Below are 113,661 nucleotides of genomic sequence, written 5' to 3' on the forward strand. Positions count from 1 at the left end.
ATTCAAATTGTTAAAGAGCGTCACGCTTATCGCGTTGAGGAGGCGCATCTTACGCTCCTCACTTCGAAAGTCAAGCGGTTGTTTTCGCTTTTCTTTCGGCGCCCACTTCCTAAGGAAGCTGGCTCATCAGGTTGGCGTGTCCCGCCGTGCTGGTAGGGGCGCATTATAGGGAGCCGCGCCGTGATGACAAGAGCTTTTTGTAAAAATGCGCTCGTTTGCTGAAAAAGCAGGCTAAACCCCATGAAATGAGAGTTTACCCCAGTTTCATGCCGCTTTTTTGTTCATACCGTCAGTCTGGGCCTGAATGTAGTTGACCCAGCTGGTCGCCCTGTCTTGCCAGTTGTTCTGCTGTTGCAGCTCGCGAGCCAACACCAGCGCCTGAGCATATTGTTCTTTATTGAGGTGTGCCTGCACCAGCAGGGCCTTGGCTCTGTTGCCCTGCTCTCCCTTCACTGACTTGATGGCCGAGAGCTGGGTCATGGCGGCATCCGTCTTGCCCTGTTGCAGCAGCAGTTCGGCGGCACGCATGGCGGCCTTGGGGTGAGCATGTTCCCGGGCAAGCAGTTGCCAGCTGTCCACAGCCTTCGGCCACTCACGTGCCCCTTCCCACAACTGGGCCAGCAATTGGCGATTCTCTGCGCTCTGCTTCATCTGTCCCTTGGCCATGGCAGACTCCAGCAGACGCGCACCGCGATAGGGCAGTCCCTGCCAGGCATACAGGCGGATTAGCTGGTTGCGGGCGGCGGCATCATCCATCAGTTGACGGTCGATGGCAGTTTGCAGCAGTGCAAGCGCTCGATCACCACGCTTGGCGGAGAGATTGAGCGACACAGCCTGCTGCCACCACTTGCTCTCTTTTGGCTCGCGGCGGATCAACTCTTCGGCCTGATCCGCAGCCACGCCGTAACGCTGCAATGCAGTGAGGGAGGAGAGGCGGATGATGGCTGCCTGCTTCTGCCAGCTTTTCTTCAACAGTTGTTCACTCTGGCTGGCTGCCTCGCCGTACTGCTTGTTGTGGTAATAGAGGCCAGCCAAGCGCAGACGCAAGGCATCGTCAGCCTTGATGGCCAATGCGGCCTTGTAGCTGGCGATGGCGCCGGGCCAGTTGGATTGCTGGGCCTGGATATCCCCTCGCAGACGCAACAACTGAAGTCGTTGCTGCTCTGGCCACTCTTTATAGGCAAGAGCCTGCTCCACGTAGCGACTCGCCTGTGCGGTCTGCTGCAGGTTGGCGGCTAGAGAGGCCTGTAACTGCGCCAGCCAGGCGTGCTCAGCCTCGGAACCGGGTTTGAGCACAGCCGCCTTGCTCTGGGCCTGTTGCCACTGGCCAGATTGATAGAGCTTCATCACGGGCTCCAGCTGGCGGGAGAAATGAGGGCTCACCTCCATCGCCAGACAGGCTTGGCTGACCAGGGCCAGCAGACAGATCCAGATCCGCAACATGGTTATGACTCCAATTTGAATTTGAGCGTGATGACTTGCACCAGCTTGTCGGTGGCGCCCGGCCTCGGCTGATAGCGCCACTTGTTGATCGCCTGAATGGCCGCTCGCTCGAACTGACGCTTCGGCTTGGCCTCGACCACCTCCACATCCTGTACCCGCCCATCGGCATCGACGCTGAAACGCAGGGTCACGGACCCCTCGATGCCGGCCTGCTGGGCCCGGTAGGGATAAACAGGCTCAACCCGTTGCAGTGGCATCAAGAGGTCACCGGCACCGATTCCAGCGCCCTGCTGCTGACCATGGAAATTGCCGCTCGCGACCGGAGTGGGACTGGTCGCCACGCCAGGGGCAGAGACCTGTACCGCACTCAGGGTCGAGACCAGATCCAGGCTCGGCTGTACCGAAGGCAACGGGGCCGCCGCCGGCATGGGCATCGGTGTCGAGGCCAGCGCGGCAGGCGGCTCCGGCAGGGGTTCCGGCTCCTGGGGTACCGGCCGCTCACGCACCTGTACCTCGGTCACCTCGTTCTGCATGTTGATGACGATGGATTTCTGCTCTGTGGTCGCCTTCTCCCCTCCGGGCGGCTCCACCAGGGTGGCCATGAACAACAGGATGCCCAGACTGAGGGCGATCCCCAGTCCCAGGCTCATCAACTTGTGTTTCATTTCGGTGCCACCGCCACGGCGATGTTGGCGATGCCTGCCGCCTTGGCTTCATCCATCACCCGCACCACCTTGCCGTGGGGTACCCGTTCATCGGCCTGGATCACCAGGCTTGCCTCGGGCTGCTCCGCCAACAGTCGGGCGAGGGTGGCCTGCACCCGCTCCACATCCACCTGTTTGCGGTCGAGGAAGATCTGCCCCTGAGCGCCGATCGCCAGCATGATGCTGGACGATTTCTGCGCCTTGGCCTGGCTGGCCTGGGGTCTGTGTACCTCAAGCCCGGCTTCGCGCACGAAGGAGGTGGTCACGATGAAGAAGATCAGCATGATGAAGACGATATCCAGCATGGGGGTCATGTCGATCTGCACTTCATCGCGCTGGCGTTTGGATTGCCGTCTCATTGCATTACCTTCTCTTCTCGCAGGCCGTCCCGGGTCTTGGCCAGCGCACGCTTGGCCTGACTCTCGAGCCGGCTGAGTAACAACACGCCGGAGAGGGCCACCACCATGCCTGCCATGGTGGGGATGGTGGCGCGGGAGATCCCGCCCGCCATGCTCTCCGGGTTAAAGCGGTTGGCCGCAGCCAGCGCATCGAATACGCCTATCATGCCGGTCACTGTACCCAGCAACCCCAGCATGGGGCAGAGCACCACCAGGGTGCGGATGAAGATCAGATGACGGTTGAGCGCCAGCTCCACTTCTGCCAGCCAGCGCCCGCGAATCGCGCGAGCGTGCCAACTGTGACGCTCGCGACGCGCCTGCCAGCGGCCCAGCAGCTCACGCTGCAACGGTGCAAACCCCAGGTTGAGGTAGAGCAGCCGCTCGATCATCAGAATCCACATCAGCACCAGCAAGGCCAGAATGACCCAGAGCACCGGGCCGCCACGGCCCATGAAGCTCTGCAACTGCTGCCAGATGTCGAGCATCATGCTACCCGCTCCACCCTGTCACCATTGCTTTCGGCCCGCTCGGCCAGGATCCCGGCCACCTGCTGTTCCAGCACGTTGGAAAGCTCGGTGAAACGGGACTGCAACAGGCTGTGGGCCAGGATCAGCGGAATGGCCGCCACCAGACCCTGCACCGTGGTGACCAGGGCCATGGAGATGCCGCCCGCCATGATCTTGGGATCGCCGGTACCGAACTGGGTGATGGCCTGGAAGGTGCCGATCATACCGGTCACTGTCCCGAGCAGACCCAGCATGGGGGCGATGGCCGCGATCACCTTAACCATGCCGATGCCGCGCTCCAGGCGAGGGGTCTCCTGCAGGATCGCCTCATCCAGACGCAGTTCGAGGGTCTCCATGCTCAGTTCTGGATGCTTGTCAGCCACCGTCAGCACCCGGCCGAGGGCGTTGTCGGCATGATATTCACCGCTCTTGAGCTGGCGACGAACCCGACCCAGTTCGCGAGAGAGGCTCCACAGCCGTACTCCAGCGATCCCCAGGCCGATGGCTGCCAGCAGCACGATGATGGCGCCGACCTGGCCGCCCTGCTGGACTTGCTGCCAGAAGGTGGGCGCCTGGGCCAGCATATCGAGCAGAACACCGTGGGAGGGATCCAGCGGCAACGCTTCTCCCTCCTGACCCTGATAAGCGGCCACAGCGGAAAGCACGCTGCCTGGCAGGCCCAGCACCGGACTCAGGCCTTCGGCCTCCGGTTGCAAGAAACCCGCATCGCCCAGCAGGGCGAAGCTGCCGATCCGGGTCAACGTCTGCTCGCTGGCAACGCCCTGGGCATCGAGCACCTTGCCGTTGAACTGGGCAACCCGGCCCGATTCGCGGATCTCCTGCAGCAAGGTGGCTGGCAGCAGGGCAAGGGCGGCGCGATCAGGCACCTGTTTATCCTGTGCCATGGTTTTCAGCGGGGCGAGACGATCAGGATACTGGCCCTCGACGGCGGATTCGCTCAGCAACTTGACCGCATCGCTGGCGCCCTGACGGGTGACCGCAAAGATCTCGTTCATGTCGCCGGAGGCCTGCTCCCACTGGGTATTGAGCTCCACCAGCTGCTTTTCATTGGCCGCGAACTGGCTGGCCAGCTCCTTGCTCAGGCGCTGGGCCTCGGCCAGCTTGGCACGGGCACTGCTCAGCTCCCTGGAGACAGACGCCAGATCCTGCTGAGCCTTCTGCTCACGGGCCTGTTCCTGCTGCTGCCAGGCTTCCTCGGCCACGACGGCTGTGGTGCCCAGAGAGAGGGCGAGGGCAAGGGGTAACCACTTCATGGTGACGCTCATGTCTGGGCCTCCTGACCACGGCTGACGGAAAGGGGGACATTCAACAACTGGGGAACTTTCTTGTCGGCAGCCATTTCCAACGCCTCGGCGATGGGGGAGAGCCACTGGCCGTCGAGGGCTTGCCATTGCTTGCTCTGCGCAGACCAGCGCCACGCCTGGGAGCGATCGGCGGTCATCGCCAGCAGGGAGACCCGGCCCAGAGCCAGCACGTCGACCCGGCGCGGTGCGCCATCCAGCACCAGCTCGGCGGAATAATGGTCCAGTCTGCTGCCGTATTCGGCTTCAATCTGATAGGCCTGCAATAGCTGGCGGAACTTCTCCGCCTCGCTCACATCGGCTCTAGCCAGCGTCGCTTTCAAGGCAGCAACCCGCGCCAGACGATCCTCTCTGCGTAGCGGGATGTCATCCTGTACCAGCTGTTCCAGATCGGCTTGCATCTGCAGCATCAGGGGGACAAGCCCCTGTCTGGTCTCCTGTACCGCCTCCAACTGCTGGTTCAGCTTGCCCAGCTCGTTTTGCTGATCGGCCACCAGAGACTGCATATAGCGGTTGTAGGCTTCCAGATCCCGCAGTTGCAGTTGGGCATTTTGCAGCTCAATCCTGGCGGCGACGGCGCCATCGGCGGCTTTCTCCACACGCAGCTGGGAGGCTTTCCCGTCGGCGATACTGTTCTTCAATGCTGGCGCAACCACCTCGTCGGCGGACACGACGCAATGAACGGCCATGGGTAACAAGGCCAGACCCCAAAACTTGTTCATGATATAAATCTTAACAATGATAACTATTCTCATTGTCTCAAAGAGTAGGGTCACTGGCAATCAGATGATTTTCTTGGCCTCTGGCCGAAAAAACAGGATACTTTTTAGACAAGTACGGGAATAACTGGCGTTGGTAGTCGCAACACCATTTTAAATAACTAAAAAATGTCTTTTCGATCAGCAAGATAAGTGATCGAAAAAGGAGACTTACATGTTTAACGATGCGATCTGGGAACACATAGATCGGTTCACCAAGGCGAAGAAGACCAGCGAGATCCAGCAACAACTGGAGCGCTTCAGTCATCAGATGGGGTTTGATTACTTCCGTTTGCTGATTATTTTCCCCATCAGCATGCAGAAATCCCATGTGGCGTTGTTCAACAACTGCCCCACCAGCTGGTTTGATGCCTATTCGGAACGGCACTACCTGACCCAGGATCCGGTCGTCTTCCTGGGACTGAAGCAGACCCAGCCCATCTTCTGGAACAAGCTCGATTGTGATGCCCCCTGGTTGCCCAGCGCCAGCAGGGAGGTGATGAACCTCGCCGCCGACTTCGGGGTGAGGAACGGCGTCTCCTTCCCGCTGCACACGCCGCAGGGGGAACACGGCATCCTCTCTTTCATCAGCAAGGAGAAGTCCAATTCCGATCTGATGTTTGAAAACGTTCCCCTGCTGTCATTCTGCGCCAGCTACATCTTCAACTCGGCCCTGACCCTCATCAAGGCCAGGCCAGACCTGATGAAATACCTGGCCGAGCTGTCGGATCGGGAGAAGGAGTGCCTGTTCTGGGCCAGCGAGGGCAAGACCTCCTGGGAGATCGCCACCATCCTCGGCATCAGCGAGCGAACCGTGAACTTCCACCTCAATCAGGTCACCAACAAGACGGACTCGCGCAACCGCAACCAGGCGATCGCCAAGAGCATCTCCAGCGGCATCATAGTGCCCTCGCTGGACGATGTGACCATCACCAACCTGCGGCTGTCGTAGCCTGTTTTGCCAAAACAAAAAGAGCCGCAATGCGGCTCTTTTTTCATTTCCGGCGACGGCTTATTCCACAGTCACGGATTTGGCCAGGTTGCGCGGCTGATCCACGTCGGTGCCCTTGATGAGGGCGACGTGGTAGGAGAGCAACTGCAACGGCACGGTATAGACGATCGGCGCGATCATCTCTTCCACGTGGTTCAGGCTCATCACCCGCATGGTCTCGTCGCTCTTGAAACCGGCGTCCGCATCGGCGAACACATAGAGGATACCGCCACGGGCACGCACCTCTTCCACGTTGGACTTGAGCTTCTCCAGCAGATCGTTGTTCGGCGCTACGACGATGATGGGCATCTCGGCATCGATCAGCGCCAGCGGGCCATGCTTCAACTCACCGGCGGCATAGGCCTCGGCGTGGATGTAGGAGATTTCCTTGAGTTTGAGCGCCCCTTCCATGGCGATGGGGTACTGACTGCCACGACCGAGGAACAGGCTATGGTGCTTGTCGGCAAACTCTTCGGCCAGAGTCTCGATCTGCTTGGCCAGGGCCAGGCTCTCCTTGATGCGCACAGGCAGGGCTTGCAGCGCCTTGACCAGTTCGGCCTCGGCGGCGGCACTCAGGTTGCCACGGCAGTGACCGACGGAGGCCACCAGCATCAGCAGACCAGCCAACTGGGTGGTGAACGCTTTGGTGGACGCCACCCCGATCTCGGCACCAGCCCGGGTCATGAAGGCCAGGTCGGATTCGCGCACCAGGGAGGAGCCTGGTACGTTGCAGATGGCCAGGGAGCTCATGTAACCAGACTCCTTGGCCAGACGCAGGGCTGCCAGGGTATCGGCAGTCTCGCCGCTCTGGGAGAGGGTCACCAGCAGGCTGTTGGGACGCACCACCGACTTGCGATAGCGGAACTCGGAGGCGATCTCCACGTCGCAGGAGACGCCGGCGATCTCTTCGAACCAGTAGCGCGCCACCATGCCGGAGTTGTAGGAGGTGCCGCAGGCGACGATCTGGACGTGCTCGACCTTGTCGAAAATGGCACGGGCGCCGTTGCCGAAGGACTCGACCACCACGTGATCGCTGCCCAGGCGGCCTTCCAGGGTATTGGTGATGGCCTTGGGCTGCTCGTAGATCTCCTTGAGCATGTAGTGGCGGTATTCACCCTTGTCACCGGCATCGTGGGAGAGCTCGGACTCCAGCTCCTCGCGTACCACGGCATGGCCGTCGGTATCGAAGATATGCACGTCGCGGCGGGTCACTTCGGCCACATCGCCCTCTTCCAGGAAGATGAAGCGGCGGGTCACCGGCAGCAGGGCCATCTGGTCGGAGGCGATGAAGTTCTCGCCGATGCCGCGGCCGATCACCAGGGGGGAGCCGGAGCGGGCCACCACCACGCGGCTGTCGTCACGGCTGTCCATCACCACGGTGCCGTAGGCGCCGCGCAGCTGCTTCACCGCTACCTGCATGGCCGCCAGCAGGCTGGGGGCGGATTTCAGCTCGTGGTGCACCAGGTGGGCAATCACTTCGGTGTCGGTGTCGGAGCTGAACACATAGCCCAGCGCCTTCAACTCTTCCCGCAGCTCTTCGTGGTTCTCGATGATGCCGTTGTGCACCACCACGATATGCTCGGAGACGTGGGGGTGAGCATTGCGCTCGGACGGCTCGCCATGGGTAGCCCAGCGGGTGTGGGCAATGCCGGTACCACCGTGGACGGACTGCTCTTCCAGTGCCTTGGCCAGTTCGGCCACCTTTCCGAGGCGACGCACCCGCTGCAGCGGCTGGTTGGCGCTGAACACGGCAACACCGGCCGAATCGTAGCCACGGTATTCCAGACGGCGCAGGCCCTCTACCAGGATTTCAGCCACATCACGTTGGGCGACGGCCCCGACGATGCCACACATACACTTCTCCTTGAAACGTAAGACGTTAATTCGGTTGGATAATGGTTTGTTCAAATCACACGGCCACGGGGGCGCAAATCAGCGTGATCCCCCTGGCCTGAATCTGTTCTCTGGCCGCATTGCTCAGCCCCTCGTCGGTCACCAGGGTATGGATGCCGGACCAGGGCAGCTCGAGATTGGGGATTTTTCGGCCGATCTTCTCCGACTCCACCATGACGATGACCTCCCGCGACACTTCGGCCATGACCCGGGAGAGGCCCACCAGCTCGTTGAAGGTGGTGGTGCCCCGCTCCGGGTCGATGCCATCGGCACCGATGAAGAGCTGGTCGAAGTCATAGGAGCGCAGCACCTGCTCCGCCACCTGCCCCTGGAAAGATTCGGAATGGGGATCCCAGGTCCCGCCTGTCATCAGCAGGGTGGGCTCGTTTTCCAGCTCGCGCAGGGCACCGGCCACATTGAGGGAGTTGGTCATGACGATGAGGCCGCGCTTGTTGCCCAGCATGGGGATCATGGCGCTGGTGGTGCTGCCGCTGTCGATGATGACGCGGTTGTGATCGCGGATCCGCTCGGCGGCAGCGCGGGCGATAGCCAGCTTTCGATTCGAAACTTGTTCCGGGTTGCTGTCCACCACCATCTCGCTGGGGAGGGGAACGGCACCGCCGTAGCGACGCAGCAACAGGCCACCGGTCTCCAGCACCGCCAGATCTTTGCGGATGGTCACCTCGGAAGTGGCGAAGTGTTTGGCCAGGGCATCGACGCTGACTTCCCCCTGCTCCTGCACCAGACTCACTATGGTGTGACGGCGCTGCTGTGTGTTGCGTTTGGTCATTTATAAGTTTCGATTCGAAAGAATGGCGAAATATTAATGCCTTTTCGGGAAAAATCAAACGGCAAATAGGATCCGATTTGGTTCGATGCCAGAATGAGGAACCGATTTGCGACGAGGACGCCATGCAAAAACGACTCATCTGGCTGGTGGAAGATGAAGCCAGCATTGCCGATACCCTGATCTATGCCCTGCAGACCGATGGTTTCGAGGTGGAGTGGTTCCCCCTCGGTCAGCCGTTGCTGGCGCGACTGGAACAGACGCGACCGGATTTTTTGATCCTGGATGTGGGGCTGCCGGACATCAGCGGCTTCGAACTGTGCAAGCGGGTGCGGGCACTGACCGATATTCCCCTGATGTTTCTCACCGCCCGCAGCGAGGAGATAGACAGGCTGATCGGGCTGGAGATAGGGGCAGACGACTACGTGGCCAAACCCTTCTCGCCCCGTGAGGTGTGCGCCCGGGTGCGGGTCATCCTGCGCCGCAGCCAGCCCGCCCCCTCCCAGCCGATACAGCCACTCGCCCTGGACGAGGAGCGGGCACGAATCTGCTTCCTGGGCCAGCCCCTGACGCTCACCCGCTATGAGTACCTGCTGCTCAAGACCCTGATGCTGGCGCCGGGTCGGGTCTACTCCCGCCAGCAGCTGATGGATCTGGTGTGGCAGGATGCGGAAGAGAGTCTGGATCGCACCGTCGACACCCACATCAAGACCCTGAGAGCCAAGCTGCGGGAGCGGGACCCTGACGCCAACCTGATCCTGACACACCGCGGGCTGGGCTACAGTCTGGAGCTGGCATGAACTCAGGGTGGCCGGGCATCGGCAGGGGGATGAGATGAGAATCGGATTGCAACTGCTGTGCGGCCTGGTGCTGATCTTCGCCCTGGCCGCCTGGTTCGTGCTGGAGATCTTCGTCGAGGAGATCAAGCCCGGGGTACGCAGCGCCACCGAAGATACCCTGGTAGACATGGCGCAGATGCTGGCCCCCCTGGCCCTGGACGACATGCAGGAAGGAAAGATGGCGAATGGCCGGCTGGCCAGCGCCTTCGCCCGCCTCAACCAGAGTCCCATCAATGCCCTCATCGATGGCCACCTCAAGCAGCAGGCGGAGTACCGCATCTATGTGACCGACGCAAAAGGCAGGGTGGTCTACGACTCGGACGGGGTGGATCTGGGCAAGGACTACTCGCGCTGGAACGACGTCTACCTGACCCTGCGTGGCGAATATGGCGCCCGCAGCACCCGCACCGATCCCGACGATGCTGCCAGCTCGACCATGTATGTGGCAGCTCCGCTGCGGGAAGGGGCCGAGATCATCGGCTCCCTCACCGTCGCCAAGCCCAACAGCACCCTGCAGCCCATGATAGAGCGCAGCGAACACCAGTTGCTGAAAGGGGCGGCCCTGCTGCTGTTCATCTCGCTGCTCATCGGCGCCTTGCTGGTGTGGTGGCTCAACCGTGCCATCGGCAAGCTGGTGCACTATGCGGATGCAATCAGCCAGGGTCAGCCCGCCAGCCTGCCGCGCCTCTACAGCCCCGAACTGGACAGGCTAGGCCACTCCCTGGAGACCATGCGCCGCCAACTGGACGGCAAGGCCTATATCGAGGCCTATGTCCACAGCCTGACCCACGAGCTCAAAAGCCCGCTGGCGGCAATTCGCGGGGCGGGGGAGATCCTGGCCGAGGCGCCGCCGCCGGACATCGCAAAGCGCTTTATCGGCAACATCAATCTGGAGACGGCTCGCATGCAGCAGCTGATCGAACGCATGCTGCAACTCGCCCGCCTCGAATCAGGGCAGGGGCTGGACAGACAATCCGTTGAGCCGGCCCGGCTGGGCAGACGGGTGCTCGACGCCCGCCAGATCCAGGCCCAGCGCCGCCAGATCGCCCTGCACGCCGAGCTGGGGGAAGGTCAGAAGCAGAAGTGGGATCCCCTGCTGGTGGAGCAGGCCCTTGGCAACCTGCTGGACAACGCCCTCGATTTCGCCCCCGCCGGCAGCACCCTGGTGCTGAGCGGCGCCATGGAGGAGGGGGGTTACTGCTACCGGGTGCGGGATCAGGGTCCAGGCATTCCCGACTTTGCGCTGCCCAGGATTTTCGAGCGTTTCTACTCCCTGCCAAGGCCAGACAAGGGAAAAAGCAGCGGCCTCGGGCTCAGTTTTGCCATGGAGGTGGCACGCCAGCATGGCGGCCATCTTGCTCTTGCCAATCAGCCGGGCGGGGGGGTGCTGGCCACACTGTGGCTGCCCGGCAACTGAGGACACTTCACACCAAGCACACAGAGCCGGGCTAAGCTGCACCTCCTCGATGACGACCGTCCCCGTCGATGCGCATTCATATTAATCAAGGAGATAGATATGCCCCGTATGCTGTTGTCCGGTCTGCTTGCCGCCGGCCTCTTCTGTGCACTGCCTGCCAGCGCCGCTTCTGGCTGCATGCTGTTTGCCGATGGCACCGGCAAACCCGTCAGCACCCAGGGGGACTGTGCCGCCCAGTTGACCCCGGCCTCCACCTTCAAGATCCCGCTGGCACTGATGGGCTATGACAGCGGCTTTCTGGTGGATGAACAACTGCCGGCCCTGCCGTTCAAGGCCGGTGACCCTGATTTCCTGCCGGAGTGGAAACAGACCACCACCCCGAGCAGCTGGATGCAATTCTCGGTCATCTGGTACTCGCAGCGCCTCACCGAGTGGCTGGGAGAAGCTCGCTTCCAGCACTACGTGGACAGCTTCGACTACGGCAACCGGGATCTTGAAGGCAACCCGGGCAAGCACGACGGTCTGACCCAGGCCTGGCTCAGCGCCAGCCTCGCCATCAGCCCCCAGGAGCAAGCCCGCTTCCTCGGCAAGATGGTGAGCGGCAAGCTGCCGGTCTCCGCCCAGACCCTGCGCCATACCGCCAACCTGATGCGTCAGCCCGACATCGACGGTTGGCAGATCCACGGCAAGACCGGCATGGGTTACCCCAAGCTGCTGGATGGCAGCCTGGACAGGGAGCAGCAGATCGGCTGGTTCGTCGGCTGGGCCAGCAAACAGGACAAGACGCTCATCTTCGTCCACACCGTTATCCAGAAGCCGGGCAAGCAGTTCGCTTCCCTCAGGGCCAGGGAGGAGGTGTTCGCCGCCCTGCCGGCCCGGTTGAAGACACTCTGATGCCAGCAACACCGGCGCCTGGCGCCGGTTTTTTTATCCCCCTTCACCACCGCTTCACACTGCCCCATCCTCCCTTCACGCGACCCCGGCACACTCCCGTTCAACAACAAGGAGACGTGTCATGGTCAAACAGATTTTCACCCACAAGATCGCCCTGCTGCTGTTGCTCTGCCTGCTGATGATGATCCCGGTTCACGCCATCATGGAGCTGAATCGGGAGCGCCAGGCCTATCGCAATCAGGCCATTCACAGCATCATGGCCAGCCACAGCGGGCCCCAACGCCTGATGGGGCCCGTACTGGTACAGCCCTATACCCGGACCGTCACCGTCGAGCAGGATGGCAAACATTTCGAGCGCAAGGAGCAGGTCTATCGCTACCTGCTGCCCAAGAGGCTGGATGTGCGGGCCAGCATGGAGGTGACCCCGCGCAAGCTCGGTATCTATCAGGCCCAGATTTATCACAGTCGCCTCTCCCTCTCCGGCCTGATGCCCACCAGCCTGGCTGACAAGGGGCTGGTGGCCGGTAACCCGAACCTGAGCTTCGACCCGGCTGATCCCGCCCTGGTGCCGGGCAAACACTATCTCAGCCTGATCCTCTCCGATGCCCGGGGCATCAGCCGCGTACCCGAACTGCAATGGGGGAAGCAACGCATCCCGTTTGCCCCTGGCGCCCAGCTGGGGGACGGGCGAGTGGGGATCCATGCCCCGCTCGACGCCTTGCCAGACGAAGATGGCCGCTTTCACATCGAGCTGGATCTGCAGGGCATGAATGCGCTGGAAGTGGTGCCGCTCGGACAGGACAGCCGGTTTCACCTGAACGGCAACTGGCCCCATCCCAATTTTCTCGGCGACTTTCTGCCCGGTGAACGCACCCTTGCGGATCAAGGGTTCGAGGCAAGCTGGCAGACCAGCTGGTTCGCCACCGACATGGAGAGCCGCTTCAACCGCATGATGAAGGGAGCGGGCACCAAACTGCCGTCATTCAGCGTCAGCCTGGTGCAACCGGTGGATCACTATCAGCTGAACGAGCGGGCCGCCAAATATGCCCTGCTGTTCATCGGCCTCACCTTCATCAGCTTCTTCATGTTCGAGCTGCTAAAAGGGCTGCGGGTACACCCCATCCAGTACGCACTGGTGGGCATGGGGCTGGCCATCTTCTATCTGGTGCTGCTGGCGCTGACCGAGCATCTCGGCTTTGCCTGGGCCTATCTCATTGCCGCCCTGGCCAGTGTGGCCCTCAACGGCTTCTACCTGAGCCATGTGCTGGGCGGCCCGAAACAGGGCATGGGATTCGCCGCCCTGCTGGGGCTGGTCTACGCCATCCTGTTCGGGCTGCTGCAGGCCGAGGAGACAGCCCTGTTGCTCGGCGCCCTGCTGCTGTTCGCCACCCTGGCGCTGGTCATGGGGCTGACTCGCAAGCTCGACTGGTATCAGGTGATGGAGAACAGTCCCTCCGCCACCGCATGGGCGGCCCCCCAGCCATCGACCAGTGACACCAGCCATCAGCCATAAGCAAAAAAACCGGCGCCCTCGGGCGCCGGTTTGCATTTCATTGATCGGGCATCACTTCTTCTTGACCGGACGGGGCCAGTTCGGAATGTGCCGCTGGGGCACTCGGGTGATCACCAGCTCGTTTTCCGCCACATCCTTGGTGATGGTAGAACCCGCCCCCAGGGTCGCCCCCTTGCCGATCCGCACCGGCGCCACCAGCTGGGTATCGGAGCCGACGAAGACATCGTCCTCGATGATGGTCTGGAACTTGTTCACCCCATCGTAATTGCAGGTGATGGTGCCGGCACCGATATTCACCCCGGCTCCGATCTCGGCATCACCCAGATAGGTCAGATGACCGCACTTCGAGCCCACCCCCAGCCGAGCCTTCTTCATCTCGACGAAGTTGCCGACATGGGCATCCTGCTCCAGCACGGCACCCGGGCGCAGGCGGGTAAAGGGCCCGACCGAGCACTGGTCGGCAATTTGCGCACCTTCGATGACGGAGTAGGGTTTCACCTCGGTGTGGTCGCCGATCACGCAATCCTTCAATACGCTGCCGGCACCGATGCGCACGTGATTGCCCAGCACCACCTTGCCTTCGATGATGACGTTGACGTCGATCACCACCTCCTCCCCGATTTCCAGGGTGCCGCGCAGATCGAAACGGGCCGGATCGATCAGGGTGGCGCCAGCGATCATCAGCTTCTCGGCCTGCATCTGCTGGTAGCTGCGCTCAAGCTGGGCCAACTGCACCCGGTTGTTGGCCCCTTCCACTTCCATGGTGCTGTCAGGGTGGACGGCGGCGATGGCACAACCATCCCCATGGGCCATGGCGATGACGTCGGTCAGATAGAACTCGCCCTGGGCGTTCTTGTTGTCGAGGCGCGACAGCCAGCCGCGCAGCTGGGCACCGTTCGCCACCAGCACGCCGGTGTTCACTTCGCGGATGGCAAGTTGCTCGGCGTTGGCATCCTTCTGCTCGACAATGCCGACCACCTGACCATGTTCCCGCACGATGCGGCCATAGCCGGTCGGGTTGTCCAGCACCACGGTCAGCAACGCCATGCCATCGTCGGCCTTGGCGGCCAGCAAGCGTTGCAGGGTCTCGGGCTGGATCAGCGGGGTATCGCCGTAGAGCACCAGCACGTCGTCTTCGTCATGCCAGAACGGAATGGCCTGGGCGACGGCATGGCCGGTCCCCAGTTGCTGGGCCTGCAGCACCCAGTTCAGGTCGGATGCCTGGATCCGCTCCTTCAGCAGTTCGGCGCCGTGGCCGTACACCAGGTGCAGCTGTTCGGCACCGATCTGGCGGGCGGTCTCGATCACATGGGAGACCATGGGCTTGCTGGCAACGGGGTGCAGCACCTTGGGCAGGGAGGAACGCATGCGGGTGCCTTTGCCCGCAGCCAGGATCACGACGTTGAGAGACATAGCTAGCCTTTGAAACAGGTGGAAATGCTGGGCGGAGTCTATCCAACGGGCAAAAAAAAAGCGACCCGAAGGTCGCTTTTTGCATCACCGTGATTAACGGTAATTCTTTTTGACGATATCGATAACCCGCAACTGGGCCATCGCTTTGGCCAGCTCGGCAGACGCCTGAGCATAGTCGATATCACCATGGGAGCTGTTGATCCGCTCTTCGGCACGACGTTTGGCTTCCTGGGCTTTCGCCTCATCCAGATCGTCTGCGCGAATGGCGGTATCGGCCAGCACGGTCACGGCTTCGGGTTGTACTTCCAGCATGCCGCCGGAGATGTACAGCACCTCTTCGCTACCATTTTGCTTGATCAAGCGGACCAGGCCCGGCTTGATGGCAGTCAGCAACGGAGCATGACCGTGGCGGAGACCCAGCTCACCTTCGGAGCCTGATACCTGGGCAGATTGCACGCGACCGGAAAACAGTTTTCCTTCGGCGCTCACCACATCCAGGTGAAAGGAGATCATCTCAGCCATGGGCCCTCCTATCGAGGCTTACAGTTTCTTGGACTTCTCGACGACTTCGTCGATGCCGCCAACCATGTAGAACGCCTGCTCCGGCAGATCGTCATACTCGCCCTTCAGGATGCCCTGGAAGCCACGGATGGTTTCCTTCAGCGGCACGTATTTGCCCGGAGAACCGGTAAATACTTCGGCCACGAAGAACGGCTGGGACAGGAAACGCTCGATCTTACGGGCACGGGCTACGGTCAGTTTGTCTTCTTCTGACAGTTCATCCATACCCAGGATGGCGATGATGTCCTTCAGCTCCTTGTAGCGCTGCAGTACGGTCTGAACGCCACGAGCGGTCTCGTAGTGCTCCTTGCCAACCACCAGCGGATCCAGCTGACGGGAGGTGGAGTCCAGCGGGTCAACGGCCGGGTAGATACCCAGTGCCGCGATCTGACGGGACAGTACGACGGTCGCATCCAGGTGGGCGAAGGTGGTCGCCGGAGACGGGTCGGTCAAGTCATCCGCAGGCACGTAAACGGCCTGTACGGAGGTGATGGAACCAGTCTTGGTGGAGGTGATGCGCTCTTGCAGAACACCCATCTCCTCGGCCAGGGTCGGCTGGTAACCTACTGCGGAGGGCATACGGCCCAGCAGTGCGGATACTTCGGTACCGGCCAGGGTGTAACGGTAGATGTTGTCCACGAAGAACAGCACGTCACGACCTTCGTCACGGAACTTCTCGGCCATGGTCAGGCCGGTCAGCGCCACGCGCAGACGGTTTCCGGGCGGCTCGTTCATCTGACCGTAAACCAGAGATACTTTGTCCAGTACGTTGGACTCCATCATCTCGTGGTAGAAGTCGTTACCCTCACGGGTACGCTCACCTACACCGGCGAACACGGAGTAACCGCTGTGCTCGATCGCGATGTTACGGATCAGCTCCATCATGTTGACGGTCTTGCCTACGCCGGCGCCGCCGAACAGACCAACCTTACCACCCTTGGCGAACGGACATACCAGGTCGATAACCTTGATGCCGGTCTCCAGCAGCTCGGTGCTGTTGGACTGATCTTCGTAGCTGGGGGCTTCGCGGTGGATGGACCAACGCTCTTCTTCGCCGATCGGACCCTTCTCGTCGATGGGGTCGCCCAGTACGTTCATGATACGGCCCAGGGTCGAGGTACCGACCGGTACCTGGATGGCCTTGCCGCTGTTAACTACTTCCAACCCACGACGCAGACCGTCGGAGGAACCCATGGTGATGCAACGCACGACGCCGCCGCCGATCTGTTGCTGAACTTCCAGTACCAGACCCTGGCCTTGGCCTTCGCTGACAACCTTCAGTGCATCGTACACCTGGGGCACGGCATTCTGCGGGAACTCGATGTCCACCACAGCGCCGATGATTTGGACGATGAAACCGTTACTCATGTCAAATCCTCTAAACCTTTGATAACCCTTGCCTTACACCGCAGCAGCACCGGAAACGATCTCTGTGAGCTCCTGGGTAATACTGGCCTGACGGGCCTTGTTGTATACCAGTTGCAGATCGTTAATCAGGTTGCCGGCGTTGTCAGTCGCGGCTTGCATGGCAACCATTCGGGCTGCCTGTTCACTTGCCAAGTTTTCTACCACACCCTGGTAGACCTGGGATTCGACGTAGCGAATCAGCAGGGTATCCAGCAGTTGCTTGGGATCCGGCTCATAGAGGTAGTCCCAGTGGTGCTTCTTGGCGAGCTTGCTGTCTTCTGTTACGGGCAAAGGCAGCAGTTGATCGACTTTTGGTTGCTGAACCATGGTGTTGACGAACTTGTTGTACACCAGATACAGCCTGTCAATCTCACCGTTGTCGTAAGCCTTCAGCATGACCTTCACTGAACCGATCAGGTCATTGACGCTCGGGTTGTCACCCAGTCCGGAGACGTGGGCTTTCACCTTGGCGCCGTGCCGTTCAAAGAAGTTGGAGGCCTTGTTACCGATCAATGCCAGGTCAACCTTGGCACCTTTCGCGCTCCATTGCTTCATATCATTGAGGGCAGCCTTGAACAGGTTGATGTTCAGACCACCACACAGGCCACGGTCGGTGGAGACGACGATGTAACCCACTCGCTTCACCTCACGTTCGATGAGGTAGGGGTGCTTGTATTCCAAGTTCCCCTGAGCGATATGGCCGATCACCTTGCGCATGGTTTCAGCGTACGGACGGCTGGCAGACATGCGTTCCTGCGCACGGCGCATCTTGCTCGCTGCCACCATTTCCATAGCGCTGGTGATCTTCTGAGTGTTCTTCACACTCCCGATCTTGTTACGTATCTCTTTTGCGCCGGCCATCTCTTCTCTCCATCAGGTGGCAGCTTGCGCTGCCACACACGCTTACCAGGTCTGGGTTGCCTTGAAGTCATCCAGCAACGCAGTCAGCTTGCCAACGATCGTGTCGTTGTAGTCGGCCTTGGCATTGATTTCAGCCATCAGCTCGGCATGCTGGGTATTGGCGTAAGAGAGCAGAGCGGCTTCGAAGTCGACGATCTTGCTCAGTTCGACATCGGCGAGATAACCCTTCTCGGCGGCGAACAGCACCAGGGATTGCTGGGCCACGCTCATCGGAGAGTACTGCTTCTGCTTCATCAGCTCGGTGACTTTCTGACCGTGATCCAGCTGCTTGCGAGTGGCATCGTCCAGGTCGGAAGAGAACTGGGCAAATGCCGCCAGTTCGCGGTACTGGGCCAGCGCGGTACGGATACCACCGGACAGCTTCTTGACGATCTTGGTCTGAGCAGCACCGCCCACACGGGATACGGAGATACCCGGGTCAACCGCCGGACGAATACCGGAGTTGAACAGCTGGGAGGTCAGGAAGATCTGGCCGTCGGTGATGGAGATCACGTTGGTCGGAACGAACGCGGAGACGTCACCGGCCTGGGTTTCGATGATCGGCAGGGCGGTCAGGGAACCGGTCTGGCCTTTCACGGCACCCTTGGTGAACTTCTCTACGTACTCGGCGTTGACGCGAGCAGCACGCTCCAGCAGACGGGAGTGCAGATAGAAGACGTCACCCGGGTAAGCTTCACGTCCAGGCGGACGGCGCAGCAGCAGGGAGATCTGGCGATAGGCAACGGCCTGCTTGGACAGGTCATCATAGATGATCAGTGCGTCTTCGCCGCGGTCACGGAAGTACTCGCCCATGGAGCAACCGGCGTAGGGAGCCAGGTACTGCAGAGCAGCCGCTTCGGAGGCAGAAGCCACGACCACGATGGTGTTGGCCAGGGCGCCGTGCTCTTCCAGCTTGCGCACCACGTTGGCGATGGTGGAGGCCTTCTGGCCGATCGCAACGTAGACGCACTTAATGCCGGAATCTTTCTGGTTGATGATGGTGTCGATGGCGATGGCGGTCTTACCAACCTGGCGGTCACCGATGATCAGCTCACGCTGGCCACGACCGATAGGGATCATGGCATCGATGGCTTTCAGACCGGTCTGGACTGGCTGGTCAACAGACTTACGCTCGATAACGCCCGGGGCGATCACTTCGATCGGCGAGAAGCCGTCGTTGTCTACCGGACCCTTACCGTCGATCGGCTGACCCAGGGTGTTGACCACCCGGCCCAACAGACCACGACCGACCGGCACTTCCAGAATGCGGCCGGTACCCTTTACCTTCATCCCTTCGGCCAGATCGGCATAGGGACCCATTACTACGGCACCAACGGAGTCACGCTCCAGGTTCAATGCCAGAGCGAAGCGGTTGCCCGGCAGCTCGATCATCTCACCCTGCATGGCATCGGCCAGACCGTGGATACGAATGATACCGTCGCTTACAGAAACGATGGTACCTTCGTTACGCGCTTCGCTTTTGACATCAAACTGCGCAATGCGCTGCTTGATCAGCTCGGCGATTTCAGTGGAATTCAGTTGCATGCTCTAATACCCCAATCAAGATTGCAGCGCATCGGCCATGCGATCCAGCTTACCGCGGACCGTGCCGTCGATAACGAGATCACCGGCCTTGATGAGCACCCCGGCCATCAAGGACGCATCTGTGCTGCAATTCAGCTTCACTTTGCGCGCGAGACGTTGTTCCAGAGAAGCCTGAATATTGGCTTTCTGCTGGTCGGTCAGTTCGATCGCCGAAATCACGTCAGCCTGAACTTCTTTGTCCAGTTCAGCCTTGAGCGCGACGAATTCGGCAACGACCGCCGGCAGCACACCCAAGCGACCATTCTCGGCCATCACCCGGATCAGGTTCTGACCGTGCTCGTTGAGCTGCTCACCGCAGACACCGACAAACAGCTTTGCCAGTTCTTCGGCAGCAACGGAGCCGTTTACCAGGCTGTGCATGGTCTCGTTTTCTGCCACCTGAGCGGCGAAATCGAGCATCTCCAGCCATTGGTCAACCGCCTTGTGCTCAACGGCAAACTCGAAAGCAGCCTTGGCGTAGGGGCGAGCGATTGTAGTCAGTTCAGACATAGCCCCGTTCCCGTTACAGTTCTGCTACCAGTTTGTCGACGATGTCGCTGTTGGCAGCCTGGTCGATTTGGCGTGCCAGGATCTTCTCTGCACCCGCGATGGCAAGAGCAGCAACCTGCTTGCGCAGTTCTTCTTTGGCACGATGACGTTCAGCTTCGATCTCTGCACGGCCCTGAGCCAGGATTTTCTCCCGCTCAGCTTGGGCTCCGACAGCGGCCTCATCAATGATCTGGGCCTTGCGTTTGTTGGCCTGATCGATGATTTCAGCAGCCTGAAGCTTGGCTTCTTTCAGCTGATCGGTGGCGTTGGCCTTGGCCAGCTCCAGATCTTTCTTGGCACGTTCTGCAGAAGAGAGGCCGTCAGCGATTTCTTTCTGACGGGCTTCGATGGCAGCCATCAGCGGCGGCCATACGTACTTCATGCAAAACACTACGAAGATGAAAAAAGCAACTGCTTGGCCGAGGAGGGTGGCGTTGATATTCACAGCCGATGTCCTCTTTAGTTAGTTAATGGGTTCTGCGTGAGTCGTAATGACTTAGGCAACCGCAAACATCACATACAGACCCAGACCAACGGCGATCATCGGGATCGCATCCACCAGACCCATCACGATGAAGAACTGGGTACGCAGAACAGGGATCAGGTCAGGTTGACGAGCTGCACCTTCCAGGAACTTGCCACCCAGGATACCGATACCGATGGAGGCGCCGATAGCCGCCAGACCCATCATCATTGCAGCAGCGATGTACAGCAGGTCCATGTTCAAGTTTTCCATGAGGATCTCCATTTATTTAGATGTAATTGATTGTATAAAAAGGATTATTTGAGTTGCATCAACCATGGTCTTCCTGCGCCATCGACAGATAGACGATGGTCAGAACCATGAAGATAAACGCCTGCAAAGTGATGATCAGGATGTGGAAGATTGCCCAAGGCACGGACAGGATCCACTGTGACCACCAGGGTAACAAACCCGCAATCAGGATGAAGATCAGTTCGCCAGCATACATGTTGCCGAACAGTCGCAGACCCAATGAAACAGGCTTGGAAATCAACGTGACGGTTTCAAGGATGAAGTTAACCGGGATGGCAGCAGGGTGGTTGAAAGGCTGAAGCGTCAGCTCCTTCACGAACCCGCTGATACCCTTGACCTTGATGCTGTAGTACAGGATCAAGAAGAACACGCCCAAAGCCATGGACATGGTGATGTTAACGTCAGCAGAGGGAACCACACGCAGATAGGGAACACCCATCAACTGTGCAGCGTGAGGGATAAAGTCAACGGGGATCAGGTCCATGAAGTTCATCAGGAAGATCCACACGAACACCGTCAGGGCCAAAGGTGCGATGACCTTGTTGCGACCATGAAAGATGTCCTTGACGTTACCATTCACAAACTCGACCAGCATCTCCACAAAGCACTGCAGTTTACCGGGCACACCGCTGGTGGCCTTGACGGCAACCTTGCGGAACAACCAGATAAACAGGGCGCCTAGCACGACGGAAAATATCATGGAATCGATATTCACCGTCCAGAACCCGGACCCTACTTGCAGGTGGGTCAGGTGGTGGGAGATATATCCCTGAGGAGTCAGGACTTCTCCGGTTGCAGACATGAGTTTTCCTAATAGTGGTTGTTAAGCGTGAATGAAACTATCCACTGTACAACGAGGGCGAGGATATAAGTGGCGAAGAACGAGGCGGTGTCGACCTCAATCCCGGCGCCAAACAGCAGGGCGAAAAGTCCTGTTGTAGTAATGAGCTTAATCCCTGCCCCACCATAAAAGTCCCGCAAAACCAGGCCTACGCTCTCTTTCGTCACCTTGCGGCGCAGAACCCAGAGCGTGAACAGGGCTTGAGGAACCCAGTACATCCCCCCTCCGTAGAGAGAGGATTGTCCGGCGAACTCTCCCGCCTGATAAAACCAGACGGTGGCGATCGCCAGGATCAGGACCAGCTGACAAACGAGCATAGCCAAGGCCAGCGTCAAACCTTCCAAGGCTATTTTCTGCTTCACCAACCTACCCCTGAACATTACAGAACTGTAAAAAATCGGGATCCGAAGACCCCAGGTTCACAGCTCGAAAAGCCGGTCAAATTATACCCGTGAAGACAGCTATTGCAACATGGCAAAAATCCTTAATTTTTGCGGCTTTCCGCGCGAAATTAAGGTTATGTTCATATCGAAAGTAATGGATGTTTTATTACTACAAAAAGCGTAAAAATCACGATTCTGACAGGCCAAAATAGCCCAATACCCGGTCCAAATCTGCCAAGTTATCGTAACTTATTACTAACTTGCCGCTATCTTTCTTGCCCGGCTGAAGTTGCACCTGATTGCCAATTTTTTCAGAAATCTGGCGCTCGAGATAACCAAACTGCGGATCGCGGACGGGTTCAACCCTGGTTTTTGCCGGTTCCAGTGCTTTTTGCACCAGCTTCTCGGTATCTCGCACTGTCAGCCCCTTCTGGGCCACCAGTTTGGCCAGCTCTGACTGGGCCTGGCCGCTCAGGGCCAGCAGGGCACGGGCATGCCCCATGTCGAGGTCGCCGTGCTCCACGAAGCGCTTCACGTCCTCGTTGAGCTGGTTGAGACGCAGCAGGTTGGTGACAGTGGTGCGGGACTTGCCTACCGCCTCGGCAACCTGCTGGTGAGTCAGTTCGAACTCCGTCAGCAGGCGCTGGAGGGCGACGGCCTCCTCGATGGCGTTGAGATCTTCACGCTGGATGTTCTCGATAAGTGCGATGGCGACGGCCGCCTCGTCGGCGACATCCTTGACCAGGCAGGGCACCACTTCGAGACGGGCCAGCTGGGAGGCACGCCAGCGGCGTTCACCAGCAATGATTTCGAAACGGTTTTCACCGATGGAGCGAACCACGATGGGCTGGATCACCCCTTGTGCACGGATGGAGTTGGCCAGCTCCTCCAGCGCATCCTGGGACATATCCTTACGCGGTTGGTATTTGCCGGACTGCAACCACTCCACCGGCAGCTTACGCAATTCCCCCTGATTGGTCGGGGCCATGGCCTGTTCGGTGCGCTGGTCGCTCATCACCTGTTTCTGGCGGGCGGCCGTGCTGGTGCTGAGCAGGGCGTCCAGCCCCTTGCCCAGCCCACGTTTCTTCGGCGTCATATGCTCTCTCGATCTGCGGTGAACGGCTGGGACTCCTGTTCCTGGCGGCGCAGGATCTCGCCAGCCAGGGCCAGATAGGCCTTGGCCCCCACCGATGATTTGTCATAGTGCATGGCTGGCGCGCCAAAGCTCGGCGCCTCCGCCAGTCTTACGTTGCGGGGAATGATGGTGCGATAGACCTTGTCCCCGAAATGCTGTTTCAGCTGATCGGACACATCATTGGCCAGCCGGTTGCGATGATCGAACATGGTGCGCAGCACCCCTTCAATCTTCAGCTCCGGATTGACCACGGCTGCCAGCTTGCTGATGGTGTCCACCAGGGCGGTCAGCCCTTCCAGCGCATAGTATTCGCACTGCATGGGCACCAGCACGGAGTCGGCGGCGGCCATGGCGTTCACCGTCAGCATGTTGAGAGAAGGCGGGCAGTCGATGAAGACGTAGTCGTACTTGTCCCTGACCGAGGCCAGGGCGTTGCGCAGGCGGATCTCGCGGGCAAAAAACTCCATCAGGCGGATTTCTGCCGCGGTCACGTCGGCATTGGCGGCAATCAGGTGATAGCCTCCCGAGGTTTCGGGGATGATCACCTCGCCGATGGGGGCATCTTCGATCAGCAGTTCATAGGCGGTGCGCTCGACATCGTACTTGTCGACGCCACTGCCCATGGTGGCATTGCCCTGCGGATCCAGATCGATCACCAGCACCTTGCGCCGGGTAGCGGCCATGGAGGCGGCCAGATTCACACAGGTGGTGGTTTTACCCACTCCACCCTTCTGGTTGGCTATGGCAATGACTTTTCCCACACTGTCCCCTAAATGAATGCGGCGGCCCTATTCGGGCTGGATGGCTTTAAACTCCAGCAGATGGCGTTCGCCTTCCAGTTCCGGCACCACCAGCTTGTGGGTGGCAACCAGACGAATGCTGTCAGGCAACTGTGCCAGCTCCTGCTCGGGGTATTGTCCCTTGAGCGCCAGGAAGATGCCCTCGGGTGACGGCAGATGATGACACCAGCTCAGCATGTCCTCCAGGGAGGCGAAAGCCCGGCTCAGTACACCATCAAATCCGGTCTCGGGTTGATACTCCTCCACCCGGGATTTGACGGGGGTCACATTGGTCAACCCCAGCTCCAGGATCACCTGGCGGATGAAGTTGATCCGCTTGCCCAGGCTGTCGAGCAGCACGAACTGTTTGTCCGGATTGATGATGGCCAGCGGCAGTCCGGGCAGACCCGGACCCGTTCCCACATCGATGAAGCGTTCACCGTGCAGGTGAGGACTCACCACCAGGCTGTCGAGGATATGCTTGACCAGCATGGCGTCCGGATCTCGCACCGAGGTGAGATTGTAAGCCTTGTTCCACTTGTGCAGCAACTCGACCAACTGCACCAACTGGGTCTTCTGGGTTTCGGTGATAACAATTCCGGCCTGCATGAGCAGGCCGTTCAATCTTTGCAGCATGTTGTCCAACGGGGAATTCCTCAGGCGGTTTTACGCAGCAGGCCGTGTTTCTTCAGGTGCACCAGCAAGATGGAGATGGCGGCAGGGGTGATGCCGGAGATGCGGGACGCCTGACCAATGGTCTCTGGCTTGGCATCGTTGAGCTTGGCGATCACCTCGTTGGAGAGACCGTTCACGTCGCGGTAGTTCATATCCAACGGCAGCAGGGTGTTTTCGTTGCGCAGCTGTTTCTCCACCTCGTCGTGCTGACGCTCGATATAACCGGCGTACTTGATCTGGATCTCCACCTGATCCGCGGCAGCCGCATTGGTCAATGCAGGCCCCACACCCTCGATGGCCATCAGGGCATCGTAGGTCACCTCGGGGCGACGCAACAGCTCTTCCAGGCTCTGCTCCCGGGTCAGGGGAGTGTTGACCAGGGCGTTGACGGCCTCCAGAGATGGATGCTGTGGATGGATCCAGGTCGAGCGCATGCGCTGACGTTCCTGCTCCACCTGTTCCACCTTGGCATTGAACAGGCTCCAGCGATGATCGTCCACCAGACCCAGCTCGCGGCCGATGGCGGTCAGGCGCAGATCCGCGTTGTCTTCCCGCAGCAGCAGGCGATATTCGGCACGGCTGGTGAACATGCGATAGGGTTCGCGGGTCCCCAGTGTGGAGAGATCGTCCATCATCACGCCCATGTAGGCCTGATCCCGGCGTGGGTGCCAGGCTTCCTTGCCCTGGGCGCGCAAGCCCGCGTTCAGACCGGCCATCAAGCCCTGGGCAGCGGCCTCTTCATAGCCGGTGGTGCCGTTGATCTGGCCGGCGAAGAAGAGGTTCTCGATGCACTTGCTCTCCATATTGGCCTTGAGATCCCGCGGATCGAAGAAATCGTACTCGATGGCGTAGCCAGGGCGAGTGATATGGGCATTCTCGAAGCCACGGATCGAGCGGACGATCTGCACCTGCACGTCGAACGGCAGGCTGGTGGAGATCCCGTTCGGGTAGAGCTCGTGGGTGGTCAGGCCTTCCGGTTCCACAAAGATCTGGTGCGCCGTCTTGTCGGCAAAGCGGGTGATCTTGTCCTCGATCGACGGGCAGTAGCGCGGGCCTATCCCCTCGATCACCCCGGCGTACATGGGGCTGCGATCCAGGTTGTTGCGGATCACCTCGTGGGTCTGCTCATTGGTATGGGTCACGTAGCAAGGCATCTGGCGCGGATGCTGGCTGGCGTTGCCGATGAAGGAGAAGACCGGGCGAGGATCGTCACCATGTTGCTGCTGCATCACGGAAAAATCGACGGTGCGTGCATCGATGCGTGGTGGCGTGCCCGTTTTGAGGCGATCGATGCGCAGCGGCATTTCACGCAGGCGCTGGGCGAGGGCAATCGAGGGAGGATCCCCGGCGCGGCCCCCTTTGTAGTTCTCCATGCCGATGTGGATCAGACCATTGAGGAAAGTGCCAACGGTCAGTACGACCGTCTTGCCGCTGATGCGGATCCCGCTCTGGGTAACGACCCCGGCGACGCGATCCCCGTCCATGACCAGATCGTCACAGGCCTGCTGGAAGATCTTCAGGTTCGGGTAGTTCTCCAGGGTCTGACGCACCACAGCCTTGTACAGCAGGCGATCCGCCTGGGCACGAGTAGCCCGCACCGCAGGGCCCTTGGAAGAGTTGAGCGTGCGGAACTGGATCCCGCCGAGATCGATGGCCTGCGCCATGATCCCGCCAAGGGCGTCGACTTCCTTGACCAGGTGTCCCTTGCCGATCCCGCCGATCGCCGGATTGCAGGACATATGCCCCAGCGTATCTATGTTGTGGGTGAGCAACAGGGTATTGAGACCCATACGGGCTGCCGCTGTTGCTGCTTCGGTTCCTGCATGACCGCCACCGACGACGATCACATCAAATTGTTCATGGTATTGCATTGGGGATCACCTTGATCTGCACGCCTGAAGATCTTTGTTTGCCTGGTCTGAAGGGCGGATCATTCTATCTGTTTAGCATCCGGAGGGGAACGTCTACTTCAGGATCAGTATGGATCAGGGATCGGTTAAATAGATCTTAAGGATCTTTAGATCGATCTTTTATTGGATCTTTTATTAGGATCCGCGACTTCTGTTGATAAGGCATTTTTGATCATAAAGATCATTCGGTTAAGGTCGATCGCTGCTTGTGGAAAAGCTTGGATCCAGAGGGGGCGAACGGGGGGATAACATGGGTTTTTATACACAGAGACATGGTCGGCAAGATCTAATACATGAATAACTATAGGTTTTGCAGAGCTTGGCACCGAAGTTATGCACAGTTATCTTGGCTTATGTGGGGAACAATCGGGAAAAACTTATCCGGATCCCCCTGTTAATAACCTGGTGGATAGGGATCTGGGGATAACCAGGGAGATCGGGGGTCGTGACCGGATCTCCCTGGCCCTGATCAACCGATCAAGGTCATCCAGTCGTGGATCCAGGTTTCTGCGGCATCTTCGGGGATCTCGTGCTGGGTCACGTCTATTTCCAGGAGATCCCCCAATCGGCTGGCACCGCACCCGGCCAGCAGCCGATCCAGCGTCTTGCCGCCCTGGCAGAAGGTGTCATAACTGCGATCCCCCAGGGCGATCACTCCGTACTTGAAGGCGGCGAGATCCGGCTGCTGTTCGGCAAGATCCCGGGCAAAGGGCTGCAGATTGTCGGGTACATCCCCCGCACCATGGGTGGAAGTGACCACCAGCACGATCGCTTCTGGTTCGGTCAGGATCCTGGACAGGCTGGCGGGGTTGTGGATCTCCGCCTGGTGGCCCGCCTGTTCAAGCAGGCCGACCACATGATCTGCGACATATTCGGAGGCCCCCAGCATGGAGCCGACGACGAGGTTGAGTTTGGCCATGGAATGGATCCTGATGTCATCGAAAAAGTGAAGAGCGGGGATCTTACCGCCAAAGCATGTGGATAAATATGGATAAAGCTTGGGGATAAGGATCCTGCCCACTTTTTTGCTGCCAAAACTGGTCTCGTGGCCGTCACGCTGCCTTCTTTCCGCCTGTTGCGACCTCATCGCACCTTTCGTTGTCAAACGACACTTTAAAACATCAATTAACAATGCAGATGCAAATGATTAGCAATTATTGAATCGATTCGATCACGGCACCTGTAGTAGCATGGCGCTGCTTTATTCGCCTGAGGCGCCGGGCTGACCGGTCCAATTGGGCACCCATAATAAGAAATCAAACATAACTTATTGATATTTGAGACACTTATATGATTGCGCAAAAAAATACCCCGAATGCCGTGATGCGAAAGAGAGGCGCACAGCTGCTGCCGCTCTCCTGTCTGCTGGCGTCCCTGCCCGTGTTGGCGGCGGAACAGGCGGATAAAGAGTTGCCCAAGGCGGGCGAAACCATGGTCGTGACCGGGACCGCCATGAAGGTCGAGGTCCCCATGGCAGAGACCCCCCGTGCCGTTTCCGTGGTCAATCGCGAAGAGCTGGACCAGCACGCCGTACTCAAGCTAGACGAGTCCCTGCGCTATCGCTCCGGCGTCCTGTCCCAGTCCTATGGTTCGGACACGGATGCTGACTGGTTCAAGGTGCGCGGCTTCGATGCGGCTTCTTACCTGGATGGTAACCGCCTGTTCAGCACCGGTTACTATGTCTGGACCCCGGAACCTTTCGGCCTTGAGAGCGTGGAAGTGCTCAAAGGCCCGGCCTCCATTCTGTATGGCGAAGCCCCTCCCGGAGGCGTCATCAACGCCATCAGCAAGCGTCCGACAGCGACCCCGCAGGGTCTGGTGAACCTGCAACTGGGCAACCGGGATCTGCGTCAGGTCGGGGTGGATGTCTCTGACTTTCTTACCGACAACAGCCGTTATCGTCTGGTGGCCCTCTACAACGAGCGGGACGGCGTGCTGGATGGCACCTACAACGAGCGCGCCTATCTGGCGCCGAGCGTAACTCTGGATATTTCGGATCGCACCACGCTGACGCTGCTTTCCAGCTTCAAGCACGATGAAGGGGTGCCGACCAACGGCTTCTTCCCGGTCTATGGCACCCTGAATACCTCCGGCGGCCAGATCGATCCCTCCACCAACCTGAGCCAGCCGGATTACGATCGCAATCGCAATACCCAGATCTCCGCCGGGTACGAGCTGGCCCACCAGCTCAACCAGACCTGGGAGTTCAAGCAGAACGTTCGCTTCAACTACAACGATCTGCTGCTGCGCCAGACCTATATCTTCCCGACCTATGAAGGCACCACCGCCTACCGCGGCCTGGTCTACCGGGATGGGGATACCAAGAGCGCCACCATGGACAACCAGATGGTGGGCTACTGGAACACCGACAGCACGGAGCAGACCCTGCTGCTGGGGGTGGATCTGCAGCGCCATGTGAATGAAGGCCAGGAAGCCGACAACTATGGCATGGGCGCCATCAACACCATGAACCCGGATTACAGCGGTTTCCCCGGTTTTGATGAATCCACCGCGACCCATCAGAAGAGCACCAAGGGTCAGAGCGGCCTCTATGCCCAGCACCAGATCCGCTGGGATGATCGCTGGCTGCTGACCGCGGGCGGTCGTTTCGATTACGTGGAAACCCACAACATCAGCGAAGCCAAGAGCAAGAACGAGAAACAGTACGACGACAACCTCTCTCTCTCCGGCAGCCTGATGTACCTGGCCGACAACGGTCTCTCCCCTTACTTCGCCTATGCGGAATCCTTCGAAGTGCTGCCGGGGATAGACCCCAACACCGGCAACTCCTACAAGCCGCTGGAAGGCAAGCTCTACGAGACCGGGGTCAAGTACGCACCCAGCTTCCTCGATGGCTACATCAACCTGGCGCTGTTCGATCTGGAGCAGACCAACTCCCTGGTCTCTACCGGCTCCGGCCAGCAGACCCAGGCCGGTGAAGTGACCTCCCAGGGGGTCGAGCTGGAAGGGAGCGTGCAGGCCACCGAGGCGTTGCGCCTGACCGCTGCCTATACCTATACCGATGCCAAGACCAACGACACCGGCAACGGCGATCGTCGTGCGAGCCTGATCCCGCGCCACCAGGCCTCCTTCTGGGGCAACTACAAGGTGCAGCAGGGCCCGATATCCGGTCTTGAGCTGGGTTCCGGCGTGCGCTATGTGGGTTCCAGCGTCGGCATCGGCGCGGTGAATGCGGACTACACCCCCATCTATGGTTCCGCCCAGGTACCGGCACACACCGTATGGGATGCGATGATCGGGTATGACTTTGCCAAGAACTGGCGTGCCCAGATCAACGTCAACAACCTGCTGAACGACACCTATGTGGCGAGCTGCGACTACTACTGCTACTACGGCGAGCCGCGCAGCATAGTCGGCACCGTCAACTACCGCTGGTAAGCGACAGGCCGGGCGGGGGCGAAGGCTCCCGCCCTCCTTCCATTCATCTACAGGCCTGTCATGGAACTCTTGTCACTGGTTTATCGCCAATACCGTTGGCCCTTCATCGCCATTACCCTGCTCAGCCTGCTGAGTGCTGTCAGCGGGATAGGCGTCATTGCCTTCATCAATCAATCACTTATCGAATCAGTCGGGGATCCGCTGCCGATCCTGGGTCAGCTTGTCGGCCTTGTCTTGCTGCTGCTGGTGATCACGCTCGGATCCCAACTGGCCCTGACCACCCTGGGTCACCATTTCGTCTACCGGTTGCGTGGCCGCCTGCTCAAGCAACTGCTGGATACCGACGTCGCCCGTCTGCGTCAAATAGGGCAGGGGCCGCTCCTGGCCTCCCTTTCCAGCGACATCGGTCAGATCACCATCGCCTTCGTGCGCCTGCCGGAGCTGGTACAGGGCCTGGTGCTCACCCTGGGCTCCATCATCTACCTTGGCCTGCTCTCTCCCGCCTTGCTCGGTGTTACCGCCCTCTGGGTCACCGTGACCATGGTGGTGGGCTGGCTGCTGGTGAACCGGGTCTATCGACACCTGGCGCACATGCGCCAGGCCGAAGACAGGCTCTACCAGAACTACCAGTCCATCATCGCCGGGAGCAAGGAGCTGGCGCTCAACCGCGAGCGTGCCCACTTCGTCTACCACCAGCTCTATGAGCAGAATGCCCGGGACTACCGGGAGCAGATCATCCGCGCCGATACCTACCACCTGAGCGCGGTGAACTGGTCGAACATCATGATGCTGGGTGCCATCGGCCTGGTCTTCTTCCTGGCCAACGGGCTGGGCTGGGCCAACACCAATGTGGCCGCCACCTTCGCCCTGACCCTGTTGTTCCTGCGCACTCCCTTGCTGCAAGGTATCGGAGCCCTGCCGACCCTGATCGCCGCCCAGGTGGCGTTCGACAAGATAGCGGCACTCAATCTGGCGGAGCCGGACGAGGCGTTTCCGCTGCCGCCTGCGCCTCGCCCCTGGCAGCGCATCGAGCTGGATCAGGTGAGCTTTCACTACCAGGGGGAGGGCGGTTTTTCCGTGGGCCCCATCAATCTGGTGATCGAGCGGGGGGAGCAGATATTCCTCATCGGTGGCAATGGCTCCGGCAAGTCGACCCTGGCCATGCTGCTGACCGGGCTCTATCAACCGGTCTCTGGCCGGATCCTGCTGGATGGGGAGCCGGTCACCGATCGCAACGGCTATCTGGGGCTCTTCTCCGCCATCTTCACCGACTACCACCTGTTCCAGCATCTGCTGGGGCCGGAGCCGAAAGAGGCGCTGGTCGCCGAGTGGCTTGAGCGGTTGCAGATGGGCAGCAAGCTTGCCATCGAGGATGGCTTCATCGCCGATATCGACCTCTCCCAGGGCCAGCGCAAGCGGGTCGCCCTGCTGCTGGCCCTGGCAGAGCAGCGGGAGGTGATGCTGTTCGACGAGTGGGCCGCGGATCAGGATCCCCAGTTCCGCCGCATCTTCTATCAGGTGCTGTTGCCGCGTCTCAAGGAGATGGGCAAGACGGTGATCGCCATCAGCCACGACGATCACTACTTCTCACAGGCCGATCGCCTGCTGGAGATGCGCCAGGGCCACCTCACCGAACTGACCGGCGAGCAGCGCGAGCAGGTGAGCCGGGATGCGGTCGCCCATCTGGATGGCAAGGTGCCAGCCTGATGCTGGCACCGATGAGACTGGCAGCAAGCCAGCACAGGAATTGCTTATGTTCGAGATGAAATCCGCCAGCTTCGCGGTCAATGACCGCACGCTGCTGCACCCCACCAGCCTTCGCTTCGAGCAAGGTCGGGTCTATGGCCTCATCGGCCACAACGGGTCGGGCAAATCGACCCTGATCAAGCTGCTGGCGCGCCAGCAACCCCACAGCGGCGGGGAGATCCTGTTCGATGACCAGCCGTTGTCTGCCTGGGGCAACCGGGAGTTTGCCCGTCAGGTGGCCTATCTGCCCCAGCACCTGCCGAGTGCCGAAAACCTGCTCGGCCGCGAACTGGTGGAGATGGGGCGCTACCCCTGGCGCGGCCTGCTGGGCCGGATGGGAGCGGAAGATCACCGTCAGGTGGAGCGGGCCATCGCCCTGACCCACACCGAACGCTTTGCCGATCGGCTGGTGGATACCCTCTCCGGCGGTGAGCGGGGGCGAGTCTGGCTCGCCATGCTGCTGGCTCAGGAGAGCCGTTTCATCCTGTTGGACGAGCCGCTGGCCGCCCTGGACGTGGCCCATCAGGTGGAGGTGCTCACGCTCGTCAAGCAGCTCAGCCGCCAGCTCAACCTCGGGGTCATCATCGTCATTCACGACATCAACATGGCCTCCCGCTTCTGCGATCGGCTGGTGGCGCTGCACTCCGGCCGTCTGCTGACCCACGGAGAGCCCGAACAGATCATGACAGGGGAGACCCTGAACGCCATCTATGGCATCCCCATGGAGGTCATTCGCCATCCGGCCCATGACCACGCCATCGCCATCGTCTGACCGGGGGCCGCTCTTGAACCGTTTATTGAAGATGGCGCCCTGTCTGCTCAGTCTGCTGCTGCCCCTGGCAGGGGAGGCCGGGCAGCTTGTCACCGCCACCAGCGCCACGCCCCGCATCGCCACCGTGGACTGGACCATAGCCGAGACCCTGCTGGCTCTGGGGGTCACCCCGATGGCGGTGGGGGATGTGGCCCCCTATCGCGCCTGGGTCGGTGAACCCCAGCTTCCTGCCGGGGTGATCGATATAGGGCTGCGTGCCCAGCCCAACCGGGAACTGTTGGCGGAGCTCAAACCGGATCTTGTTCTCATCTCGCCGCTGGCGGCCCCCCTGGCGCCGACCCTCTCCCGCATCGCGCCGGTGCACTCCATCGCCCTGTATGAACCGGGCACCGATCTGTGGCTGCGACTGCGGGAAGCGACCCTGACCATAGCCGCCCTGGTCAACAAAGAGACCGAGGCCGAACGCCAGCTCGCCGCGCTGGAGCTGGATCTGGCACAGATGCAGGCGGCGCAGCCCGCCGATCTGCCCCCCTTGCTGGTGGTGCAATTCATTGATGAGCGCCATGTGCGGGTGTTTGGCCGTGGCAGCCTGTTCGAGGCAGTGATGCAGCGCCTCGGCCTTCGCAACGCCTGGCAGGGAGAGACCAATGCCTGGGGATTCTCGGTCGCGAGCCTGGAGCAGTTTCTCGGGATGTCGGAGGCCAGGCTGGTGGTGGTGGACCCCGTGCCCGTAGGAGTTGGTGAAAAACTTCAGGAGCCTGGATTGTGGCAGCATCTCCCGCTGGTACAGAACAATCCGGTGATCCATCTGCCTGCGACATGGAGTTTTGGTGGCATATTGGCGGCCCGCCGCTTCGCCACCCTGCTGGACGGTGCCTTGCGGGAGCAGGCTGTCCACAGAGCAACCGGGGGATCAAATCAATGAGCTCTTCTCTTTCTTCGCCCCTGCTGCGCCCGGGTCTCTGCCTGTTGGTGCTGACACTGGGACTGGCCTGCGCCGAGCTGGCGCGTCAACTGCCGGGGGCGCTCTGGTGGCAGGCCCTGTTCTCCCCCGAGCTGAACGATGCCCGCCAGGCGGTGGTTCATTTCAGCTGGCTGCCGCGCCTTGCCATCTGCCTGCTGGCCGGTGCCGCCCTCGGGCTCGCCGGTACCCTGATGCAGCAGGTGCTGCGCAATCCCCTGGCCTCGCCCACCACCCTGGGGGTGGCTTCCGGCGCCCAGCTGGCGCTGATGATGGTGACCCTGCTCGCCCCCTCCTGGCTGCTGATCGGGCGGGAGTGGATCGCCATGGCCGGGGGAAGCCTGGCCATGGGGCTGGTCTTCGCCCTGGCCTGGCGCCGCCAGCTCAATCCCGTGGTCATCGTCTTTGCTGGGCTGGTGATCAACCTCTATCTGGCCGCCATCAGCATGGGATTGCTGCTGTTCTTCCAGGAGGAGCTCAAAGGGTTGCTGGTGTGGGGGAGCGGATCTCTGGCCCAGAACAGCTGGAGCGGCGTCGGCTATCTGCTGCCACGGTTGCTGCTGGCCGCGATGCTGGCGGTGGTGCTGGTGCGCCCGCTGGCAGTGCTGGAGCTGGACGATGCCAGCGCACGCAGCCTGGGGGTCTCCCTCAAGCATCTGCGCCTGGCTGGTCTGGGTCTCGCCGTGTTCGTCACCGCCTGCGTGGTGAGCGTGGTGGGGCTGATCGGTTTTATCGGGCTGGCGGCGCCCGCCATGGTGCGGCTGCTGGGGGTCAGAAAACTGGCCCAGCGGCTGCTGTGGGCACCCATCCTCGGCGCCCTGTTGCTGGCGGCCACCGATCTGCTGCTGCAGACCCTGAGCCGGTTCTGGCCTGTGCTGATCCCGACCGGCGCCATGACGGCCCTGTTGGGGGCGCCGCTGCTGCTCTGGCTTATCCCGCGTCTTGGTATCAAGCAGAGTGCGCCTAAGGCAAACTCCTCCCTGCAGTTGGCCCGCCATCCGGCGCCGACTCGCCTTGTCGGCCTGATGGTGTTGGGGCTGGCTGCGGCGGTGATCGCCTCCCTGTTGTTTGGGCAGGGGATGGGCGGCTGGGGCTGGCCGAGCTGGCTGCGGTGGCAGGCCCAGCTGGAGTGGCGCTTGCCGCGCACGCTGGCAGCGGGTGCCGCAGGCGTGTTGCTGGCGCTGGCAGGCACCCTGTTGCAGCGAGTCAGCAACAACCCCATGGCGAGCCCCGAACTGCTGGGGGTAAGCGGTGGCACCTTCATGGGGGTGATTGCGGCGGCCCTGTTGCTGCCCGCCTTGCCGCTGCCCATGATGCTGCTAGGGGGGCTGGTGGGCGCCTTCGCCTGCCTGTTGCTGCTGGTGCTTATCAACAGGCGCAACGGCTTCCAGCCGGAGCGGATACTGCTGTCTGGCATCGCCATCACGGCGCTGTTCGAGCCGTTGCAGGCCATCGCCCTGGCCAACGGCGACCTGCGGGTGCAGCAACTGCTCTCCTGGATGTCCGGCTCCACCTATTACGTCACCCAGCCGGTGGCCCTTGCCCTGGTGGTGCTGGCGGTGCTGATGCTGGCAGCCTGCTTGCTGGTGAGCCGTTGGCTCGATTTCATGCCCATGGGGCCGGCGGTAGCGACGGCTCTGGGGATCCATCTCGGCCGTGCCCAGCTCACCATCCTGCTGCTGGTGGCCGTGCTCACCGCCAGTGCCACCATGGTGATAGGCCCGCTCTCCTTTGCCGGTCTGCTGGCGCCGCACCTGGCCAGATTGATGGGGCTGGTGAGGGCGCGCTGGCACCTGCTCGGCGCCGCAGGCTGTGGTGCTTTGCTGATGGTGTCGGCGGACTGGATCGGCCAGCAAATCCTCTTTCCCCAGGAGGTGCCCGTCGGTCTGGTCTCCACCCTGTTAGGGGGGGCTTACTTCATGTGGTGCCTGCGCCGCCTCTAGGTTGGTGGATGAAAAGCGCACAAAAAAAGCCCGGGATGAACCCGGGCTTTTCATTGCCTGCTCAGCGGGCTTACTTGCCGATGCAGAAGCTGGAGAAGATGCGGCCCAGCAGATCGTCGGAGCTGAACTCGCCGGTGATCTCGGACAGGGACTCCTGGGCCAGGCGCAGCTCCTCGGCTACCAGTTCGCCAGCCACATAGACCTCAAGCTGCTCCCTGGCTACCAGCAGCCGTTCGGCGGCACGCTCCAGTGCGTCCAGGTGGCGGCGGCGGGCCATGAAGCCCCCTTCGGTGTTGCCTTGGAATCCCATGCAGGCCTTGAGGTGCTCGCGCAGTGCGGGCAGCCCCAGCTCGGTCTTGGCGGAGATGCGATAGACGGCGTGGCCCTGCTCCTGGCTCGGTGCCAGATCCTCGCCGGTCAGGTCCGCCTTGTTGCGCACCACGGTGAGGCCGATGTTTTTTGGCAACCGATCAACGAATTCCGGCCAGATATCGTGGGGATCGACGGCATCCGTGGTGGTGCCGTCCACCATGAACAGCACCCGGTCGGCCTGTTCGATCTCGGCCCAGGCACGCTCGATGCCGATCTGTTCCACCTTGTCCTGGGTATCGCGCAGGCCCGCGGTGTCGATGATGTGCAGCGGCATGCCATCCAGATGGATGTGCTCGCGCAGCACGTCGCGGGTGGTACCGGCGATCTCGGTGACGATGGCGGACTCGCGGCCTGCGAGGGCGTTGAGCAGGCTCGATTTGCCGGCGTTGGGACGACCGGCGATCACCACCTTCATCCCCTCTCGCAGCAGGGCACCCTGCTTGGCCTCGCCGCGCACGTCGTCCAGCTCGGACATGATGGCGTAGAGGTCACCCGCCACCTTGCCGTCGGAGAGAAAGTCGATCTCTTCATCCGGGAAGTCGATGGCCGCTTCCACATAGATGCGCAGCCGGGTGAGGCTCTCCACCAACTGCTGAACCTTGCCGGAGAACTGCCCCTGGAGGGAGTGCATGGCGCTGCGGGCGGCCTGCTCGCTGGAGGCTTCGATGAGATCGGCGATGGCCTCGGCCTGGGCCAGATCCAGCTTGTCGTTGAGGAAGGCGCGCTCGCTGAACTCGCCCGGGCGGGCGGGGCGGATGCCGTCGATCTGCAGGATGCGGCGGATCAGCATGTCGAGAATGACGGGGCCGCCATGGCCCTGCAGCTCCAGCACGTCTTCGCCGGTGAAGCTGTTGGGGGCCTTGAACAGCAGGGCGATGCCCTGATCCAGCGCCTGGCCCTGCTCGTCCCTGAACGGCAGATATTCGGCATAACGCACCCTGGGGAGCTTGCCGAGCACTATCTCGGCGACCCGCTCGGCGGCAGGGCCGGAGACGCGGACTATGCCGACGCCGCCACGGCCGGGGGCGGTGGCCTGGGCCACGATGGTATCTGTTGTCATCTTGCTTGACTCGCTGGTTGGCTGAATGAGTAAGAGGGTGGGGGACATTGTAATAAAAAAGGCGGCCCGAAGGCCGCCTCTTTTGTCATCAGGAAAGATGGGCTGCGCATCAGTTGCGTGAGTGCAGGCCTTTCTTCTCCAGCTGACGATAGATGATGGTCTGCTGGATGATGGAGATGACGTTGCTCACCAGCCAGTACAGAGTCAGACCTGCCGGGAACCAGAGGAACATGAAGGTGAAGATGATCGGCATGAACTGCATCACCTTCTGCTGCATCGGGTCCGTGATGGTGGTCGGGCTCATCTTCTGCAGATACCACATGGAGGCACCCATGAGGATTGGCAGCACGAAGAAGGGGTCCTTCACCGACAGGTCGGTGATCCACAGGGCGAACGGCGCGTGGCGCAGCTCGACAGACTCCATCAGTGCCCAGTAGAGGGCGATGAAGATGGGCATCTGTACCAGGATGGGCAGGCAGCCGCCCAGCGGGTTGACCTTCTCCTTCTTGTACAGCTCCATCATGCCCTGGGACATCTTCTGGCGATCGTCACCGAAGCGTTCCTTGAGCGCAGCCAGCTTGGGCTGGAGCATGCGCATCTTGGCCATGGAGGTGTACTGGGCCTTGGTCAGCGGGAACATGATGCCGCGCACCAGCAGGGTCAGCATGATGATGGCCAGACCCCAGTTCTGGACGAAACCGTGGAACACGGTCAGCAGCCAGTGCAGCGGTTGGGCGATGAACCAGAGCCAGCCGTAGTCGACGGTCAGATCCAGGTGGTTTGCCACCTTGGCCATCTGATCCTGCAGCTTGGGACCGATCCACAGCTTGCCGCTCACTTCGGCCTGCTGGCCGGCAGCGACGTCAACCAGCGGCGCCTTGTAGCCGATGATGGCCTGGTCCTTGCCCGGGATCACGCGGCTGTAGAAGCTGTTGGTGTCGTTGGCATTCGGGGCCCAGGCAGAGACGAAGTAGTGCTGCAGCATGGCGACCCAACCACCCTGGGTGGTCTTGTTCAGGTCGGCATCCTTCATCTCGTCGAAGGTGTACTTCTTGTAGCGGGAGTCTTCGCTGGAGAAGGCACCACCACGGTAGGCACTGGCCACCATGGCATGACCTTCCTGATCCTTCGGCGTGGTCATGGTCTGCTTCAGCTGACCGTAGAACTGTACCTGGACCGGCTCGGCAGACTTGTTGTCGATCTTGTAGTCGACGCCCACGGCGTAATCACCGCGCTTGAGCACGAACTCCTTGGTGAAGACCACACCCTTGCTGTCGGTCCAGGTCATCGGAACGACGACTTGATCCTGACCATCGGCCAGCTGATAGCTGGTCTGGGCGGCTTCATAGGTGGGACGACCCTGGGCCTGGCTGTCCGGACCATTGCGACCGACCAGACCGCTCTGGGCCACATAGAGGTGGGCAGGCTGGCTGGTCAGCAGGGTGAACGGCTGTTCCTTGCCTTCTTCCATCTTGTGGGCCAGCAGCTCGGCAGAGACGATGTCACCGCCCTGGGTGTCCAGGGTCAATTTGAGCACGTCGGAGGAGACGGTGATCAGCTTGCGCGCGGCGTTACCATTTGCTTGCTCGGAAACCTGAGGAATATCACCGGTCTGACCGGCTTCAGGTACGAAATGTTCGGTTTGGGCCACGGTAGTCGGGGCCGGCTTCGGAGCCTTGTCGGACTCCCACTGTTGCCAGAGCAAGAAGCTCACGAACAGCAAACCGATCAGGAGTAAATTGCGTTGTGATTCCATAGTCTTCAGTTTCTTCGCTTTGGTTGCGGAACCGGGTCATAACCACCCTCGGATAAGGGATGGCATTTTAATAGACGTTTGCTGGCTAACCAAACGCCTTTTATGAAACCGTGAAGTCGGATTGCTTCTATCGCAAATTGGGAACAAGTCGGGGTGAAACGGCAGCGCGGCCCGAGCAGGGGACTAATGATTAGCTGATACAGGCGTATCAGTTTGATTGCTACCCATTGCAACGGCGTGACAGAGTGCGCCATAGCTTTTCCAGTAACTTGAACAGCGCTTCGTTGTCCATCTCCTTCACGCCACCCTTGGCGATCACGACGATGTCGATAGCGGGCAGATTGGCTTGATTGAGGCGAAAACTTTCCCGAACCACTCGTTTTACACGGTTGCGCCAGACGGCACGCTTGAGCGCCTTTTTGGGCACGGCGAGGCCAAGACGGGGGTGTTCGAGGGAGTTGGGGCAAGCAAGAAGCGTAATTTGCGGAGAAGCGGCCCGGACAGGCTCGGCGAAAACGCGTTTGAAGTGTTCGGGAGTTAACAGACGTAACTCCCGAGAGAAGGTGTGCTGGGTAGGCATTAGACTACCAGGCGGGCACGACCCTTGGCACGACGAGCGGCCAGAACTTTGCGGCCGTTGGCAGTAGCCATGCGAGCGCGGAAACCGTGAGAGCGCTTGCGCTTCAGGTTGGACGGTTGAAAAGTACGTTTCATGATTCGATTCCGTATTTCTGTACAGTTTTGATTGTCACACTTAGCCGACGCGCCAGCTATAGCGTGTGACGACTAGCAAAAGAGGCCGAATTCTAAACAGAGTTCAGCTTCTCGTCAATCCGCCGTTCCTTTCCATCTCGCCCCGTTCGTCGACCGAGCGGGATAATCTGGCAGGATCCGGAGGATCAAGGGCCCCGAATTATACTGGCAACCCGGGGTTAAACAAGGATCCCTCAAGAAAAAAGGCGGCCAGGCCGCCAAAGAGAGAGCTATTTAAGTACTTTGCGCAGGAACTCCCGGGTACGGGGATCCTGCGGATCGACCAATATCTGATCCGGCGGGCCCTGCTCCACGATCCGGCCTCCTTCCATGAAGATCACCCGATCGGCGACATCACGGGCAAACTCGATCTCGTGGGTCACCACCACCATGGTCTGGTGCTGGCGGGCGAGCTGCTTCATCAGGCCCAGCACCTCGTCGACCCACTCGGGATCGAGGGCGGAGGTGGGCTCGTCAAACAGGATCACCTTGGAGTGGGCCGCCATGGCCCGGCCGATGCCGACGCGCTGTTGCTGGCCGCCGGAGAGGGAGGCCGGGTAGGCATCCTGTTTCTCGGCGAGGCCGATGTCCTTGAGTATGCCCAGGGCAGTGGCACGAGCCTCCGCCTTCGGCTGCTTCCAGACGGTGATCAGCCCCTCGGCGATGTTGTCCAGCGCCGTCTTGTTGGCGAACAGGGCGTAGTTCTGGAACACGAAAGAGGCGCGTTTGCGCAGTTCGATGGCCTGCTGGTCGCTGGCCTTGGCCAGATCCACGGCGAGGTCATCGATGACGAGCCGCCCTGCATCCGGGGTTTCCAGCAGGTTGAGGCAGCGCAGCAGAGTCGACTTGCCGGTACCGGAGGGGCCGATGATGACGACAATCTCCCCCTTCTTTACCTCAAGATCGATGCCGTTGAGCACCTGATTTCCGTCATAGGCCTTGGAGAGACCCGTTAGGTTGATCATGACAGGCCTCCTTTAATAAGCACGGTTCAGCCGCACTTCCAGCAGATGCTGCAAGCGGGTGAAGAAGATGACCACCACCCAGTAGATCAGCGCCACCGCCATGAAGCTCTCGAAGAACTTGAAGGAGGAGGCCGCTTCCATCTGGGCCTTGCCCATGATCTCCGCCACACCCAGGGTAAACGCCAGGGAGGTGCTCTTGATCATGTCGATGAAGTAGTTCATCAGCGATGGTGTCGCGATGCGGGCCGCCTGGGGCAGGATGATCCGCTGCATCGCCTGCAGCCGACTCATGCCGATACTGAGGGCGGCTTCCATCTGGCTCTTGTGGATGCCGAGAATGGCTGCCCGGATCGACTCGGCCATGTAGGCGGCAAAGTGCAGGGTCAGGCCGATGATGGCGGCGGTAAAGGCATCCATCCCCACGAAGATGGGGAAGAGCTGCGGCAGCCCGTAATAGAGCAGGAACAGCTGGACGAGCAGCGGTGTACCCCGGAAGAACGAGATATACAGCATCGCCAGCCAGTGAAGTGCGGGAACGCGAAACACCCGTACTATCGCCAGGATCAGCGACAGTACGAGTGACAATACGAATCCCCACAGGGCCATTTCCATCGTGGTGCCCAGGTATTTGAGCAGGATGGGAAACAGCCCTAGCGTGTACTCGAGGTCAAATTCCATCATTTATTTGCTGGTGATGTCCGCTGCGAACCATTTTTCGGAGATTTTGGTCAGGGTGCCGTCTTTGCGCATGGCGGTGAGGGCATCGTCAACCTTCTTCAGCACGGCCTGCTTCTCCGGGGTCTTCAGGAAGGGCAGGGCATTCTCGATGGTTTCGAACGGTGCACCTGCCTGTTGCAGCGGCAGCTTGGATTCCTTGATCAGCTGGGCGGTGGAGACGCGGTCCATCACGAAGGCGTCGATGCGGCCCAGGGCGACATCCTGCTCGAAGGCGGAGTCATAGGTACGGATATCGATCTTCTTGTTGGGGTCGTTCTTGCGCAGCAGCTCTTCGAAGTTGGAGCCCAGGTTGACGGCGACCTTCTTGCCTTCCAGATCCTTGATGCCGTGGATGGTGTTGTTGCCCTTGCGGACCACGATCTGGGCACCGTCATAGACATAGGGCTGGGAGAAGGCGTACTTGGCCTTGCGCTCGTCGGTGATGGTGATCTGGTTGGAGATGGTGTCGACGCGGCCGGTTTCCAGCATGCCGAACAGGCCGGAGAAGCTGGCGGTCACGAACTCGACCTTGTAGCCGGTGCGCTCACCGATCTGGTTCCACATGTCCACCTCGAAGCCCTGCAGTTTGTCCTGCTTGACGAAAGTGAACGGGAAATATTTGCCGGACATGCCGACCTTGATGGTTTCCTGGGCGATGGCCTGGCCGGACAGGCTGGCCAGCAGAATGGCGGCGCCGGAAATCAGCTTGATGGTAGTTTTCATGGGGATTCCTCTCTCTGTAGTGCTGTATTTTTAGTTGTAATCACGGGTTGGCGCTGATGTTATTGGAATAAAATATAAAAAATAAATGATATTTGGTTATATAAAATAACTATGGTCGCAGCGCGCCATTCTGTCCACATTGACGATATCCGGCTGTGGGTAACTTTGGGGATGAAATGGGATCCTGGGGCGTTGGATCCTTGAAAGTCAAGGATCTTATTTGCTGGATCCGTGCGGCAGCAACTGGAGATCCGGCCACTAAAAACGTAGAATAGCCGGTCTTTACTTAATCAATTGACGGGAGTCTAGAGTGACTGCTTCGCTATGGCAGCAGTGCCTTAACCGGCTGCAAGATGAGTTGCCCTCGGCAGAATTCAGCATGTGGATCCGGCCGCTTCAAGCGGAGTTGAGTGACAATACTCTGACCCTGTATGCACCGAACCGCTTTGTTCTGGACTGGGTACGCGACAAGTACCTGCTCCGGGTCAACGGCATCATCAACGAGCTGTGCGGAGCCGACGCTCCCACCCTGCGTTTTGATATCGGCAATCGCCCTCATCCCGTCGCGGTCGCCAGGGCGCCGGCCCGTGGTGTCGATGCTGTGAATAACTCTCCCAAGAGCTGGGAAAACAAGGCCGAAAACAAGCCCGAGCCAAACCACAAGAGCAACACCAACGTGAACTATACCTTCGAGAATTTCGTCGAGGGTAAGTCCAACCAGCTGGCCCGTGCGGCCGCCCGTCAGGTGGCCGACAATCCGGGTGGTGCCTACAACCCGCTGTTCCTCTATGGCGGCACCGGCCTGGGCAAGACCCACCTGCTGCACGCCGTTGGCAATGCCATCAAGGATCGCAAGAAAGACGCCAAAGTCATCTACATGCACTCCGAACGGTTCGTGCAGGACATGGTGAAGGCGCTGCAGAATAACGCCATTGAAGAGTTCAAGCGTTATTACCGTAGCGTCGATGCCCTGCTCATCGATGACATCCAGTTCTTCGCCAACAAGGAGCGCTCCCAGGAGGAGTTCTTCCACACCTTCAATGCCCTGCTTGAAGGCAACCAACAGATCATTCTGACCTCGGACCGCTATCCGAAAGAGATCAACGGGGTGGAAGATCGTCTCAAGTCCCGCTTCGGCTGGGGACTCACGGTGGCGATCGAGCCGCCCGAGCTGGAGACCCGGGTTGCCATCCTGATGCGCAAGGCGGACGAGAACCAGATCCATCTGCCGGACGAAGTGGCCTTCTTCATCGCCAAACGACTTCGCTCCAACGTCCGTGAACTGGAAGGCGCCCTCAACCGGGTGATCGCCAATGCCAACTTCACCGGCCGCGCCATCAACATCGACTTCGTGCGCGAGGCGCTGCGCGATCTCCTGGCCTTGCAGGAGAAGCTGGTTACCATCGACAACATCCAGAAGACGGTGGCGGAGTACTACAAGATCAAGCTGGCGGATCTGCTCTCCAAGCGTCGCTCCCGTTCCGTTGCCCGCCCGCGCCAGCTGGCGATGGCGCTGGCCAAGGAGCTGACCAACCACAGCTTGCCTGAGATAGGGGATGCCTTTGGTGGCCGTGACCACACCACGGTTCTTCATGCCTGTCGCAAGATCGAGCAGCTGAAGGAAGAGAGTCACGACATCAAGGAAGACTATTCCAACCTGATCCGTACCCTTTCTTCCTGATAACGGAACGGAGTGCACAGATGCAGATTGCATGTTCCAGCCTGATCCGAATCCTTTCCTCCCAATAACAACGGAGAGCACAGATGCAGCTCGAAATTAGCCGTGAGGCCCTGTTACGTCCCCTGCAACTGGTGTCCGGTGCCCTGGGTGGCCGGCCGACCCTGCCCATCCTCGGCAACGTCCTGCTCGATGTCAGCAATGGCCTGCTGTCGCTGACCGGGACCGATCTCGAGGTGGAGATGATCGGACAGGTCTATCTCAACAGCGACAGCCAGGATGGCCGCACCACAGTGCCGGCGCGCAAGCTGCTGGACATCTGTCGCGGTCTGCCGGAGGGGGCGGAGATCCGCCTCAGCACCGAGGGAGAGCGCCTCATCATCCGTTCCGGCCGCTCCCGCTTCAACCTGTCGACCCTGCCGGCGACCGAATACCCGAACATCGAGGATTGGGAATCCGTGCTCGAGTTCGACATCAGCCAGCTGGAGCTGAAAAAACTCATCGACGCGACCCAGTTCTCCATGGCGAGCCAGGACGTGCGCTACTACCTGAACGGCATGCTGTTCGAGAGCGAAGGACACGGCCTGCGTACCGTGGCGACGGACGGTCACCGGCTGGCCACCTGCCGCCGCGAAGTGGTAACGGAATCGCTGCCCGATCATCAGGTTATCCTGCCACGCAAAGGGGTGCTGGAACTGGTGCGCCTGCTGGAAGCGGAAGACAAGCCGGTAAGGCTGCAAGTGGGCCGCAGCAATCTGCGCGCCGCCCTGGATGGCTTCATTTTCACCTCCAAGCTGGTGGATGGCCGTTTCCCGGACTGGCGCCGCGTCATCCCCCGGGGGAGTGACAAGGCCCTGATCGCCGGTCGCGAGGATCTGCGCCAGGCCTTTGCCCGTGCCGCCATCCTCTCCAACGAGAAATTCCGTGGGGTGCGTCTCAATCTGCAGGAAAACCTGCTGCGCATCACCGCCAACAACCCGGAACAGGAAGAAGCCGAAGAGCTGCTTGACGTACAATACGCCGCTGGCGAGATGGAGATCGGCTTCAACGTCTCCTATGTGCTGGACGTGTTGAATACGTTAAAATGTGACCAAATCCGGATCAGCCTGAGCGATTCCATCAGCAGCGCCATTATTGAGGATTTTGAGAACCAAGATGCCCAGTACGTGGTGATGCCGATGCGGATCTAGTCGTGTCCCTGGTCAAACTCCAGCTCAGCGACTTTCGCAACATTCAGCACGCCAGTCTCGCGCTGTCTCCCGGCCTCAATATCCTGGTCGGGAGCAACGGCAGCGGCAAGACCAGCGTGCTGGAAGCCATTCATTACCTTGGTCTCGGCCGCTCGTTTCGTACCCATTTGACCGGGCGGGTCATCCGCCAGGGCGAGCGGGCCTTTACCCTGTTTGCCCAGTGCGAGCTGGAGGGGCGTCAGGTGCCCATCGGGCTTGCCAAGGACAAGGGGGGCGAAACCCAGCTCAAGATCGCCGGTGCCCAGGCCCAGCGCCTGGCCGATCTGGCGGAGCTGTTGCCGGTACAGTTGATCCACCCCGATGGTTTCAGCCTGCTGACCGGTGGGCCCCAGGCTCGCCGGGCCTGGCTCGACTGGGGTGTTTTCCATCAGGAGCCGACCTTCTTCTCCCTCTGGGGGCGGGTGCGTCGGCTGCTGAAGCAGCGCAATGCCTTGCTGCGCCAGAGCACCCAGTATCGTCAACTGGCATTCTGGGATCAGGAGCTGGTGCGACTGGGTGGCGAGCTGGCGGGGTTTCGCGCCAGTTATTGTCAGGCCATTACGCCCCTGATCAAGGAGATGACGGCAGATTTTCTGCCGGAGTTCGATATCGGTCTTGGATTCTATCGAGGCTGGGAAAAAGACACTCCCCTCGACGCATTGCTGGAGGCGGGGTTCGAACGGGATCGTTCGCTGGGGTACACTGGGGTCGGTCCGCAGAAGGCGGACGTGCGGCTCAAGGCGAACGGCGTGCCCGCGCAGGATATTTTGTCCAGGGGTCAGCTGAAGTTGCTGGTCTGTGCCATGCGGCTGGCCCAAGGGCTCTATTTGAATCAACATAGCAGCCGCGGCTGTATTTTTTTAATTGATGATTTTGCCTCTGAACTGGATGTCGACAAACGTCGTCTGCTGGCCGCAAGGCTGAAGCAGTGCGCGTCCCAGGTGTTCATCACCGCCATCGATACCGGTCAGCTCGCAGACATGATGGATGCGAGTGACTGCAAGCTGTTCCACGTGGAACAAGGCAAGATCTCCGAAACGTTAGAGAAGGCAGAGAGTAAGCTATGAGTGAAAATACTTACGACTCCTCGAATATCAAGGTGCTCAAGGGCCTGGATGCGGTCCGCAAGCGCCCGGGGATGTATATCGGCGATACGGACGATGGATCGGGCCTGCACCACATGGTGTTCGAGGTCGTCGACAACTCCATCGACGAGGCTCTGGCTGGCTACTGCTCCGATATCCAGGTCAAGATCCATTCCGACGGCTCCGTCTCCGTGCGCGACAACGGTCGCGGCATTCCGGTGGACATCCACCCGGAAGAGGGTCGTTCGGCCGCCGAAGTCATCATGACCGTGCTGCACGCCGGCGGCAAATTCGATGACAACTCCTACAAGGTGTCCGGCGGTCTGCACGGTGTGGGCGTTTCCGTGGTGAACGCGCTTTCCGACAAGCTGCTGCTGACCATCCGCCGCAACGGTCATGTCTACGAGCAGACCTATCACCTGGGCGAGCCGCAGGCACCCCTCAAGCAGATTGGTGACAGCACTGGCACCGGGACCGAAGTCCGCTTCTGGCCGAGCCCGACCATCTTCAGCGATACTCTGTTCCACTACGAGATCCTGGCCAAGCGTCTGCGCGAGCTCTCCTTCCTCAACTCCGGCGTCTCCATCCGTCTGATGGACGAGCGTGATGGCCGCGAGGCGCACTTCTGCTACGAAGGGGGCATCAAGGCCTTCGTCGAGTACCTGAACCAGAACAAGACCCCGATCCATCCCAAGGTGTTCCACTTCACCACAGAGCAGGACGGCATCGGTGTTGAAGTCGCCATGCAGTGGAACGACGCCTATCAGGAAGGGGTCTACTGCTTCACCAACAACATTCCGCAGCGGGATGGCGGTACCCACCTGGTGGGCTTCCGTACCGCGCTGACCCGGACGCTGAACAACTACATGGACAAGGAGGACTACAGCAAGAAGGCCAAGTCCGCCGCCAGTGGTGACGACGTCCGTGAAGGTCTGATTGCCGTTATCTCCGTCAAGGTGCCTGACCCTAAGTTCTCCTCCCAGACCAAGGACAAGCTGGTCTCTTCCGAAGTGAAGACCGCCGTGGAACAGGCGATGGGTGAGAAGCTGGCCGACTTCCTGCTGGAGAACCCGGGCGACGCCAAGATCGTGGTCAACAAGATCATCGATGCGGCCCGTGCCCGCGAAGCGGCCCGCAAGGCCCGCGAACTGACCCGCCGCAAGGGCGCGCTGGATATCGCCGGTCTGCCCGGCAAGCTGGCGGACTGTCAGGAGAAAGACCCGGCGCTCTCCGAACTCTACATCGTGGAAGGGGACTCTGCTGGCGGCTCCGCCAAGCAGGGTCGCAACCGGAAGAACCAGGCCATCCTGCCGCTCAAGGGTAAAATCCTGAACGTGGAGAAGGCCCGTTTCGACAAGATGATCTCCTCCCAGGAGGTGGGCACCCTGATCACCGCTCTGGGCTGTGGCATCGGTCGCGACGAGTACAACCCGGACAAGCTGCGCTATCACAACATCATCATCATGACCGATGCGGACGTCGATGGTGCGCACATCCGTACCCTGCTGCTGACCTTCTTCTATCGTCAGATGCCGGAAATCATCGAGCGTGGCTATGTCTTCATCGCCCAGCCGCCGCTCTACAAGGTGAAGAAGGGCAAGCAGGAGCAGTACCTGAAAGACGAAGACGCATTGTTGCAGTACCAGACCGCCATGGCGCTGGACGGTGCGACCCTGCACGTCAACGAGTCTGCCCCGGCCATCGGTGGCGAGGCGCTGGAGCGTCTGGTCAACCAGCATCGCTCCGTGACTCACCTCATCACCCGCATGTCCCGCCGCGCGCCGGAAGCCGTGCTGACCCAGCTGATCTATCAGCCTGAGTTGAACGAAACCCTGCTGGCCAGCGAGAGCGATCTGCAGGCCTGGTGCCAGAGCATGGAGGCCGTGCTCAACGAGAGCAACCACGGCATCCAGTACCAGATGCAGGTACGCCGCGACGAGGAGCGCAGTCTGTTCGTGCCCCACGCCGTGGTACGCCAGCACGGGGTCGATCGCGAATATCCGCTGAGCTATGACTTCCTGCAATCCTCCGAGTACCGTCAGCTGGTCTCCCTGGGCAAGGAGATCGCCAACCTGATCGAGGAAGGCGGTTACATCAAGCGTGGCGAGAAGGTGAAGCCGGTCGCCAGCTTCGTTGAAGCGGTCGAGTGGCTGATGGGCGAAGGCAAGCGTGGCATCTACATCCAGCGCTATAAAGGGCTGGGGGAGATGAACCCGGAGCAGCTGTGGGAAACCACCATGGATCCGGAAGCCCGTCGCATGCTGCGCGTCACCATCGACGACGCAGTCGGCGCCGACCAGCTCTTCTCCACCCTGATGGGTGACGCCGTAGAGCCCCGTCGCGACTTCATCGAGACCAACGCCCTGCGGGTTGCCAACCTCGACGTCTAATCAGACGGTCCGACAACCATCAAAAGCCGCTCCTCGTGAGCGGCTTTTTGTTTTTTGGGCGGAAGGGAGAGGGCGCGTTCCACGTGAAACATGAGGGACCTAGACTCTGTCACCACGAAAGGTGCGGCGCCACTCCCGCGGCGACACCCCGAATCGGGTGCGAAAGTGCTTGCGCAATATGGTGGCAGACCCGAGCCCCACCAGTTCGGCGATGCGTTCCACGGTGTGGGAGCTGGACTCCAGCAGCGTCTGGCTGCGGCGAAGACGCTCCGCCATCAGCCACTCCCCGAGGGAGAGACCGGTGGCGAGCTGGAAGCGGCGGCTAAAGGTGCGTCGGCTCATCATGCAATGTTCCGCCAGGCTGTCCAGGGTGTGGGGCGCGGCCAGGTGCAGGCGCAGGTGATCGAACAGCTGGTTGATCCTGGCATCCCGGGTGGAGGCGGGTACCGGCTGCTCGATGAATTGGGCCTGGCCACCCTCCCGGTGGGGAGGCACCACCAGCCGCCTGGCCAGCTTGTTGGCAATCTGGCTGCCGTGATGCTGGCGAACCAGATAGAGGCAGCAGTCCAGGCTGGCGGCGGTGCCAGCCGAGGTGATGAGCCCGTCGTCGTCGACGTAGAGGGCATTGGTATCGAGCCGCACCCGGGGGAAGCGCTGGACGAACTCCTGTTCAAATTCCCAGTGGGTGGCGGCACCGCGCCCGTCCAGCAGGCCGGCATAGGCCAGCACATAGGTACCGAGACAGAGCCCCACGATCTGGGCTCCCCTGATCCGGGCGGCAACCAGGGCATCGAGCAGGGGTTGGGCGGGGCGCTCGGCCGGATCGCGCCAGAAGGGGATGATGATGATATCCGCCTCCAGCAGACCCTCCAGGCCATAGTCGGCCTCCATGCGAAAGCCCTGGGAGGAGGCGGGTTGCCGCGTGTCATCCCCGGCGCAGAGTCTCAGCTCGAACAACGACTGGCCCGGCATCATCTTGTCGCCAAAGATGAGGCAGGGCACCGAGCAGTGAAAGGGGCTGAAGCGATCGAAGGTGATGACGGCGACGATAAGGGGACGGGGCATGGTGGCAAACTCCTTTGCACTCGGATCCCCATCATACGGGGCAGCAACAGAAAGCCGAAGAGCCATGTGGTGCCCGGCCCCTCGCTCAGAGCACCATGGTGTCGCCATCCTCGGGCACCCTTACCCGGGCGGCCATCCCCTGGCTGTCCAGGTAGTCGCGCAGCTCCCGCCGGGACAGCAGGGCATGATTGACCGCCTCCATGTGGCTGGCGATCAGGGTGGCCTGCGGGGCGGCCTGATAGACGGCGGCCACATCCTCCTTGCCCATGATGATGGCGCCCAGACCCGTCACCTGGGCATCACCGCAGTTGAGGACGACAACCTCGGGTTGGTGCCGGTGCAGCGCTTGTTCAACCTGGGCATTCCAGACGGTGTCGCCGGCCAGATAGAGGGTCTTTTCGGCGGGATGGGAGAAGACCACTCCGCTGACCTCGCCAAGGCGATCCCCCAGCAGGGCCATGATGGTATCGCTGCCGTGTCGGCCTTCCGTCTGTTGCAGGCGGATGCCGGCGAACTCGCCGACCTCGCCCAGCAGGCGCACATCCTCGAAGCCGCATCCCCTCATGGTGTCGGCATCTTTTTGATGCTGCACGAACAGGGGAAGGTGCTTGGGGATCTTCGCTTTCGCGACATCGTCCCAGTGATCCAGATGGTCATGGGTGACGATCACCGCATCCACCTCCAGCAGGGTCGCCATGGGCAGCGGTAGCTCGACCAGGGGGTTGCGAAGATGGCTGTTGGCCATGCCTTCGAAGCCGGGGTAGCTCCCCTTGGGGGCCAGCATGGGGTCGATGAGGAAGCGGGTTCCTGCGTAGTGGATGAGCAGGGTGGCGTTGCGAACCTGGGTAATCTTCATGGCGTGCTCCGGTTTCTCGTTGGGGACACGGCCAGTATGGAGGGATGAGGGACGGATCATGAGTGGCCCGCAGGCCTATTATCGATCTAATCGGGCCATTTTTGATGGCCTGCATTTCTTTTGTTTTTACCCCTTGAAAGCCAAATGCTGGCCCCTATATAGATAACAAGGCCGGAACGCTCGACAGAGGTTTCGACCAGGCGCCCGTCCATCAGGAGGGCAAACAATCCGTTATCGCTCACAAGAGGGTAATACTATGCGTTCTATCGACTTTTCTCCGCTCTATCGTTCTGCCATCGGTTTCGATCGTCTGGCCACTCTCATCGAATCTGCCGCCAGCAATGGCAATGCCGGCTATCCCCCCTACAACATCGAGCAGCTGGGTGACAGCGACTACCGCATCAGCATGGCGGTGGCGGGCTTTACCCAGGAAGAGCTGGAGCTGAGCTTCCAGGAAAATCTGCTGACGGTGAAGGGCAGCAAGCAGGCCGACACCGAGCGCAACTACCTCTACCAAGGCATTGCCGAACGCGGCTTCGAGCGTCGCTTCCAGCTGGCCGACTATGTGCGGGTGAAGGGGGCCGACCTGAAGAACGGTCTGCTGCACATCGACCTGGTGCGCGAAGTGCCCGAGGCGATGAAGCCCCGCAAGATCGAGATCAACGGCTGACAGCCTGACCTCGTTGCATTGCTGATGTTTCCCGGGTGCCGATGGCGGGCCCGTGGAGAGTAAACCCTGTTGCTTTATAGAAGGATAGGATCATGCGTAACCTCGATTTTTCTCATCTCTATTCCAATGCCGTCGGCTTCGAGCGGATGGCCCGCGAGCTGGAAGGCCTGTTCGATCAGAAGACCTCGGCCTACCCCCCGTACAACATCGAAAAGCGGGATGACGACAGCTACCTCATCACGGTTGCCGTGGCCGGTTTCGATCGCAATGAGCTGGAGCTGGAGACCGAAAACGGTACCCTCAAGGTGAAGGGGCGCAAGGTCGCCACCATGGGCGAGCGCCAGTTCCTCCATCAGGGGATCGCCGAGCGGGACTTCGAGCTCGCCTTCAAGCTGAGCCAGCACGTGGAAGCGCAGGGGGCCAGGCTGGAGCACGGTCTGCTGACCATAGAGCTGGCCCGGGAGCTGCCGGAAGCGCTCAAGCCCCGTGCCATCCCCATCGGCAAACCCGATCAGCTGGCACTGCCCGGTTAAACAACATCGCTGACCACCTGATAGAAAAGAGGCCTGCATCTGCAGGCCTCTTTTTTTCATGCCGAAGGGGGAATCAACCGGCGTAGAGGGCGTTGATCTCGTCGGCCAGGATGGCGATGCCGCGACGCACCAGATCTTCGCTCTGGGCATAGTTGAGGCGGATGCACTCCTGGCTGTGGCGCCACTCGGGGTCGTCGATGCCGGGGAAGAAGTAGTGGCCGGGCACGATCAGCAGGTTCTTCGCCTTCAGTCGCTCATACAGCTCCTGGCAGTGGATCGGCAGGTTTTCGAACCAGAGCCAGAGGAAGAGGGCTCCCTCCGGCTTGTGGATGTGGAAGCGCGGATCCGGAATGGCCTCGCGCAGCAGCTGGACCGCGAAGGTGGCTTTCTGCTGGTAGAAGGGTTTCACCACCTGTTCGCTCAGGGTGATGATGTCACCGCTCTCGATCATCGGAATGGTGATGGCCGGACCCAGGCTGCCCGGCGCCAGATTGATGATGCCGCTCAGGTTGGTGATGGCCCGGATGATCTTCTCGTCGGCGATGACGATGCCGCAACGGGTACCCGGCAGGCCGAGCTTGGAGAGGCTCATGCAGAGGATGGTGTTGGCGTTCCAGAACGGCTTGGCGTCGCTGAAGATGATGCCGGGGAAAGGCACGCCGTAGGCATTGTCGATGAGGAGCGGGATCCCTTTGTCACGGGCGATCTGATCGAGGTGCTCGATCTCCTCGTCGGTGAGCACGTTGCCGGTGGGGTTGGTCGGCCGGGAGACACAGATCACCCCGATATCGTCGCCCACCTGCAGGCTCTCGAAATCAACGTGGTATTTGAACTGGCCGTCGGGCAGCTTCTCGATGGTGGGCTTGTAGGCGACGAAATGATCGTCCGAGAGGGCCGAGTCGGCATAGCCGATGTATTCGGGGGCCAGGGGGAACAGCACCTTCTTCTTGCGACCGTCGGCGAATTCGCCGGCCAGCAGGTTGAACAGATAGAAGAAGGCGTTCTGGCTGCCGTTGGTCAGGGCGATGTTGCGGGCGGAGATCTCCCAGCCCAGCTCCTTGCTGAGCAGGGCGGCCAGCGCCCTGGTGAACCTGTCCTTGCCCTGGGGGCCATCGTAGTTGGCCATGGCCTTGATCAGTTCGCCGTTGTCGAGCAGGGTATTGGCCTCGGCCTGAAAGCGTTCCAGCATGGCGGGGATGGGGGCCGGATTGCCACCTCCCAGCATGATGGCGTCGGGATTCAGCAGCCCTTGATTGAGGTCGTCCATGAGTTGGGTAATACCGGCGTGGCGAGTGAACTTCTCGCCGAACAAGGAGAATTCCATTCGGTGGCAAATCCAGAGTCAGTTAAGGGGGGAGCTAGCACCATAGCTCACTTCAAAAGCGGGTGTCGATCAAAAAAACGGGGCGTTTCACGTGGAACAGGGTTGCCATGATGGAGGTGGTAAAAAAAACCATTTATAGGTTTTAAAATAACCAATATTCGATTCAGGAAGGGGGGGGGCAGCATCAAAAAATTATTTATATCAATAAAATCATGCTGTTATAAATCTGGCACAACTATTGGAATAGTTATGTGGTCATCTCAACCACACCGGAGCACGCCAGATGAAGATCCTGATCGCTACCCTGATTGCCAGCAGCCTGAGCCTGAATGCCATGGCCGCCGAGAACCCCAGACCCGAGCTGGACAGCGCCGCCCTGCAACAGGAGATGCTGGCCTTGCAGCAGCAGGCCTCCCATGACGTGGTGGCAGAGGCCATCCACAACCTCAAGCCGCTGGCCCTGGAGACCCTGGTGGTGGAGGCGAGTTCGGCCGATGCGACTCACCCCGAGAGTTGAGGTAGCGCAAGGGGGTCTGCCCCGTGTGTTGCCTGAAGAAGGCGATGAAGGCGCTGTCGCTGGCGAACTCCAGCGCAGCGGCCACCCGGCTGATGGGCTCGGTTTCGGCCAGCAGCTCCATGGCCCGCAGCAGTCGCCACTGCTGGCGCCAGGCCTGGTAGCTCATGCCGGTCTCCCGCATGAAGATGCGGCCTATGGTCTTGTCACTGGCACCCACCCGCTCGGCCAGCTGGTTGAGCCGATCGGGCAGGGTGTCACCCTGCTTTATCTCCTGCAGCCAGCCGGTCAGACGCCCGTCTGACGGCAGCGGCAACTGCCAGGATTCCCGCGGCGCTTGCGCCAGCTCTTCTTTCAATAATGCCAGTGTGCAGGTTTGCTCTGCTTCCGGCTTGTCCCAGGGCCAGAGCGCCATCCGCTCGATGATCTCCCGCAGCAGCGGGTTGACCGCCAGCACCGCCATCTCGTTTGGCAACTCGGGCTCCGGCTGGAAGTAGAGGGAGCGATAGGCCACTACCCCGCGCATCAACACCCGGTGGGGCAGGCCTGCTGGCAACCAGGCCGCTCGCGTCGGCGGCAGCAGGCAGACCTGATCGTCCAGCTCTATGGTCATGCAGCCGGCCTGGGCGAACAGCAGCTGGTGGCGCTGGTGCTGATGGCGGCCGGAGTCGTGCCAGCCGAGGGCGGCGGCAATACCGATGGCGCTGCCGTCGTGCTGGTCCGGATCAAAGGGGTGATCGGGAAGAATAAAGGCCATGTGTCCGATTCTTGCTGTTTATAGTCCGCCTTATTGTAATTGGACATGTTATCCCTCTCTAGAATGGCGACCTCTTGTGAAGGAGGTGTGTCATGAACAACAGGTTGCCACCGCGCTGGCTGGTGGTCGGATTGATGATGTTTCCCCAGATAGTGGAGACCATCTACAGCCCGGTGCTGACCCATATCGCCACTGAGTTTCGGGTGAGCGAGGGGCAGGCGTCCCAGACCCTGTCGGTCTATTTTCTGGCGTTTGCGGCGGGCGTGGTCTGCTGGGGCAGGTTGTGCGATCTCATCGGGCGGCGTCCCGCCATGCTGGCGGGGTTGCTGACCTATGGCGCCGGCACCCTGCTGGCGTTGCTGGCCACTCAATTTGAAACCCTGCTGCTGGCCCGGGTCATCGCGGCCTTCGGCGCCGCCGTGGGTTCCGTGGTGACCCAGACCATGCTGCGCGACAGCTATCAGGGCAGCGATCTGGCGCGGGTCTTTTCGGTGATGGGCATCGCGCTCTCCCTGAGTCCTGTGCTAGGGCTGGTGAGCGGTGGCCTGCTTGCTGATGGCTTGGGTTATCTCGGGGTATTCGGCGCCCTGCTGGCGCTGGCAATCGGCTTGTTGCTGATGGCTTGCTGGCAACTGCCGGAAACCCGCCCGGCCACCACCCAAAGGGTCGCACTCTGGCCGCTGGCCTGCCGGATGGTGCGTGATACCGGCTTGTGGCGCAGCGCTGCCCTGGTCGCCCTGTTCAACACCATGCTGTTCGGCTACTACAGCCTGGCGCCGTTTCTGTTTGCCAGTCTGGGGTTGAGCGCGGGGGAATTTGGTTACTCCGGCATCGTGCTGGCGCTGGCGACCCTGGTGGGCAGCCTGCTCAACAAGCGCCTGCTGGGCCGTGGCTGGTCGCCTGCCTCGTTGATCCGGCTCGCTGCCGCGTTGGCGCTGGGGTCCGGCTGGCTGGTGTGGGCCAGTCAGACTTCGCTCTGGTTCCTGCTGCCCATGATGGGGGTGGTGGTGGCGTTCGGGCTAGCGATCCCCAATGTGCTGAGCCAGGCGCTGCTGGCCTATCGGGAGGTGGCGGGCAGTGCCGGGGCCCTGTTCGGGCTCGGTTACTACCTGCTGCTCAGCCTGGGGTTGGCGGTTGCAGCCAGCTTGCAGGATCTCGGGCTGCTGCTCGGGGGATGCGGTCTGCTGGCCCTGTGCTGCGGTTGGCGTCGTTCCACGTGAAACATCAGCTGCCGATAAAGCGGTAGCCGATGCCGGCTTCAGTTTCGATCAGGGTGGGTTGCTGGGGGTTATCTCCCAGCTTCTTGCGCAGGCTGGCGATGACGATGCGCAGGTAGTGGGTATCTTCCTTGTGGCTCGGTCCCCAGATGTCGATGAGCAGCTGGGTCTGTTGCACCAGCTTGCCGGGGTGGCACACCAGCGCCTGCAACAGGGCGAACTCCTTGCGGGAGAGGGGGATCTCCTCGCCCTGCAAGGTCACCTTGTGGCTGCTGCTGTCCAGGGTCAGGCCACAGTGGGGGAAGTGTCGACACTCGCCGCTGGTGGCACCGACGCGCTGGCGCAGCAGCACCCGGATACGGGCCATCATCTCCCCGACGCCGAACGGCTTGCTCATGTAGTCGTTGGCCCCCGCATCCAGCAGCCGCACCTTCTCCTGCTCCGAGTCCCGCGCCGAGAGCACCAGCACGGGATTGGCGTGGTGCTCGCGGATGGCGTGCAGGATTTGGATGCCATCACCGTCCGGCAGGCCCAGATCCAGGATCACCAGGTCGGGGTTGAGGTGGCGATACTGCGTCATCCCCTCGGTGACGCCGACCGCCTCACTCACCTGATGTCCTTCGGCGATCAGGCTGATCCGCAAAAAACGGCGGATGGCCGCCTCGTCGTCGATGACCAGTATGTGAGCCATTCAGCCTCCCGTTTGCTGATTGAAAAGGGCGGCGACCATCAGGCCGCCGGTGCGTTGAGGGCCAGCGGCAGGGAGATGCGCATGCAGGTGCCGTTGCCGTTGGGGCCGGCGAATGCCCAGATGCGGCCGCCGTGGACCTCTATCATAGCGCGGGAAATGGCGAGGCCAAGCCCGGTGCCGCGGCTGCCGCAGTCGCCGACCGGCTGGGTGTAGAACAGATTGAAGATCTTGTCCCGATCCGACTCGGCGATGCCGACCCCGATATCGATGATGTCGATGATGAGGTCGGGATCCGCCAGCATCACCTTGAACTCGATGGGGGTGCCGGCCGGCGAGTAGCGGGAGGCGTTGTCGAGGATGTTGACCAGCACCTGCTCGATCAGGGCGCCGTGCACATAGAGCCGGGGGATCTGCTGATCGAAGTGCACCAGCAGCTTGTGCTGGCGCCAGGAGGAGTCGAGCCGGCGGCGGGCGCTCTCCACCAGGTCCGCCAGGTCGACCCAGTCCCGTTTCAACTGGAAGTCCGGTGAGCCGATGCGGGTCATGTCCAGCAGGTTCTGCACATAGCCGTGCAGGCGGCGCGCCTCGTCCTGCACCGAGTGCAGCAGTTCGATGCGGTCCTCCGCACTTATCCGGTCCCCGTATTCCAGCAGGGTGCTGCCGGCCCCCATGATGGTGGCCAGCGGCGTCTTCAGGTCGTGGGAGACCGAGGAGAGCAGGGCGGCGCGCATCCGGTCGGTCTCCGCCTGCAACTGGCTGTCCGCCAGCCGCTCGTTGAGATCGATCCGCGCCAGGGCGGCGCGGATATCGGTGAGCAGAGCCTGCAGCTGGTGCTCGGCGGCGGAGGTGAGCGGGCTGGCCAGCCGGATGCCCAGCACCAGGTCATCGCCGAGGTGATGATACTGGGCCTCGGCGGCGTTGAGGGTGGCGGTATGGGCACCGGCGCTCTGCTTCTGGGCCAGGCACCAGTCAATGGCGGCCTTGTCGGTCTGGCCCGGCCCGGTCTGGGTGTCACCGGCCCGGTACTGGTAATCCCCATCGAGCGCGAACACGGGCTGCCCAAGGGCGAGGGCGATGGCCTGGGTTCCCTGTCTCAGCACGTCCACCGGGCTGCTGGCGGTGGCCAGCCCCTGGCTCAGGGAGAGCAGGGCGTTACCGAGCTGCTGGGTCTCGCGCAGACTGACCAGTTGCTGACGCTGGCGGGAGGCGAGGCGCCCGGCCGCGATGCCGACGATGAGCAGCACGAACAGGGTGAGCAGGTCGCTGTGGCTGGCCACGCTCAGGGAGAAGTAGGGGAAGGTGAACAGCAGGTTGTGGCCGACGAAGCCCAGCACGGCGGCCAGGATGGCGGGGACCAGGCTGGTGGTGAGCGCGGTGGCCAGCACCCCCAGCACGAACAGCATGGGCAGGGAGGCGGGGGGCAGCCAGTGGGAGAGGGCCCAGACCACGGCCGAGGTCCCCCCCATGATGGCCACCGCGAGCAGGCTCTGGCGAAGCTCACCCGGGCCTGCCGTTGGCAGGGTCAGGCCGGGCTTGCGCTTCTCGGTATCCACCAGCGTGATCTCGAATCCCTGCGCCTGTTTGAGCAGGTGCTGTACCAGGGATCGGCGCCAGGGCGGGTTGCGGGATTTGCCGAGCAGCAATTGGGAGACCTGCTGCTGTTCGGCGGTCTCCAGCAGGGCATCGGCCACGGCCGGGCTGGAGAGGGTCAGCACCCTGGCCCCCAACTGGGAGGCGAGGGCCAGCGCCTGCTCCAGCTCGGGGGAGCGTTGCCCCTTGCTGTCGATGTGCACCACCAGCCAGGGCAGTTGCCTGCGCTGGGCGAAGCGGTGGCCGTAACGCACCAGGGCGGCGCCGTGCTCATCCCCGATGCAGACCATCAGCTTGCCCCGCAGCGGCAGTGTGGTCTTGCCGGCCGCCTGCCACTGCAACTGCAGGTCTCCCTCCACGTGGCTGGCGGCGGTCTGCATCGCCAGCTCCCGCAGAGCGGTCAGGTTGTTGAGAGAGAAAAAGGATTGCAGGGCGGCCTTGGCCTGGTGGGGCACATAGACCTTGCCCTCCTTGAGGCGGCCGAGCAGCTCCTTGGGGGGCAGGTCGATCAGCACCAGGCTGTCGGCCTCCAGCAGCACCTGATCCGGCAGGGTCTCCTTGACCCTGACCCCGGTCAGCTGCCACACCAGATCGTTGAGGCTCTCCAGGTGCTGCACGTTGAGGGTGGTATAGACATCGATGCCGGCGCCCAGCAACTCCTCCACATCCTGCCAGCGCTTCTCATGGCGGCTGCCGGGGGCGTTGCTGTGGGCCAGCTCGTCCACCACGGCGATGGCGGGCTTGCGCGCCAGCAGACCGTCCAGATCCATCTCCTCCAGCCGCTGCTGGCGGTGCAGGTGCAGTGTGCGCGGCAGGATGGCGAGCTTGTCGAGCAGGGCCAGGGTCTCCTGGCGGCCGTGGGTCTCCACCACCCCGATCAGGATGTCGACTCCCTCCCTGGCCTGCTCCCGCACCGCCTGCAGCATGGCGTAGGTCTTGCCGACGCCGGGGGCCGCGCCGAGAAACACCTTCAGCTTGCCCCTGTGCTCCTGCTCCAGGCTCGCCAGCAGGGCGTCTGCCCTCACCTCATCACGCATCCCCGTGCTCCCGTTGCATCGGCCGAACTGCGGCCGTGACCTCATTGCTCATGCTTGTCCCCGTTGTCGAAAGGGAGCCTTCCCGAACGGCAAGGAGCGCCCTCAGGCGCCCTTTTGATGATCGAGTTGCAGGTTCAACTGGAGAATGTTGACCACCTGCGGGCCAAGGATACCAGCTTGTGCCGCCGACTTGACCTGCTCCGTCAACTGAACGGGATCCAGCCCCCGTTGCCCGGCGACCCTATCCACCTGGGCCAGCGCTGCATCGAGGGGCAGATGGGGATCGAGGCCGGAGGCGGAGCGGGTCAGCAGGGCGGGGACCCTGGCTTCCGGCTGCGCCCTGGCCGCAGCTGCGGCAAACTCGGCCCGTAGCGGCGAGCTCATCCCCAGGTTGCTTCCGCCGCCACCTATGGTGGCGAAATCGCTGGCGGAGGGGCGGGAGTGGAAGTAGTCGGCCCGCTCGAATTTCTGGGCCAGCAGGGCGCTGCCGACCACCTGCTGCTTGGCGTTGGTGAGCAGGCTGCCGTTGGCCTGCCAGGGGAAGAGCAGCTGGGCCAGCCCGGTGACGGCCAGCGGATATGCCACCCCCAGCAGCAGGGTCAGGGTCAGCAGGGTTCTGATTGCGATCATGATGTGTTTGCTCCAAATGTGTTGGGTGGATGCGGGCCTGCCCCGCATCCGGTGATGCCGTTACACCAGCCCCAGGCCGGTGATGACCAGGTCGATCAGCTTGATACCTATGAAAGGCACTATCAGGCCGCCGACGCCGTAGATCAGCAGGTTGCGGCGCAGCAGGCTGGCCGCCGTTCCCTTCAGGCTGACCCCGCGCAGGGCCAGCGGCACCAGCGCGACGATGATCAGGGCGTTGAAGATGATGGCCGACAGGATGGCGCTCTCCGGGCTGCCCAGCTGCATCAGGTTCAGCGCCCCCAGCTGTGGATAGGCGGCGATGAACAAGGCCGGCAGGATGGCGAAGTACTTGGCCACGTCGTTGGCGATGGAGAAGGTGGTCAGGGCGCCACGGGTCACCAGCAGCTGCTTGCCCACCAGCACCACGTCCAGCAGCTTGGTGGGGTTGGAGTCGAGATCCACCAGGTTGCCCGCCTCCTTGGCGGCCTGGGTCCCCTCGTTCATGGCCAGCCCTACGTCGGCCTGGGCCAGCGCCGGTGCGTCGTTGGCGCCGTCCCCGCACATGGCGACCAGCCGGCCGTCGGCCTGCTCCTGACGGATGTAGGCCAGCTTCTTCTCCGGCGTCGCCTCGGCGATGAAGTCATCTACCCCGGCTTCGGCGGCGATGGCGGCGGCGGTCAGCGGGTTGTCACCGGTGATCATCACGGTGCGGATCCCCATGTGGCGTAGGGTCTGGAAGCGGGCCTTGATGCCCGGCTTGATGATGTCCTTGAGGTACACCACCCCCAGCAACTTCTCGTGGGTGCAGACCAGCAGCGGGGTACCCCCCTGGCGGGCGATGTTGTCCACCGATTTTAGGATGAGCTCCGGCACCGCCTTGCGATCGAGGGAGAGGTAGCGTAGCACCGCGTCCACCGCCCCCTTGCGATAGTGATGGCCGTTGCGATCCAGCCCGCTCAGCCGGGTCTCGGCGCTGAAGGGGATGAGGATGTCGCTCTCCAGCTGGCTCGGTCTGGTGTGGCTCTTGCCCGCCAGGGTCAGGATGGATTTGCCCTCCGGCGTGTTGTCGCCGAGCGAGGCCAGCATGGCGGCCTGGGCCAGCAGGGAGGGGTCCACGCCGGGGGCCGGGATCAGCTCGTCCGCCATCCGGTTGCCGAAGGTGATGGTGCCGGTCTTGTCCAGCAGCAGGGTGCGCACGTCGCCGGCGGCTTCCACCGCCCGGCCCGACTTGGCGATCACGTTGAGCTTCACCAGCCGGTCCATGCCGGCGATGCCGATGGCGGAGAGCAGGCCGCCGATGGTGGTCGGGATCAGGGTGATGAACAGCGCCAGCAGATAGAGCCGGGGCACCTGGGTGCCGTTGTAGTCGAGGAACCAGGGCAGGGTGGCCACCACCAGCAGGAAGATCAGGGTCAGCCCTACCAGCAGGGCGTCCAGCGCCATCTCGTTGGGGGTCTTCTGCCGCTTGGCCCCTTCCACCAGGGCAATCATGCGATCCAGGGTACTTTCGCCCGGGTTGTTGGTGATACGCACCCAGATCTCGTCGGAAACGACGGTGGTGTTGCCGGTCACGCCGCTGCGGTCGGTGCCGGACTCGCGGATGACGGGGGCGGATTCGCCGGTGATGGCCGCCTCGTTAACCGAGGCGATGCCGGCGACCACTTCGCCGTCGGCGGGGATCATTTCGCCGCTGCGCACCAGCACCAGATCGCCCTTGAGCAGGCTGGTGGCCGGTACCCACTCGCCCTTGTCATCCTGCGGGCTGGTGACCCGACGAGCCTTGAGCTGGCTCATGCCGGCCTTCAGACTGTCGGCCCGCGCCTTGCCGCGCCCCTCGGCCAGGGTCTCGGCGAAGTTGGCAAACCAGAGGGTGAGCCAGAGCCAGGCGGTCAGCTGCCAGGCCAGAGAAGGAGCGACGCCGGAGAGCGGTTGCCCCAGCAGCGACTCCAGGGTCGCCATCACGGCCGCCAGCCAGAGAGTGAACAGGATGGGGCTGCCAAACAGCGCCCTGGGATTGAAGCGATAGAGGGCTTCCACCATGGCCTGCAGGATCTGTGATTTCTGTTTCTTGCCCTTCACCTGAATGGTGTCGGTGCTCATTGAAGCGGATTTGCTCATTGGAAAGCTCCCTGCATCGAATAGTTGGTCACGCAGATCAGTCGGAGGTGCAGCATCAGAAGGCTCCTCCCAGCAGGCTCAGGTGTTCCGCCACCGGGCCCAACGCCAGCACCGGCAGGAAGGAGAGACCCCCCATCAGGAGCACGGTGACAATCAGCAGGGTGATGAAGAGCGGGCCGCTGATCGGGAAGTCCCCTTCGCTCGTCTCCTGGCGCGGGGCGCGGGCTAGCTGGCCGGCGATGGCCAGTACCGGAATGATGTAGCCGAAACGGCCGAGCAGCATGGCCAGCCCGATGGCGATGCACTGCCAGCTGTCGGCGGCGGCAAAGCCGGCGAAGGCGGAGCCGTTGTTGCCGGCGGCCGAGGCGTAGGCATAGATCAGTCGTGACAGGCCGTGGGGGCCGTCGTGACCGATGACGGTGGCGGAGTTCGGCATCAGCAGGGTAATGCCGCCGATCACCAATACCCCGACCGGCATCACCAGCATGCTGGCGACCACCCACTTCATCTCGGTGATGCCGAGCCGTTTGCCCAGATAGGTCGGAGTGCGCCCCACCATCAGGCCGCACAGGAACACGGTCAGCAGCACGAACAGCATCATGCCGTAGATGCCGGCACCGACGCCGCCGAACACCACTTCACCCAGCAGCATGTTGATCATGCCGACCATGCCGCCGAGGGGGGTGAAGCTGTCGTGCATGGCGTTGACCGAGCCGTTGGAGGCGGCGGTGGTGGCCACTTCCCAGATGCTGGACAGCACGGGGCCGAAGCGACTCTCCTTGCCTTCCCAGTTGCCGGCTTCGCTGGTGAGGTGGGCGAGGGCGGGATCCGGTTTCAGCTCCTGGCCGATGGCGAGGCAGAGCCCCAGCACCAGCATGATGGTCATGGCGATGAGGATGGCGCGGCTGTGGGCCAGATCCTTCACGTAACGGCCCAGGGTGCAGACCATGGCGGCGGCCAGGGTCAGCAGGGCGACCATTTCCAGCCAGTTGGAGAGGGCGGTCGGGTTCTCGAACGGATGGGCCGAGTTGATGCCGAAGAAGCCGCCGCCGTTGGAGCCGAGCTGCTTGATGGCGATCTGGGAGGCGGCCGGGCCGATCGGCAGCAGCTGCTCCTGACCTTCCAGGGCGTGGAACGGCAGGTAGGCCGACAGGCTCTGGGGCACCCCCTGCCATACCAGCAGCAGCGCCAGGATCAGCGCCATCGGCAGCAGCACGTAGAGGCAGAAGCGCACCAGATCCTGCCAGAAGTTGCCAAGGTGGGTGGTCTGCTGGCGGGCGATGCCGCGAAACAGGGCGATGGCGACGGCGGCGCCTGTGGCGGCGGAGACGAAGTTCTGGGTGGTGAGCCCCACCATCTGGCTGAAGTAGGAGAGGCTGGCTTCGCCGGAGTAGGCCTGCCAGTTGGTGTTGGTCATGAAGCTGACCGCGGTGTTGAAGGCGAGTTGCCAGTTCAACCCTGGCAGTTGCTGCGGGTTGAGGGGCAGGAGCCCCTGCGCCATCAGGATCAGGAACAGCAGGCCGAAACCGGCGCCGTTGAAAGCCAGCAGGCTGAGGGCGTAGGACTTCCAGTCCTGCTCGCGCCCGTCCGTGCCGCAGCAGGCCAGGGTGGCGCGCTCAAGCGGGGCCAGCCAGCGACTCTTGCCTTCAAATACCCGATACAGGTAGTTGCCAAGCAGAGGCGCCGGCAGCAGCACCAGCAGCACGAACGCGACGGGATAGATGATCTCTTGCCACATATCCGGTTCCTCACTCATGAGTGCGCGCGAGGGCGCGCAGCAGATAGCCCGCGAGGGCGAGGACCAGCAGCAGATATAGCCAATTCATAACGACTCCGTTGAGGTAATTAGCGTCAGGGATCGATGCATATCCGTGTCGATCCCATGGGTCTCATTGACGCTGAAAGGGTATGTAAAACGGGCGTAAAGGCGCCATAAAGCCCAATTTGGCTGGCGTAAAATCGGCGTAAAGAAGGCGGGTTTTGTTGGCTGGTGGACGGGCAAGGCACAAAAAACCCGGCCTGGGCAGGGTTTTGGTAGCAAGTGGCGGAAGCTGACCCGATGGTGATGAGGTCAGCTTCAACCCCGCTTATCGCATGGTCACAAACTCTTCCGCGCTGGTCGGATGGTGAGTGGAAACACAGTTGTAGAAGCTGGTCTGATAATGACAGGCCAGCTTCAACCCCGCTTATCGCATGGTCACAAACTCTTCCGCACTGGTTGGATGAATGGCGACGCAGTTGTCGAAGTCCGCCTTGGTGGCACCCATCTTCATGGCGACGCCGAAGCCTTGCAGGATTTCATCCATGGCGAAGCCGATGCCGTGCAGGCCGACAACCTTCTCTTCCGGCCCGACGCAGACCAGTTTCATCCGGGTGGGCTGGCGATGCTGGGTCAGGGCCGAGTACATGGCGGTGAACTGGCTGCGGTAGACCTTCACCTGATCTTTCCCGTATTCGGCAACGGCTTCCGGCTCGGTCAGGCCGATGGTGCCGATGGGCGGGTGGCTGAACACCACGGTCGGCACCAGATCGTAGTTGAGGTGCTCGCCCGGCTTGTTGTTGAACAGCCGCTCCGAGAGGCGGCGGCCTGCCGCGACAGCCACCGGGGTGAGCTGGATGCGGCCGGTGTTGTCACCGACGGCATAGAGGTTGGCGACGGCGGTGTTCTGGAACTTGTCGGTGGGGATGAAGCCCTTTTCGTCCAGGGTGATGCCGGTGGCAGCCAGATTGAGGTTGTCGGTGGCGGGCACGCGACCGATGGCCCAGATGAGGCAGTCGACGGTGAGGTGGCGACCATCTTCCAGTTGCAGGGTCAGGCTGTCGTCGGCGTTCTTGATGACGGCCTTGGGAATGGCGTGGGTGTGCAGCTTGGGCCCTTCCTGCGCCATGATCTCCACCAGGGTCTCGTGGATCATGGGGTCGAAGTTGCGCAGCGGCGCATGCTTGCGCACCACCAGATGGGTCTCGGAGCCAAGAGCCTGCATCACGCCTGCGATCTCCACGGCGATATAGCCGGCACCCACCACGGCAACCCGTTTGGGCTGGCTTTTCAGGTCGAAGAAACCGTCGGAGTCGATACCCAGTTCGGCGCCCGGAATGGTCGGGACCTCGGGGCGGCCGCCGGTGGCAATCAGGATGTGATCGGCGCTGTAGTGCTCGCCGTTCACCTCGACGGTATGGCTGTCGATGAAGCGGGCGAAGCCCTTGATGACGGTGATCTGGTTCTTGCCCAGCACGTTCTGGTAGGACTGGTGAATGCGCCCGATATAGGCCTGACGGGATTCGACCAGCTTGGCCCAGCTGAAGTGGTTGAGCGTGGTGTCGAAGCCGTAGTCGGCGCCATATTTCAGGGCATCGGCGATCTGGCCTGCATACCACATGGCCTTCTTCGGTACGCAGCCGACGTTGACGCAGGTGCCACCCAGCTCTTTGGCTTCGATCAGGGCGACTTTCTTGCCGTACATGGCTGCCCGGTTGGCCGAGGCGATGCCGCCGCTGCCGCCACCGATGGCGATGTAGTCAAAATGCTGTGCCATTGCGAGGTTCTCCGCTCGTTAAGAATGCAGTCACAGCATGATGGGGACAAAGCGGCCGGCCCACAAGAGCCGGTGCTCAGTTCTGCTGGATGGGCAGGCGAATGTGGAACTGGGCACCCTGGCCTGGTTGGCTGGCGCAGTGGATGCGGCCACGCAGCAGCTGGACCACCAGGTTGTAGATGATATGGGTGCCGAGCCCGCTGCCACCCTGGCCCCGCTTGGAGGTGACGAAGGGATCGAAGATGCGCGGTAGTATCTCCGGGGGGATGCCGCGGCCGTTGTCACTGTAGTCGATGACCAGCTCGTCTCCCTGCTGCGCCACCTGGATGGTGATCTTTCTGGGCCTGTCCCAGCCATCGAAACCGTGATGGATGGAGTTGAGGATCAGGTTGGAATAGATCTGGGTGAAGCTGCCCGGGAAGGAGTAGATGCTCAGCTTGGGATCGCACTGGATGTCCACCTCGCACTGGGCCTTCTTGAGCTTGTAGCCGAGGGAGACCACCACCTGATGCAGGTTGTCGGCGAGGCTGAAGTTGTAGCGGGCCTCGGAGGACTGATCCACTGCCACCTGCTTGAAGCTGGCGATGAGCTCGGAGGCGCGGCGCAGGTTACCTTGCAGCAGTTGCATCGACTCGTCGAGATTCTGGGTGAATTCGTTGAGGTAGGTGCGGGAGAGCTGCTTGGCCTCGATATGCTGCTTGAAGTCGGCCACCCGCTCCTGCAGGTAGGAGGAGGCGGTGACGCTGATGCCGATGGGGGTGTTGATCTCGTGGGCCACGCCGGCAACAAGGGATCCGAGGGAGGCCATCTTCTCCGACTCCACCAGGGTCTGCTGGGCCTGCTTGAGATCGTCATAGGCCTTGCCCAGCTGGTCGTTGGCATCGCTCAGGCTGCGGGTGCGTTCCGCCACCTTGCCTTCCAGCTGCTCGTTGAACAGGGTGATCTCCCGCTCGACCTTTTTGAGGGGGGTGATGTCATAACCAAAGCCGATCAGGTACTTGAGGTTGGGCCCCTCGTAGAAGGGAGCGAAGGTCCACTGCAGTACCAGCTCGTTGCCCTGCTGGTCGTGCATGGTGATCTCCCTGTCCTCCAGGGCGCCCTGATCGGCCAGGGTGGCGGCCAGCTCGTCACGCTGCTCCTTGCTGACGAAGAGATCCAGCCAGTTGTGCTGCAACAGCTCCTGGTGGTGATAGCCGGTGAGCAGGATAGCCGCCGGGTTGATGCTGGCGATGTTGAGATCCGGCTCCATGCAGCAGATGACCATGTTGGCGGAGTTGATCAGGGTGGCGGAGAAGTCCCGCTCCTGCTGGAGCTGATCGGCGGCCTGATGGCGGGCCGTGAACTCGTCGTTCAGCCGGGTGCGCATCTGGTTGAGGGTGGCGGCCAGGGTATCGAATTCGTCAGGGGACTTGCGGGGCAGGGGGCGACCTTCCAGGGTCAGCTCCACCGCGAGGCGATCCAGGCTCAGTTTCTGGGCATAGCTGACGATGCGGTTGATATGACGGATCACCAGATAGTAGATGATGACCAGGATGCAGAACGAGACGACCAGGGTCTTGATGGTCTGGCTGACCAGGATCAGCACGGATTTCTCGATGAGGCGCTGGTAGACCTGCTCCAGGGAGGCGGCGACGAAAAGCTTGCCGACCACTTCCCCCTGATAGCTCAGGGTGAACTCGCGGGAGATGTCGTATTGGGGCTGCTCCACCCCCTGGGTGAGCAGGGGCACTTCCGAATTGCCCAGCATCTCCTTGACCATGACGAACTGCATGTTGGGCAGGTTCATGATGCCCTCGATCTGCACCTTCACCTGCTCTTCATCCAGATTCCAGAGACTGGCCGAGATGGGTTGCAGGAAGGAGGCCTCGATCTGGCCGATGCTGGCCTCGATGACGGTCACATCCTTGTTGTAGTCCCAGGCGAGCTGAAGCACGGTGATGAGCAGTGCCAGCACCGTACTGCAGATCAGAATGTAGGAAAGCAGACGATAAGAGAGTCCGTTAAGGCCGACGGCCTTGGAGAAGATTCCTGACATGGCGTCCTTGCGGTCTGGATTGAGTGCGGTTTAGTTTAACTGCTTCATGGACTTATGTCGTGTGTCATCCAATGGATAAAAATAAGGCCCCTTTCGGGGCCTTGTTTGTGTGGGCTGGGATCAGTGACCGCCCTTGGCTTTTGCCGGGATGGATTCGTCGAATTCCGGCAGCGGCTTGTGCTCGGATGCCAGGAAGGTGTAGATGACCGGCAGCACGAACAGGGTGAACAGGGTGCCGATGGCCAGACCCGCCACGATGACGATGCCGATGCTGAAGCGCTGTGCCGCCCCCGCACCCGAGGCATAGAGCAGCGGGATAAGGCCTGCGATCATCGCCGCCGTGGTCATCAGGATGGGGCGCAGACGGACCTTGGCAGCCTGCATCACGGCTTGCATCCGGTTCAGACCATGCAGCAGCTGCTCCTCCTTCGCCACCTCGCAGATCAGAATACCGTGCTTGGTAATCAGACCGACGAGGGTGATGAGACCGACCTGGGAGTAGATGTTCATGGTGGCCATGCCCCACGCCAGAGCGATCAGTGCGCCACTGATGGCCAGCGGCACCGACACCATGATGACCAGCGGGTCACGCACGGATTCGAACTGGATCGCCAGCACCAGGAAGATGATGGCCAGGGCCAGGGCGAAGGTGGCGTAGAGCGCATTCCCTTCGGTCACGAACTGGCGGGCTTCCCCCATGAAGTCGTAACGATAGCCTTGGGGCAGCTTCTCTTCCGCGGTCGCCTTGAACCAGTTGATCGCATCCCCCATGGCCACGCCAGGTGCCGGCACGGCGCCGATGGTGGCGGAGTTCAGCTGGTTGAAGTGGGGCAGGGCACGGGGCTCTCCCTTCACTTCAATCTTGATCAGGCTGCCCAGCGGGATCGACTTGCCGTCGGCGGCACGCACGTAGTAGCCCTTGATGGACTCGGGGTTGAGACGGAACTTGCGCTCCACCTGCGGGATCACCTCGTAGGAGCGGCCATCCAGGTCGATACGGTTGACGTAACCGTCCGCCATCATGGTGCCCATGGTGATGCCGATGTCCTGCATGGTGATGCCGTAGGCACCCGCCTTGTCCTTGTCGATGCTGATCTTCATGGTGGCCGAGTCGTAGTTCAGATCGAGATCCGAATAGACGAACTGGCCGTTGGCCTGGGTTGCCGCCAGCATCTCACCCGCGATCAGGAACAGGCTCTCGAAGCTGTTCGGGGTGGTGATGACGAACTGGATGGGCAGACCGCTCGAGGCCCCCGGCAGTTCCGGGAACTGGAAGGTGGTGATGGCCATCCCGGGGATGTCCTTCACCAGACCGGCGACCCGGTCCAGCACCTCTTTCTGGCTCGCTTCACGCTGGCTCCATGGCACCATGGAGGCGATACCGAACGCCTGGTTGGAGTTGAACACCCCCGAGAAGACCTGGGAGTAAGCGATCTCCGGCTGGTCGTCCAGGACTTTGTTCACGTCCGCCATGGTGTTTTCGATGTAGTCCAGGTTGGCGTTGGAAGGGGCCGTCCCCAGCACCGCCATGACGCCTTTGTCCTCGGACGGGGCCAGCTCGCTCGGAATGAACTTGAACAGCAGCGGCAGGCTGGCGAACACGATGACGGCAAACAGGATGACCACGATGCGCTTTTGCATCACGGCATGGAGCATGGCGTCGTAGCGGGCCGTCATCCGGTCCAGCAGATCGTGTACGGTACGCTCGAACTTGCCGGGCTCCTCGTTGGCCCTGAGCATCTTGGCGCACATCATGGGCGACAGGGTCAGGGCGATGATGCCCGAGACGAACACGGCGCCCGCCAGGGTCAGCGCGAACTCCTTGAACAGGGAGCCGGTGATGCCCCCCATCAGGGCGATGGGCGCATACACCGCCGCCAGGGTGACCGTCATGGCGATGACGGGCACGGCGATCTCCCGGGTACCTATGATGGCGGCCCGGAACGGCTCTTCCCCTTCCTTGATGTGACGGTCGACGTTCTCCAGCACCACGATGGCGTCATCCACCACCAGACCGATGGCCAGCACCATCGCCAGCAGGGTCATGAGGTTTATGGAGAAGCCGAACATGTCCATCATCATCACCACGCCGATGAGGCTCAGGGGAATGGTTATGATGGGGATGATGACCGCCCGGAACGAACCGAGGAACAGGGTGATCACCACCAGTACGATGGCGGCCGCCTCCAGTATGGTCTTGATGACCTCGTGGATGGATTCGTTGATGGCGATGGTGGAGTCATACAGGACGTTCACCTGCATGGTGCTCGGCATGTTGCGCTTCAGGCTCGGCAGCAGCTCCAGCACATCGTGGGCGATGTTGATGGGGTTGGCTGTCGGGGCTGCGTTGATGGCCAGCACTACGGCCTCGCGGCCGTTGGCGCTGGCGCGATAGATGTCGTGGCTCTTCTCCAGGGAGACCTTGGCGATGTCGGAGAGGCGGATCACCTTGCTGTCGCGGGTGGCGACCACCAGACGCTTGAGCTCTTCGATGTTGCCGACCTGGGTCTCGGCGTTGCCGTTGAACAGGGTGAAATAGCCGGTGGCCTGGCCGGTCGCGGACTGATAGTTGTTGCTGTTGAGCACCGTCATCACGTCGCTTGAGGTCAGGTCAAAGGCGGCCATCTTGGCCGGATCCAGCCACACCCGCAGGGCGAATTCGACCCCGCCATACAGATCCACCTTGGAGACCCCGCCCACGGTAAACAGCTGGGGCTTGATGACCCGCTCCAGGTAGTCGGTGATCTGGCTGGAGTTGAGCTCCGGGCTGGTGAAGCCCATGTAGAGCACCGCCGTGGTGGAGCCGGTGGAGGAGGTGACCGAAGGGTCTTCCGCCTCTTTGGGCAACTGGGAACGCACCGAGTTGACCTTGGCCAGGATGTCGGACAGCGCGGCGTTCGGATCGGTGTTGAGCTTCATGTACGCCGTCACCGTGGAACTGCCCAGCTGGCTCGAGGAGGTCATGAAGTCGATGTTGTCGGCCTGGGCGACCGCCTGCTCCAGAGGCTGGGTGATGAAGCCCTGGATCAGATCCGCACTGGCGCCATAGTAGCTGGTGTTGACCGTGATGACGGTATTGATCACCTCGGGGTATTCACGCACCTGCATCTTGAAGATGGCCTGGAAGCCCAGCAGGGCTATCAGGAAGCTGAGCGAGATCGCCAGCACAGGCCGTTTTATGAATATGTCAGTAAATCGCATCGCAGCTCTCCGCGCTTACAGCATCGGGGTTTGTGCCGGAACGGCAAGGGCATCGTTCTCGACCACGTGCACCTTGGTATCGTTGCTCAGGCGAACCTGACCCGACAGCACGATTTGATCGCCAGCCTTGATGCCGGACAGCACATGGACATCGTTGCCGCGACGCTCACCTGCCTTGACCACCACCTGCTTGGCGCGTTTCACGCCGTCAGCCTCGTGAATGACGTAGACGTTCTCGCCATAGAGGGTGAAGGAGATGGCGGACTGCGGGATCACGATCTGGTCTTTCACCGTGGGCAGTATGATGCTGGCGCGGGCGAACATGCCGGAACGGAGCTGGCCGTCGTTGTTCGGAATGTCTGCCTGCACCTGGATCAGGCCGCTCTGATAGTTGACCGCGGGCTCGATGGCCGTGATCTGGCCGTCAAACTGGGTCTGGGGATAGGCATCCACGTTGATCTTGATGGTCTGTCCCAGGGTGATTTTGGAGATGTCGGTCTGGGGCACGGTGAAGCGCAGGCGCATCACGCTGGTGTCTTCGAGGCGCACAATCTGGGTACCCGGTTCCAGATACTGGCCGAGGAAGACGTTGCGCAGGCCCACGGCGCCGCTGAAGGGGGCACGCACCTCACGACGGGCGATGGTGGCCTTCAGACTGTCGATGTCCGCCTCCAGGGAGCGGTAGCTTGCCTCGGCATCATCCAGCTGGTCCCGGGAGATGGAGTTCTTCTGATAGAGGTTCTTGTAGCGCTCGAACTTGGCCCTGGCTGCCGGCAGTCTGGCCTGGGAGGAGTTCAGATTGGCTTTTTCCACACTGGAGTCCAGGCTCAGCAGCAGTTGATCCGCTTTGACATGTGCCCCGGATTCGAACCGGATGCTGTCGATGGTGCCTGACAGCTCGCTGGAGAGGGTGACCCCCTGGTTCGGCTCGATGAAGCCGATGGCTTCAATGGTGGGGACCCAGTCCTGCGCCTTGGTGACCATGGCGGTGACCGGGAACTCAGGCTCGGGCCGATTGGCCATGAACTCTGCAATCTTCTTCTGCTTGAACATATTGAAGCCGATGACACTGCCAAACAGGGCGAGTGCTATCAGCAACATGATGGCCATCCACTTTTTCATGAACAGGCTCCTGTGATGGAAACATTAGGGTTTAAAATGGCATTCCAGCTGGCCCGGATGACCGTCTCCAGCTGTTCCTGCGTCAATTCGAAATCGTGAACCCGGCGCTGCTGTGCCAGGTTGGCCACGCAATCCAGACTCAATGCTTGCAACACCAGAATGGGGAGATCGATGAAGAGTCCCTGTTGGCGTCCTTGCTCAAAGAAGCGCTCAAGTGGCGCCCACGTCGCCATTATGACCGGATCCCGCTCCAATTCAGCCCCCAATGGAGAACTTTCGTACTGCAATTTGCACTTGAGTGCATTGGGGTAGCTGGTGAAGATGGCATCGATGTTGAGCCAGAGGCGCCGATACTGCTCATAGGACACCTCTTCTATCTGCACACCTTCCATGACCAGGGGATGAAACTTGAGGATAGTGTGCTGATAGAGCTGGCGGATCAGGTCATCCTTGTCGCTGAAATAGCGATAGATGGTGCCTGCCGCCACCTTGGCTTTCTTGGCGACCACGGCAATGGAAAGGCCGTAGAAGCCCTGCTCGCCGAGGATCTCGTGAGCTGCTTCGAAAATGCGTTCTTTCTTATCCATGGTTATCAGAGGTCAACGACTGAATGAACGTTCATTCATTCTAGGTGGGCGCAAAGGCAAGTCAAGCATTGCCCATCATCTTTGACCCTATGGGGTGAGGGATTCAAAAAGTAGTGGGGAATTGCTGGATCCAGCCTGAACAAAACAAAAATAGTTGAAAAGGGTCGGAAGTGATTGAAAAACAGGCACTTGATTCTTTGTGTCAAAAAAAGAGTAGACAAGGTCGGCATCATCATCAATAATGCGCCCCGTTCGACAGCGTAGCGCCCGTAGCTCAGCTGGATAGAGCGCTGCCCTCCGGAGGCAGAGGTCACAGGTTCGAATCCTGTCGGGCGCACCATCAAAAGTGCGCCGGTTAAACGGGCGTGTTGAAGAACGAAAACAGCTGTGGTGGCTGTAGCTCAGTTGGTAGAGTCCCGGATTGTGATTCCGGTTGTCGTGGGTTCGAGCCCCATCAGCCACCCCATTTTACAGCTTGTCAGGTACGCGAAGGTGGCGGAATTGGTAGACGCGCTAGCTTCAGGTGTTAGTGCCCCCCGGGTGTGAGGGTTCGAGTCCCTCTCTTCGCACCATACTTGCTGTATGACGAGGATGACCAGATGGTCATCTTTGTGTTTTTGGAATACCCCCTCGGTGATTAGCGCAGCCCGGTAGCGCATCTGGTTTGGGACCAGAGGGTCAAAGGTTCGAATCCTTTATCACCGACCACATTTGAAAACCCCGCTCAGGCGGGGTTTTTGCTTTTTGGCATTTCTCTTTCGCTTTTTCCTGTCACGTCTTTTTACACTTCTTCAGGCGCCTGTTCGCCACGAGTTCGCTATGCTGGGGCCCGGAGCCGCGAGACAGGGGACGCTCGGGCACGGACCAGATACAAGGCCTATGCATCACCATATCACTTCTCTTCAACTCTCCGTGCTGGCCATGGCCGCACTGCTGCTAGGCGGCTGCGCCCTGCAGCCAAAACCGGAAGATCTTCTGATGGGCGCCGCCCCCAAGCCAAAGGCCGAACTCGAGGCCACCTTGGTGACCAGTGGTGGCTTCTGCGTGACCCTGAGCGAGCAGGGCCGTCTGCTGACTCAGCCCTGCGATCAGCAATCGAACCAGTCATTCAGCTGGGATGTCGGTGCCCTGCAACTGGCCGGGGATTGCCTGGTCGCCAAAGGGGAGGATGGTCTGGGGATGGAGGCGTGCCGGGAGGAGAGCCATCAATGGCTGTGGCAGGGGGATCGTCTGTTCAATCGGCAGGTGTCGCTGTGCCTGGATGTGGCGGGTCGCCGTCACAAGCCCGCCGTCCCCCTGCGCCTCGCCGAATGCTATGGCGGCGCCAACCAGAGTTTTGAGTGGACGCCATCCGGCACGCTGTTGAACCGTCTGGTGCGCCCGGCTCTGGCGTGGTGACAAGAGGGCGAGAAGCAAAAAGGGTGGCCCATGTGGCCACCCTTTTTCTATCCGCGACGGGGATGCCTTATCAGCGGGTCTGGGAGGCGAACAGTTTCTCCAGATAGACGGCAACGCCATCTTCATCGGAAGTGAGGGTCTGTTCATGCTCTGGCAGGGCCTGCTTGAGGCGATCGTGGGCGTTGCCCATGACCACGCCACGGCCCACCATGCTCAGCATCTCGAAGTCGTTCATGCCATCGCCGAAGGCCACTGCCTGGGACATCTCCAGCCCGTGCTGCTCCAGCACGGCGCGCACGGCATTGCCCTTGTGCACGCCGGCGTGCATCACCTCGAGGCAGTCAGGCAGGGAGAAGGTGACGTTGATCCGATCACCATATTGCTGGTTGAGGTGCGCCTCTATCTTCAGCAGCTTGTCGTGGTCGCCGATGTAGAACACCTTGTTGACCCTGTCCTTCGGGTGGTTGGCCAGATCCGCCAGGCGGTAGCTGAAGCCGGAGTCGTGATGGAACTGCAGCAACCAGGGCAGCTCCTCTTCCACCAGCCACTCGTCGCCGTAGTAGACGTTGATGTGGATGGACGGGTCGCGTTCCATGGCGATCAGCTCGGCCGCCACCGTGCTCGGCAGCGCCTGGTTGTAGACCAGCTGGTCCTGCTTGTCGTGCACCACGGCGCCGTTGGAGGTAATGAGGTAGATATCCAGCCCCAGCGCATCGCGGATGCTGCGCACATCCACATGGTGACGGCCGGTGGCGACCACGAACTTGACGCCCTGATCGACCAGACGGTGCAGGGTATCCCGGGTGCGGGAGGAGATCTGGTGCTGCCCGTTGAGCAGGGTACCATCGAGATCGGACACAACTACCTTGAACATCATTACCTCGACTTCAATTGAACGCCGGGGGAGTGTACCCCAGCGTCTGCCGTCACCCCATTTATTTAGGGATCCAAAAAATAACCAGCCCCTTCTGGTCGCGTCAGTAGCGTGCGAAGAAGGCCAGGGTTGCATTGAGCGCGGCCTGGCGCTGGGGATCCGCCTCTATGAAGAGCTCGTGCCAGGCCCCTTCGATGCGCAGCGGCTTGCTCCCATCACATTGGGCCTTGGCGCAGAAGGCCTCCTGGGCGGCGTTGTCCACCACGCTGTCCTCACCGGCCTGCAGCAGCAGCAGCGGCGTCTTGATGGTGCCGGCGTCGGCCACGGCCGCGTCCGATCCTGTGATGGCCTGATGGATCCAGTGGGCGGTGGCGCCCCCCAGCCTGACCTGGGGATGCTGTTCGTAGATCTGGCGGAAGGCCTGATAACGCGCCGTGCTGTGGGTCAGCTCGTTGTCGGCAAAGCCGTGATCTTCATAGGGTCCCTGACCCGGGCCGTAGGGGGGCTCGCCCACCCAGCCGCCGACCGTGCCGATGGTGGCCGCCAACCCCTTGGCCAGCCACTTGGGCAGGCCGCCGAGGTTGATGCCCATCATGGGGGAGGAGAGCACCGCCGCCTGGATGTCGTTCGGCCAGCGTTCCAGATAGCGGGCCGAGATGGCCCCCCCCATGGAGTGGGCCAGCAGGAACAGCTTGGCGGGTTGGTCCTGGGCGATCACTTCGTCATGAAACTGTTTGAGATCGGCGACATAGTCGTCGAACTGGTCGACATACCCCTTCTCTTTGTCGGCCAGCATGCGGTCTGACATTCCCTGGCCGCGATGATCGATGAGGTAGAGGCTGTAACCCTGGCGCCAGAGATCCCAGGCCAGCTCCTGATACTTGAGGTAGCTCTCGACCCGGCCGTTGACGATGAGGATGGCGCGATCGATCTTGGGCTGGCGCAGGGCGGCATAGCGGAGGGTGACCCCGTCCTTGCCCTGGAACTCCCCCTCGACGGCATGCTGGCGCCAGAAGTCGGGCAGGGTCTGCTGATAGAGGGCGGGAACGTCGGCTTCAGTGGTCAGCTGGTAAGGATTGCTCACGGCAAGGGCTCCGGCGGAAAACAGGGTCAGGGCCAGCAGGGCGGGCGACATCAGCTTCATGATGCCGACTCTTGCTGCCAGTGCTGGTAAAGCCCCTCGATGTCGCCCGAGCAGAGCAGCGGCATGGCCGCCTGCAGGCGCGGCAGCGGCCAGTTCCACCACCGCATCTCCTGCAGCAGGGCAATCTGCTCATCGCTGAAGCGGCGACGGATCGGCTTGGCCGGGTTGCCGCCGACTATGGTGTAGGGCTCCACATCCCGGGTGACCACGGCGCGGGTGGCGATGACGGCGCCATCGCCTATGGTGATGCCGGGCATGATCATGGCTTCCGAGCCGATCCAGACATCATTGCCGACCCGGGTATCCCCCTTGCGCTGGAAGCCGCTCTGTACCCCCTCGCCAAAGGTGCCCGGATCGAACGGGAAGGTGGAGACCCACTCCATGCGATGGCCCTGATTGCCGGCCAGCAGGAAGGTGGCACCCGAGCCGATGGAGCAGAACTTGCCGATGAGCAGGCGATCCACCTCACCCCAGATGCCGCTCTCCCAGGTCTCCCGGGTCGAGCCGTCACCCAGCAGGTAGCGCACGCAGTGATCCTCGAACGGCTTGCCATGGTAGTAGCCGGAGTAGTAGCTGTAGTCGCCAGCCTCGATATTGGGGTTGCTGAGATGATCCCGTATTACCTGGGACTCCAGCCAGCTGCCAAAGGGACTATTCATTATTATTGCTCCTGTAATTGCTCATCTTGCTGTGCAGCCCAGCCTTTGCGGGTCAGCTGCATCTGCTGCCACCACTGCTCGTCAGCCAGGATCTCACCGGCCGGGCCGAGCTGGGGATAGGGCATCTCTTTCTCCTTGCAGAGCTGGGCATAGACGGGATAGCCCCCCTCGAACAAGATGGTGTTCTGTTCTTCGGGCGTGAGCGGGCAGCCGCGCTGATAACAGCCGGCCAGCTCGCGCTGGCGCTGGGCCTCGTAGAGGATGGCGGCGGCGGCCACCGAGACGTTGAGGGACTGCACCATGCCCACCATGGGGATGACGATATGGTGATCGGCCAGGGCCAGCGCCTCTTCGCCGATGCCGTGCTTCTCCTGGCCCACCAGGATGGCGGTGGGTCTGGTGTAGTCGATGGCGCGAAAGTCCACGGAGCTGTCGGAGAGGTGGGTCGCCAGGATCTGCATGCCGGAAGCTTTGAGTTCGGTCACTGCACTGCCGATGTCCGGGTGCAGCTTCACGTCCACCCAGTTCTGGCTGCCGCGGGCGGTGCCCTTGCGCTTGTGGATCCAGCTCTTGGGCCAGACTGCGTGCACCCGGTGGATGCCGATGGCATCGGCGGTGCGCACGATGGCGGCCAGGTTGTGAGGTTTATGAACCTCTTCCATGCAGACGGTCAGGTCGAGCTGGCGCTGGGCCAGCATGTCGGAAATGCGTTTGAAGCGTTCAGGAGTCATGTCGGTTTCTATGTCGTGAGGCCGGTGCATGCAACAAGACTGGTGGCTTGCGGCATGGGGCCCTGGGTATCTCTTGAAAAGCAGCAGGCGGCTTGCGCCGCCTGTGTTCAGTTTTTCTGTCGGCTCACCCTGAGCACGTTGGGCATGACCCGGATCTTGCGCATGATGTTGGCGAGGTGGATCCGGCTCTTGGTGGTGATGAGCAGGGTGACCACATAGACCCGGCCATCTTTCTCCTCGGTGCTGATGGCGTGGATGTTGGCGCCGGTGGCGGCAATCACGTTGGCCAGCTCCGCCAGGGCGCCCTGGTGGTTGACGATCTCGATGCTGATGCCGGTGCGGAATTCCTGCTCCTGCTCCTTGTCCACCTCCCACTGCACCGGCAGGTATTTGTCCGGTTCGCGGCTGTAGCCCTTGATGTTGCGGCAGGACTCCTGGTGGATCACCAGTCCCTTGCCCGGGCTGATGTGGGCGATGATGGCATCCCCCGGAATGGGGCGGCAGCAGTTGGCGAAGGTGACCAGCATGCCGTCGGCGCCCTTGATCGGCATCTTTTTACTGGTGGATTTGGGCTGCTCTTCCGGCGGCAGCTCATCCCCGAGCATGCGGCGGGCCACCATGACGCTCATGGCGTTGCCAAGGCCCACGTCGGCCAGCAGCCCCTGCAGGTTCTCGTGTTTGGTATCGGCCAGCACCTGCTTGACGCGGGCTTCCGGGATGTCTTCGATGTTCTTGGCGCCGAGGGCATGGTTGAGCAGGCGGCGGCCCAGCACCACGGACTCTTCGGTGCGCAGGTTCTTGAGGAACTGACGTATCTTGGAGCGTGCCTTGGTGGTCACCACGAAGTTGAGCCAGGCCGCGTTCGGGCGGGCGCCGGGGGCCGTGATGATCTCCACAGTCTGACCGGAGTGCAGCGGGCTGCTCAGCGGATAGGGGTGGCGGTCGACCCGGGAACCGACGCAGGCGTGACCGATGTCGGTGTGCACCGTGTAGGCGAAGTCCACCGGGGTGGCGCCGGCGGGCAGCTCCATGATGCGGCCCTCCGGTGTGAAGACGTAGATCTCGTCGGGGAAGAGGTCGGTCTTGACCCCCTCGATGAACTCGAAGGAGCTGCCGGCGCTCTGTTGCAGCTCCAGCAGGCTCTGCATCCAGCGCTGGGCGCGGATCTGGGCCGTGGTGCCCGAGCTGTCCCCATCCTGCTTGTAGGCCCAGTGGGCGGCGACGCCCTTGTCGGCCATCTGGTCCATGAACTCGGTGCGGATCTGCACCTCCACCGGTACCCCGTGGGGGCCCACCAGGGAGGTGTGCAGGGACTGGTAGCCGTTGGTCTTGGGGATGGCGATGTAATCCTTGAAGCGACCGGGGCGCGGCTTGTAGAGGCTGTGCATCTGCCCAAGCACCCGGTAGCAGGTGTCTATGTCTTTCACTCTCACTCTGAAAGCATAGATATCCATCACTTCGTGGAATTGCAGTTCTTTCTTCTCCATCTTGTTGTAGATGGAGAACAGGTTTTTCTCGCGTCCGCTTACCTGGGCATCGATACCGGCTTCCCGCAGACGCCCCTCAATCTCGCTCTGGATGGAGTCGATAATCTCGCGCCGGTTGCCACGGGCGCGGCGTACCGATTCCCGCAGTACCCGGGAGCGCATGGGGTAGAGCGCCTCGAAGCCGAGCTCTTCCAGCTCGTTCTTCATGGTGTGAATACCGAGGCGGTTGGCGATGGGGGCGAAAATCTCGAGGGTTTCCCGGGCAATGCGGCGGCGCTTGTCCGGTCGCAAGGAGCCGAGGGTACGCATGTTGTGAGTGCGGTCGGCCAGCTTGATCAGGATGACCCGGATGTCCTGGGTCATGGCCATCATCATCTTGCGGAAGTTCTCGACCTGGGCTTCCTTGCGATCGCGGAACTTCAGCTTGTCGAGCTTGGAGACACCGGAGACCAGCTCGGCGACGGCGTTGCCAAACTGCTCGGCAAGATCGTCCTTGGTGACAGGGGTATCTTCGATGACGTCGTGCAGCACGGCAGCCATCAGGGTCTCGTGATCGAGGCGCATGTCGCCCAGGATGCGGGCCACGGCAACGGGATGAGTGATGTAGGGTTCACCACTGGAACGCATCTGTCCCTGGTGAGCATCACGGGCTACCACATAGGCTTGCCTGAGCTTCTCAACCTGCTCGGGTGGCAGGTAGGAACTGGCTATTTCTTTAAGATTTTCAAATAAATACAAGACAGTCCCCGCAGCGGTTAAACGGCAATCCGTGAAATTGAGGGTATGCCCTCGAGTTTGCGAGGTTTTCGAGCGGTTGTAAATGGGGAGAACAGCCGGCACCCGGGCGGGCGCCGACTATGGGAAGCGACTGACTTAGCCGCGACCTTCTGCGATGGCAGCAACGGCAGCCAGCTCGGCGGCTTCCTGCTCTTGCTGCTCGTAGCGGTCCTGAGTATCCATCACCTGGTTGTTGACCAGACCCAGTTCGATCTCGCGCAGGGCGATCACGGTCGGCTTGTCGTTCTCTTCGTCGACCAGGGGATCCTTGCCTTGTACCGCGATTTGACGAGCGCGGCGCGCGGCGACCAGCACCAGGTCAAAACGGTTACCTACCTGTTTTACAGCATCTTCTACAGTAACGCGGGCCATGCGGGACTCCAGTGTTTGGGCTTTCTGTGATTGAAAAAGCAGTGTTTAAAAATGACGCAAAAGTTTACTTGTTTTTGGCTTACTCTGCCAGTAGCTGTTTCAGCAAGTTTTGCTGGGCCTGCTGTTGCTGACGCATTTCCAGGCGCTGGCACTCGATGACGGCCCTGAGCTGGAACAGTGCCAGCTCAAAGTCTTCATTGATGATGACATAGTCATACTCGTCATAGTGCACCATTTCGGCAATGGCTTTCTCCATCCGGCCCTTGATCACCTCGGCGCTGTCCTGGCCGCGGCCGATCAGGCGGCGCTCCAGCTCCTCGCGGCTGGGAGGCAGGATGAAGATGGACTTGGTCGGCATCTGTTCGCGGATCTGGCGGGCACCCTGCCAGTCGATGTCAAGGAAGACGTCGATGCCCTGCGCCAGGCAGGCCTCGATGGCGGCGCGGGAAGTGCCGTAGTAGTTGCCGAAGACTTCTGCCCACTCCAGAAAGTCACCGCGCTCGATCAGCGCCTTGAACTCTTCCACCTTGACAAAGTGGTAGTGCACCCCGTGCTCTTCACCGGGACGGGTGGCGCGCGTGGTATGGGAGACCGACAGCTGCATCTTGCCGGCGGCGTTGTGCTGGGTCAGCAAGGCATTGAGCAGACTGGACTTACCGGCCCCGCTCGGGGAAGAGATGATGTAGAGAGTGCCTTGTTGCGCCATGTCTGTACCTTTAAGCGATGATCCGCGCTTTGGTTGTAGCAGAGGCCGCCGTCTTGTGCCCGATAAGGGAGACGGTTGCTCGCAATGCGCGGAGGAATCAGAGTCAGGAGGATGTAAAGGCGGCGAATGTTAGCAGATGGGGGCGGATAAAAAAACGGCCGGAATCATATTCCAGCCGATCAAAATATCCGTAGCTTGCTGTGCGGGCGTTACCCGCATAGAGGGCCATTCTGCCCACGGAGCCGGGGCCGGGCCATCAGATTATCCCTGCGCCAGGGCTCGGAATTTCCGAGTTGCCCTGGGTCGGTAGAAGATGCTTGTCGGTACAGAGGCGCTCGAAGGCGGCGATGACCCGCTCGCGGCTTATCTTGGCCATGGCGTCCGGATCCTTGAGGCGGGTGCGCCAGCCGAGCTCGGCCAGCGGCTTGCCGGTCTCCTGCTCAATCAGTTCCTGATAGACGCTGACCAGATAATCCCGGCACAGATAGGGGCCGGTACGCTCCGGGTTGTGGTGGGCGTAGAGGCCGATCACGGGTGTCCCCACCAGGGTGGCCATGTGGGCAGGGCCGGTATCCGGGGCCAGCACCAGGCTCGCCTCGCCAATCAGCGCCAGCAATTGCTTGAGGCTGGTTTGCCCCACCAAATCTGCCGGCTTGCTCTGGCTGAGGCGCTGGATCTCGGCGGCGAGATCCCGCTCCAGCCTGGCCGGTCCGCCGCACAGATAGACCTGAAAGCCCTTGTCTGCGGCGTGATCCGCCAGCGCGGCGTAGCCGGCGGCAGTCCAATTCTTGAATGCCTTGCTGGCAGCGGCGCAGATGAGCAGGGTCGGCTTGCCGCCAATTATCTCCTTCGCCCAGGCCTGGTGCTCGGCGCTGATGGGCAGTTGCCAGTCCGGGGTCAGATCCTTTATCCCGAGCTCTTTGGCGAAGGCGAGAAAGCCGTCCAGCACGTGGGGGGAGGCGGGTGAGGGGACCCGATGGTTGGTGAACAACCACTGACCGTCGCTGGCGCGCTCCCGATCAAACCCGAGTTTGACCTTGGCCTTGATGCCGAGGGTGGCGATGCTGGCGCGCATGGCGGCCTGCAGGTGGAGCAGGGCATCGAACCTGCGCCCCTTGAGGGTCTGCCAGAGATCGCGATAGCCGCGCCACCCCTTGCTCTTGTCGAAGGGAATGACCTCGACCCCCGGCAGATCGGCGAACAGGGTCGCCTCAATCTTGCCGGTGATCCAGGTGATGCGGGTCTGGGGCCACTCCCGCTGGATGACGCGTACCAGCGCCAGCGCGTGGCAGCAATCTCCGATGGCGGAGAGCCGCAGGATGCAGATGGAGGAGGGCGGCGTTTGGAACAGCGGCATGATGTGGCGCAACGATGGCAAAATGGATGGATGGCATTATGCAAACTCCCCTGTGGATTGTAAAATTGCGCCGGTTGCCCGACCGGCACGGCTTTCTGAATGGATGCCCTGCACCCACTTTCGACCGGAATTCTCATCATGCTGACACACACCACCCACAACCAGGTCTGCTGGTATGCCGACGGAGTCTTCCGCGATCCTTCCCCTGCCTTGTTCGATCCTGTCTGGTGGCAGACCCATCGCCAGGTGGTGGGTTCTTCCATCGGCCGCGGGGTGACCTGGTTCGTGAAGGATGAATCCCGCCACTTGGTGCTGCGTCACTACTACCGTGGCGGCATGGTGGGCAAGCTGGTGCGTGACCGGTTCTGGTTTGAGGGGGTGGAGAGCAGCCGGGCCATGGCTGAATATCGTCTGCTGGCGACCTTGAGTGAACAGGGGCTGCCGGTGCCGCGCCCCTTTGCGGCCCGCATGGTCAAGCAGGGGCCCTTCTATCGGGCCGACATCCTGATCGAGCGCATTCGCGGCGCCAAGGATCTGGTGGCCCTGCTCAAGCAGGGGCCGATCGCCGGTGAGGTGTGGCACAAGATAGGCAAAACGGTGCGCCAGTTGCACGATGCAGGGGTCTATCATGCGGATCTCAACAGCCACAACCTGCTGCTCGACAAGGAGGGCAAGGTGTGGGTGATCGACTTCGACAAAGGAGCCATCCGCTCCCCCGGCAACTGGCAGCAGGCCAACCTGGAGCGGTTGCTGCGCTCCTTCAACAAGGAGTCGCAACTGCACACCAGCTTCCACTTCGTGCCGGAAAACTGGCAGGCCCTGATGGCAGGCTATCAGGGCAAGGTGGCGTGACGTCGGGTCCCACTTCGTAGCTGGAGGCTGGCAAGCCCTGATGGCGGACCACCAGAGGCGAGAGGTGCGAGGCCAGCGATGCTGGCGCGGTTGCTCGGCGCCAGCACCAATGTTACTTATTGAGTGTGATTGCTTGGACAGATATTCAGATCCGGTTTCGAGGCGCGTGATGGAAAGGTATGAGACTCCCGGGGTTGAGGTCACCACTCCCCTTGAGGTGACGCTGATGGCACAGGCCATGGCGATGTTGGAGGCCGGGATCTGGACCTGGTCGGCCGGGCAGGGTCTGAGGCGGGACCCTTCCTGTCTGCAACTGCTGGGTCTGGAGGGGGGCGAGCTGGGGGATCTCGGCTGGCTGGATCGGGTACATCCGGATGATGCTCCCCGTCTGGCAGAGGCCCTGGAGGCCTGCCAGCAAGGGCGCAGCAACGGATTTCGACTCGAGTACCGCATCCTGCACCATCAGGGCCATTACATCCGGCTGGAGGAGCGGGTCCGTCGCGACGAAGGGGGTCAACTGCTGGGGGTGGTTCGCCATCTGGATGCCGCCATGGCGCCCCTGGAGGATCGCCACGACACGGATCCCCTCACCGGCCTCGAGAGCCGCAGCCACTTCGAGTTGCTGCTGGATGAACGGCTGGCCAGCGAGAGCGGCAGTTTCTGTCTGCTGCAGTTCAGCGTGGATCACCGCAGCAAGATCCTGCAGTTGTTCGGGGAGGCGGCCTGCGACGCCATGCTGGCCAAGCTGGCCCGCATCGTGCGCCGCGAGCTGCGTCGGGAAGATCCCTTCGCCCGTTGGGACGAAGACGGCTTCATCCTGATGCTCTCCCAGACCGATCGGTTGAGCGGCCTGGAGATTGCAGAGCGGCTGCGTCTTGAGATCGCCGACGCCAGCCTGCTGCCCCAGCGTCCGGTGACCGTGAGCATCGGCCTGGTGCAGAGCCAGAGTGCCGAGCAGCTCGATCACCTGCTGGCCCGGTTGGCCTCCTGCCACGGTCAGGCGAAGCGGGAACACAACGCCGTGGTCGGCTGACGGCCAGTCACTGTCCGCGAACCCATTGACGCCGATGGACCCATCAGCGTCAATGATTTTCAGTCAGCGCTCACTGACCTGCTGACGCTGGCAGACCCAGAGGGAAGCCAGCATCAGCAGGGCGCCCAGACCGAGCCTGAGCAGGTCGGTATCCTTTCCCCAGAGCACCAGATTGACCAGCAGACCCGCGGGGATCAAGGCGTTGTTCATGATGGCCAGCACGCCGCTGCTGACCAGGGTCGCCCCCTTGTTCCACAGGAAGTAGCCGAGCCCGGATGCCCCGACCCCCAGCCAGAAGAGGATGCCCCATTGCAGGGGGCTGGTGGGATATTGAGGTTTGCCCAGCAGCCACCAGGCGGGCAGGGCGATCACCAGGGCGCCTAGATAGAAGCAGCCGAACACCGCCAGCTGGGGCGGCTGCTCAGCCTCCCGGGCCAGCAGCACCTTGTAGCCTACCTGGCCCAGGGCGAAGCAGACGTTGGCGCCCTGCACCACCAGGAATCCCAGTACATAGCTTTCGGTCAGGCCGTCGAAACGGATGACGGCCGCCCCCAGCACCGCCAGCAGGGCCCCCCACAGATAGACAGGCTTGAAGCGCCCTTCCAGCAGGTCGTGGATCAAGGTGACATAGATGGGGGTGAAGATGGTGAACACCAGCACTTCCGGTACCGTCAAGAGCAGGAAGGAGTGGTAGTAGAAGAGATACATGATGCCGAGCTGGATGGCACCGAGGGCCATCAGCTTGGCCACCAGATCGGGGCGCAGCCAGCGACGGCGCAGGAAGGGCAGAAACACCAGGCTGGCGAGCACGATGCGGGTCAGTACCGAGAAGTAGGCATCCACCTGACCGGCAAGGTAGACCCCGATCAGGCTGAAGGAGAAGGACCAGAGCAGGGTAACCCCTATCAAGTAGTTCATGTGATTGAATTGTCGTCAGTTGTCAATTTGGAGGGCGCTATGATGGCCGAGTTGGAAGGCGCGATCCAGCGTTTATGGGAAGGGTTGTCACAGATCGGAGCATTTGCCTTCGAGGCGAGCAACGGGGTCGGATCCGCCACCGACTGGTGCGGTCGCGGGGAGGGTGCCGTGGTGGTGACCGATCACCATGGGGGGTGGCTGTATGCCGAGACGGGTCGCTACACCACGCCCCATGGCCGGGAGCTGACCATGCACAACCGCTTCTGGTGGCAGCGCACCGCACGGGGGATCATGCTCTCCCACCTGCGCTACGAGCAGCCGGTGATGCTGTTCGAGCTGTTGCCCAGGGGGGACGGGCACTGGGTCACGGCCGAGCCTCACCTGTGCGGGCAGGATCACTACAGCGCCGAGCTGACCGAAACCGGCGGGGGCTTCCTGCTCGCCTGGCAGATAACGGGGCCGCGCAAGAACGAGCGATTGAGTTATCGCTACGGACCAGAGGCGCAGAGATAAAAAAACCGGCGCAGGGCGCCGGTAGAGGGGACAAATCGGAGGTTTTGTTAAAACGGTCCCAAAAACAGGAGAGATACACTCTCGTCACACACGCAGAGAGGGTCTTCAGGCATTCAGTGCATAGTTCAGCATGGCTTGCAGCTTGCTGTCGAAGAACCAGGGCAGCAGCACCATCAGCAGACCCAGCACCCCGGCCAGCCGGTGGCGATACTGCCAGCCGGCTATCAGTACCAGACCGCCGCAGAGGGTGGTCAGGATGCCTGACATAGGGCAGCCTCCCGCTGTTGGCGGCGCTGCTGTGCCCACTGGTTGAGGGCGACCGAACCCAGGATAAGGGCCAGCGCCACGCCCGTGGTGGACTGGATCTGCTCGCCGAGGAACAGGGCTCCCAGCATGACGCCGAACAGCGGCACCAGGTAGTTGCTGAAGGAGGCGAAGGTCGGGCCCGCCTTCTGGATCAGCGCCATGTAGAGGAAGTAGACCAGGCCGGTACAGAAGATCCCCAGCATGGCGACGGCGCCCATGGCCTGCTGGCTCGGCAGGGTGAGGCTGCTCAGGTCGGCCACGAAGGGCGCGGCCAGCAGCAGCTGGATGGCCGAGGAGATCAGGATGTTGCGGGCCACGACCACAGGATGGTCCTTGGCGAAGCGCTTGATCATCAGCAGGCCGATGGCGAAGCAGCTGGCACCGAACAGGATGGCCATGGCACCGAGCAGGCCGGCATTCATGCCGCTGGTCAGCTTGGGCCAGAACAGTACCAGTACGCCGACGAAGCCGATGATCACGGAGACGAGGCCGCCCTTGGTGATTCTTTCACCAGAAATAAACAAGGGTGCCGCCAGAATGGTCACAAAGGGGATACAACCCATGACCACGGCCGCGATGGCGCTGTCCACATACTGTTGTCCCCAGGCCACCATGATGAAGGGGATGGTGGCGTCGAGCAGGGCGATCAGCATATAGGTTCGCCAGGGCGTGTGTTCACTCTTGAGGCGCATGAACAGGCAGAGCAGACCCAGGGTCAGGCTGCCACACAGGGCGCGTCCGGCGGCCACCATGATGGGGGGCAGTTCAGCCACGGCCTGGTGCATGAAAATGAACTGGGAGCCCCACAACAGGCCGATCGCCAGCAACAACAGATAGCTACGCATTTGAATCTCCGATGTAATTCGCCTGCGCATTCTATGCAATCTGCTACTATGCCAAAAATGAATTGTCGTCATTCAACTATGGCCAATATCGATGGAACTGCCCCTCTCCCGCCTCGACCTCAACCTGCTCACCGTGTTCGACATGCTGATGCAGGAGCGCAACGTCACCCGTGCCGCCGAACGGCTGCACCTCTCCCAGTCCACCGTCAGCCATGCGCTGGGGCGCTTGCGCCAGGCGCTGGATGACCCGCTGTTCGTGATGAGTCGGCGCGAGATGATGCCGACCGAACGGGCCAAGGCGCTGGCGAGCCCGGTGCGCCAGGCGCTTGCCATGCTGGAGCAGGGGCTGCGTCAGGCCAAGGGATTCGACCCGGCAAGTGCCCGGCGGATCTTTCGCATCGCCACCCCGGGCTCGGTGGAGCACGGCCTGGTGCCGGTGCTGGTGGAGTGGATGGTGCAGCAGGCTCCCCATTGCCGACTGGAAGTGTGCGAGCTGGCGGACAGCGACTACGAGCGGGAGCTGGAGAAGGGGGAACTGGATCTGGTGATCGGGTTTGCCGGTGCCAACCATCTCTCGCCCCGGTTGTGGCGCGAGGAGTGGTTCAGCAATCCGCTGGTCTGTTTGTCGCCCCTCGGCAGCGCTCTGCCCGACATGCTGGGGCCGGGAGAACTGGTCAGCCGCCCCCATATCCACACCTCCAGCTGGGGCCACAGCCAGGCCATGGTGGATCTCTGGCTGGCCCGTTTCGGGGTGGAGCGGGAGCTGGGGGTCAGGCTGCCGAGCTTTATGGCGGTACCGCCGCTGATGGCGACCGGCCGCTACCTGGTGGTGGTGCCCGAGATGATCGGGCGCCACTTCTGTCGCCACTATCCGTTGCGCCTGCACCAGCTGGAACCCGCCATCCCCATCGTCTACCTGATGGCGGGCCACCCGCTCAGTGCCCATGACGAGGCGATCGGCTGGTTCAAGGGGTTGTTGCACCGGCTGGCGAGGGAGCGCTACGGCGCGGATGCGCTCGGCCATCCCGCGCCGCAGGGGGCAGATCACGCCAATCCGGAGAAGTAGTCCAGCCCCATCGCCCCCTTCACCTCGGCCAGCACCTCGTCGGTGAGGGCCCGGGCCTGCTCGGTACCCTGCTGCAACAGACGCAGCAGCTGGCGCTTGTCGGCGATGGCTGCCTCGCGCCGCTCCCGCATCGGAGCGAGCAGGGTCTGCAGGCAGTCGTTGAGTACCTGCTTGCAGCGAATGTCCCCCAGACCACCGCGCTGGTAGTGGGCCTTCATCTCGGCCACCAGGGCCTTGTCAGGGTGGAAAGCATCCAGATAGGCGAACACCGTATTGCCTTCCACCTGACCCGGATCGCTCACCTTGAGGTGATTGGGGTCGGTATACATGGCGAACACCGCCTGCTTGATCTCGTCGCTCGACATGCCGAGTTCGATGGTGTTGCCAAGGGACTTGGACATCTTGGCCTTGCCGTCGATGCCGGGCAGGCGGCCGGTGTCGCTCAGGATGGGCTGGCACTCGGTCAGCACCTCTTTGCCCACCAGGGTGTTGAAGCGGCGCACTATCTCGTTGGTCTGCTCCAGCATGGGCAGCTGATCCTCGCCCACCGGCACGTGAGTGGCACGAAAGGCGGTGATGTCGGCGGCCTGGCTGACCGGATAGACGAGGAAGCCGGCGGGCAGGCTGCGCTCGAACCCTTTCTGCTGGATTTCGGCCTTGACGGTGGGGTTGCGCTCCAGCCGGGCGACGCTGACCAGGTTGAGGTAGTAGGTCGTGAGTTCGGCGAGGGCGGGCAGGGCGCTCTGCAGGCAGAAAGTGGTCTTGGCCGGGTCGAGGCCGGCGGCCAGGTAGTCGGCCATTACCTCCAGCACGTGATCGGTCACCTTGGCCGGGTTGTGGCCGTTGTCGGTCAGCGCCTGCAGATCGGCGATCATGACGAACTGGTGGTAATGGTGCTGGGCGGCCACGCGCTGGCGCAGGGAGCCGACGTAGTGGCCAATGTGCAGTTTGCCGGTGGGGCGGTCGCCGGTCAGGATCACGGGGTTGTGCATGTCACTCTCTCCAGTTGGGTGAGCCGGGAGGCGACAAAGGGATAAAAACAATGACCGCCTCTCGGCGGTCACGGTGTTTTCTTTGGGAAATTTTACATAGAAAAGCAGTGCCGCCTGTTTAGAAGCAGCACCACCAGTAGTTGTGATTGAATGAGGTCATATTCATGGCAAATCACACTACGCCTGTTCGATCACTTCTGCAAGGGCACGACCAGCATGTCGCAGGGCACGGTATTCATCAGCTGGCGTGCGCTCGAGGTGAGCAGGCTCCAGAAGCTCTGGCGATGGCCGCACACCAGCAGGTCGATCTGGTAGTCCTTGACCGCCTGGTTGACCCGCTCGCTCAGATCGCCGCAGATGACCAGCTTCTTCTCGATGGGGTAGTCCACCGAGGCGAGGAAGGCTTCCAGCTTCTCCTTCGCTTCGGCGATCACCTGGTCCTGCACGTTGTCGATGTCGATGTCGATCATCTCGGTGTAGAGATCCTTGAGGTCCACATCCACATGGATCACCGACAGCTTGGCGCCGTTGGAGCGGGCCCGGTCGACCGCCTTCTCGATCACCTTGCGGTTGTCTTCCGACAGGTCGATCGCGGCCAGTACGTGTTTGTAATAGGTTCCATTCATGGGAGTTCTCCTCACTGATCCTGGGTCCACTATACCAATGTCTGCTGAAACTAAAACGGCATCGTCGCCACAGTTTCAGGATTTGCCTGACCCCGAACCGGAAGGCGTAGAGTTGCAGGTGGCCGGGGAGTGCATATTTTGAACAGGAGTTTGACGCCGGTCACAGGCGTGCTATTGCCCCCGGGAAGGTGGGGGAATAGGATGTGCCCGTGCTTCGCAATGAACACAAAACAACTAAAAGCATCTGAATACCGCTTTGGGGAGCCTCGCGCTCCCTTTTGTTTTTCTGCCCTCTTCCAGCCCATATCCCGTCCGACATCAAGGTAATCCCGCCCCCCTTGGTTATGCTGTAGCCAGTTCCCTTGGCAAAACGGCCAGGGCCCCTCACCTGCAACCGGGTGGTGCTGTCATGGCCGTTTCTCATGTCCTACCGATGCACCGGAGAGTCCTTCATGATCATTCATCCCCAGATCCAGGGTTGTGTTGCCCGCAATTGCCACCCCATGGGTTGTCGCGCCGCCGTGCTGCAACAGATCGAACAGGTGCGGGCGGCGGGGCCGTTCAACGGGCCGAAACGGGTGCTGGTGCTGGGGGCATCGTCCGGTTTCGGGCTGGCGTCCCGGATCGCGCTCACCTTCGGCGCCGGGGCCGATACCCTGGGCGTCTCGTTCGAGCGGGGTCCCTCCGACAAGGGGCTCGGCAGTGCTGGCTGGTACAACAACATCTGGTTTCGTCAGGCGGCGGAGCAAGCCGGTCGCATCGCCGTCAACCTGATCGGAGATGCCTTCTCCGACACCATGCGCCAGCAGGCCATCGACGTCATCCGCCAGCAGCTCGGGCAGGTGGATCTGGTGGTCTATTCACTGGCGAGCGGAGTCAGGGTGATGCCGGATGGCACACAGATACGCTCGGTGCTCAAGACCACAGGCCAGCCGCTGCAAGGCTGGGGGCTGGATCTGGAGCACGATGCGCTGGTGCAGCACTCGCTGGTGCCAGCCACCCCGGAGGAGATCCGCGACACCGTCACCGTGATGGGGGGAGAGGACTGGCAGCGCTGGATGCAGGCATTGCAGCAGGCGGATTGCCTGGCCCCCGGCGCCCGGACCGTTGCCTACTCCTATATCGGCCCCGAGTCCACCTATCCCCTCTATCGGGACGGCACCATCGGCTATGCCAAGGAGCACCTGCACGCCACCGCCGAGACCATCAACCTACAACTTGCCGGGATCGGCGGTCATGCCTGGGTGTCGGTCTGCAAGGCGCTGGTGACCAAGGCGAGCGTGTTTATTCCGGTGCTGCCTGTCTATCTGGGCCTGTTGATGGGGGTGATGAAGGAGCGTGGTGTTCACGAGGGCTGCATCGAGCAGATGCAGCGGCTGTTTGCCGACAAGATGTACGGGCCCAGAGGGGTCGTCGCCGATGGCAACCGGCTGATCCGGATGGATGACCACGAGCTTGAGCCAGCGGTGCAGGCCGCCGTCTCGGCACTCTGGCCCAAGGTGACGCCGGAGAACTTCCGCACCCTGGGGGATTTTGCAGGGTTGCGCCAGGAGTTCATGCAGCTCAACGGCTTCGAGCTGCCGGGGGTGGATTACGGTGCGCCGGTGAACGTGGCGTCACTCACTGAGCTGACGCCCTGACACCCGCACGAGGGGGCATCAGGCGACGTTGCAGGCCAGTTCAGGGGAAAGGTGGGGAGACTGGGCCAGCACGGTCTGGTTGCGCCCCTGGCGCTTCGCCTGATACATGGCCATGTCGGCCCGATGGATGAGCTGGCTCAGGCTGTCATCCTGCGTCGAGCGTTCCGCCACCCCGATGCTGATGGTCATGTGGGGGGCGGCCAGGTAGGCGATCCGGCTTCTCAGCTGCTCCGCCAGCCGCCAGCAGGTGGCCCCGTCCTGGGTCATGGCCACCAGAAATTCTTCCCCGCCCCAGCGCCCGATCAACTGCTGGTCCGGCGCCCAGTTCTTGAGCTCCCTGGCCAACTGCCGGATAGCCTGATCCCCCGCCTGGTGACCATGCTTGTCGTTGATCTGCTTGAAGTGATCGATGTCGATGATGAGCAGGGTCAGGGGCGTTTCGTGCAGCCACTGCTGGCCCAGTCTCTCCAGCAGGGCGCGCCGGTTGGGCAGCCCGGTCAGCTGATCGAAGGTGGCGAGCTTGTAGAGGTGGCGCGAGCTGCGGTGGAGCCTGCGGGTGGTGAGCCCGAGCAGGATCAGGGCGACGGCCAGCAGCACCAGCAGCAGCAATTGGTAGTAGCGGGCACTCTGCTGGTAGAGCAGTTGCTGGCGCTTGCTCTCGTTCTCCTGCTGCAACGCGCGATTGCTGGCCTCGCTGCGAGCCAGATCCATCTCGACCTGGAAGGCGGCCGCGTGCTGGCTCAGGGTCTGGTTGAAGTGCTGCTTGTAGTACTGCATGTAGCGGGTCATGGCCCCGTAGGCCTCGGGGTAGCGGCCCAGATCGGCCAGCAACCTGGCCTGCATCGCCCGACCATCCATGGAGAGAGGGGCGGTGTGCTCCATCAGCAGTTGCAGGGCCAGCTGCTTCTCGCCACGACCCAGCAGGGTTCTTGCCCTGATCTCGGTCAGACGGGAGGCCGCCTGCGGGCTATCCAGCCTGTCATAGATGGCTTGTGCCTCCTCCAGGCTGCGCCAGGCGGCGTGCCAGTCCGCCCGTGCGTTGAACACCATGGCCTGGTAGCCGAGGACGATGGCGCGATAGTGGGGTGACAGGCTCGGCGTGGCCAGCAGGGTATCGAGCAACTGGCTGGCTCTGGCAGGCTGGCCCATGTCGATGTAGAGCCTGGCCATGTTGGCCCGGATGATGGCCTGGCTGTTGGGTTCGTTGAGCTGCACCATCTGGCCGAGGGCATCCTGATAATAGGTCTCGGCCTCACGGTAGAGATTGAGGTCCGCATAGAGGTTGCCGAGGGTCATCAGCAGACGGCCGCACTGCAAGGTGGAGAGGATGGAACCCGGCTCTTTCTGCTTGAGGTGATAGGCGGTCTTGAGCTCGAGGATCGCCTCTTTCATCTGCTGGGTACGGTAGAGGGCGAGCCCGTTGAGGGCATGCCACTCCGAGACCTGCCTGGGGTGATGCCTGACCGCCGGCCAGAGCTGGGTGAGCAGCTCGAGCGCCTGATCCGGCGTATCGGCATCCAGGGTCAGGGCAATCTGCTGCAACCGGAAGTCGAGCAGGCGCAGGGTCTCCTGCTGGGCATTGGCCAGACCCCGGGCGCGGGCATTGTCGCGCTGTGCCTGGGGATAGCGGCCTAGGGCTGCCTGGGCCAGGGACCTGGCGTAGAACAGTTCCATATCCTGCTGGGGACTGGCGTCGAGGCGCTGCAGATAGCCGACGGGATCGCGCGCCGCCTGCAATTCAGCCTCTTTCAGCAAGGAGGGAGCTGCCTGCAACTGGGTCATCCAGAGCAGCGCCAGTGCCATTATGAATCTCATTGAATCCTTTCCCCGACCAATGGCGCCATCATAATGGCTGATGTCACCTACACCATGTTTCTTTGCTTCTCTATAACCGTATGGGGGAGAGGATGAGGTGAAAAGTCGTCGCAACTGCGGGGTGCGTCGGTTGTCTCTGGTTGCGTCAGGATGCAACAGTGGCGACAATCGTGGGCAAATCACAGTGGAGAATCATCATGTTGGCCAAAGCCATGATCGAGAAGTTGAACGAGCAGATTAATCTTGAATTCTATTCCTCCAACCTCTACCTGCAGATGAGCGCCTGGTGCGAGGACAAGGGCTTCGAGGGGGCCGCCACCTTCCTGCGCCAGCATGCGGTCGAGGAGCGCCAGCACATGGAGCGCCTGTTCACCTACGTGAGCGAGACCGGCGCCATGCCGGTGCTGGGGGCCATCGAAGCGCCTCCCCATGAATTCAAGTCCCTGGGTGACATCTTCCGCACCACCCTGGAGCACGAGTATCACATCACCAAGTGCATCAACGGTCTGGCCCACGTCGCCTTCACCACCCAGGATTACTCCACCTTCAACTTCCTGCAGTGGTACGTGGCCGAGCAGCACGAAGAGGAGAAGCTGTTCAAGAGCATCGTCGACCGTCTGAGCCTGGTGGGCGAGGATGGCAAGGGCCTCTATTTCATCGACAAGGAGCTGGCCGAGCTGGCCAAGGGCGCCCCGGCCAGCATCATGGACGGCAACGCCTGATAGTCGTGGACACTTAGTGTTCAGTCAGTACAATGACGGCCCCTTGTAAAGGGGCCGTTTTCTATTTGCAGGTGTCCTTGTACCGCTGTGCTGGTGTCTGCCGGGTACAATCACGGTCCTTTAAGGTAAAGGGGCCGTTTTTCTTTTGATGGGTGAGTGACGATGAAACAGGTGGATGTGGTGGTGATCGGTGCCGGGGCGGCCGGATTGATGTGTGCGGCCCAGGCTGGCTACCGGGGTCGCTCCGTGCTGGTGCTCGACAACGCCAAGAAGCCGGGCCGCAAGATCCTCATCAGCGGCGGCGGTCGCTGCAACTTCACCAATCATCAGGCGGGTCCCCATGCCTTCCTTTCGGCCAACCCCCACTTCTGCAAATCGGCGCTGGCGCGCTATACCCAGCAGGATTTCATCGATCTGGTGGACAGGCACGGCCTGAACTACCACGAGAAGACGCTGGGCCAGCTCTTCTGCGACGAGAGCGCCAAGGATATCGTCGACATCCTGCTGACCGAGTGCGACTGGGCTGGCGTGACCCTGCAGTTCCAGACCGAGATCCTCACCGTCAGCAAGACAGATGAAGGCTTCGTGCTCGACACCAGCAAGGGGGAGATCGCCTGCTCGTCGCTGGTGGTCGCCACCGGCGGCCTCTCCATGCCGAAACTCGGTGCTACCCCTTACGGCTTCAAGCTGGCGGAGCAGTTCGGCCTCACCGTGTTGCCGACTCGCGCCGGGCTGGTGCCCTTTACCCTGCATCAGGCCGACAAGGAGGCCTTCGCCGATCTGGCGGGGGTCAGCCTGCCGGTGGCGGTGACCGCCGAGGATGGCACCCGCTTCAAGGAGGCCATGCTGTTCACCCATCGCGGCCTCTCCGGCCCCGCCATCCTGCAGATCTCCTCTTTCTGGCTGGCGGGGGAGAAGATCCACATCAACCTGCTGCCGGATCTCGACATTCCAGAGACCCTCAAGACCTGGGCCCAGGCCCATCCTGCCCAGGAGCTGAAAACCGTGCTGGGGCGCGAGCTGCCCAAGCGTTTCGTCGACAAGCTGGTGGAGCTGGGATGGCTGGTGAGCAAGCCGATGCGCCAGTACAACGAACGGGAGCTGGAGGCGGTGGCCACCCTGCTGGGGGATTGGCAGATCCTGCCCAACGGCACCGAAGGGTATCGCACCGCCGAAGTGACCCTGGGGGGAGTGGATACCAACGCGCTCTCCTCCAAGACCATGGAGGCGCGCACCGTGCCCGGCCTCTACTTCATCGGCGAAGTGGTGGACGTGACCGGCTGGCTCGGTGGTTACAACTTCCAGTGGGCCTGGTCGTCGGGCTGGGTGGCAGGCCAGTACTGCTGAGGAATGCCGCGGCCCTGCGGTGAATGGTCCCGTCAGCGGCCTCTCGGGTGACAACTTCCAGTGGGCCCGGTCGTCGGGCTGGAGTGCTGACAAAGAGGCTCGGCGGATGAGTCCGAGCGGATCGGGCCGTGTCAGGCGGCCCGAGTGATGGAACCAGACGCGGCCTGCTCAGGCCGCGTTTTTTATGGTCGGTCGCTGGTTGCCGCTTGGCCTCTAGCCTCTCCTGATATTGGGCAGGAAGGCGGTCAGCAGGCCAATAAGGGGCAGATAGGCGCAGACCTGATAGACGGTTTCGATGCTGGTGGCATCGGCCAATCTGCCCAGCAGGGCGGCCCCTATCCCTCCCATGCCGAAGGCGAAGCCGAAGAAGAGGCCGGAAATGGTGCCGACCTTGCCGGGTACCAGATCCTGGGCGTAGACCAGGATGGCGGAGAAGGCCGACGCCAGGATGAGGCCGATGACGATCGACAGCACCGAGGTCCAGAACAGGTCGACGTGGGGCAGCAGCAGGGTGAAGGGAGCGACGCCGAGGATGGAGATCCAGATCACCCGCTTGCGACCGATGCGATCGCCGAGTGGCCCGCCGAGCACTGTCCCCGCCGCGACGGCAAACAGGAAGGCGAACAGATAGAGCTGGGCGCTCTCCAGCGACAGGTGGAACTTGTCCATCAGGTAGAAGGTGTAATAGCTGCTCAGGCTGGCCATGTAGAAGAACTTGGAGAACATCAGCAGACCGAGGATGGCCAGTGACCAGCCAATCTGGCGGCGGCTCAGGCCGGTGCCGGCATGTGCCTTCATCCGCCGATGGAAGCTGGCGGCATGGTGGCTGGACCAGCGGCCGACGAAGCTGAGCACGATGACCCCGATGAGTGCGAACAACGAGAACCAGGCCGCACTGCCCTGTCCCTTCGGCACGATGATGAGCGCCGCGAGCAGGGGGCCGATGGCCGAACCCAGATTGCCGCCGATCTGGAACAGAGACTGGGCCAGACCGGGCTGGTTGCCGGCCGCCATGCGGGCGACCCGGGAGGATTCCGGGTGGAAGACGGAGGAGCCCATGCCGATCAGCATGGCCGACAACAGCACGGCGCCAAAGCTGCCTGCCTGCGACAGGTAGAGCAGCCCCACCAGCGTGAAGCCCATGCCCAGAGGCAGGGAGTAGGGCATGGGTCTGCGGTCGGTATAGAGGCCGATCAGCGGTTGCAGCAGCGAGGCCGTGAACTGGTAGGTGAGGGTGATGAGACCTATCTGGGTGAACGACAGATCGAGCCCCAGCTTCAGGAGGGGATAGATGGCCAGCAGTACCGACTGCATCATGTCGTTCAACAGGTGCGAGAAGCTGATGGCGGCGATCACCGGATAAGCGGTGGTAGTCGGGTTGTCCACCGCGGGCGGGGCGGTGATCGGGGTGTCGGTACTCAAGGTCTTGTCCATGGCTGGGGGATCACTCCCTCTACCATGCCCTATCCCGGCGTATCTGGACATAACCAAAGTGGGCGAACGCCCGGATTGCGTTCGCGTGGCGCGCAGGCCGTTCATGCTGACGGCGTGTGGATGGCTGGTCAGATCTTGTGCTTGGCGCGGGGCGGATTAGTATAGAAGGCCTGCCGCCGTTATCCGGCCCATCACTCGCCATGGAGGGAACATGTTCGAAAGCCTGGGTGTCATCAACGTCTGGACCTATCTGGTCGGTCTCTTCTTCATCATCATCGCCCCGGGCCCGAACTCCCTCTACGTGCTGCGAACCGGTGCCGTGCGCGGCATAGGCCCGGGTTATCGCGCCGCCCTCGGCGTCTTCGTCGGCGATGCCATCCTCATTTTCTGCGCCTATCTGGGGATCGCGTCCCTCATTCGCACTACCCCATTGCTGTTTACTCTGGTGCGCTATCTGGGCGCCATCTACCTGCTTTATCTGGGGGTGAAGATCCTGCACGCGAACTTCATCGCCAAAAAGGCGGGACCGGCGTCCGAGATGGATCCCGGTGAGCGCTATTTTACCAAGGCCCTCACCCTGAGCCTCACCAATCCCAAGGCGATCCTGTTCTACGTCTCTTTCTTCGTGCAGTTCATCGACTTCAGCTATGCCCACACCTGGATCTCCTACCTGGTGCTGGCTGGCATGCTGGAAGCGATGAGCTTCGTCTACCTGACCCTGCTGATCTTCGGCGGTACCCTGATGGCCCGCTTTTTCCGTCAGCGCCAGACGGCGGCCCGTCTCGGCAACGGCCTTATCGGCCTCTTCTTCATGGGGTTTGCGGCCAGGCTGGCGACGCTCTCCTCCTGACCCCGGGGATTGCTGACCGTCCGGTGTCGGGCACCTAGTCTGGCCAGCAATCCTTGCCCACCGGGATGAAGCGGGACTGGTAGACGATGAGCTTCTGGTTGCCCGGCTGATTGATCCCGGGATTGTGGTAGGTCTCCCCGGGCAGCAGGTACTTGCTGTCCGCCTCGCTGTCCGCCTGCTGGCAGCCCCGTTTTACCATGAACTCGAAATAGGTGTTGCCGGTATTGGTGATGGTGCTCTGTGCCGGGTCCAACTGGTATGCAAAACGTGACTGACGCGGACGCACCACCAGGATGGACTGCAGGGCCAGTTTCACCTCGACGGTTCCCTGGTGCTGCGTCTGGCTGCCTTCATCCACCTGGGCTGCTGGTGACTCGGTGAAGGTGATGCGGTAGTAACGCTCATGGTCATCGGCGAGCCCCTTGTAGTAGAACTTGACGTTCTGGGCATGTCTGGCGTGCAGGGTGAAGCGCCTGGGGGCAAACAGCAGCTCACCGGGGACGGTGGGCAGTGTCCTGCCTCTGGCCGTGGGGTCGCTGATTTTTTCCATCTGTATGTCGTACAGCTTGGGTGAAGCACTGTTGTTGGTCAGGGTTCTGGTAATGAACTCCTGCTCTGGCGCCATGGCAAGAGTCATGGCGCCGATGTCGAGGGCGGCGGCCTGTGAGGCCAGCAAGCCGCCCAGCAAGGGCCAAAGTAGACGATGCATGTTGTACTCCATGGTCAGCGCCAGGTCCCCTTGATGGTGATGGTGCCGCTTTGTTCCACCTCGCCTTCCCACATCTCGTCGCCCATGGTGCGCTGCACCATGGGATCGGTCAGGTCGAATTCCAGCGCCAGCTTGTAAAACCGGGTGATGCCCTGGCCGTTGACGGGATCATTCCACTCCTGTGGTGGTTGATTGTCCTGTATTCCGAGGGTGCGAATATCCACCGGTGTGCGATCGCAGCGAATGGCGTGCCGTGAACCCGCTCCATGAGCCACCGAATCGAATACCAGCCTGGTAGGGATGGGGACGGCCTGTTCAGGTGCGAAGGAGCCTGCCGGATAGAAAGTGCAATATCCCCGATAAGGCGACCCCCTGTCCTGTGAAATAGAAATTTCCAGCATATCGGCACTGATGGGGCCACTGTCCGAGATATTGTATGAGAAGCTCAGAATGTCTTTTCCGACCTGCCCCTCCCTGTAAGGATTGCTGACGCCCTCCGAAGACAAGATGGATACGCTGAAGTCCCGCGGTTTTATATGAATTTCGGTTGTGCCGCTGAATTCATAGTATCCACTCTCGGGAGCATATCCATTCTTCATATTGAAGTTGATCAGACTGCGAGTCAGTTGATCTTGCAGTCCCAGCCTTACAACTTGTTTGAAGAAATTGCTGGACAAGAAAAGATAAACAGATGGCTGTCCTCTTAAATAGCTGATGTTGTAGCGAGAGCCTTTGCTTGCCCAATTTTTCAAATCTGCGCTCATTTGCAGATCCGCAGAACCAATGGCGCTATTCAGCGAGCTGTTTTTGACATTGGTATACATGTAGGGCTCGGTGTAGTTCTGACTGCCATCTTCATTGAAGTTGTAATCAAGAAAACGACACAAAATCCCATCTCGGGTGCCCAGCCTGTAATTCTCACAACCTTGTGAACCGGGCAAGACATAAGGAACACCATTGCTGTCCACAATGACTTCACTTATTGCATTGGTTTGTACGAAGCGAAGATGGCCGGCCTTCTTGTGCTGCATGTTTCTGACATACCAGTTTCCGCTGTTCTGATTGATGCAGCGTTCACCGGCTGCCGCGTCATATTTGAGCGTGGTCCTGCACAGGTTCATCTCCCTGTTCAAAACAGCTCCGACAGGCATGGTTCGAAGATAATCAAAGAAACTTGCACTCAATTTGCCATGACCCCACCCGGCAGATGCCCCGATGAGACCGAAAAAGCCCAAGTCATCAACGACGGCCGGCTTGTTGACCGCCTCAGCGGTGTCGGGGTCACAACGGGTATAAGACATGATGCAGCGTTGGTTGACATAAGGACGGCGGATGGGGCCGTTTTCCCACATATCGACGTTCCAGTTGTTGATATCGGTGTTGTATCCATTATCAACGTACGCCAGGCTCACCTGACCATTTCCTTTGAGCGAGGTCCAGGCATTTGCGCCGGTCAGACGCGGATCCAGACCATCTGTTGGTGCGACAAACAGGTTGTTGTCTTCCTGATTTTCAATAAACAGGAAATGGCGCAGCGCGGCATTCGGCCAGACGGTTTTGGATACGGCCGCACTGCCTTGCTGTGCCCAGCCGGCGCCAAGTGCAATGACCAGCAGCAATCTGTGTGTGATGTTCATGTTCAATACTCTCTCACCATGGCGTAGGTGGGCAGTCCCTGGCAGGTCACGATGCCGACCCAGGCCGCGCCCGTGTGTTGTGCAAGATCCAGGTCGGCTTCACAGAAGTCGCTTCCCCGGCGGAAAGTCAGCATGGGGTTGGCCTTGTCCACGTCCAGGGTGAACTCGCCGACCTCGTTGGTCACCGTGGTGCCGATGTGGTTGTCAATGCGGGCGTTAGCAAGCAGCGAGCCATCTTCTGCCCTGAGTACGCCAAACACGGTGACCATCTCCTTGATGCTGCTGCCGGCATCCAGAGTGGCGACGTTGCCGGGGAACAGGGTGTAGCGCTGCTTGCCGGTGTTGATGTCATAGCTGTCCTTGCCCGTCTTGCTGTTGAGCAGTTCCACCTCGTATTCCTGATAAGGCGGGAGCGCCAGGAAGGTCTGTTCCCCTTGCAGGGGGTAGTCCTGTCCATTCACCTTGGCGAGCATCTGTCCTTCCCGGTGGATGCCGGTATTGATGATGAGGCCTGAACCAGAGGTGCTCCGGCTGGATGCGATCACGTCGTTCTCCGTGGTGATCAGGGCACCCCGTGCAATCAGGTTGCCATTCACGTCGCCGCCATGACCGCGACCCAGCGTCATGGTGCCGCCGATGACCCTGTTCTCGAACCCCAGGGTGCCGGAAAGCGCCATATTGTGTGTGTCGCTGCCGTGCATCATGCGGGAGGCATTCAGTGCGGCCAGGTTGATGGCTCCCTCCATGCGCTTCTGATAGTTGAGGTTGGCCGTGGTCTGGCCCTGCTCGTTGCTGCTCATGCCGAAGCTGAACAGATTGTCGAACGGGATGGCGTAGTCCAGGGTGATGCTCTTGTTGCTGAATCCATTGAGTGTGCCACTGTCGCTCTGCAGGCTGGCGCGCATGGAGAGGTTGCCGTATCGGCCCGCATAGAGGTGCTGGTAGTAATCCGCATAACTGCGATCGCTGTTCATCTGACGGTCGTGCGTGGTGTTGAAGGTCAGCTGGCCCATGCCGCTGACCCAGCCACCCAGATTGATCGTGATGCCGGCAGAGTAGAGCTCGGTTGCACTCACTCCCAGGGCATCGCCTGCATACAGTTTTTCCTGGCTGACCCACAGGGAGGCATTGTCATGGGCTTGCCAGGAAAGACTGGACGCCAGCCGCCAGGAGTGATCGGTGGACAGCATGCTTTGCAACTGGGTGCCGAGGCGATCCGTGACCTGCCAGCTTGCGCGTGCCTCGCCGACGGCCGCATCCCTGAACGCATAGGTGGTCGTCGCCAGATCAAGGGCATCCAGCGAGCGTGCCAGCGACAGACCGAGCAGGGGGGAATCGCCGCTGTGCTGGCTGTTCTCCATCATGCCTCCCCACCATTGCCATCCCCACTCCCGGGTAAAGCCCTGATTGCCGCCCAGCTTGGTGACTCGCTGGGTGGTCGTGCTGGTCAGGCGGCCGTCGACATAGACTTCGACCGTGACGTTGTAGACCCCGTTGGGGAACGCGGAGGTGTCGATGTGCTGGTTGCCGATCGCCAGGTTTTGCAGGCCTATCAGGCGCTCATCCCGATAGACCCTGACCTCGCCGTTGGCGGGCATGAAGACTTGCACCGGAGTGGTCGATTCGTTGGTGGTCTGTTTTCGAGATTGCGCCTGGTTGCCATAGGATGCGCCGTAGAGGCGACCCGTGGTCAGGCCCGTCACCACCCCCAGGGTCTGCAGGTCCCATGTCGAGACCATGCCTGCTGCGATGCGGCGATCATCGAGATCCCGTTCGTACATGGCGCGGTAGATATCGCCGCTCTGCTCCGGCTCACCCAGGTTGTAAAGGGAGGCATCCACGGCGACATGGTGCGCGCCCAGCCCGACGGTACTCTCCAGCTGCAGGAAATTGGAGTCCTGGTGCCCGCTCTGGGGGGTATTGATGAAGGAGTAACCCAGGTTGTAGCGCTGTACGCCCGTCAGGGTGTCCACCGTCGGGGTCAGTGCGACACGGTTGTCAGATTGCTTCGCCTGGCCAAAGGCATCCCGTGACACCCGGATGGTGAGCAGCATGGCGACGAGGTCCAGCTGCATGCTGGCATCGGCATCGATCTGCAAGTCGCCATCGGCAGAAAAAGTGCGTCTTTGCTTGCTGGAGAGCAGAGTGGTAAGGGCATCGTTCAGTACGCCTTGCTGCTGGCCGGCACTGAAATCAAGGTGCAACAAGTGCAGCTTGCCGTCTTGCAGCAGCAGGGTGGCATTGCCGATGGTGTCGTCGGTCAGGGTGTCGATCCTGTTGTCCTCATCCGTGTATCGCAGGCGTACCGGTACCGCCAGCCCCTCTTCCAGCGCCTTGGCAAAACTGGCAGGAATGATGACGTTGGCAATTTTGAGAGGGGCAGCAGTGCTGGCCGAGGCTGACATCGCAATCAGCCAGGAGAGCGGCAACAGCCAGGCTTTTTTCAACATATCGAGCACCATGGTTCCGGGTGTGGAGAACGAGAGCCGTCACCCTGCAAGAGGGTGGGGCGGTACCGTGATTGGGGATTACTTGATGACGACGAATTCCTGACCCAGCCAGAGTCCCAGGTGGCTCTTTGGATCACGCATATTGACCTGCTTGAACCGGCGTTGCTTGCCCGGCAGGTCGTAGTAGGTTTCCTTGCACAGCTCCTCGCCTTTCAGGCAGGGGCCATACGCTACCGTGCGATAGGAGGCATTGCCCTGGTTGGTGAGTGTGTCGTCCTTCAGGTCATAGGCGAACCGGTGCTGGCGTGGTGTTACCACCAGAATGGTGCCTATCTGTGCTGACGTGGTGGCAACAGCCTGACGGCGTTCGTTGCGCTGATCGTCGACGGAGAGCGCCGTGTCCAGCCAGCGGATGCGGTAGTAACGCTCCTTGTCATCCTGCGGGCCCTTGTAAAAGAACCTGACGTTGTTTCTGGCATTGGCGGGCAGCATCAGCCGACTGGGTGACAACATCAGCTCGCCGCTGACTTCCATGGGGATCTCCTGCCCTCCCTCTTCCGGTGAGGTGATGCGTGTCACGCTGATCGTGACCAATCTGGCCTGGTCGCTGCCATTTTCAATCTGTTTGGCGACCTCCTGGCTGCCTGCATCGATGAAGGTGGTGACGGCGCCGACATTGATCGCCTGGCTGATACCGGGAATGAGCAGCAGCCAGATCGCTGCAATTTTCAGGTTCATGATGTGCCCCTAAGAGAACAAAGGGCCCCGCAGGGCCCTCAATGGTATGCGGTGGATGAGTTAGCTCCAGTTCGCTACGAACTCGACGTTGACTTCACCGCTCCACAGGCCGTCCGGCAGGGCGTCAAAGGTGGTGGGGGTGCCGCTGGCAGTGGCGCTTTCAATGTTGAAAGTGAAGGATCCCTGCGCTGTGACGCGTTCGGCATCGTTCTTGAAGCCGTTGGCAAGAGGAGACAGATTCCCCCCCGTGATGCCGGCAGCGGTGTCGATCAGGGTGGTGTAGGCGGTTGTGCTGACCGGTGCGCCGCCCCACAGCACGCCCACATCGACGGTGGAGTCGCCACCCAGGTGATTCAGGGTGCCGTTCAGCTTCTTCGCCTTCAGGGTGAAGTCGGTCGCGCTGGCATCACCCTTGATGGCGACATCGAACAGGCCGTTGACGGTGTTGAACCCCTTGATCCCTTCGGCATATTGGAAGGAGAGGCTGGAGAGCGGGGTGACCACCAGCTCGGAAGTGGTGTCTTTCTTGGCAGTGGCCTGCCAGGTCGCGACGGCAGACGCTTCTACGGCGGCTTGAGCGGTGGCGGCAAAGCCCAGGGTAGCCACGGACAGAGCAATCAGAGTCTTCTTCATTACGATATTTCCTACATATCTTCTGGATGGTTGTGACCACCCGGTTGGTTCATTGCCCGTCAGGGGCATGCCTTGCCACGTTGGCGACGATTCGACCAGTCGTGGCAGCCGGACCTGGAATATGTTTCTCCTCGGACCAGCTTGTTTTTTCGTCGACCAAGATAGCGATCGGATCTGTTTTGATCGACAGAATGGTGTGTAGGAAAAATCCCAAAGGGGAATGGGGGGAACCCCTTGTAAAATAAATTTTTTTCTTTTTCTTTCAGTGGCTTGTAGCTTCCCATGTATTTGATTTATATGTTTTTTCGGTCTTTTTCTCGTGGGTGGATGCCAGCTGGAAAAGCCGGGAAGGAGGGGAATTCAACGAGGGAGGGGGCTCGGCCACCACCAGGCTCCATACGAGGCAAATAAAATGCAATATATTGATAAATATATAAAAAATAAATGAAGCTATAATGATGATTAACTTGAAAATGCCATTTTTATATTTATTTAACATCTTGAAAACAAGGTCAGGCTGTATGGTGTCGTTGCTTGATTTGTAGTTAATATGCTCGTCGGACAGGGCTGAATAACGGATCTATATATGGCGAAGGTATTGATAGTAGATGATCATCCAGCAATAAGAATGGCCGTGAACATGTTGTTGAAGCAGGATGAACATCATGTTTTAGGCGAAGTGGATAATGGTGTCGATGCTATCGCCATGGCCAGGAACACTCATCCAGATATTGTTATCCTTGATATTGGAATACCTCAGCTTGATGGCATCGAAGTGATAAAAAGAATCAAGATGCTGGATATTGGCGCCAAGATTCTGGTGCTGTCTGCACAGTCCACCCACCATATTATGGTGCGGTGCCTGCAAGCCGGTGCCGAGGGGTTCTTGTCCAAGCTGGATGATTTGTATTTGCTGAAGGATGCGATCGCAAAAATAGAGAAGCGGCAACTCTATTACCCCCGTGACGTCATCGCCGGCGCCAGGCATGCCCATACGGTCGATCGGGAAGATCTGCTGTCGACCCTCTCTTCCCGCGAGATGAGCGTGCTGCTGCAGATTTGTCAGGGCCATGCCAACAAGCAGATTGCCCAAAGCATGCTGCTGAGCGAGAAAACCGTCAGTACCTACAAGACCCGGTTGATGAAGAAACTCAACATCACCAACATCGTTGATCTGATCAGTCTGGCCAGACGGCAGAAACTGCTGTGAACAGGGCGAAATTGCTGTTGCTTCTGCTGGCGCTGGTCTGGGTGTGGCCGCTGGCGGCCCGGGAACCGGAAGAGCCCCTGCTGCAAGTCTATTCGCGGGATGGCGGGGAATACCTCGATGCCAGCCCCTTGCCGCTGCATGGGGAGGAGTGGCGCTGGTTGCAGGAGCGCGAGCGGCTGATCCTGGGGGTGCCCAGACCCGACAACCCCCCCATGGACATCACCCTGAGGGCGAATGCTTATGAAGGGGTGACGGCCGACATCGTCGGCATGTTGACCCATCTGCTGCACATCGAGATCCTGGTGAAGGGATATCCCTCCAGGGCGGCTGCCATTGAAGCGCTCCAGCGGGGGGAGATCGATCTGCTGAGTACCTCCAACTCCTATGAGCGGGAACAGCATCTTCTGCTGACTGACAAATATATTGCTGACGACCCAGCCATCTATAAAAACATTCAGGTCAAAGAGCGAGAAATAAGAACAATAGCCGTGCCGGAGTATTATTTGCCGTTCATGGACATCATGCGTTATCTGTCGGACTACAAAATTAAAATATACCCGTCCCGCTATAGTGCATTGTCCGCGGTGGCATATGGTCAGGTTGATGCCGTCATGGTAGACATGATCTCCGGCAATTTCATCGTCAACAAGTTCTATCAGAACAGCATTCAATTATTGAAGCCGCTCTATATCGATACTGCCGGTTTTGCCTTTGCCCTCAACCCCAAGGAGCGGCGACTCAAGAGGATCATGGATATCGCGCTGGGGGAGATCCTCGATGGCAAGCGAGCGGAAGTGGCCAAACGCTGGAATGGGGGCGGTCTCTCCATCGGTGCCAGCAGGATCGACCTGAGCCGCGAGCAATGGAAATGGCTGGGCAAGCGGGAGAAAATCCGGATTGCGGTGAACAGCGGCATCCCTCCCCTCAGTTTCTATGACGTCACCGGTACCATGCACGGCGTGGTCGCCGATCTGCTGCAGGTCATGCGGGCCAAGCTGGGAGTGGAGCTCGAGGTGGTGCCTGCCAAGACACCGGAGCAGATGACTCAGTTGCTGGATAGCGGCCAGGTGGATGCGGGAGTGTTGAGCCCCTCTGCCGAGCGCAGGAACCGCTATCTGTTCAGCCGGGCCTTTGTCCTCGATCCCCTCTCCTATGTGGTGGGGCTGCGCCACAGGGAGGTCCCCCCTGCATCGCTGCTCAAGACCGGCACCGTGGCCATGGTCAGGGGCTTTATCTCGACCCAGGCCATCGAGGCGGAATACGGCAAGCTGACGTCGCGGCAGTTCGATACGATTGAAGACGCCATGCGTTGTGTGGCGATGGAAGTGTGCGATGTGACCATACTGCCGCTGCGGGTGGCCAAGTACTACGTCAACAGCAAATTCCCCGACAGCCTGCTCATCACGGGAGAGCTGTTCGATTCCATCCCCATCGGTGCCGCGTTTGCGGTCACCCCCGCGCATCCCGTACTACGGGACATTCTGGACAAGGTGATTGCCATCATTCCGCCGGATGAGCTGGAAGGACTCTCCAACCGCTGGCGGGTCAATGTCAAACAGGAGAGTGTCTCCTGGCAGGAGTTGATTCAGGAGTTCGGGGTCTTTATCGCGTTGATCCTGCTGTTGACCCTCTGGGTTGGCCTGTGGGGCCTGTCCCTGCGCAAGCAGATCCGCGAGCGGCGGCTGGTGGAGGGGGCGCTGAGCACCCAGCTCAAGTTCATCGCCGATCTGGTGGACGGGACACCTCACCCCATCTATGCGCGGGATCTGAACGGGATCCTGGTGCTGTGCAACAGCAGCTATGCCAGCTTCCTTGGCGAGCCCAAGGTCGGTCTGCTCGGCACGGGCCTGGACGACGCGCGAACGCGCTGGCCTTTTCTTGCTCCCCTGCACGGGGATCTGGTGCTTTCCTGTGACAGCCGCCGCGCCCAGGAGGGGGATCACCGTCTGGGCCTGCCGACGGGCGGGGTCGACGTCTATCACTGGGTTCAGCCTTACTACGATCTGGACGGCAATGTGCAGGGGGGGGTGGGGGGCTGGATTGACGTCAGCGAACGGGTACGCCTGCTCGATGAGCTGGCGGTGGCCAGCCAGGAGGCCCAGGAGGCAAACCGTGCCAAGAGCACCTTCCTCGCGACCATGAGCCACGAGATCCGTACCCCCATGAATGCCATCATCGGCTTGCTGGAATTGGCGCTCAAGCGGGGTCGGCTGCACGAGGAGGATCAGGCCTCCCTCGCCATTGCCCATGGCTCGGCCAGCGATCTGCTGAGCCTCATCGGCGACATCCTGGATATTTCCAAGATCGAGTCTGGCCGGTTCGAACTGGCCCCCGAACCCCATGACATCGTGACCCTGACAGCGTCGGTCGTCACCGTATTCACTGCGCTGGCGAGGCAGAAAAACCTGCGGCTGGAGCTCGTCACGGGCGATCCGTCCTGGGTGCAGGTCGATGGCCTCTGTTACAAGCAGGTCGTCTCCAACCTGATCAGCAACGCCATCAAGTACACCGATCGCGGGTCGGTCACGGTGACGCTGGCCTCCCGGGTCAGCGATGGCTGGTGTACCGTGCAGCTCACCATCCTGGATACCGGTATCGGCATCGATCAGGCCGAGCAGGCCAGGCTGTTCGAGCCCTTCAGCCAGGCCAGCCAACCCGAGAAAATCCAGCAGTCGGGTACAGGCCTGGGTCTGATGATCTCCCGCTCCCTGTGCGAGACGATGGGCGGCTCCTTGAAACTGGAGAGTACGCCCGGGCAGGGGACCCGGGTCAGTGTCGAGATGAAGCTGCCGGTGGCCGATGCCGTGGCGATGTCCGCTGCGCCTGCACAGGAGCCGGTGGTGGAGCCGGGGCGGCGACTGAAGATCATGGTCGTGGATGATCATCCAGCCAACCGGTTGCTGGTCAGGCAGCAGCTGGCCTATCTGGGCCATGACGCCACGGCCGTCGAGTCGGGAGAAGAGGCGCTGCGGCGGCTGGTCGAAGCCAGGGTGGATGTCGTCATGACCGACTTCAACATGCCCGGCATGAACGGATTCGAGCTGGCTCGTCAGTGCCGTGAGCTGGAGCGGCTGCACGGCTGGCGACGCACCGTGATCCTCGGGCTGACGGCCGATGCGCGGCAGGAGCAGATCAATGAAGGGCAGGCGGCAGGGATGGATGACTGTCTCTTCAAGCCCGTCGGACTGGAGGCGCTCGATCATTGTCTGCGTCGGCACATGCAGCGAGAAGAGCAGAGTGACATGGCCGCCTGCATGGAGGAGATCCGGCGGTATCTGGGGCCGCTGACTGCACACCAGTCGACCCTGATGGTGCCTCTGCTGGCCGAGTTCGTGCGGGCCAGTGACGACGATATCGCGGGATTGCAACGGGCTGCGGAGGAGGGGCATGCTGGCCAGTTCATCGACCGCATACATCGCCTGAAAGGGGGAGCCAGAATAATGGGCACTCTGAAACTGGTGGCGACCTGCAGCGAAATAGAATCCTGGGAGCTCGATCAGGCCAGGCTGCCCGAGGCGCTGGCCCGTTTGCAGCAAGAGTACGAGGTCGTTCGGCTGGCAGCGACCCAACTACAGGTGATGGACGGGGAGGAATGAAGGCATGGGAACATGCCTTCGGCTCCTGTGGTCAGCCCAGCCAGTACACCATCAACTCATAGGCGGCGTCGCCCACCTGGTCCGGTCTGGCTGACGGGGCCTGATAGCTGAGGTAATAGCGGGTCGCCTGCGCCAGGGGGAGGGCGCGGCTTGCTTCGAGGGGTTGTCCGTTGAGTGCCAGCGTGATCCGGAGATCATCCTGCTGTGGCAGGGAGCCGTAGAGTGCGCGAGCTTGCAAACGATAGGTGGTGTTGAAATCCGGGTGGCCCAGGTCAGCTGCGAGGATCTGGACGGGAGCCTGTGCCGGATCCGAATTGATGGCCTGGAGGCCTGGGTGGGTAAGCGCTACTTCCATGTTGGTCTCTTTGCTGGCGGTGGCCTGCCAGTGCAGCTGGCTCACCTGCGTATTGGCGTGAACGGCGGCACTGCTGCAACCGATCATCACTGCCAGCACCATGCTTTTTTGAAACATAGTTATCTCCTTTGTCGGACTGGGCCCTCCTTGGCGAGGGCCTCCTCTTATCGGCGCTTTCCCCGAAAGCTGAACCGCTCTCCCCGGATTCGCCCATGAGTCGGCGGCAGATAAGGGGTATGATCCGCCCCCTGGCGCCATGCCATTGACGGAGGAGAGCCATGCTCGAAAATCAGATGATGTTGTTGGCGGTGTTTGAGCGGGCGGCGCTGATGCTGATGACGCTCTTTCTTCTCACCCGCACCCGGCCGTTTCAGCGATTGTTCCAGAAGCGTGACCACACCCCGGCCGAGCTGGTGCTGGTGGCGGCCATCTTCTGTCTGTTCGCGGTGTTCAGCACCTACACCGGCATTCCGGTGGAGGGGGCCCTCATCAACGTGCGGATCATCGCCATCATCTCGGGCGGCATCCTGTTCGGCCCCTGGGTCGGCATTCCGGCCGGGGTCATCTCGGGGCTGCATCGCTATCTCATCGACATGGATGGCCACACCTCGATCCCGTGCCTCATCGCCAGCATCATCGCCGGCCTGCTCGCCACCTGGCTGCACCTGCGCTGTCGCAAGTCGCGGCTCTGGCTCTATGGCATCCTGGCGGGCATGGCCTGCGAGGGGCTGACCATGCTGCTGATCTGGCAACTGACCGAGCCCCATGCGGTAGGTGTGGAGATTGTCAGCCACATTGCCTACCCGATGATCGCCGGGGCGCTCTGTATCGGGCTCATCATCAAGCTGGTGCAGGACCTGGACGACGAGAAGGAGCTGATTGCCGCCAAGCAGGCCAAGCTGGCGCTCGACATCGCCAACAAGACGTTGCCGTTTTTCCAGAACATCGATCGCCACTCCCTTAGCCAGGTGTGCGGCATCATTCGCAGCGAGATCAGCGCCGATGCGGTGGCCATCACCGATACCCGCGACGTGCTGGCCTATGTGGGGGTGGGCAAGGATTACTACGAGCTGGACGAGCACCACGCCATCAGCGACATGACCCACAAAGCGGTGCTGCTCGACCAGATCATCATCAACAACGATCTGCGCCAGTATCACCTCTCCGATTTCCATTCGGTCATCATTATTCCGCTGCGGGAAAACGGCGCCGTCAGCGGCACCCTCAAGATCTACTACCGCCGCACCCACAGCATCACCAGCTCCCTCAAGGAGATGGCGGTGGGCCTCTCCCAGCTCATCTCCACCCAGATGGAGGTGTCGCGCATCGAGCAGCTCAAGGAGATGACCCGCAAGGCGGAGTTCACCGCGCTGCAGAGCAAGATCAACCCCCACTTCCTGTTCAACGCCCTCAATGCCATCTCGTCGCTGATCCGCATCCGTCCCCAGCAGGCACGCCAGCTGATCGCGAATCTCGCGGACTACCTGCGCTACAACCTCAACAAGGGGGACACCCTCATCGACATCCAGGAGGAGCTGCAGCAGGTGCGCGACTACGTGGCCATCGAGCAGGCCCGCTTCGGCGACAAGCTGGAGGTGGTGTTCGAGGTGGACGACGTGCATATCCAGGTGCCGAGCCTGCTGTTGCAGCCGTTGGTGGAAAACGCCATCCTGCACGGCATCCAGCCCCGCAGTGCGCCGGGTCGGGTCACCATCGAGGTGAAGCAGCTGGCGGGCGGCATCCGGGTCGCGGTGCGCGACACCGGCTACGGCATCAGCCAGGCGGTGATCGACGGGGTCGCCGCCGGTCGGGTGGAGAGCCGCAGCATCGGTCTGATGAACGTGCATCAGCGGGTCAAGCTGCTCTATGGCGACGGCCTGCACCTCAAGCGGCTGGAGCCGGGGACCGAAGTCTGTTTCTATCTGCCTGATCAGGAGGCAATGCCATGCTGAAAGCCATCATAGTGGAAGACGAATGTTTGATACGGGAGGAGCTGGCCTCTCCTGTGCTCCTTATGGGGGCAATGTCATGCTGAAAGCGATCATTGTGGAAGATGAGTATCTGGCCCGCGAGGAGCTGGCCTTTCTGGTGGGGCAGCACAGCAACATCGAGATAGTGGCGAGCTTCGAAGACGGGCTGGAGGCGTTCAAGTATCTGCAGGATCACGAGGTAGACGTGGTGTTTCTGGATATCCAGATCCCCGCCATCGACGGCCTGCTGCTGGCCAAGAACCTGCACAAGTCCAGCCATCCGCCCCACATCGTCTTCGTCACCGCCTACAAGGAGTTTGCGGTGGAGGCGTTCGAGCTGGAGGCATTCGACTACATCCTCAAGCCCTACAACGAGCCGCGTCTCATCAATCTGCTGCAGAAGCTCGAACTGGCGGGCAAGTCCCAGCCCCAGGGTGCGGAGTCCGGGACGCCACAGAACCGCACCGTCAATCTGGTGAAGGGGGAGCGCATCATCGTCACCCCCTGCGAGCAGATCTACTACGCGGAAGCCGACGAGAAGCTGACCCATGTCTACACCCGTACCGATCGCTACGTGATGACCATGACCCTCAGCGAGTTCGTCAGTCGGTTGCCTGCCGAGGGGTTCTTCCGCTGCCACCGCTCCTACTGCGTCAACATCAACAAGATCCGCGAGATAGTGCCCTGGTTCAACAGCACCTATCTCATCCGGCTCCATGACCTGCCGTTCGAGGTGCCGGTCAGCCGCAGCAACATCAAGGCGTTCCGTCAGCTGATGCGGCTCTGATTGTCATTCATTCCCGCCGATCTGCATTTCATGCCGTAATCGGTCGGCGGGAGCGGCGTCTTGCCTATAGTGGCCCCAGTTTCCTTAAGGCCATTCCTCGAGACGCATCATGACCAGAGAGCTGAATCGCACCCGTTACCTCACCCTGTTGGGGACCATCATCACCCAGTTCGCGCTGGGATCCGTTTACACCTGGAGCCTGTTCAACGCCCAGCTCTCTGACAAGCTGGACGAGCCGGTGAGCCAGGTCGCCTTCGCCTTCGGCCTGCTCAGCCTCTCCCTGGCGGTGGCCTCCTCCCTGGCAGGCAAGCTGCAGGAGCGGTTCGGGGTGCGCAACGTCACCCTGGGCGCCGGCGTGCTGCTCGGCATCGGCTTCTTCCTCACCGCCCATGCCAGCAACCTGGCGATGCTCTACCTCTGCGCCGGCATCCTGGTCGGTTTTGCCGACGGTACCGGCTACCTGATGACCCTCTCCAACTGCGTGAAGTGGTTCCCGGAGCGCAAGGGGCTCATCTCCGCCTGCTCCATCGGTGCCTACGGCCTCGGCAGCCTGGGCTTCAAGTACATCAACCTGCTGCTGCTCTCCAGCAACGGCCTTGAGACCACCTTCCAGCTGTGGGGGCTGATCGCCATGTCCATGGTGCTGGTGGGTGGCATGCTGATGAAGGATGCGCCCAAGCAGGCCGCCGCCGTGCAGCAGAGCGAGAGCCGCGACTTCACCCTGGCCGAGGCAATGCGCAAGCCCCAATACTGGATGCTGGCGCTGATGTTCCTCACCGCCTGCATGAGCGGTCTCTACGTCATCGGCGTGGCCAAGGACATCGGCGAGAAGATGGTGGGCCTGCCGGCCGTGGTCGCCGCCAACGCCGTCGCCATCATCGCCATGGCCAACCTGGGCGGCCGGCTGGTGCTGGGCATCCTCTCCGACAAGATGTCCCGTATCCGGGTCATCACCATCGCCCAGTTGATTACCCTGGCGGGCATGGCGCTGCTGCTGTTCGTGCCGCTCAATGCCAACCTCTTCTTCGTGGCGGTGGCCTGTGTGGCGTTCAGCTTCGGCGGCACCATCACCGTCTACCCCTCGCTGGTGAGCGACTTCTTCGGCCTCAACAATCTGACCAAGAACTACGGAGTCATCTATCTGGGCTTTGGTCTGGGCAGCATCATCGGCTCCATCGTGGCCTCCCTGTTCGGCGGCTTTATGGCGACCTTCAACCTCATTCTGGTGTTGCTGGTGGTGGCCTTGGTGCTCTCCCTCACCATCCGCCTACCGGCTCCCGTTGCGGCTGTCGACAGGGCCTGATCCCTCTCGCTTCTCAAATCATAAAAAAAGACCCGGGCCTTGGCCCGGGTCTTTGCATGTCAAGGGGTGGACTCAGCGCGGAGGCAGACCCAGCAGGGCGCGCAGCTGGTGCGCGGTGGCCTCGACGGCGGGCCAGTCACGGCCAGTGACGGTGACGTGGCCCATCTTGCGGCCGGGGCGGGCTTCGCCCTTGCCATAGAGGTGAAGGTGGACCCCGGGCAGGGCCAGGGCGCTAGCCCAGTCCGGCGTGCCGTCTTGCCACAGATCCCCGAGCAGGTTGAGCAGGATGGCGGGCTGCACCTCAGCCTGCGCCGGCAGCGGCAGATCGCACAGGGCGCGCACCTGCAACTCGAACTGGCTGCAACCGGCGTTGTCGATGCTGGGATGACCCGAATTGTGGGGCCGGGGGGCCATCTCGTTGACCAGCAGTTCACCGCCGACCAGGAAGAACTCCACCGTCAGCACACCCACATAGTCGAGGGCGGCGATGATGTGCTCGGCGATGCGCTGGGCCTCGCGCTCCAGGGCGGGCACATTGGCCGGGGAGCGAGTCTGATCCAGGATGCCGCCGCTGTGCCAGTTCTGCACCAGGGGCAGGGCACTGATGGCACCGCTCGGACTGCGGGCCAGGGTGAGGGCAAACTCCCCCTCCAGCGGCAGGCGTTTTTCCAGCACGCAAGGGACACCGCTGGCGGCCAGGGCCGTTGGCAATTCGCCCGCATTGTGGATAGTCCACTGCCCCTTGCCATCGTAGCCCTCGCGGGCGGTCTTGAGGATGGCGGGGAAGAGGTCGCTTGGCAGGGCGGGCAGCGGCTCGCCGGGTAGCAGGGTCAGGTTCGGGGCGACCGGTACGCTGGCGCGGGTCAGGAAGGCTTTCTCTTCCCGGCGATCTTGACAGACACGTACTGCGCTCGCGGCCGGGCGCACCGGCTTGTACTGCTCCAGCAGGGCCAGGGAGGCGGCGGGCACGTTTTCGAACTCGCAGGTGATGGCGTCGCAGCGGCTGGCCAGATCGCGCAGGGCATCGGCATCGTCATAGGCGGCCACAATCTGCTCGTCGGCGGCTGCACCGGCGATGCTGATGGGGTCCGGGTCCAGCACTATCACCTTGTAGCCGAGACGGTGGGCAGACATCACGAAGTAGCGGCCGAGCTGGCCGCCACCGAGCATACCCAAAGTGGCGGGGGGCAGTATCATGCCGGCTCCTCCAGGGTGAGCGCCAGCACCCGGTCGCGCTCCTTGGCGCGGAAGCCGTCGAGCTGCTGGTGATAACGGGGAGCGTCGCCATCCTGGGCGACAGAGAGCAGGGACACGGCGAACAGACCGGCATTGGCGGCACCCGCCTCGCCGATGGCGAAGGTGGCGACCGGCACGCCCTTGGGCATCTGCACGATGGAGAGCAGGGAATCCATCCCCTTGAGCTGGCGGGTGGGGATGGGCACGCCCAGCACCGGGATCGTGGTCTTGGCGGCCAGCATGCCCGGCAGGTGGGCTGCGCCGCCGGCGCCGGCGATGATGGCGCGCAGACCGCGATCGCGCGCACTGGCGGCATATTCAAACAGGAGATCCGGGGTGCGATGGGCGGATACGACGCGCGCTTCATAGGGCACGCCGTGCTCCTTGAGGATGCGGGCGGCGGCCTGCATCACGGGCCAGTCAGAGTCGGAGCCCATTACCAGGCCGATCATAGGGGGGGTCGTCATTACGGCTTCCTCGGATGTCAAACGTTTGCCGCATGTTACCAAAAAGCCGTGGGATCTGGCTCAACATTTCTTGTGTTTGACCCTCTCGAATGACGGTCAACGAGCCTCAAGGTACGAGAGGGGGCGAGGATCTGCGCCACTTGGCACCGGCTTTAGGTAAAAACGACATTAGAAATCCAGATGGCTATACATCCAAGGCGGCTCTGCCTATAATCCCCCCGCTTTGGCGCATCATGCTTAAAAGGGAATCCGGTGAGAATCCGGAGCTGGCGCGCAGCGGTAAGGGGGAACGAAGCGACATCAGGGCACTGCCGTCAGGTGGGAAGCCGTCGCCGTAGGTCATCAGCCCCCAAGCCCGAAGACCTGCCAAAGTTCGTATTTCGGGCCGAGAGAAACCGGCCACGAAGTAGATGCTTACGCGAACTTAAGGATCTCTCATGTCCAAGACATTATTGGCGGCTGCCCTGTTGCCAACGGCGGCCTTTGCCCAACAACTGACCATCCCCGTCAATCCCACCATGGTGGTGACCGCTACCCGTGTCGCCCAGCCTGCCTCCAGTGTGCTGGCTCCCGTCAACGTGGTGACCCGTGACGAGATCGATCGCCTGCAAGCCCAGACCGTGACCGACGTGGTCAAGACCCTGCCCGGCGTGGAAGTGGTCAGCAACGGCGGCCGTGGCCAGCTCAGCTCGCTGCG

General features: G+C 61.3%; 101 protein-coding genes, 4 tRNA genes and 1 riboswitch (1 of these 106 only partly in view). Of the genes, 37 read left to right on the plus strand and 68 right to left on the minus strand.

Annotation, left to right across the window (positions count from 1 at the left end):
- Positions 1-264 precede the first annotated feature (264 nt).
- Genes BN1120_RS10890 through BN1120_RS10915 form a run of 6 tightly spaced genes read right to left on the minus strand, consistent with a single transcriptional unit; the run spans position 265 to position 5,095 of the window.
- Positions 265-1,443, minus strand: a complete 1,179-nt coding sequence (locus BN1120_RS10890) for a tetratricopeptide repeat protein (RefSeq protein WP_042016111.1) — start codon at positions 1,441-1,443, stop codon at positions 265-267.
- Positions 1,444-1,445: 2 nt separating this feature from the next.
- Positions 1,446-2,108: an energy transducer TonB gene (locus BN1120_RS10895; RefSeq protein ID WP_042016113.1), complete on the minus strand. Its 663-nt coding sequence runs from the start codon at positions 2,106-2,108 to the stop codon at positions 1,446-1,448.
- On the minus strand, positions 2,105-2,506 hold the full coding sequence (locus BN1120_RS10900) for an ExbD/TolR family protein (protein WP_010672232.1): 402 nt from the start codon (positions 2,504-2,506) through the stop codon (positions 2,105-2,107). The genes BN1120_RS10895 and BN1120_RS10900 overlap by 4 nt, the downstream gene beginning before the upstream one ends.
- Positions 2,503-3,033 carry a MotA/TolQ/ExbB proton channel family protein gene (locus tag BN1120_RS10905; protein ID WP_010672233.1) on the minus strand — a complete coding sequence of 177 codons (531 nt, stop codon included), beginning with the start codon at positions 3,031-3,033 and terminating at the stop codon, positions 2,503-2,505. The genes BN1120_RS10900 and BN1120_RS10905 overlap by 4 nt, the downstream gene beginning before the upstream one ends.
- Positions 3,030-4,337 (minus strand): MotA/TolQ/ExbB proton channel family protein, encoded by a 1,308-nt coding sequence (locus BN1120_RS10910; RefSeq protein WP_042016115.1) that lies wholly within the window; start codon positions 4,335-4,337, stop codon positions 3,030-3,032. Before BN1120_RS10910 ends, BN1120_RS10905 begins: the two co-directional genes overlap by 4 nt.
- Entirely contained in the window at positions 4,334-5,095 is a 762-nt protein-coding gene (locus BN1120_RS10915) for a DUF3450 domain-containing protein (RefSeq protein ID WP_042016117.1), read from the minus strand. Before BN1120_RS10915 ends, BN1120_RS10910 begins: the two co-directional genes overlap by 4 nt.
- 211 nt (positions 5,096-5,306) lie before the next feature.
- Here BN1120_RS10915 and BN1120_RS10920 point away from each other — a divergent pair, with 211 nt between their 5' ends.
- Positions 5,307-6,083, plus strand: coding sequence for a LuxR family transcriptional regulator (locus BN1120_RS10920; RefSeq protein WP_010672236.1), 777 nt, complete (start codon positions 5,307-5,309; stop codon positions 6,081-6,083).
- A gap of 60 nt (positions 6,084-6,143) precedes the next feature.
- Here BN1120_RS10920 and glmS read toward each other — a convergent pair whose 3' ends face one another.
- Positions 6,144-7,976 carry a glutamine--fructose-6-phosphate transaminase (isomerizing) gene (gene glmS / locus BN1120_RS10925; RefSeq protein ID WP_042016118.1) on the minus strand — a complete coding sequence of 611 codons (1,833 nt, stop codon included), beginning with the start codon at positions 7,974-7,976 and terminating at the stop codon, positions 6,144-6,146.
- Between the two features lie 55 nt (positions 7,977-8,031).
- Positions 8,032-8,805 (minus strand): DeoR/GlpR family DNA-binding transcription regulator, encoded by a 774-nt coding sequence (locus tag BN1120_RS10930; RefSeq protein WP_010672253.1) that lies wholly within the window; start codon positions 8,803-8,805, stop codon positions 8,032-8,034.
- A 122-nt stretch (positions 8,806-8,927) separates the two neighbouring features.
- Here BN1120_RS10930 and blrA point away from each other — a divergent pair, with 122 nt between their 5' ends.
- The 4 genes from blrA (at position 8,928) to creD (ending at position 13,465) form a co-directional block, all read left to right on the plus strand.
- Positions 8,928-9,602, plus strand: a complete 675-nt coding sequence (gene blrA, locus BN1120_RS10935; protein ID WP_010672254.1) for a beta-lactam response regulator transcription factor BlrA — start codon at positions 8,928-8,930, stop codon at positions 9,600-9,602.
- 34 nt (positions 9,603-9,636) lie between these two features.
- A complete protein-coding gene (blrB, locus tag BN1120_RS10940) occupies positions 9,637-11,058 on the plus strand; it encodes a beta-lactam sensor histidine kinase BlrB (RefSeq protein ID WP_042016190.1) in 1,422 nt (473 codons plus the stop codon).
- A gap of 99 nt (positions 11,059-11,157) precedes the next feature.
- Positions 11,158-11,952, plus strand: coding sequence for a class D beta-lactamase OXA-1163 (locus tag BN1120_RS10945; RefSeq protein ID WP_042016119.1), 795 nt, complete (start codon positions 11,158-11,160; stop codon positions 11,950-11,952).
- Positions 11,953-12,073: 121 nt separating this feature from the next.
- Complete coding sequence (gene creD / locus BN1120_RS10950) at positions 12,074-13,465, plus strand: cell envelope integrity protein CreD (protein WP_042016120.1); 1,392 nt, start codon at positions 12,074-12,076, stop codon at positions 13,463-13,465.
- Between the two features lie 51 nt (positions 13,466-13,516).
- On the opposite strand, the gene glmU is transcribed toward creD, so the two are convergent.
- From glmU to mioC, 15 genes are all read right to left on the minus strand, one after another.
- Complete coding sequence (glmU, locus tag BN1120_RS10955; protein WP_042016121.1) at positions 13,517-14,878, minus strand: bifunctional UDP-N-acetylglucosamine diphosphorylase/glucosamine-1-phosphate N-acetyltransferase GlmU; 1,362 nt, start codon at positions 14,876-14,878, stop codon at positions 13,517-13,519.
- A 93-nt stretch (positions 14,879-14,971) separates the two neighbouring features.
- A complete protein-coding gene (locus BN1120_RS10960) occupies positions 14,972-15,400 on the minus strand; it encodes a F0F1 ATP synthase subunit epsilon (RefSeq protein WP_010672259.1) in 429 nt (142 codons plus the stop codon).
- A gap of 18 nt (positions 15,401-15,418) precedes the next feature.
- Positions 15,419-16,807 (minus strand): F0F1 ATP synthase subunit beta, encoded by a 1,389-nt coding sequence (gene atpD / locus BN1120_RS10965; protein WP_010672260.1) that lies wholly within the window; start codon positions 16,805-16,807, stop codon positions 15,419-15,421.
- A 33-nt stretch (positions 16,808-16,840) separates the two neighbouring features.
- A complete protein-coding gene (gene atpG, locus BN1120_RS10970) occupies positions 16,841-17,707 on the minus strand; it encodes a F0F1 ATP synthase subunit gamma (protein ID WP_010672261.1) in 867 nt (288 codons plus the stop codon).
- A gap of 42 nt (positions 17,708-17,749) precedes the next feature.
- The gene (gene atpA, locus BN1120_RS10975; protein ID WP_042016122.1) at positions 17,750-19,291 is read right to left on the minus strand and encodes a F0F1 ATP synthase subunit alpha; all 1,542 of its coding nucleotides are present in this window, start codon (positions 19,289-19,291) and stop codon (positions 17,750-17,752) included.
- A 15-nt stretch (positions 19,292-19,306) separates the two neighbouring features.
- Entirely contained in the window at positions 19,307-19,840 is a 534-nt protein-coding gene (atpH, locus tag BN1120_RS10980; RefSeq protein WP_010672263.1) for a F0F1 ATP synthase subunit delta, read from the minus strand.
- Between the two features lie 13 nt (positions 19,841-19,853).
- Positions 19,854-20,324: a F0F1 ATP synthase subunit B gene (gene atpF, locus BN1120_RS10985; protein ID WP_010672264.1), complete on the minus strand. Its 471-nt coding sequence runs from the start codon at positions 20,322-20,324 to the stop codon at positions 19,854-19,856.
- Positions 20,325-20,375: 51 nt separating this feature from the next.
- A complete protein-coding gene (atpE, locus tag BN1120_RS10990; protein ID WP_010672265.1) occupies positions 20,376-20,615 on the minus strand; it encodes a F0F1 ATP synthase subunit C in 240 nt (79 codons plus the stop codon).
- 58 nt (positions 20,616-20,673) lie between these two features.
- Positions 20,674-21,456 carry a F0F1 ATP synthase subunit A gene (gene atpB / locus BN1120_RS10995; protein WP_010672266.1) on the minus strand — a complete coding sequence of 261 codons (783 nt, stop codon included), beginning with the start codon at positions 21,454-21,456 and terminating at the stop codon, positions 20,674-20,676.
- Between the two features lie 8 nt (positions 21,457-21,464).
- Positions 21,465-21,875 (minus strand): ATP synthase subunit I, encoded by a 411-nt coding sequence (locus tag BN1120_RS11000; protein ID WP_010672267.1) that lies wholly within the window; start codon positions 21,873-21,875, stop codon positions 21,465-21,467.
- Between the two features lie 190 nt (positions 21,876-22,065).
- Positions 22,066-22,974 (minus strand): ParB/RepB/Spo0J family partition protein, encoded by a 909-nt coding sequence (locus tag BN1120_RS11005; protein WP_010672268.1) that lies wholly within the window; start codon positions 22,972-22,974, stop codon positions 22,066-22,068.
- Positions 22,971-23,774, minus strand: a complete 804-nt coding sequence (locus BN1120_RS11010; RefSeq protein WP_042016124.1) for a ParA family protein — start codon at positions 23,772-23,774, stop codon at positions 22,971-22,973. Before BN1120_RS11010 ends, BN1120_RS11005 begins: the two co-directional genes overlap by 4 nt.
- A 27-nt stretch (positions 23,775-23,801) precedes the next feature.
- Positions 23,802-24,428 carry a 16S rRNA (guanine(527)-N(7))-methyltransferase RsmG gene (rsmG, locus tag BN1120_RS11015; protein ID WP_042016192.1) on the minus strand — a complete coding sequence of 209 codons (627 nt, stop codon included), beginning with the start codon at positions 24,426-24,428 and terminating at the stop codon, positions 23,802-23,804.
- Positions 24,429-24,448: 20 nt separating this feature from the next.
- Positions 24,449-26,338, minus strand: a complete 1,890-nt coding sequence (mnmG, locus tag BN1120_RS11020; protein ID WP_042016126.1) for a tRNA uridine-5-carboxymethylaminomethyl(34) synthesis enzyme MnmG — start codon at positions 26,336-26,338, stop codon at positions 24,449-24,451.
- Between the two features lie 508 nt (positions 26,339-26,846).
- The gene (mioC, locus tag BN1120_RS11025) at positions 26,847-27,296 is read right to left on the minus strand and encodes an FMN-binding protein MioC (RefSeq protein ID WP_042016128.1); all 450 of its coding nucleotides are present in this window, start codon (positions 27,294-27,296) and stop codon (positions 26,847-26,849) included.
- Between the two features lie 371 nt (positions 27,297-27,667).
- On the opposite strand from mioC, the gene BN1120_RS11030 reads away from it, so the two are divergent.
- Genes BN1120_RS11030 through fhuB form a run of 5 tightly spaced genes read left to right on the plus strand, consistent with a single transcriptional unit; the run spans position 27,668 to position 35,198 of the window.
- Complete coding sequence (locus tag BN1120_RS11030) at positions 27,668-29,776, plus strand: TonB-dependent siderophore receptor (protein WP_042016129.1); 2,109 nt, start codon at positions 27,668-27,670, stop codon at positions 29,774-29,776.
- A gap of 60 nt (positions 29,777-29,836) precedes the next feature.
- Complete coding sequence (locus tag BN1120_RS11035; RefSeq protein ID WP_042016130.1) at positions 29,837-31,483, plus strand: multidrug ABC transporter permease/ATP-binding protein; 1,647 nt, start codon at positions 29,837-29,839, stop codon at positions 31,481-31,483.
- A gap of 46 nt (positions 31,484-31,529) precedes the next feature.
- The gene (locus BN1120_RS11040) at positions 31,530-32,294 is read left to right on the plus strand and encodes an ATP-binding cassette domain-containing protein (RefSeq protein WP_010672275.1); all 765 of its coding nucleotides are present in this window, start codon (positions 31,530-31,532) and stop codon (positions 32,292-32,294) included.
- A 31-nt stretch (positions 32,295-32,325) separates the two neighbouring features.
- The gene (locus BN1120_RS11045) at positions 32,326-33,219 is read left to right on the plus strand and encodes an ABC transporter substrate-binding protein (RefSeq protein WP_042016193.1); all 894 of its coding nucleotides are present in this window, start codon (positions 32,326-32,328) and stop codon (positions 33,217-33,219) included.
- Positions 33,216-35,198: a Fe(3+)-hydroxamate ABC transporter permease FhuB gene (fhuB, locus tag BN1120_RS11050; protein ID WP_042016132.1), complete on the plus strand. Its 1,983-nt coding sequence runs from the start codon at positions 33,216-33,218 to the stop codon at positions 35,196-35,198. The genes BN1120_RS11045 and fhuB overlap by 4 nt, the downstream gene beginning before the upstream one ends.
- A 70-nt stretch (positions 35,199-35,268) precedes the next feature.
- Here the strand turns inward: fhuB and mnmE are convergent, their stop codons facing one another.
- From mnmE to BN1120_RS11085, 8 genes are all read right to left on the minus strand, one after another.
- Positions 35,269-36,630, minus strand: coding sequence for a tRNA uridine-5-carboxymethylaminomethyl(34) synthesis GTPase MnmE (gene mnmE, locus BN1120_RS11055; RefSeq protein ID WP_010672278.1), 1,362 nt, complete (start codon positions 36,628-36,630; stop codon positions 35,269-35,271).
- Positions 36,631-36,739: 109 nt separating this feature from the next.
- Positions 36,740-38,386, minus strand: coding sequence for a membrane protein insertase YidC (yidC, locus tag BN1120_RS11060; RefSeq protein WP_042016135.1), 1,647 nt, complete (start codon positions 38,384-38,386; stop codon positions 36,740-36,742).
- A 5-nt stretch (positions 38,387-38,391) separates the two neighbouring features.
- Positions 38,392-38,640 carry a membrane protein insertion efficiency factor YidD gene (gene yidD / locus BN1120_RS20765; RefSeq protein ID WP_010672280.1) on the minus strand — a complete coding sequence of 83 codons (249 nt, stop codon included), beginning with the start codon at positions 38,638-38,640 and terminating at the stop codon, positions 38,392-38,394.
- Positions 38,607-38,966 (minus strand): ribonuclease P protein component, encoded by a 360-nt coding sequence (gene rnpA, locus BN1120_RS11065; RefSeq protein ID WP_010672281.1) that lies wholly within the window; start codon positions 38,964-38,966, stop codon positions 38,607-38,609. Before rnpA ends, yidD begins: the two co-directional genes overlap by 34 nt.
- A complete protein-coding gene (gene rpmH / locus BN1120_RS11070) occupies positions 38,966-39,100 on the minus strand; it encodes a 50S ribosomal protein L34 (RefSeq protein WP_005307156.1) in 135 nt (44 codons plus the stop codon). Before rpmH ends, rnpA begins: the two co-directional genes overlap by 1 nt.
- 269 nt (positions 39,101-39,369) lie before the next feature.
- Entirely contained in the window at positions 39,370-40,104 is a 735-nt protein-coding gene (locus BN1120_RS11075; RefSeq protein WP_010672282.1) for an amino acid ABC transporter ATP-binding protein, read from the minus strand.
- Between the two features lie 12 nt (positions 40,105-40,116).
- Entirely contained in the window at positions 40,117-40,785 is a 669-nt protein-coding gene (locus BN1120_RS11080) for an amino acid ABC transporter permease (RefSeq protein WP_080767997.1), read from the minus strand.
- Complete coding sequence (locus tag BN1120_RS11085; protein ID WP_010672284.1) at positions 40,786-41,544, minus strand: amino acid ABC transporter substrate-binding protein; 759 nt, start codon at positions 41,542-41,544, stop codon at positions 40,786-40,788.
- A 310-nt stretch (positions 41,545-41,854) separates the two neighbouring features.
- On the opposite strand from BN1120_RS11085, the gene dnaA reads away from it, so the two are divergent.
- From dnaA to gyrB, 4 genes are all read left to right on the plus strand, one after another.
- A complete protein-coding gene (gene dnaA, locus BN1120_RS11090) occupies positions 41,855-43,225 on the plus strand; it encodes a chromosomal replication initiator protein DnaA (protein ID WP_042016136.1) in 1,371 nt (456 codons plus the stop codon).
- Positions 43,226-43,308: 83 nt separating this feature from the next.
- On the plus strand, positions 43,309-44,412 hold the full coding sequence (gene dnaN / locus BN1120_RS11095; protein ID WP_041212068.1) for a DNA polymerase III subunit beta: 1,104 nt from the start codon (positions 43,309-43,311) through the stop codon (positions 44,410-44,412).
- Between the two features lie 2 nt (positions 44,413-44,414).
- Positions 44,415-45,518 (plus strand): DNA replication/repair protein RecF, encoded by a 1,104-nt coding sequence (recF, locus tag BN1120_RS11100; RefSeq protein ID WP_042016137.1) that lies wholly within the window; start codon positions 44,415-44,417, stop codon positions 45,516-45,518.
- Entirely contained in the window at positions 45,515-47,926 is a 2,412-nt protein-coding gene (gyrB, locus tag BN1120_RS11105; RefSeq protein ID WP_042016138.1) for a DNA topoisomerase (ATP-hydrolyzing) subunit B, read from the plus strand. Before recF ends, gyrB begins: the two co-directional genes overlap by 4 nt.
- Before the next feature lie 99 nt (positions 47,927-48,025).
- On the opposite strand, the gene BN1120_RS11110 is transcribed toward gyrB, so the two are convergent.
- Positions 48,026-48,991, minus strand: a complete 966-nt coding sequence (locus tag BN1120_RS11110) for a GlxA family transcriptional regulator (protein WP_042016140.1) — start codon at positions 48,989-48,991, stop codon at positions 48,026-48,028.
- An 85-nt stretch (positions 48,992-49,076) separates the two neighbouring features.
- Positions 49,077-49,847, minus strand: a complete 771-nt coding sequence (locus BN1120_RS11115) for an MBL fold metallo-hydrolase (RefSeq protein ID WP_039040649.1) — start codon at positions 49,845-49,847, stop codon at positions 49,077-49,079.
- A 256-nt stretch (positions 49,848-50,103) separates the two neighbouring features.
- Between BN1120_RS11115 and BN1120_RS11120 the strand changes: the two genes are divergently transcribed.
- Both BN1120_RS11120 and BN1120_RS11125 read left to right on the plus strand, forming a co-directional pair.
- A complete protein-coding gene (locus BN1120_RS11120) occupies positions 50,104-50,517 on the plus strand; it encodes an Hsp20 family protein (protein ID WP_010672291.1) in 414 nt (137 codons plus the stop codon).
- Between the two features lie 92 nt (positions 50,518-50,609).
- Positions 50,610-51,050 (plus strand): Hsp20 family protein, encoded by a 441-nt coding sequence (locus BN1120_RS11125; RefSeq protein WP_042016141.1) that lies wholly within the window; start codon positions 50,610-50,612, stop codon positions 51,048-51,050.
- Between the two features lie 73 nt (positions 51,051-51,123).
- Here the strand turns inward: BN1120_RS11125 and BN1120_RS11130 are convergent, their stop codons facing one another.
- The gene (locus BN1120_RS11130; RefSeq protein WP_042016142.1) at positions 51,124-52,374 is read right to left on the minus strand and encodes a valine--pyruvate transaminase; all 1,251 of its coding nucleotides are present in this window, start codon (positions 52,372-52,374) and stop codon (positions 51,124-51,126) included.
- 283 nt (positions 52,375-52,657) lie between these two features.
- Here BN1120_RS11130 and BN1120_RS20770 point away from each other — a divergent pair, with 283 nt between their 5' ends.
- Positions 52,658-52,891 carry a hypothetical protein gene (locus BN1120_RS20770; RefSeq protein ID WP_041214189.1) on the plus strand — a complete coding sequence of 78 codons (234 nt, stop codon included), beginning with the start codon at positions 52,658-52,660 and terminating at the stop codon, positions 52,889-52,891.
- Here the strand turns inward: BN1120_RS20770 and BN1120_RS11135 are convergent.
- Positions 52,821-53,645, minus strand: a complete 825-nt coding sequence (locus BN1120_RS11135) for an AraC family transcriptional regulator (RefSeq protein ID WP_042016144.1) — start codon at positions 53,643-53,645, stop codon at positions 52,821-52,823. The two genes, BN1120_RS20770 and BN1120_RS11135, sit on opposite strands and share 71 nt — an antisense overlap.
- Before the next feature lie 92 nt (positions 53,646-53,737).
- Here BN1120_RS11135 and BN1120_RS11140 point away from each other — a divergent pair, with 92 nt between their 5' ends.
- Entirely contained in the window at positions 53,738-54,865 is a 1,128-nt protein-coding gene (locus BN1120_RS11140) for a multidrug effflux MFS transporter (RefSeq protein WP_042016145.1), read from the plus strand.
- Positions 54,866-54,869: 4 nt separating this feature from the next.
- Here the strand turns inward: BN1120_RS11140 and BN1120_RS11145 are convergent, their stop codons facing one another.
- The 10 genes from BN1120_RS11145 to BN1120_RS11190 all read right to left on the minus strand — a co-directional run bounded on the left by BN1120_RS11145 (position 54,870) and on the right by BN1120_RS11190 (position 71,409).
- Positions 54,870-55,553, minus strand: a complete 684-nt coding sequence (locus BN1120_RS11145; protein WP_042016147.1) for a response regulator — start codon at positions 55,551-55,553, stop codon at positions 54,870-54,872.
- Positions 55,554-55,591: 38 nt separating this feature from the next.
- On the minus strand, positions 55,592-58,180 hold the full coding sequence (locus BN1120_RS11150; RefSeq protein WP_042016150.1) for a sensor histidine kinase: 2,589 nt from the start codon (positions 58,178-58,180) through the stop codon (positions 55,592-55,594).
- A 102-nt stretch (positions 58,181-58,282) separates the two neighbouring features.
- Positions 58,283-58,810 carry a potassium-transporting ATPase subunit C gene (locus tag BN1120_RS11155; protein ID WP_041212076.1) on the minus strand — a complete coding sequence of 176 codons (528 nt, stop codon included), beginning with the start codon at positions 58,808-58,810 and terminating at the stop codon, positions 58,283-58,285.
- Positions 58,811-58,870: 60 nt separating this feature from the next.
- Complete coding sequence (kdpB, locus tag BN1120_RS11160) at positions 58,871-60,928, minus strand: potassium-transporting ATPase subunit KdpB (RefSeq protein WP_042016152.1); 2,058 nt, start codon at positions 60,926-60,928, stop codon at positions 58,871-58,873.
- A gap of 55 nt (positions 60,929-60,983) precedes the next feature.
- On the minus strand, positions 60,984-62,666 hold the full coding sequence (gene kdpA / locus BN1120_RS11165) for a potassium-transporting ATPase subunit KdpA (RefSeq protein WP_042016154.1): 1,683 nt from the start codon (positions 62,664-62,666) through the stop codon (positions 60,984-60,986).
- Positions 62,667-63,114: 448 nt separating this feature from the next.
- Positions 63,115-64,464, minus strand: coding sequence for a glutathione-disulfide reductase (gorA, locus tag BN1120_RS11170; protein ID WP_042016156.1), 1,350 nt, complete (start codon positions 64,462-64,464; stop codon positions 63,115-63,117).
- Positions 64,465-64,540: 76 nt separating this feature from the next.
- Entirely contained in the window at positions 64,541-66,499 is a 1,959-nt protein-coding gene (locus BN1120_RS11175) for an ATP-binding protein (protein WP_042016159.1), read from the minus strand.
- Between the two features lie 120 nt (positions 66,500-66,619).
- Complete coding sequence (locus tag BN1120_RS11180) at positions 66,620-69,700, minus strand: multidrug efflux RND transporter permease subunit (RefSeq protein WP_039040660.1); 3,081 nt, start codon at positions 69,698-69,700, stop codon at positions 66,620-66,622.
- A 15-nt stretch (positions 69,701-69,715) separates the two neighbouring features.
- Positions 69,716-70,822 (minus strand): efflux RND transporter periplasmic adaptor subunit, encoded by a 1,107-nt coding sequence (locus BN1120_RS11185; RefSeq protein WP_039040661.1) that lies wholly within the window; start codon positions 70,820-70,822, stop codon positions 69,716-69,718.
- On the minus strand, positions 70,819-71,409 hold the full coding sequence (locus tag BN1120_RS11190) for a TetR/AcrR family transcriptional regulator (RefSeq protein ID WP_042016162.1): 591 nt from the start codon (positions 71,407-71,409) through the stop codon (positions 70,819-70,821). The genes BN1120_RS11185 and BN1120_RS11190 overlap by 4 nt, the downstream gene beginning before the upstream one ends.
- Positions 71,410-71,672: 263 nt before the next feature.
- Between BN1120_RS11190 and BN1120_RS11195 the strand changes: the two genes are divergently transcribed.
- The 5 genes from BN1120_RS11195 (at position 71,673) to BN1120_RS11215 (ending at position 72,807) form a co-directional block, all read left to right on the plus strand.
- Positions 71,673-71,749: transfer RNA gene (locus BN1120_RS11195), tRNA-Arg, on the plus strand.
- 50 nt (positions 71,750-71,799) lie between these two features.
- Positions 71,800-71,875, plus strand: a tRNA-His gene (locus BN1120_RS11200).
- Between the two features lie 20 nt (positions 71,876-71,895).
- Positions 71,896-71,981 (plus strand) — tRNA-Leu (locus BN1120_RS11205).
- Between the two features lie 59 nt (positions 71,982-72,040).
- Positions 72,041-72,117, plus strand: a tRNA-Pro gene (locus BN1120_RS11210).
- Between the two features lie 171 nt (positions 72,118-72,288).
- Entirely contained in the window at positions 72,289-72,807 is a 519-nt protein-coding gene (locus BN1120_RS11215) for an RICIN domain-containing protein (protein ID WP_041214197.1), read from the plus strand.
- 70 nt (positions 72,808-72,877) lie between these two features.
- On the opposite strand, the gene BN1120_RS11220 is transcribed toward BN1120_RS11215, so the two are convergent.
- The 8 genes from BN1120_RS11220 to BN1120_RS11255 all read right to left on the minus strand — a co-directional run bounded on the left by BN1120_RS11220 (position 72,878) and on the right by BN1120_RS11255 (position 80,914).
- Positions 72,878-73,681, minus strand: a complete 804-nt coding sequence (locus BN1120_RS11220) for a Cof-type HAD-IIB family hydrolase (RefSeq protein ID WP_042016195.1) — start codon at positions 73,679-73,681, stop codon at positions 72,878-72,880.
- A 103-nt stretch (positions 73,682-73,784) separates the two neighbouring features.
- Entirely contained in the window at positions 73,785-74,825 is a 1,041-nt protein-coding gene (locus tag BN1120_RS11225; protein WP_042016163.1) for an alpha/beta fold hydrolase, read from the minus strand.
- Positions 74,822-75,484 carry a CatB-related O-acetyltransferase gene (locus tag BN1120_RS11230; RefSeq protein ID WP_042016165.1) on the minus strand — a complete coding sequence of 221 codons (663 nt, stop codon included), beginning with the start codon at positions 75,482-75,484 and terminating at the stop codon, positions 74,822-74,824. Before BN1120_RS11230 ends, BN1120_RS11225 begins: the two co-directional genes overlap by 4 nt.
- 2 nt (positions 75,485-75,486) lie before the next feature.
- On the minus strand, positions 75,487-76,215 hold the full coding sequence (trmH, locus tag BN1120_RS11235; protein ID WP_042016168.1) for a tRNA (guanosine(18)-2'-O)-methyltransferase TrmH: 729 nt from the start codon (positions 76,213-76,215) through the stop codon (positions 75,487-75,489).
- 107 nt (positions 76,216-76,322) lie between these two features.
- Positions 76,323-78,440, minus strand: coding sequence for a bifunctional GTP diphosphokinase/guanosine-3',5'-bis pyrophosphate 3'-pyrophosphohydrolase (gene spoT, locus BN1120_RS11240; RefSeq protein ID WP_039040667.1), 2,118 nt, complete (start codon positions 78,438-78,440; stop codon positions 76,323-76,325).
- A 135-nt stretch (positions 78,441-78,575) separates the two neighbouring features.
- Positions 78,576-78,851, minus strand: coding sequence for a DNA-directed RNA polymerase subunit omega (gene rpoZ / locus BN1120_RS11245; protein WP_005307060.1), 276 nt, complete (start codon positions 78,849-78,851; stop codon positions 78,576-78,578).
- A gap of 79 nt (positions 78,852-78,930) precedes the next feature.
- The gene (gene gmk / locus BN1120_RS11250) at positions 78,931-79,557 is read right to left on the minus strand and encodes a guanylate kinase (RefSeq protein ID WP_039040668.1); all 627 of its coding nucleotides are present in this window, start codon (positions 79,555-79,557) and stop codon (positions 78,931-78,933) included.
- 256 nt (positions 79,558-79,813) lie between these two features.
- Entirely contained in the window at positions 79,814-80,914 is a 1,101-nt protein-coding gene (locus BN1120_RS11255; RefSeq protein ID WP_042016196.1) for a glycosyltransferase family 9 protein, read from the minus strand.
- A gap of 138 nt (positions 80,915-81,052) precedes the next feature.
- On the opposite strand from BN1120_RS11255, the gene BN1120_RS11260 reads away from it, so the two are divergent.
- The gene (locus tag BN1120_RS11260) at positions 81,053-81,766 is read left to right on the plus strand and encodes a 3-deoxy-D-manno-octulosonic acid kinase (protein WP_010672321.1); all 714 of its coding nucleotides are present in this window, start codon (positions 81,053-81,055) and stop codon (positions 81,764-81,766) included.
- Between the two features lie 169 nt (positions 81,767-81,935).
- Positions 81,936-82,799: a GGDEF domain-containing protein gene (locus BN1120_RS11265; RefSeq protein WP_042016170.1), complete on the plus strand. Its 864-nt coding sequence runs from the start codon at positions 81,936-81,938 to the stop codon at positions 82,797-82,799.
- A 63-nt stretch (positions 82,800-82,862) separates the two neighbouring features.
- Here BN1120_RS11265 and BN1120_RS11270 read toward each other — a convergent pair whose 3' ends face one another.
- Positions 82,863-83,717: a DMT family transporter gene (locus tag BN1120_RS11270; protein WP_042016171.1), complete on the minus strand. Its 855-nt coding sequence runs from the start codon at positions 83,715-83,717 to the stop codon at positions 82,863-82,865.
- Between the two features lie 42 nt (positions 83,718-83,759).
- Between BN1120_RS11270 and BN1120_RS11275 the strand changes: the two genes are divergently transcribed.
- Complete coding sequence (locus BN1120_RS11275; protein ID WP_041215799.1) at positions 83,760-84,230, plus strand: DUF6314 family protein; 471 nt, start codon at positions 83,760-83,762, stop codon at positions 84,228-84,230.
- 105 nt (positions 84,231-84,335) lie between these two features.
- Here BN1120_RS11275 and BN1120_RS21575 read toward each other — a convergent pair whose 3' ends face one another.
- Positions 84,336-84,497, minus strand: a complete 162-nt coding sequence (locus BN1120_RS21575; RefSeq protein ID WP_010672325.1) for a hypothetical protein — start codon at positions 84,495-84,497, stop codon at positions 84,336-84,338.
- Entirely contained in the window at positions 84,482-85,381 is a 900-nt protein-coding gene (locus BN1120_RS11280) for a DMT family transporter (RefSeq protein ID WP_010672326.1), read from the minus strand. The genes BN1120_RS21575 and BN1120_RS11280 overlap by 16 nt, the downstream gene beginning before the upstream one ends.
- 91 nt (positions 85,382-85,472) lie before the next feature.
- Here BN1120_RS11280 and BN1120_RS11285 point away from each other — a divergent pair, with 91 nt between their 5' ends.
- Entirely contained in the window at positions 85,473-86,447 is a 975-nt protein-coding gene (locus BN1120_RS11285; RefSeq protein WP_041212089.1) for a LysR family transcriptional regulator, read from the plus strand.
- On the opposite strand, the gene trpS is transcribed toward BN1120_RS11285, so the two are convergent.
- Together trpS and BN1120_RS11295 are read right to left on the minus strand one after the other, a co-directional pair.
- Positions 86,426-87,439 carry a tryptophan--tRNA ligase gene (trpS, locus tag BN1120_RS11290; RefSeq protein ID WP_042016172.1) on the minus strand — a complete coding sequence of 338 codons (1,014 nt, stop codon included), beginning with the start codon at positions 87,437-87,439 and terminating at the stop codon, positions 86,426-86,428. The genes BN1120_RS11285 and trpS overlap by 22 nt on opposite strands.
- Before the next feature lie 191 nt (positions 87,440-87,630).
- Positions 87,631-88,065, minus strand: coding sequence for a universal stress protein (locus tag BN1120_RS11295; RefSeq protein ID WP_010672329.1), 435 nt, complete (start codon positions 88,063-88,065; stop codon positions 87,631-87,633).
- Positions 88,066-88,517: 452 nt separating this feature from the next.
- Between BN1120_RS11295 and fabV the strand changes: the two genes are divergently transcribed.
- Positions 88,518-89,705, plus strand: coding sequence for an enoyl-ACP reductase FabV (gene fabV / locus BN1120_RS11300; protein WP_042016174.1), 1,188 nt, complete (start codon positions 88,518-88,520; stop codon positions 89,703-89,705).
- 18 nt (positions 89,706-89,723) lie between these two features.
- Here the strand turns inward: fabV and BN1120_RS11305 are convergent, their stop codons facing one another.
- Positions 89,724-91,508, minus strand: coding sequence for a diguanylate cyclase domain-containing protein (locus BN1120_RS11305; RefSeq protein ID WP_042016176.1), 1,785 nt, complete (start codon positions 91,506-91,508; stop codon positions 89,724-89,726).
- A 209-nt stretch (positions 91,509-91,717) separates the two neighbouring features.
- Here BN1120_RS11305 and ftnA point away from each other — a divergent pair, with 209 nt between their 5' ends.
- Together ftnA and BN1120_RS11315 are read left to right on the plus strand one after the other, a co-directional pair.
- Positions 91,718-92,242, plus strand: coding sequence for a non-heme ferritin (ftnA, locus tag BN1120_RS11310; protein ID WP_010672333.1), 525 nt, complete (start codon positions 91,718-91,720; stop codon positions 92,240-92,242).
- 162 nt (positions 92,243-92,404) lie between these two features.
- Positions 92,405-93,589 (plus strand): BaiN/RdsA family NAD(P)/FAD-dependent oxidoreductase, encoded by a 1,185-nt coding sequence (locus tag BN1120_RS11315; RefSeq protein ID WP_042016177.1) that lies wholly within the window; start codon positions 92,405-92,407, stop codon positions 93,587-93,589.
- 213 nt (positions 93,590-93,802) lie between these two features.
- Here the strand turns inward: BN1120_RS11315 and BN1120_RS11320 are convergent, their stop codons facing one another.
- Positions 93,803-95,023: an MFS transporter gene (locus BN1120_RS11320; RefSeq protein WP_042016178.1), complete on the minus strand. Its 1,221-nt coding sequence runs from the start codon at positions 95,021-95,023 to the stop codon at positions 93,803-93,805.
- 211 nt (positions 95,024-95,234) lie between these two features.
- Here BN1120_RS11320 and leuE point away from each other — a divergent pair, with 211 nt between their 5' ends.
- On the plus strand, positions 95,235-95,873 hold the full coding sequence (gene leuE, locus BN1120_RS11325) for a leucine efflux protein LeuE (protein WP_010672336.1): 639 nt from the start codon (positions 95,235-95,237) through the stop codon (positions 95,871-95,873).
- 34 nt (positions 95,874-95,907) lie between these two features.
- On the opposite strand, the gene BN1120_RS11330 is transcribed toward leuE, so the two are convergent.
- From BN1120_RS11330 to ecpA, 5 genes are all read right to left on the minus strand, one after another.
- On the minus strand, positions 95,908-96,582 hold the full coding sequence (locus BN1120_RS11330) for a fimbria/pilus periplasmic chaperone (RefSeq protein WP_042016198.1): 675 nt from the start codon (positions 96,580-96,582) through the stop codon (positions 95,908-95,910).
- 14 nt (positions 96,583-96,596) lie between these two features.
- The gene (locus BN1120_RS11335; protein WP_042016179.1) at positions 96,597-98,219 is read right to left on the minus strand and encodes a hypothetical protein; all 1,623 of its coding nucleotides are present in this window, start codon (positions 98,217-98,219) and stop codon (positions 96,597-96,599) included.
- A gap of 2 nt (positions 98,220-98,221) precedes the next feature.
- Complete coding sequence (locus BN1120_RS11340) at positions 98,222-100,669, minus strand: fimbrial biogenesis outer membrane usher protein (protein WP_231959407.1); 2,448 nt, start codon at positions 100,667-100,669, stop codon at positions 98,222-98,224.
- Between the two features lie 78 nt (positions 100,670-100,747).
- Complete coding sequence (locus tag BN1120_RS11345) at positions 100,748-101,407, minus strand: EcpB family pilus assembly chaperone (RefSeq protein ID WP_010672340.1); 660 nt, start codon at positions 101,405-101,407, stop codon at positions 100,748-100,750.
- Positions 101,408-101,467: 60 nt separating this feature from the next.
- Positions 101,468-102,040: a common pilus major fimbrillin subunit EcpA gene (ecpA, locus tag BN1120_RS11350; protein WP_010672341.1), complete on the minus strand. Its 573-nt coding sequence runs from the start codon at positions 102,038-102,040 to the stop codon at positions 101,468-101,470.
- Between the two features lie 586 nt (positions 102,041-102,626).
- Here ecpA and BN1120_RS11355 point away from each other — a divergent pair.
- Together BN1120_RS11355 and BN1120_RS11360 are read left to right on the plus strand one after the other, a co-directional pair.
- On the plus strand, positions 102,627-103,250 hold the full coding sequence (locus tag BN1120_RS11355) for a response regulator transcription factor (RefSeq protein WP_029313398.1): 624 nt from the start codon (positions 102,627-102,629) through the stop codon (positions 103,248-103,250).
- Positions 103,247-106,846, plus strand: coding sequence for an ATP-binding protein (locus BN1120_RS11360; protein ID WP_231959408.1), 3,600 nt, complete (start codon positions 103,247-103,249; stop codon positions 106,844-106,846). Before BN1120_RS11355 ends, BN1120_RS11360 begins: the two co-directional genes overlap by 4 nt.
- 31 nt (positions 106,847-106,877) lie before the next feature.
- On the opposite strand, the gene BN1120_RS11365 is transcribed toward BN1120_RS11360, so the two are convergent.
- Positions 106,878-107,318: a hypothetical protein gene (locus BN1120_RS11365; RefSeq protein ID WP_042016182.1), complete on the minus strand. Its 441-nt coding sequence runs from the start codon at positions 107,316-107,318 to the stop codon at positions 106,878-106,880.
- Positions 107,319-107,479: 161 nt separating this feature from the next.
- Between BN1120_RS11365 and BN1120_RS11370 the strand changes: the two genes are divergently transcribed.
- From BN1120_RS11370 to BN1120_RS11380, 3 genes are all read left to right on the plus strand, one after another.
- On the plus strand, positions 107,480-109,153 hold the full coding sequence (locus BN1120_RS11370) for a sensor histidine kinase (RefSeq protein WP_042016184.1): 1,674 nt from the start codon (positions 107,480-107,482) through the stop codon (positions 109,151-109,153).
- A gap of 76 nt (positions 109,154-109,229) precedes the next feature.
- Positions 109,230-109,958 (plus strand): LytR/AlgR family response regulator transcription factor, encoded by a 729-nt coding sequence (locus BN1120_RS11375; RefSeq protein ID WP_039040685.1) that lies wholly within the window; start codon positions 109,230-109,232, stop codon positions 109,956-109,958.
- A gap of 109 nt (positions 109,959-110,067) precedes the next feature.
- Positions 110,068-111,261 (plus strand): L-lactate MFS transporter, encoded by a 1,194-nt coding sequence (locus BN1120_RS11380; RefSeq protein WP_039040686.1) that lies wholly within the window; start codon positions 110,068-110,070, stop codon positions 111,259-111,261.
- A 72-nt stretch (positions 111,262-111,333) separates the two neighbouring features.
- Here BN1120_RS11380 and BN1120_RS11385 read toward each other — a convergent pair whose 3' ends face one another.
- Together BN1120_RS11385 and purE are read right to left on the minus strand one after the other, a co-directional pair.
- Positions 111,334-112,458, minus strand: coding sequence for a 5-(carboxyamino)imidazole ribonucleotide synthase (locus tag BN1120_RS11385; protein ID WP_042016185.1), 1,125 nt, complete (start codon positions 112,456-112,458; stop codon positions 111,334-111,336).
- Positions 112,455-112,964, minus strand: coding sequence for a 5-(carboxyamino)imidazole ribonucleotide mutase (gene purE / locus BN1120_RS11390; RefSeq protein WP_029313402.1), 510 nt, complete (start codon positions 112,962-112,964; stop codon positions 112,455-112,457). The genes BN1120_RS11385 and purE overlap by 4 nt, the downstream gene beginning before the upstream one ends.
- Positions 112,965-113,171: 207 nt before the next feature.
- Positions 113,172-113,349, plus strand: a riboswitch (cobalamin riboswitch).
- A gap of 52 nt (positions 113,350-113,401) precedes the next feature.
- Here purE and BN1120_RS11395 point away from each other — a divergent pair.
- Positions 113,402-113,661, plus strand: partial view of a TonB-dependent receptor domain-containing protein gene (locus tag BN1120_RS11395; RefSeq protein ID WP_042016186.1) — the start only. It continues 1,606 nt past the right edge of the window; 260 of the gene's 1,866 nt are visible here — the first part of the coding sequence; its start codon is at positions 113,402-113,404; its stop codon lies off the right edge, out of view.

Origin of the sequence: Aeromonas caviae (assembly GCF_000819785.1) — a bacterium.
GTDB classification, from domain to species: domain Bacteria; phylum Pseudomonadota; class Gammaproteobacteria; order Enterobacterales; family Aeromonadaceae; genus Aeromonas; species Aeromonas caviae.

What these genes read in the sequence shown, in the direction of transcription:
- trmH (WP_042016168.1), bottom strand. Translation starts at nt 76,215, where the DNA reads ATGACTCCTGAACGCTTCAAACGCATTTCCGACATGCTGGCCCAGCGC.
- BN1120_RS10890 (WP_042016111.1), bottom strand. Translation starts at nt 1,443, where the DNA reads ATGTTGCGGATCTGGATCTGTCTGCTGGCCCTGGTCAGCCAAGCCTGT.
- kdpB (WP_042016152.1), bottom strand. Translation starts at nt 60,928, where the DNA reads ATGAGCAAATCCGCTTCAATGAGCACCGACACCATTCAGGTGAAGGGC.
- kdpA (WP_042016154.1), bottom strand. Translation starts at nt 62,666, where the DNA reads ATGTGGCAAGAGATCATCTATCCCGTCGCGTTCGTGCTGCTGGTGCTG.
- BN1120_RS11385 (WP_042016185.1), bottom strand. Translation starts at nt 112,458, where the DNA reads ATGATACTGCCCCCCGCCACTTTGGGTATGCTCGGTGGCGGCCAGCTC.
- atpH (WP_010672263.1), bottom strand. Translation starts at nt 19,840, where the DNA reads ATGTCTGAACTGACTACAATCGCTCGCCCCTACGCCAAGGCTGCTTTC.
- mioC (WP_042016128.1), bottom strand. Translation starts at nt 27,296, where the DNA reads ATGGCCAAACTCAACCTCGTCGTCGGCTCCATGCTGGGGGCCTCCGAA.
- BN1120_RS11135 (WP_042016144.1), bottom strand. Translation starts at nt 53,645, where the DNA reads ATGGCCTTTATTCTTCCCGATCACCCCTTTGATCCGGACCAGCACGAC.
- leuE (WP_010672336.1), top strand. Translation starts at nt 95,235, where the DNA reads ATGTTCGAAAGCCTGGGTGTCATCAACGTCTGGACCTATCTGGTCGGT.
- blrB (WP_042016190.1), top strand. Translation starts at nt 9,637, where the DNA reads ATGAGAATCGGATTGCAACTGCTGTGCGGCCTGGTGCTGATCTTCGCC.
- BN1120_RS11120 (WP_010672291.1), top strand. Translation starts at nt 50,104, where the DNA reads ATGCGTTCTATCGACTTTTCTCCGCTCTATCGTTCTGCCATCGGTTTC.
- gyrB (WP_042016138.1), top strand. Translation starts at nt 45,515, where the DNA reads ATGAGTGAAAATACTTACGACTCCTCGAATATCAAGGTGCTCAAGGGC.
- purE (WP_029313402.1), bottom strand. Translation starts at nt 112,964, where the DNA reads ATGACGACCCCCCCTATGATCGGCCTGGTAATGGGCTCCGACTCTGAC.
- BN1120_RS10915 (WP_042016117.1), bottom strand. Translation starts at nt 5,095, where the DNA reads ATGAACAAGTTTTGGGGTCTGGCCTTGTTACCCATGGCCGTTCATTGC.
- BN1120_RS11215 (WP_041214197.1), top strand. Translation starts at nt 72,289, where the DNA reads ATGCATCACCATATCACTTCTCTTCAACTCTCCGTGCTGGCCATGGCC.
- BN1120_RS10910 (WP_042016115.1), bottom strand. Translation starts at nt 4,337, where the DNA reads ATGAGCGTCACCATGAAGTGGTTACCCCTTGCCCTCGCCCTCTCTCTG.
- BN1120_RS11080 (WP_080767997.1), bottom strand. Translation starts at nt 40,785, where the DNA reads ATGATGGAATTTGACCTCGAGTACACGCTAGGGCTGTTTCCCATCCTG.
- blrA (WP_010672254.1), top strand. Translation starts at nt 8,928, where the DNA reads ATGCAAAAACGACTCATCTGGCTGGTGGAAGATGAAGCCAGCATTGCC.
- atpG (WP_010672261.1), bottom strand. Translation starts at nt 17,707, where the DNA reads ATGGCCGGCGCAAAAGAGATACGTAACAAGATCGGGAGTGTGAAGAAC.
- BN1120_RS11035 (WP_042016130.1), top strand. Translation starts at nt 29,837, where the DNA reads ATGGAACTCTTGTCACTGGTTTATCGCCAATACCGTTGGCCCTTCATC.
- rnpA (WP_010672281.1), bottom strand. Translation starts at nt 38,966, where the DNA reads ATGCCTACCCAGCACACCTTCTCTCGGGAGTTACGTCTGTTAACTCCC.
- BN1120_RS11280 (WP_010672326.1), bottom strand. Translation starts at nt 85,381, where the DNA reads ATGCGTAGCTATCTGTTGTTGCTGGCGATCGGCCTGTTGTGGGGCTCC.
- BN1120_RS11155 (WP_041212076.1), bottom strand. Translation starts at nt 58,810, where the DNA reads ATGATCGCAATCAGAACCCTGCTGACCCTGACCCTGCTGCTGGGGGTG.
- BN1120_RS11220 (WP_042016195.1), bottom strand. Translation starts at nt 73,681, where the DNA reads ATGTTCAAGGTAGTTGTGTCCGATCTCGATGGTACCCTGCTCAACGGG.
- BN1120_RS10905 (WP_010672233.1), bottom strand. Translation starts at nt 3,033, where the DNA reads ATGATGCTCGACATCTGGCAGCAGTTGCAGAGCTTCATGGGCCGTGGC.
- BN1120_RS11375 (WP_039040685.1), top strand. Translation starts at nt 109,230, where the DNA reads ATGCTGAAAGCGATCATTGTGGAAGATGAGTATCTGGCCCGCGAGGAG.
- BN1120_RS11030 (WP_042016129.1), top strand. Translation starts at nt 27,668, where the DNA reads ATGATTGCGCAAAAAAATACCCCGAATGCCGTGATGCGAAAGAGAGGC.
- rpoZ (WP_005307060.1), bottom strand. Translation starts at nt 78,851, where the DNA reads ATGGCCCGCGTTACTGTAGAAGATGCTGTAAAACAGGTAGGTAACCGT.
- BN1120_RS11190 (WP_042016162.1), bottom strand. Translation starts at nt 71,409, where the DNA reads ATGGATAAGAAAGAACGCATTTTCGAAGCAGCTCACGAGATCCTCGGC.
- BN1120_RS11185 (WP_039040661.1), bottom strand. Translation starts at nt 70,822, where the DNA reads ATGAAAAAGTGGATGGCCATCATGTTGCTGATAGCACTCGCCCTGTTT.
- gorA (WP_042016156.1), bottom strand. Translation starts at nt 64,464, where the DNA reads ATGGCACAGCATTTTGACTACATCGCCATCGGTGGCGGCAGCGGCGGC.
- BN1120_RS11175 (WP_042016159.1), bottom strand. Translation starts at nt 66,499, where the DNA reads ATGTCAGGAATCTTCTCCAAGGCCGTCGGCCTTAACGGACTCTCTTAT.
- glmS (WP_042016118.1), bottom strand. Translation starts at nt 7,976, where the DNA reads ATGTGTGGCATCGTCGGGGCCGTCGCCCAACGTGATGTGGCTGAAATC.
- yidC (WP_042016135.1), bottom strand. Translation starts at nt 38,386, where the DNA reads ATGGAATCACAACGCAATTTACTCCTGATCGGTTTGCTGTTCGTGAGC.
- BN1120_RS11125 (WP_042016141.1), top strand. Translation starts at nt 50,610, where the DNA reads ATGCGTAACCTCGATTTTTCTCATCTCTATTCCAATGCCGTCGGCTTC.
- ftnA (WP_010672333.1), top strand. Translation starts at nt 91,718, where the DNA reads ATGTTGGCCAAAGCCATGATCGAGAAGTTGAACGAGCAGATTAATCTT.
- rsmG (WP_042016192.1), bottom strand. Translation starts at nt 24,428, where the DNA reads ATGCTGCAAAGATTGAACGGCCTGCTCATGCAGGCCGGAATTGTTATC.
- BN1120_RS11000 (WP_010672267.1), bottom strand. Translation starts at nt 21,875, where the DNA reads ATGTTCAGGGGTAGGTTGGTGAAGCAGAAAATAGCCTTGGAAGGTTTG.
- fabV (WP_042016174.1), top strand. Translation starts at nt 88,518, where the DNA reads ATGATCATTCATCCCCAGATCCAGGGTTGTGTTGCCCGCAATTGCCAC.
- atpE (WP_010672265.1), bottom strand. Translation starts at nt 20,615, where the DNA reads ATGGAAAACTTGAACATGGACCTGCTGTACATCGCTGCTGCAATGATG.
- BN1120_RS11110 (WP_042016140.1), bottom strand. Translation starts at nt 48,991, where the DNA reads ATGCCCCGTCCCCTTATCGTCGCCGTCATCACCTTCGATCGCTTCAGC.
- BN1120_RS11345 (WP_010672340.1), bottom strand. Translation starts at nt 101,407, where the DNA reads ATGAACCTGAAAATTGCAGCGATCTGGCTGCTGCTCATTCCCGGTATC.
- trpS (WP_042016172.1), bottom strand. Translation starts at nt 87,439, where the DNA reads ATGCACAACCCCGTGATCCTGACCGGCGACCGCCCCACCGGCAAACTG.
- BN1120_RS11230 (WP_042016165.1), bottom strand. Translation starts at nt 75,484, where the DNA reads ATGAATAGTCCCTTTGGCAGCTGGCTGGAGTCCCAGGTAATACGGGAT.
- BN1120_RS11315 (WP_042016177.1), top strand. Translation starts at nt 92,405, where the DNA reads ATGAAACAGGTGGATGTGGTGGTGATCGGTGCCGGGGCGGCCGGATTG.
- BN1120_RS11145 (WP_042016147.1), bottom strand. Translation starts at nt 55,553, where the DNA reads ATGGCTCACATACTGGTCATCGACGACGAGGCGGCCATCCGCCGTTTT.
- BN1120_RS11355 (WP_029313398.1), top strand. Translation starts at nt 102,627, where the DNA reads ATGGCGAAGGTATTGATAGTAGATGATCATCCAGCAATAAGAATGGCC.
- dnaN (WP_041212068.1), top strand. Translation starts at nt 43,309, where the DNA reads ATGCAGCTCGAAATTAGCCGTGAGGCCCTGTTACGTCCCCTGCAACTG.
- atpA (WP_042016122.1), bottom strand. Translation starts at nt 19,291, where the DNA reads ATGCAACTGAATTCCACTGAAATCGCCGAGCTGATCAAGCAGCGCATT.
- BN1120_RS10945 (WP_042016119.1), top strand. Translation starts at nt 11,158, where the DNA reads ATGCCCCGTATGCTGTTGTCCGGTCTGCTTGCCGCCGGCCTCTTCTGT.
- BN1120_RS11320 (WP_042016178.1), bottom strand. Translation starts at nt 95,023, where the DNA reads ATGGACAAGACCTTGAGTACCGACACCCCGATCACCGCCCCGCCCGCG.
- BN1120_RS11265 (WP_042016170.1), top strand. Translation starts at nt 81,936, where the DNA reads ATGGAAAGGTATGAGACTCCCGGGGTTGAGGTCACCACTCCCCTTGAG.
- BN1120_RS11180 (WP_039040660.1), bottom strand. Translation starts at nt 69,700, where the DNA reads ATGCGATTTACTGACATATTCATAAAACGGCCTGTGCTGGCGATCTCG.
- mnmE (WP_010672278.1), bottom strand. Translation starts at nt 36,630, where the DNA reads ATGACAACAGATACCATCGTGGCCCAGGCCACCGCCCCCGGCCGTGGC.
- BN1120_RS11040 (WP_010672275.1), top strand. Translation starts at nt 31,530, where the DNA reads ATGTTCGAGATGAAATCCGCCAGCTTCGCGGTCAATGACCGCACGCTG.
- BN1120_RS11295 (WP_010672329.1), bottom strand. Translation starts at nt 88,065, where the DNA reads ATGAATGGAACCTATTACAAACACGTACTGGCCGCGATCGACCTGTCG.
- gmk (WP_039040668.1), bottom strand. Translation starts at nt 79,557, where the DNA reads ATGGCGCAACAAGGCACTCTCTACATCATCTCTTCCCCGAGCGGGGCC.
- BN1120_RS11335 (WP_042016179.1), bottom strand. Translation starts at nt 98,219, where the DNA reads ATGAACATCACACACAGATTGCTGCTGGTCATTGCACTTGGCGCCGGC.
- BN1120_RS11075 (WP_010672282.1), bottom strand. Translation starts at nt 40,104, where the DNA reads ATGATCAACCTAACGGGTCTCTCCAAGGCCTATGACGGAAATCAGGTG.
- BN1120_RS11370 (WP_042016184.1), top strand. Translation starts at nt 107,480, where the DNA reads ATGCTCGAAAATCAGATGATGTTGTTGGCGGTGTTTGAGCGGGCGGCG.
- atpB (WP_010672266.1), bottom strand. Translation starts at nt 21,456, where the DNA reads ATGTCTGCAACCGGAGAAGTCCTGACTCCTCAGGGATATATCTCCCAC.
- BN1120_RS11365 (WP_042016182.1), bottom strand. Translation starts at nt 107,318, where the DNA reads ATGTTTCAAAAAAGCATGGTGCTGGCAGTGATGATCGGTTGCAGCAGT.
- fhuB (WP_042016132.1), top strand. Translation starts at nt 33,216, where the DNA reads ATGAGCTCTTCTCTTTCTTCGCCCCTGCTGCGCCCGGGTCTCTGCCTG.
- BN1120_RS11150 (WP_042016150.1), bottom strand. Translation starts at nt 58,180, where the DNA reads ATGCGTGATGAGGTGAGGGCAGACGCCCTGCTGGCGAGCCTGGAGCAG.
- BN1120_RS11305 (WP_042016176.1), bottom strand. Translation starts at nt 91,508, where the DNA reads ATGGCACTGGCGCTGCTCTGGATGACCCAGTTGCAGGCAGCTCCCTCC.
- BN1120_RS10960 (WP_010672259.1), bottom strand. Translation starts at nt 15,400, where the DNA reads ATGGCTGAGATGATCTCCTTTCACCTGGATGTGGTGAGCGCCGAAGGA.
- mnmG (WP_042016126.1), bottom strand. Translation starts at nt 26,338, where the DNA reads ATGCAATACCATGAACAATTTGATGTGATCGTCGTCGGTGGCGGTCAT.
- BN1120_RS20770 (WP_041214189.1), top strand. Translation starts at nt 52,658, where the DNA reads ATGAAGATCCTGATCGCTACCCTGATTGCCAGCAGCCTGAGCCTGAAT.
- BN1120_RS11285 (WP_041212089.1), top strand. Translation starts at nt 85,473, where the DNA reads ATGGAACTGCCCCTCTCCCGCCTCGACCTCAACCTGCTCACCGTGTTC.
- BN1120_RS11115 (WP_039040649.1), bottom strand. Translation starts at nt 49,847, where the DNA reads ATGAAGATTACCCAGGTTCGCAACGCCACCCTGCTCATCCACTACGCA.
- BN1120_RS11260 (WP_010672321.1), top strand. Translation starts at nt 81,053, where the DNA reads ATGCTGACACACACCACCCACAACCAGGTCTGCTGGTATGCCGACGGA.
- BN1120_RS11045 (WP_042016193.1), top strand. Translation starts at nt 32,326, where the DNA reads ATGGCGCCCTGTCTGCTCAGTCTGCTGCTGCCCCTGGCAGGGGAGGCC.
- BN1120_RS11380 (WP_039040686.1), top strand. Translation starts at nt 110,068, where the DNA reads ATGACCAGAGAGCTGAATCGCACCCGTTACCTCACCCTGTTGGGGACC.
- atpD (WP_010672260.1), bottom strand. Translation starts at nt 16,807, where the DNA reads ATGAGTAACGGTTTCATCGTCCAAATCATCGGCGCTGTGGTGGACATC.
- BN1120_RS10900 (WP_010672232.1), bottom strand. Translation starts at nt 2,506, where the DNA reads ATGAGACGGCAATCCAAACGCCAGCGCGATGAAGTGCAGATCGACATG.
- creD (WP_042016120.1), top strand. Translation starts at nt 12,074, where the DNA reads ATGGTCAAACAGATTTTCACCCACAAGATCGCCCTGCTGCTGTTGCTC.
- BN1120_RS11340 (WP_231959407.1), bottom strand. Translation starts at nt 100,669, where the DNA reads ATGTTGAAAAAAGCCTGGCTGTTGCCGCTCTCCTGGCTGATTGCGATG.
- BN1120_RS11085 (WP_010672284.1), bottom strand. Translation starts at nt 41,544, where the DNA reads ATGAAAACTACCATCAAGCTGATTTCCGGCGCCGCCATTCTGCTGGCC.
- BN1120_RS11140 (WP_042016145.1), top strand. Translation starts at nt 53,738, where the DNA reads ATGAACAACAGGTTGCCACCGCGCTGGCTGGTGGTCGGATTGATGATG.
- BN1120_RS11275 (WP_041215799.1), top strand. Translation starts at nt 83,760, where the DNA reads ATGGCCGAGTTGGAAGGCGCGATCCAGCGTTTATGGGAAGGGTTGTCA.
- BN1120_RS11255 (WP_042016196.1), bottom strand. Translation starts at nt 80,914, where the DNA reads ATGCCGCTGTTCCAAACGCCGCCCTCCTCCATCTGCATCCTGCGGCTC.
- BN1120_RS11270 (WP_042016171.1), bottom strand. Translation starts at nt 83,717, where the DNA reads ATGAACTACTTGATAGGGGTTACCCTGCTCTGGTCCTTCTCCTTCAGC.
- BN1120_RS11225 (WP_042016163.1), bottom strand. Translation starts at nt 74,825, where the DNA reads ATGAAGCTGATGTCGCCCGCCCTGCTGGCCCTGACCCTGTTTTCCGCC.
- rpmH (WP_005307156.1), bottom strand. Translation starts at nt 39,100, where the DNA reads ATGAAACGTACTTTTCAACCGTCCAACCTGAAGCGCAAGCGCTCTCAC.
- BN1120_RS21575 (WP_010672325.1), bottom strand. Translation starts at nt 84,497, where the DNA reads ATGTCAGGCATCCTGACCACCCTCTGCGGCGGTCTGGTACTGATAGCC.
- glmU (WP_042016121.1), bottom strand. Translation starts at nt 14,878, where the DNA reads ATGTCTCTCAACGTCGTGATCCTGGCTGCGGGCAAAGGCACCCGCATG.
- BN1120_RS10930 (WP_010672253.1), bottom strand. Translation starts at nt 8,805, where the DNA reads ATGACCAAACGCAACACACAGCAGCGCCGTCACACCATAGTGAGTCTG.
- yidD (WP_010672280.1), bottom strand. Translation starts at nt 38,640, where the DNA reads ATGGCGCACTCTGTCACGCCGTTGCAATGGGTAGCAATCAAACTGATA.
- BN1120_RS11130 (WP_042016142.1), bottom strand. Translation starts at nt 52,374, where the DNA reads ATGGAATTCTCCTTGTTCGGCGAGAAGTTCACTCGCCACGCCGGTATT.
- ecpA (WP_010672341.1), bottom strand. Translation starts at nt 102,040, where the DNA reads ATGAAGAAGACTCTGATTGCTCTGTCCGTGGCTACCCTGGGCTTTGCC.
- BN1120_RS10895 (WP_042016113.1), bottom strand. Translation starts at nt 2,108, where the DNA reads ATGAAACACAAGTTGATGAGCCTGGGACTGGGGATCGCCCTCAGTCTG.
- BN1120_RS10920 (WP_010672236.1), top strand. Translation starts at nt 5,307, where the DNA reads ATGTTTAACGATGCGATCTGGGAACACATAGATCGGTTCACCAAGGCG.
- BN1120_RS11005 (WP_010672268.1), bottom strand. Translation starts at nt 22,974, where the DNA reads ATGACGCCGAAGAAACGTGGGCTGGGCAAGGGGCTGGACGCCCTGCTC.
- BN1120_RS11330 (WP_042016198.1), bottom strand. Translation starts at nt 96,582, where the DNA reads ATGCATCGTCTACTTTGGCCCTTGCTGGGCGGCTTGCTGGCCTCACAG.